Origin of the sequence: Polaribacter aestuariivivens (assembly GCF_005885675.1) — a bacterium.
Taxonomy (GTDB): Bacteria; Bacteroidota; Bacteroidia; order Flavobacteriales; family Flavobacteriaceae; genus Polaribacter; species Polaribacter aestuariivivens.
Genome location: NZ_VANR01000001.1, coordinates 1 through 115,343 on the forward strand (window position 1 = coordinate 1; position 115,343 = coordinate 115,343).

A 115,343-nucleotide genomic window follows, 5' to 3' on the forward strand; every position below is an offset into this window, starting at 1 on the left:
ACTACTCCATTTCAAGACGAACCTAGTTTCGAGAATTTAGAAGGCGGAATTTACACCATCATTGTTAATGATAAAAATGGATGTGCTCCAGATGCTACTCTGCAAGTTTCTGTAATTCAATTTCCTAAATTCTTTACCCCAAATGGCGATGGAAGAAATGATACTTGGGTAATTAAAGGCGCTAATAAAACCTTTTATCCAAATGCAAGTATCAATATTTTTAACAGATTTGGAAAATTAGTCGCGCAAATTCCTATTGATTCACAAGGATGGAATGGAACTTTCAACGGAAAACTACTACCTTCTGATGATTATTGGTTTAATATTCAGCTAATTCCTGCAGATTCTTCCAAACCAACAATTAACAAAAAAGGTAATTTCTCTCTTTTGAGAAGGTAAAAGTTTAAGAAACATTTATACTATTTCAAAAACTGAGTGTGATGATTTCATCATAATATTTCTTATTTTAGCTGAAAACTAAGAAACGAATTCCTATGGATCTTAACTTCAATAAAAACGAAGATTATAATAAACTTTTAGCATCAGATTTACGACAAAGATTAGTCAAAGTAAAATTAGGTGGTGGTCAAAAAAGAATTGACAAACTTCACCAAAAAGGAAAAATGACAGCACGTGAAAGAGTAGATTACCTACTTGACTCTGATGCAAAATCAATAGAAATTGGAGCTTTTGCAGGTGAAGATATGTATGCGGAACATGGAGGATGCCCTTCTGGAGGTGTTGTCGTAAAAATTGGATATATTAAAGGTAAACAATGCATTGTTGTTGCAAATGATGCCACTGTAAAAGCAGGAGCTTGGTTTCCTATTACAGGAAAAAAGAACTTAAGAGCACAAGAAATATCTATAGAAAATAAACTACCAATTATTTATTTAGTTGATTCTGCTGGTGTTTATTTACCAATGCAAGATGAAATTTTTCCAGATAAAGAACATTTTGGACGTATTTTTAGAAACAATGCAGTAATGAGTAGTATGGGTATTACTCAAATTTCTGCGGTAATGGGAAGTTGTGTTGCTGGTGGTGCATATTTACCAATTATGAGTGACGAAGCTTTAATTGTAGACAAAACTGCAAGTATATTCTTAGCAGGAAGCTATTTGGTAAAAGCTGCAATTGGAGAATCTATTGATAATGAAACTTTAGGTGGTGCTACTACACATTGTGAAATTTCTGGCGTTACAGATTACAAAGCAAAAGACGATAAAGATGCTTTAGACAAAATAAAATTTATTGTTGATAAAATTGGCGATTACGACAAAGCTGGTTTTAGTAAAACTGCATCTTTTCCACCAAAAGAAAAAGAGGATGAAATTTTTGGAATTTTACCCAAAGAAAGAAATGCACAGTATGATATGTTAGAAATCATAAAGCGTTTGGTAGATAAATCGGAATTTGAACAATACAAAGAAGGTTATGGTCAAACCATTTTAACAGGTTATGCAAGAATTGATGGTTGGGCAGTGGGTATTGTTGCAAATCAAAGAAAGTTGGTAAAAACCACCGCTTCAAAAACCAAACCTACAGAAATGCAATTTGGCGGTGTAATTTATAACGATTCTGCAGACAAAGCCACACGTTTTATTGCCAATTGTAATCAAAAGAAAATTCCATTAGTTTTCTTACAAGATGTTACTGGTTTTATGGTAGGTTCAAAATCAGAACACGGAGGTATTATAAAAGATGGTGCAAAAATGGTAAATGCGGTAAGTAATTCTGTAGTACCAAAATTTACCATTGTTATTGGAAATTCTTATGGAGCAGGAAATTACGCCATGTGTGGTAAGGCATATGACCCAAGACTAATTGTTGCGTGGCCTTCTGCTGAACTAGCAGTTATGAGCGGAAATTCAGCTGCAAAAGTTTTACTACAAATAGAAACAGCTTCACTTAAAAAGAAAGGTGAAGAAATTACTCCAGAAAAAGAAGCTGAGTTATTTGACAAAATAAAATCTCGTTATGACAAGCAAGTATCACCTTATTATGCAGCTGCAAGAATTTGGACTGATGCAGTAATAAACCCATTAGATACCAGAACTTGGATTTCTATGGGAATAGAGGCAGCAAACCACGCTCCTATCGAAAAGAAATTTAATATGGGTGTATTGCAAGTTTAATAAATTACACTTATATTTTTATAAATAATAAATGACGAATATCACAATTCGTCATTTTTTTATATCTTATTTTTGCAAAACAATTCAATAAAAAATGAGCAAATCCATATATATTACTACTGTAGAATCTGATAGTGGTAAATCTTTAATATCCTTAGGAATTTTAAGAATGATGTTAACAAAATCTGCAAAAGTAGGTTATTTCAGACCCATCATTAACGAAATAAATACAGAAGGTTATGATGAACACACTAATACAGCTATTAATTTTTTTAATTTAGATATTGATTATAAAGATTGTTATGCATATACTCAAAGTGAAGTTGTAGAGCTTTTAAGTGAAGGACAAGAAGATGAAGTGATTCATCATGTTATTAAAAAATATAAAAAATTAGAAGCAAAATATGATTATGTTTTAGTGGAAGGAACTGATTTTTCTGGAAATGGTGGGTTCACAGAATTAGACGTAAATCTAATGATTGCCAAAAACTTAAACATTCCTGCTTTAATTGTAGGCTCTGGAAACGGAAAAAAGAAGAAGGATTTTATAAATACCATGCAACTTTCTTACAACTCATTTATTCAAAAAGAAGTGGATGTTATTGGAATTATTGCCAATAAAATTGAAGAAGATGAAGTAGATTATATTAGACAAGAACTCATCAAAAGTTTTCCTGATAAACTTCAAATAGATATTATTCCAAAGGTAGATTTTTTAGCTTTCCCAACAGTTAAAGAAGTTGTAAAAGCATTAAAGGGACGTGTTTTATTTGGAGAACAATTTTTAGACAACGCTATTGGAAGTTATAGTACTGGTGCTATGCAACTTCGAAACTATCTCACAAGAATTAAAGAAAATGCGTTGGTAATTACGCCTGGAGACAGAGCTGATATTATTTTAGGTGCTTTACAAGCTAATTCATCTAAAAATTACCCGAAAATTGCAGGAATTATTTTAACAGGAAGACTAATTCCTGAAGAATCTATCATTAAATTAATTGAAGGTGTACAATCTACAGTGCCAATTATTTCTGTTGAAGGTGGTACTTTTAGCATCTCAAATAAAATTGGTTCGGTAAAATCTAAAATTTACGCAACTCATAACAAAAAAATATTATTATCATTAGATACGTTTGATAAATTTGTAAATGCAGAAGGTTTAACCAATATTTTAACCTCCTATACCTCTGTTAAAATGACACCAAGCATGTTTCAATATAATTTATTGCAAAAAGCAAGAATTCATAAAAAACATATTGTGTTGCCAGAAGGAGATGATGAACGAATTATAACTGCTGCTGCACGTTTACAATTATTAGACATTGTAGATTTAACACTTTTAGGAGATAGAAACACCATACAGTTAAAGTGCGATCAATTAGGAATTCAAATAGACTTAGACAAGTTAAACATTCTTAATCCAGAAGATTCTATTCATAATAAAGACTTTGCAAACACTCTTTTTGAAGCAAGAAAACACAAAGGTTTAACAGAAACTACTGCTGTAGATTTAACCAGAGACGTTTCTTATTATGGAACATTAATGATTTTAAATGGTTTGGCAGATGGAATGGTTTCTGGAGCAGTTCACACAACAATGCACACCATAAAACCAGCCTTACAGTTAATTAAAACCAAACCAGGAGTTTCTGTAGTTTCCTCTGTATTTTTCATGTGTCTGTCAGACAGAGTTTCTGTAATGGGAGATTGTGCTGTAAATCCAAATCCGAATGCAGAACAACTTTCGGAAATTGCCATTTCTTCAGCAGCATCTGCAGAAGCCTTTGGTATTCCAGCAAAAGTAGCGATGTTATCTTACTCTTCTGGAAGTTCTGGAAAAGGCGAAGAAGTAGAAAAAGTAAGAAAAGCGACTGAATTGGCAAAAGCAAAAAAACCAGATTTAAAAATTGAAGGTCCCATACAATATGATGCAGCTGTAGATATGTCTGTTGCAAAAACAAAAATGCCAGATTCTGAAGTTGCAGGACAAGCTTCTGTTTTAATTTTCCCTGATTTAAACACTGGAAATAATACGTACAAAGCCATTCAAAGAGAAACTGGTGCTTTGGCTATTGGCCCAATGTTGCAAGGGTTAAACAAACCTGTAAACGATTTAAGTAGAGGCTGTACAGTAGATGATATTTTTAACACGGTTTTATTAACTGCCATTCAAGCAAATCAAGATTAATTATGAATATTTTAGTTTTAAATGCAGGTTCTTCTTCATTAAAATATCAAGTGATAGAAATGCCTTCGCAACATGTAAAATGTGTTGGTTTGGTAGAAAGAATTGGAATGGAAGACGCTATTTTTAATCATGAAATTGATGATGAAAAGCACCAAGAAATTTTACCAATACTGAATCATGAAATTGGTTTACAGAAAATTGCTGAAACTTTATTAGACAAAAAAATTGGTGTTTTAAATACTGTTGATGAAATAAAAGCAGTTGGACATAGAGTGGTTCATGGTGGAAGTAAATTCAACGAAACTGTGGTTGTTACACAAGAAGTTAAAGACAATATTCGAGATTTATTTGATTTGGCACCTTTACATAATCCTGCAAATTTAACAGGAATAGAAATTGCAGAAACGATTTTTACTTCTGCAAAACAAATTGCCATTTTCGATACTTCTTTTCATCAAACAATGCCACAAGAAGCCTTTCAATATGCAATTCCGAATAAATATTTATCCAAGCATAAAATTAGAGCCTATGGTTTTCATGGTACAAGTCATAAATATGTTTCTGAAAAAGCGACTGAGTATTTAGGCGAAGAAAAATCAAAAAACATTATTACCATTCATTTAGGAAATGGCTGTAGCATGTCTGCCATTAAAAACGGAAAAAGCATAGAGAATTCTTTAGGTTTTGGCCCAATGAATGGGTTAATTATGGGAACTCGTTCTGGAGATATTGATCAATCTGTTATTTTCTTTTTGATGAAAAAGTTGAATAAAACTGTTGAGGAGGTGAATACTTTATTGCAGAAAGAATCTGGAATGCTAGGTTTAACTGGTTTTTCTGATTTAAGAGAAATATCTGAAAAAGCTGAAAAAGGAAATGAAGATTGCCAAAACGCATTAAATTTAGCAGGCTATAGAATAAGAAAATACATAGGAAGCTATGCTGCTATTTTAAATGGATTGGATGCGATTGTTTTCACTGCAGGAATTGGAGAAAATTCAACAATTATGAGAAGTTTAGCTTGCGAAAATTTAGAGTTCTTAGGAATTGATTTAGATGAAGTTAAAAACAAAATTCGTTCTAAAGAAATTCGAGAAATTCAAAAATCGACTTCAAAAGTAAAAATTCTTGTAATTCCAACAAATGAAGAAATAGAGATTGCGAAACAATCGTATCAATTAATTAAATAAAAAGCATTTCTAAGCAAAGAGCTTAGAAACACTTTTTAAGGTTGGGAGAAAATTAGTTTTTTATAATTCTTTTACTAGCAACTTTCCCTTCTTTTGTTTGAACTTTTAGCAAATAAAACCCTTGTGATAAGGATGTAATATCTACTTGTTTTTGGTTTGTCGAAAAAACTTTTTTACCTAAAATATTAAATAGGTCTATTCTTTCTACTTCAAAATTTGCAGTATTAATTGTAAAAACACCATTTGTTGGGTTTGGATAGGCCTTAAAATTTAAGGCTGTAAAATCTTCTACACTTGCAGTTGCTCCATTATAATAATATATTGTTCTATCATTAGTTCCTGTAGAAGAGCCTGTTATTTTATTTACAAATTGTTCGTCTTCACCTGTTAAAGCTGCAAAACCTGTTTTATCTTTAAAAGGGTTTATAATAGTGCTCATTAATTTACTCGTGTCAAAAGTATAGCTCTCTTCATAACTGTTGGTAAAAGTGCCGTTTTCAAAATCAAAATCTTCTTCTAAAATTAAATTACCATTACCATCATATGTATATTCAGCTTTATAGTTATTTACGTATGAAGTCCCATTCCAATCTTGACTAATATTCTGTATTGCCTTGTTATTTGAATTATATGTGTAAGTATCTCTACCATCTAAATCCCAAGAAGATCCATTCCATTCTTCATAAGTATATTCTGAAACTAAATTATTTGAACCATAATTAATCACAACTCTAGAAGAAGCATCTCTCTGAGAACCTTCTGTAACTAATACCCAAGAAGATCCATTCCATTCTTCCGATAATAAACCTGTAATTTTATTATTAGTATATGTGAAAGTGTTTCTGTGTTCGTTTACCCAAACATTGTTTATTTTTTCTTGATCTATGGACTCTATAATTTGATTATTACTATTATAGGTATAGTTTGTTCTAAGACCATCTTCAGGATTACCTGAAGAATCTAAACTTTCATAAGTATCCGTAATTATTTTATTTTGACTGTTGTAGGTATAAGTTTCTCTTGCATTTAAATCCCATGAAGCATTCATACTGTTCCAACTAAAATAAGCTTCTTCAGTCAAATTGTTACTAGCATCATATATATAAGTTGATCTATTATTATTTACCCAATTTACACCATCATAAAATTGGTTTACATTAGATGTTAATTTGTCTTGCCCTAAAATTGAAACAGTAAAGCATACAAAAAGTAAAAAAGTATTTTTTTTCATATTTAAAAAGTGTTTTATATTAATAAACAAAGATATTTCAGGCTACAAAAAAATCTATACCTATAAGTAGGTATATTTTTAAAAAACAGCCTGTAAATAATTGTTAAACAGCTATCAAATTTCTACATTTGCGTAGTTAATAATTAAAATATTTACAGGAAATGGGTAGAGCATTTGAGTTCAGGAAAGCTAGAAAAATGAAACGCTGGTCTGCAATGGCTAAAACATTTACCAGAATTGGTAAAGACATTGTAATGGCTGTAAAAGAAGGTGGGCCAAATCCAGAATCTAACTCTCGTTTACGTGCAGTAATACAAAATGCGAAGGCTGCAAACATGCCAAAAGACAATGTTGAACGTGCCATAAAAAAAGCAACTGATAAAGATACTGCAGATTATAAAGAAGTTTTATTTGAAGGATACGCACCTCATGGAATTGCCATTCTTTTAGAAACCGCTACAGATAATAATAACAGAACTGTTGCCAATGTAAGAGCCGCATTTAATAAATGTGATGGAAGTTTAGGTACTTCTGGTTCAGTTGTTTTTATGTTTGATCATACTTGTAATTTTACCGTTAAAAAGGAAGATATTACAATGGATATGGAAGAACTAGAATTGGAATTGATAGATTTTGAAGTAGAAGAAGTTTTTGATGATGAAGAAGGTATTATTATTTATGCCCCTTTTGAACAATTTGGCGCTATCCAATCTTATTTTGAAGATAAAAATGTTGAAATTTTATCTTCTGGTTTTGAAAGAATTCCAACTACCACTGTAAAATTAAATGAAGAACAACAAGCTGATGTTGAAAAGTTATTAGAAAAATTAGAGGAAGATGATGATGTACAAAACGTTTATCACTCTATGGAAATGTAAATAATAAAAAAAATCTGCTTTTGCAGATTTTTTTTATTGAATTAAATTCCAGCATATTTTTCTATCAACCTTACTATTAAGTCATTTAACTTTTCAACTTTATAATTATCAGATGTAGGTTTTAAGTGTGAGTTTCCTATACCACTATCATCAGTTAAAAAAACGTAAGTTCCATTTGTAGAAATACTAAAAAAACGCATTAAAAACTCCACAGTTTTATCTGCTCCACTTGCAACTATTGGAATAATTTTAATTCCTTTTTCTTGAGCTATTTTAATAGCGTTTTTAATAATTTTTACATTTTCTTGATTGTAATGAGGTGGAGCATCTAATAATAAAAATAACAATTTAGCAGTTGCTTTTTCATTCCAAGATTTTGATAATGATACTTGCAATGCTTTTTCAACAGCTTCTTCATAATCTCCTCCTCCACTTGCATATTGTTGTGATAAATTGTGTTTTACAGTTTTAATATTGGTGGTAAAATCAAAGTCTTTAACCACATAAGCATCACCTATATCTCTGTAAAAAGTTAAGCCAACTCTTTTACTTTGAATACTTGTATCTACTCTATTTATAATATTTTCTATCTCTGATTTTAAATAATCAATTTCATCTCCCATAGAACCTGTAGCGTCTATCGTAAACATAATATCAATATCATAATTTTCGATACTTTTTAAAAAAGTAAAATTTATTTTTTGATGATTTGAGGTAACTTTTAGTCCTTTAATTTCATTATTATGAAGTGCTTGAACAGTATGATATTTGCCTTTTTCTCTAAATAAAATAGCTTTTCCAAAAACATCGGTTTTAGTTTTACCAATCACTATATGTTCATCATTTAAAAGTAAAACTGTTGCATTTGTAATGGGTTTGTTATTTATATCTTTTACAAAAACTTCTATATAATTTTTTACATTAAAATTCCATTGGTTTTTTACTTTTATAAAATCTTTATTTTTATAAAGCTTTTTCCAGTCTAACCAATTTTCAAAATCATTAATTTCACCAGCTGTTAATTGTCCAGATTGAGGTTTGTAGTTTTCTATTGTTTTATGACTATATGATTCTGTATCATCTACAACAGAAACACCTCTAACTGCACTTGTAAAACTTCTTTCTGCTTCAATTCCATACCCAACAACTACTATTTCATCTAAAGCATTTGCTTGTTCTATCATTTTTACATGAATCACGTTTGACCTTCCTACAATTTTTTGAACTTGTTTGTATCCTAAATAGGTAAATAATAATGTATCTCTAATTTTAGCGTTTAAAGTGTATTTACCATCAAAATCAGATTCTGTTCCAGTTACTGTACCTTTTACTTTGATTAAAACTCCTGCTAAAATGCCAGAGTTATCGGAAACTATACCTGTAATTGTTTTTTGTTGTGCTTGAGTTATTGATATTGTGAGTATTAATAACAGATACATAAATTGTTTTAACATAATTGTAGTTTATAAGATTTATGTAAAACTACATTCAAAGAAAAGACTAAGAAATACAAAATGAGTAAACTACTATGAAATGGAAGTTAACAACTTAATTCAGTTAGTAAGTTGTTTTAAAAATAGAAAGTCGTGATTTTAAAATCACGACTTTCATTCTGAATTCTAACTGTGTAAATATTCTATCCCCCAATACAATATTTAGTCTTATTCAATTTTATGATACAAAAATAGAATAACATTTCCAATTTTGCAAAATAAAATTACATCTAAACTACTACAAGACCCATTTTTATCTATAAAATCTACTATATTTGCTCGATATTTATTTTTTTTTACTAAATAATGGAACAAATTAAGAAACACTATATATTATTCTTTTTAAGTATTTATTTTACTAACTTTTTTATAAATGCACAAGAAGTAGTAATTAGAAATGGAAGTGATTGGTATTATTATGACCAAGGTTACTTAGACGAAAACTGGATGCTTTCTAACGACTTATCCAATTGGAATATAGGTGCTTCTCCAATAGGTTATGGTGATTCAAAAATAAAAACCGAAATTAGCTTTGGAGGAAATAAGGAGAAAAAACACATCACTAAATATTTTAAGAAAAAAATTAATATTGATGCAAACAACTATGTTGCCTACGAATTTAAAGTACAAAAAGATGATGGTATTGTTCTTTACATTGATGGTAAAGAAATATTTAGAGACAACATGCCCAATCTTTCTATAACAGGAAAAACATTTGCTACAGATGTTATAGATGGAAAAATAGAAGACAAATATTTTTCATACATTTTTGATAATACCATTTTTACTAAAAATGAAGCTATTATTAGTGTTTCTATACATCAAGCATATGAATCATCTAGTGATTGTATTTTCGACCTAGAATTAATAGGTCATGATAATCCAGAGATATTAACTGTATTAGTTGATAAAAAAAACAAGTTAAACTCAGAATTATTAACAAAAATTGAAGATTTAAATGAAAAGTTTGAGTTTGATAAATTAATCATGCAAAATGAGCTTTTAGAAAACAATAATAGTAATTTAAAAACTTCGTTATTTTTAACAAGTATTTTATTTATACTCTCTTTAATAGGCTATTATTTTTTAATTCAAAGTAAAAATAATAGCAAACGTAAAAATGAAAAAAAACTTGCTGCTATTTCTAATCAAATATTAGAAAAAGAAAAAGAAATGATTACGTTAACTACTAACATACTGCATAATAAACAATATTTTAAAGAAATTAAAGCCGATATAAAAGGTATTGAAACCAAAGACAAATCCACCATAAATAATATTTTAAAGCAAATTGATTATGTTTTGGAGAGAGATGAAGATTGGGAGATTTTAAAAGAGCATTTTAATGCTGTATACAGTGGTTTTTATGAAAAATTGATAGCTTTACACCCGACATTATCTGAAACTGAATTAAGGCATTGTATGTTTGTAAAATTACATATGCAAACTAAAGAAATTGCAAGAATTCTTTTGATTGATCCAAGATCTGTACAAACTGCAAGGTACAGAATTAAGAAAAAAATAAATTTAAATGAAGATATGGATTTGAGAGATTATCTCTTAAGTATTAGTTAATTGCTAATTTGAGCGTTTTTTCTCGTTGAATTTTTCCTGTTGCTGTTTCTATAAAAGTATTTACAAAGTAAACTTCTTTTGGAATTTCAAACTTATGAAGTGTTTTTGTATTTTTTAGAATTGGAATTAAATTTTCTTTCTTGTAATTAAAAATTTCATTTCCTTCAATTACTAAAATTAACTTTTTGCCCAGTTTTTGATCAGAAACTCCAGCTACAAAAAAACGCTTACTAATTATTTTAGCTAATTTCTCTTCAATTTTTTCTGGGTGAAGCTTAACACCTCCAGAATTTATTACATTATCAAAACGACCTAACCATTCAAACTGAATATCTGAAATTAAATTCACAACGTCGTTTGTAAAAATAACATCATCTGTAATTTTTGGAGCTTTAATGACCAAGCAATTTCTTTCGTCTTTATAAATTGTAATGTTAGGCAGCACTTTATAAAAAGATTGTTTTTCGTTTTCACTTAATCCTGAAAATTGATTTATTTTTTTTACTGCAATATGTGTGATGGTTTCTGTCATACCATAGGTTGCAAAAACTTCCGTAGAAACACTTTGCAATTTTTCTTGAAGCTGATTAGAAACCACACCTCCACCAACAATTAGCTTTTTAATATTGTGTAATTTATCAATTGAATTTTGCACCTGTAAAGGTATCATTGCTGAAAAATCGTAGGTTTTCTGAATATTTAATAAAGGATTAGAATTTGGTGCAACAACATCTAAATGCCAACCTAAACTCAATGCTCTTACCAACATCATTTTACCAGCAATATATTTAATTGGTAAACACAACAAAGCTGTTGTATTGGGTTTTAAATGAAAAAACAATCCAGTTGCCAAAGCTGATTGTAACATTTTACTTTTTTGAAGTAAAATTGATTTTGGTATTCCTGTAGAACCTGACGTTTGAACAACAATCTCATTTTCTATAGAAAACCATTCTTTTAAAAATTGATAAACGTCATCATATTTATTTTTTGTAAACGACAATAACTCATCAACTGTTGAAAATGAAGTGTTATTTAATTGAAACTCTTTATGAAATTTATTCTGTTTCAATATCGTTTAAAATTTTATAGTTTTCTTTTAAATTTACTGGCTCAACAATTTTACCTGCTAGTTTTTCTTTCCAGTTTTTCCAACCATATTTTTTAGAAAAAAGAATTAATAAAAGTGGATATAGCACAAAAACTGGTATAAACATTTCCCAAGTTACGGAAGGCTCAGAAGTATCAATATACAAAGCATCAGTTTGAAAAACTGTCCAATCTGTAGTGATAAAAAAAGCTGCCACAATGTTATTTATGGCGTGCAAACCTAATGCTAGTTCAGTTCCTTCATCCATTAACGTTACAATACCATACAACAAACCAGTTCCAATATAAAAAACCATTGTTATTTGCCCTAATTTTGCAACTTCAGGGTTTGCACTATGCAACAAACCGAAAACTACTGAGGTGATTAACAAAGGGGTTAATCTAGAGTTAAAAAAGATATTGAGTAATTTATTAAATTCTGAATTAAAAATTTTTAAGAACAAATTAGAATCATTTAAAAAAATTAATAATAAGAGAATTGCAATAGAAACAATTGTCATATTCATTATATCGTAATTAAATATTTTATTTAGAAAAAATATGATAACAATAGAAAACAAAATATAAAGTAAATAAAAAGGGAATTTTTTACTAGTTGTAGAAATCCCAATTCCTTGCATAAAATAACCTCTAAAAAGTAGTTCTTCTAAACTTGTTTGAAATGGAATGAATAGAAATGAAATTGCTACTAAAATAAAAAATGGACTTGCTTTAAAATTCCAAATATAGTTTTCTGGTGCTAATAAAATTCCAATATAAGACATTACAATTGCAATAATACCCCAAACAAAAAACGCGTAAAAAAAACGTTTCCAATCTACTTTTTTTCTACTAGTTATTAATGATGTTATGGTTCTTTTATGAATGTACTTTATTCCAATACATAAAAAAATTAGTCCTGTAAAAAAGGTAAAAATCATTAAAAAAAGTAAAAAATTTTTATTTAAACCTGCAGTCATAAAATTATTTTGTGCAAATTCCGTAAACTGTGATAAATTTTCTGATTTTGCTGCAGCTGCCATTACCAAAGGAATTGCTCCTAATATTTGCCAGCCAAAAAATATTAAAACAATGGTAAGTACCCAATGATACCATTCGTTTTTTCCTTTATATGCTTGTTGAATAAAATTCATTTTTTATAGATTAAAATTCCAGTTTTTGGATTTATTATATTGTAATGTTCCGTTTTTTACTTCTAAAGGACTATCGAAATTATTTGTAAATAAACTTCCTGTTCCAAGACCTTGTGGCAATTTATTGTTTAATGTATAAGTAAATTGTGCAATGGCATTTAACCCAATATTGCTTTCTAGTGCTGATGTAATCCACCAATTTATAGCTTTATTTTCTGCTAACTGAATCCATTCTTTACTTCCAAAAAATCCGCCAATTAAACTTGGTTTTAAAATAATATATTGTGGATTTATGATTTCTACTACTTGCTTTTTTTCTTCAGATGAAAACACTCCAATTAACTCTTCATCCAAGGCAATTGCTAAAGGTGTTTTTTCGCATAATAAAGCCATTTCTTGCAACTGACCTTGTTTGATGGGTTGTTCTATAGAATGTAAATTTAAAGTTGCTAATTTTTCTAACTTTTGAAGTGCTTCTTCTGGTTTAAACGCTCCATTTGCATCAACTCGTAACTCAATTTCGTCTGCTGAAAACTCATTTCTTATGGATTTTAATAAATTGATTTCTTCATCAAAATTTATGGCACCAATTTTCATCTTAATACAAGAAAAACCTGTTTTTAGTTTTTCTTTAATTTGTGCTTTCATAAAGTTTTTATCTCCCATCCAAACCAAGCCATTTATTGAAATTACTTGATTTCCTTTCGTGAATTCAGAAGGAAATAACTCAAATTGATGATTACTTTTCAAGGATAAAAATGCCTGTTCTAAACCAAATTGAATAGATGGATAGTGATTGACTTTTAGTAATAATTTTTCTAAGCCTAAATTGATGTTTTTACAAACCCATTTTAATTTTTCTTCATAATTTGGAACATCGTCAATGCTTAAACCTCTAAATAAACCAGTTTCTCCAACTCCTGTTTTGTTATTTTCTTCTAAAAAAATAAACCAAGTTTCTTTTGTTTTTAAAATTCCGCGAGAAGTTCCACTTGGATTTTTAAAATTGAGAATGTATTTTTTGTACGTTGCTTTTATCAAAGTAAAATTGTTGCTAAATTATAGAAAAACTGTTATTACTGGTTTTTTTCTTCTTCAATATACTTTTTAAAATTATTTAAATAGCTTTGATCTTGTTCTTGAAAAGTACTTTTAAAATATGGAAATAAACACGCCATAATGTAAGAGTCACTCTTACAACTTGCGCTTAGCGTAATGGTTGTTGTATTATTTTCATCGGTAAAAATATAATCGTCCTTTTTTAACATGTTTTCGGCATCAAAAAACAAAGTAACCTTTTCATTAGGTACGTATGCCATAATTTTTTCAGTCATTTTTATTTCTTGACCTTGAGTTAAAACTACTACATCATAAATACTACCTGTTATACCTGGATTTTTATTAATTGTTGTTACTGATTGAACTTCTGGAATCCAATTTTTAACACTGTCAATTTTTATAAATGCATCAAAAACCTCTTCAACAGGTTTATTTACAGAAACTGTTGCTGTGTATTTTGTTTCTTTTACAACCAAACCTGTCACAAAAAAGGCTAAAACCAGCACTGTAATAATGCCTAAAATTATTTTTATTGCTTTCATAAATATTATCTTTTAAAATACTGTTTGCCCTACTGCAAATAGTATTGCAAACAAAAATGTACTGAGTGCTACTTTTTTTAATTCACTGTCTAATGCTGCAGGAATCTTATTTTCTGCAACCGTTTTTACATTTTTAATCAAAGGTACAAACGCAATTAAAAATACCAATTGATAAATGGATTTAAAATTTAAAAACACGTAAATTAAAGTTGTTATTAATGCTCCAAAAATTAAAAAATAATGGTATTTTTTTGCTTTTTGGAAGCCTAATTTTACAACCAATGTATTTTTATTGTTTTTTTCATCCTCTTCTCTATCTCTTAAATTATTCAAATTTAAAACTGCTGTACTTAACAAACCTATAGAAATTGCTGGTAAAAATATTTTAAAGTCGATTTGTTTTGTATATAAAAAATAACTTCCAACAACACTTAATAAACCAAAAAACAGAAATACAAAAACATCACCAAAACCACTGTAACCATAAGCTGAGTTACCTACTGTGTATTTTATAGCTGCTGCAATAGAGGCTATTCCTAAAACAAAAAATAAGATGGAATATCCAAAGTTTTCAATCCCAAATGCAACATAAATTAAAAGTAAAGCAATAATTAATGTGATGATTGTGGTAATTATCATTGCCATTTTCATTTGTTTTGGTGTGATGGCTCCAGAAGAAACCATACGTGCTTCTCCTGTTCTATTTTTGTCTGAACCTTTAATACCATCACCATAATCATTCGCAAAGTTTGATAAAACTTGAAAACCAATGGTGGTTAAAATTGCTAACCAGAAAATTTCAGAAGTCAATACTGAAGGATAACCAAAACATCCCCAAAAACTATCTGAATGCATTAAAGAAAAATGATTTCCCAAAATACTTCCCACAATAATTCCAGAAACAGACAAAGGTAAAGTTCGTAAACGTGCTGCTTTTATAAAACTTTTTACATCCATGATTTTTGGCTTGTTTCAATTTTAAACAATGTATAATTATATATTTTTAATGCTTTTTCCATTGAAATACAAGGAATTTTAATTTTACCTGATGCTGTTTGAAAAACAAGATCTGCCACATTTTTTCTTGCCTGAAAAATGGTTTGCTTCAGTTTTATATTTTGAACTTTAAAAAAAGGCAAATACGTTTTGTGTGTTTCTATACTGCCTTGACCTACCAATAACAATTCCTCACTAAAAAGATAATATCGTTTCTTGTAGGTTTTTTCTATAATCAATATGAAAATTGGTAAAATTACGGCGTTTAACCCAAAAACATAATAATTCTCAAATGCAAAAAACAAGCCCAAGTTTATTACTAAAATTAAAAAGAAACTTCTAAAATACATTCGATATCTAAAATAAGAATCTGGTAAGTTTTTGTCGTAATTTGTTACGTTTTCTTCTGGAAAAAGTAAGTTTTTAATTTCTGAAACCTGTTTGTTTTTACAACCAACAATTTTAATAACCTTTTCTTGTTTTTTATTTACTTTTCCGCTAATTGCTTGTTTGAAAGTAATAAATGAAATACCTAATTTCTTTTTAATTGGATTGCTTGAAATAGTAATGTGCTGTACTTTTCCTTTTTTTAAAATTACTGAGTTTTTTGTTGTTAAGCCTTGATAAATTTCTAACGCATTATTTTTAATGTAAACTGTTAAATTAAAATGTTTTAAAAAAATACGAAATACAGAACTTAATACAGCTATAATTGTTAAAAGTATAAGAAAGCCAACAATTAAAATTACGCTAGACTCTAAAACAGAGGTGTTTTCTGATATAAAACTATCCAACAAATCTCTTTTGCCCAAACCTTTAAAAAGCTCATCTATTTGCTGGTAAAAACCTACTAAAATTGCAAATAAAAGCAGTAAACTTTGTAGATGGTTTTCAGTAAGACTCACTTTTAAAAGTGCCAAAAATCCAACTTTTAAAAAAGGCTTTTCTGCTAAAACAGCTTCTTCTGTAGTTATTTTTTTATCGTAAATAGTAATGGCTTGCTTTAATGCTTTTGCTTCTTTAAAAGACAGTGCTTTAATAGAAATTTCTGCTTTACTAGAACCTGCTGTTTCAATATTTACTTCATGAACATTTATTATTTGTTGAATAATATTTTGTTTGAAGTTTATATTTTGAATTCTATCAAAAGAAATGGAAGTATTTGTTTTACTAATGATTCCTTTTTTTAAAATAAAGTGATTGTTTTCTATTTTAAATTGAAAGTTTTTAAAAATTAAAAAGGCCCTAATAAAAAAGAAAAGTAGTAAGAAACCTACTCCTAAATAAATATAAGTTAACGTGGTTTCTGAAATTTTGGAAAAACGTTGAATGAATAAAAAAAGTAAAATCCAAAAAGCTTTTAATACTTTGTAAAGTAAGTTAATGTAAATTACAAGAATTCCTTTTTTAGATTGCCTTCTAAACTGACTGAAATTTTCTGAATTATCCATCTATTTTATTACTGATGAATTCTTTAATTTCTAAAGCATTTTTACTTAAAAGTCCGCGAATTTTTAAATCGTCACTACTATCACCAGCTGTAAAAACACTTAAAGTTACCAAACCAAAAAAACGAGCAATTGGGCCTTGATCTATTTCCACATGCTGAACTCTGTTAAAAGGAACTGTGGTTAGTTTTTTAAAAAAAATACCATTTTTGTAAGAAATATCTTTTTCTCTAACTGCAAATTTTCTTTTTTTAAAACCAACTATTTTTATGAAAAGGGTAAATACTAAAATTACAGTATATAAAACATATAGCCAAAATTTGTATTCTTTTAGATTGAAAATATCTTTATAAACAGCAAAAAAAACGGCTATAAATAATAGTAAAAAAATAAAAATTGTATTGATTATAATAACGTTTAAATACTTTTTTTCAATATTTTTAAATGTTATTTCTGAAATATCAGGAAAAGAAGTAACTAAAATATTTTGAAAAGAATTTGTCATACAAAAGTATTATTGCAGTGCTTCTTGAATAGAAATAGGATTATTGTTTTTTAAAGCTTGTATAAATGCACCTTTATACTTTTTACGTATTTGGTTTCTAAAATTTTGTGCTTCTAAATAGGTTTCAAAACTACCAATTCTGTACTTTGTGAATGAGTCTTCTTGAAAAACTTGTACATCATTAAGATTTGCTAAAGCTTCATTTTCGTTTTTTAAAGCTGCGATTTGTACAGTAAATACTAGTTTTGGAGCAGTAATAATTTCATCTTTTTCAGGGATTGTAATACTGTCTTTTACTTCTATTTTTTCAATAGGAGCTTCTTCTTTTTTCTCGTTTTTACTACAAGATAAAAAAATGATACAGCAAAATACGAGAAGTAAATTTTTCATCTTATAAATTATTAGCTTCTGCAATTAATTCTGCAATATCTTTAACCGCAACTTCTGCTTCTTTTTCTTTAAATTTAATTCCATCTGTCATCATTGTGTTACAGTAAGGACAACCAGTTGCAATAATTTCTGGTTTGGTTTCTAAAGCATCTTCAGTTCTTAAAACATTAACTTCTTTATCACCAGCTTCTGCATCTTTAAACATTTGTGCACCTCCAGCTCCACAACACAAGGCTGTTCTTTTATTACGTTTCATTTCTGTTAAATTCACACCAAGCCTTCTAATCAAATCTCTTGGTGACTCATAAACTTCATTGGCTCTTCCTAAATAACATGGATCGTGGAAAGTAACTCTTTTTCCTTGTAGAGTATTTTCATCTATATTTAAACGTCCTTCTGAAATTAAATTTTGAATGAATTGTGTATGATGATACACTTCGTATTTACCTCCTAATTCTGGATATTCATTTTTTAAGGTATTGAAGGAATGTGGATCACAAGTAACTATTTTTTTTACTTCGTAACCATTTAACAGTTCAATATTCATCATTGCTTGCATTTGAAACAAGAATTCATTTCCTGCTCTTTTTGCTGCATCTCCTGTAGAAGATTCTTCAGTTCCCAAAACTGCAAAATCTACCTTTGCAGCATGTAATATTTTTACGAATGCTCTTGATATTTTTTTAGCTCTATCGTCATAACTTCCTGCAGCTCCTACCCAAAATAATACTTCTGGTTGTTTGCCTTGAGCCATCATTTCTGCCATTGTTGGTACTGTCATAAATTACAAATTTTTGAATTATGAATTATGAATTGTATTAACTCGTAATTAATAATTGTTAATTGAAAAGTTGTTTATTCTTCTTTAGCCCAATTCAACCTGTCTTGTTGATTGTATTGCCAAGGTGCACCATTGTTTTCGATGTTGGTCATCATCATATTTAATTCTTGTGGTGCTGCACTTTCTTCCATTACTAAATATCTTCTCATATCCATAATTATAGAAAGTGGATCAATATTTACAGGACATTCTTCTACACAAGCATTACAACTTGTACACGCCCATAATTCTTCTGGTTTGATATAATCGTTTAATAATTGCTTTCCATCATCTTTAAAAGTTCCATTATTTTCATCGATATTTCTACCAACTTCTTCCAAACGATCTCTTGTATCCATCATAATTTTACGAGGAGAAAGTTTTTTACCTGTTAAATTTGCTGGACAAGCTGATGTACATCGTCCACATTCTGTACATGTGTAAGCGTTTAGTAGTTGTACCCAATTTAAATCGGTAACTTCACTAGCGCCAAATTTTTCTGGAACTACCTCTTCTGTTCCTGGCTCTGGAGTTGCATAAGGATCTGCATCTGGATCCATCATTAACTTTACTTCGTTGGTTACAGCTTCTAAATTGTTAAACTGTCCTTTTGGTTTTAAATTTGCATAAAACGTGTTTGGAAACGCTAAAAGAATGTGTAAGTGTTTTGAATAATATAAATAATTTAAGAAAACTAATATTCCTAAAATGTGTATCCACCAAGCAGTTCTTTCTATTAAATGTAAACTTTCTGCTGAAAAGCTGTCAAATAAAGGTGCTATAAATTGGCTGATTGGATTTCCAATTCCTGCTTGTTGAAAAGGTACGTCTGTGGCATTCATAACCAAGAACAGTGTCATTAACACCATTTCAAAATATAAAATTAAGTTACCATCTGTTTTTGGCCAACCTTTCATTTCTCTACTTAAAAAACGCTTGATGTTTGCAATATTTCTTCTAGTCCAGAATAATATTACAGCTACAAAAACTAAAGCAGCTAAAATTTCGAATGTTCCTATTAAAAAGCCATAAAAGGCGTCTCCTAAAAACCCTTGAAAAATTCTGTGAGTTCCAAAAAGTCCATCAATTATTATTTCTAAAACTTCAATATTTATAATTATAAAACCTACATATACGATAACGTGCAAAAAACCAGAAAATGGTCTTCTAACCATTTTTGATTGCCCTAATGCAATCTTTATCATGTTTTTCCAACGTTGTGATTTATTATCTGTTCTATCAACATCTTTTCCTAAATTGATGTTTCTAAAAAGTTTACGAATATTAATTGCAAAGAAGCTGATACCAGCTATTAATGCTATTGCAAAAAGTATGTTTGGTAGGTATTGCATGCAAATACTATTTTAAAATTATTCTTTTACTTTTTCCAACTCTTCATAAGGTCCTGGGTTTTTTCCGAAAATAGAAAAATGAACGTATCTTTTTGGATTTAGTTTTATATCTCTTAAAAGTTCTTCCAATTCTTTGGTTGCGGCTTCTAAGTTGTTATACATTTTTTTGTCATTGATTAATTTTGCAATAGAGCCATCACCAGAATTTATTTTTTTAGAAAGCTCATTAAAATTATCGACTGCATTTTCTGCCTTTTGAACAATTTGATTGATATTTACTGTAGTTAAACTGTCTGATAATTTACTGAAATTTTCTGTAATGTTTCTAGTGTTTTCAAAAGTAACTTTTAAATTTTCTTGATTATCTACCACTAAAGAATTTACATGTTGTATCGTACTTCTAATATCTGCAATGGTTGCTGCAAGATTAGATACAGAATTGTTTATACCGTCTACAGTCTCGTCATTTAAAATTTTATTAATACCGCTAAAAAGGGTATCTGCTCTAACTATTACTTTTTCTATTTTCTGTTGCAATGGATTTAAACGCTCTCCAATAGAAGTAAATAAACTTTCTTCCATTTCACCCTGTAAAACATCTCCAGAAACAGCCATTTCGCCTTCATAATTAGGTACAATTGCTAAATTTGAGCCACTTAACGGATTTGGTGAGTAAATTTTTACGATACTTTTTTTAGAAAATTGAAATTCGTTTTCAACAATAAAAGTTACTATTAAATGGCCTCTTTTTTCTTTGGTAGTGTTAAATTCTATTTTATCTACTTTACCTACTTTTAGTCCGTTAATTGTTACTGCACTAGACCTTGTTAAACCTCCAATTTTACCGTATTCAACTTTAAAAATTCGAGTTCCAGTATCAAATAAATTTTGACCTTTCAAAAAATTATAACCCCAAATAAAACCTATAATAATTACAAGTGCTATAAGACCTGTTTTAAATTCTTTTGACATATTTTTTTATTTCTAATACAATATTACTAATATTTTTTAGGAGTAAGCCTTAAATTTACTTCATTTTTAATGCTTCTGTAACAGATATTTTTTCACCACCTTTAAAAGCAACTATAAAAGCAGTTTTATAACCTTTTGATTTTGCAATTTTTAAGGACGCTTTTACCCTATTGAAAGAAGTTGAATTTCCGTAATAATATTTATAAAAAGCTCCAACTTTTACTCTTTCAACATCTTTTAAACCTTTAAAATTATACGGTTTTGTGGCAATATTATTTTTACCAGAAGCTATTTGAACTTTAAATTCTACTTCGTTTGATGCTTTTACACCATCTTCAGTTGTAGCTTCTTCTATAACTGTATTTAATTTTAAATTATTAATATAATTATAAATAGCATCTGCAATTGCTTTTGCCATTTGTGTTTGTCCTTTTTTGGAGTTTAAATACCTACCTTCTTTTTTATTTGTTAAAAAACCAAGTTCTACTAAAACACTCGGCATAATGGTTTCTCTTAAAACTTGAAAATTATCTTGTTTTACTTTACGATCATTTCTTTTTAATTTTAAAGCAAAATTATTTTGAATAATACTTGCTAGAGCTAAACTTTTATCTAAATTTTCTTCTTGCAATAAAGACAATCCAATTACAGACTCTGCAGAGTTAGGGTCAAAACCTTTATAACGATCTTTAAAATTATCTTCTAAAAGAATTACAGCATTTTCTCGCTTGGCAATTTCTAGGTTTTTTTTGTTACCTCTTAACCCTAATACAAAAGTTCCTGCCCCATATGCATTTGAGGTGTGAGAGTCACAATGTATGGATACAAATAAATCAGCTTTAGCGTTGTTGGCAATGTCTCCTCTTTTCCATAATTCTATTTTTACATCTGTTTTTCTTGTGTAAAGAACTTTAATATCTTTATAACGCTTTAAATTTTCGCCAACTTTTAAAGCAACTTTTAAAGCAATATTTTTTTCTTTATAACCGTTTCCTAAATTACCAGGATCTTTTCCACCATGACCAGCATCTAAAACAACTGTATATTTTTTTTGTGAAAACATGCAGTTTGGATTCAGCAAAAAAATAAAAACTGAGAAGAAAAAAAGAAGTTTTCTTTTATTAATAATATTTTTGTGTTTTTGTTGGGATTGCATCAATAAAATTTAATTAATTTTGACAACTATAATTTGAGCTTCAATTATTGAGCCATTTTTTTATTCATTTACAAAAATAGTATTTAAAGCATTGCAAACAAACCTATCATACATACTTTTATTTTGCTGCTTCTTTTTTATAAAGTTTGGGTTTTCTCAAGACATAAAACCAATTAAAAAAACGGTTGTTCCATTAGGTAAAAAAGATACTATTCCTACTTCAAAAATTGATAGTATTTTAAAAATTAAAAATAATGATTTAGCTTTAAAAAAGAAAGATACAACTGTTACAGATTCCATCAAGCCAAAAGAAACTATTGAAGACATTATAACACATGTTGCTACAGACTACACTATACAAGATGCTAAAAATAAAACAGTTACACTTTACAACGAAGCAAACATAACCTATACTGATATTGATTTAAAAGCAGGAATTATTGTTGTTGATTACAAGAAAAACACGCTTTTTGCAAAAGGAATTATTGATAGCACAGGCTATGTACAACGTCCTGTTTTTAAACAGGGTAATGAGGAGTCTGAACAAGATTCAATTATTTACAATTTTAAGAGTAAAAGAGCTATTATTTATGGTTTAAAAACCCAACAAGGTGAAATGTACACCTATGGAGAAAAAACAAAAAGGGTTAATGATTCTACCATTTATATTCGAAAAATACGTTTTACCACGTCTGAAAAAGAAAATCCAGATTATTATATCGCCACAAATAAAGCAAAATTAGTTCCTGGAAAAAAAATTATTGTAGGATCTAGTAATTTGGTTTTGGTGGATATACCAACACCTGTTTTTTTACCTTTTGCTTATTTTCCACTATCAGAAAAAAGTGTTTCTGGTTTTTTAATTCCTGCTTTTGACACCGGTAGTTCTGAAAGAGGTATAGGTTTTCAAAACGGAGGGTATTATTTTGCTATTAGTGATTATGTAGATTTAACTCTTTTAGGTGATGCTTACTCTAATGGAAGTTGGGGCTTTAGGGCAAGTTCTAACTACAACAAAAGATATCGTTTCAATGGATCTTTTAGTTTTAATTTTGAAAATAATATAAATGGTATTCGTGGATTTGACGATTTTGCAAAGTCAAACAACTTTAATGTTCGGTGGTCTCACAATCAAGATTCAAAAGCAAGTCCTAATTCACGATTTACAGCTTCTGTAAACTTAGGAAGTAGTCGTTTTTTTAGAGAAAGTTTAAACCAGGCAAATATTTCACAATCAATAACAAATACTTTTAATAGCTCTATAAACTATAGCAAAACTTTTGTTGGCACTCCTTTTAATATGAATGTTACTGCACAACATCAGCAAAACACAAATACAAATGCTATTACTATGACGTTACCATCTTTAACGTTAAACATGAATAGAGTGTACCCTTTTGCTGGAAAAAATGGCGTAAAGAAAAATCCAATACAAAAAATGGGTTTCAATTACACAATGCAAGGTCAATATTTAATCAATACCAATGAAGATGATTTTTTAACCAGTAAAATGTTTGAAACGGCAAGGTCTGGAATGCAACATAAAACAGGTACAAACACCAATTTAAAAGCATTTAAATACTTTACCATATCGCCAACTGCAAATTACGAAGAATCTTGGAACTTTAATTACATAGAAAAAGAATATGACCCAATTAAAAATGAAGTAAGAACAGACTCTTTACTGGGTTTCAAAACTTTTAGAACCTATAGTTTTGGTACCAGTTTATCAACTAACATTTACGGAACATTTAATATTAACAAAGGAAAGTTAAAAGCAATTAGACATACAATAAGACCCTCTATTTCCTATTCTTATAGACCAGATTTTGGTACAAAATTTATAAGAGAAGTACAACAAAGTGCAAACCCTTTAGATGTACAAAATTATACAATTTTTGATAATAGTTTGTACAGAGCACCTTCTACAGGGTTAAGCAACACTATTGGTATTACTGTAAATAACGTATTAGAAGCAAAAGTGGCTGCTGATGATCCAGATGAAGAGGACAAAAAAATTACTCTCTTAAACAACCTAAATTTTAATACCTCATACAACATTGCTGCAGACAGTTTACGATGGTCTCCTGTAAGTTTTTCTGCAGGTACAAGGTTTTTTAAAGACAAATTAGCTATTAACTTAAATGGTTCTTTAGACCCTTATAAAACGATAAGTTCTAATGGATCCGTTGTTAGAATTAATGAATTTAATCCGAATCTTTTTAGACTAACAAATGCTAGTTTAACTGCAAATTATTCTATTTCTAGTGCCGATTTTAAGAAAAAAGACGCTAAAGATGATAAAAAAGATAAAAACACGACAAACTCAGGAAATAATCCTCCAGACATTATTGGTGGAGATATAAACCCTACAGATAGATTTGGTCCACGAAATAACATTAACTCATCTTCAGAAGATAAAAATAAAACAGCAGAACTTTACAATGCAGACATACCTTGGAGTATCAACTTAGCATATTCTACAACATATTTAAATAATGGTGTTGATGGTGGTGATATTGGTGTTCACAGTTTAATTTTTAGTGGAAATTTAGAACTATCACCTAAATGGAAAGTTGGATATTCTTCTGGTTACGACTTTAAAGGTGGTGCGTTTACGTTTTCTAGATTTAATTTTACTAGAGATTTAGATAGCTGGCAATTTAATTTCAACTGGGTTCCTTTTGGAACAAACTCTTCTTACACCTTTTTTATTGGTGTAAAATCTTCTGTTTTAGCAGATTTAAAATGGGATAAAAACAAACCACCAGATAGAAGACTTTTTTAAAATAAAGTTTAAGAACTTTTAAAAATGCTATTTTTATAATAAATTTAAAAAGTACATCATCCACCTAAAAAAGAAATTATATGAAAACTATTATCACAACCAAACATGCACCTGCTCCAATTGGACCCTACAATCAAGCTATTTTAACGGGTAACACTTTGTACACTTCTGGACAAATTGCTATCAATCCGAATTCTGGAGAACTTGTTTTAGACAATATTATTTTAGAAACAAAACAAGTTATGGAGAATTTAAAAGAAGTTTTAGCTGCTGCTAAAATGACTTTTGACCATGTTGTGAAAAGCTCTATTTTTATTTCTGATATGAATAATTTTGCAGATATAAATACTGTATATGGTGAGTATTTTGACAATGAAACTGCTCCTGCTAGAGAAACTGTTGAAGTGGCAAACCTACCAAAGTTTGTGAATGTTGAAATTAGTATGATTGCTGTAAAGTAGTATTCAGTATTCAAAACTAAAAAAACCTGATAGAAATAAATCTATCAGGTTTTTAATTTTATTATATTTTTAAATACTATAAAGTATCTGCGTATTCAATTAAATCTACAATTTTAGTAGAGTAACCTATTTCGTTATCATACCAAGAAACAACTTTTACAAAGTTATCATTTAAAGCAATACCAGCTTTTGCATCAAAAATTGACGTTCTTGTATCTCCTACGAAATCTTGAGAAACTACTAAATCTTCAGTATAACCTAAAACACCTTTCATTGGACCACTTTCTGAAGCTGCTTTCATTACTGCACAAATTTCTTCATAAGTTGCTGGTTTTTCTAACTTTACAGTTAAATCTACCACAGAAACATCCATTGTTGGAACTCTAAAAGCCATACCAGTTAATTTACCATTTAAAGCAGGAATTACTTTACCTACTGCTTTTGCTGCTCCTGTAGAAGAAGGAATAATGTTGTGTATTGCTGCTCTACCACCTCTCCAATCTTTCATAGAAGGTCCATCAACTGTTTTTTGAGTAGCTGTAGTTGCATGAACTGTTGTCATTAATCCTTCAACAATACCAAAATTATCGTTTAATACTTTAGAAATTGGTGCTAAACAGTTTGTAGTACAAGATGCGTTAGAAAAAATCTTTTGATCTGCTTTTAATTCTGTATTGTTTACACCCATTACAAACATTGGTGTATGGTCTTTTGATGGTGCAGATAAAACAACTTTTTTGGCACCAGCTTGTAAGTGCTTTCCAGCAGTTTCTTCTGTTAAGAAAAATCCTGTTGATTCTATAACATAATCCACATCTACTTCATTCCACTTTAAGTTTGCTGGATCTCTTTCTGCAGTAATTCTAATTTCGTTTCCGTTCACAACTAATTTACCGTCTTTAACTTCAACAGTTCCATCAAATGCTCCATGAACTGAATCATATTTTAGCATGTAAGCTAAATAATCTACATCTAATAAATCGTTAATTGCTACTACTTGAACGTTATCTCTTGTTACTGATGATCTGAATGCTAATCTTCCAATTCTACCAAATCCGTTAATTCCTACTTTTATCATTTTTTTAATCTTTAATTACTTATTAATTTTATGTAGTCATAATATCAGAAACTCTTAAAAGTTCTTGATTTATTGAGTGACCACCTTTTATTGCTTCTGCAATACTTGTACTTATTACTTCGTTGTTTTTTAAACCTACCATTAAGTTGGTTTTACCGTCTAAAATTAGTTCTACAGATTTTACTCCTAATCTACTTGCTAAAACTCTGTCAAAACAAGATGGAGAACCTCCTCTTTGCATATGCCCTAAAACGGATACTCTTACATCGTATTCTGGTAAGTTTTCTTCAACATATTTTGCTAATTCGTATACGTTTTTTCCAGACCTATCTCCTTCTGCAACTACTACAATACTAGATGATTTACCTGTTCTTCTACTTTTTTTCAGTGATTCTAGCATTCTATCTAATCCTAAATCTTCTTCAGGAATTAAAATTTCTTCTGCTCCTGCTCCAACTCCAGCGTTTAAAGCTATAAAACCAGCATCTCTTCCCATTACTTCAACAAAAAATAGTCTGTTATGAGATGATGCAGTATCTCTAATTTTATCAATTGCTTCTACAGCTGTATTTAAAGCTGTATCATAACCTAAAGTGTGTGAAGTTCCAAAAATATCATTATCTATTGTTCCTGGAATTCCTATAACAGGGAAATTATATTCTTCATTGAAAATAACTGCTCCTGTAAAAGAACCATCACCTCCAATAACAACCATGGCTTCGATTTCATTTTCTTTTAAATGCTCATATGCTTGAGCTCTACCTTCTTTGGTTCTAAAACCTTCAGATCTGGCAGATTTTAAAATAGTACCACCTTTGTTTATGATGTTATTTACGCTTCTTGCAGTTAACTCTATAAAATCGCCTTCTATAAGCCCTTCATAACCTCTATATATTCCTATACAGTTTACTCTGTAATAAGCACATGCCCTTACTACGGATCTAATTGCAGCATTCATTCCTGGAGCATCTCCACCTGAAGTCATTACTGCTATTTTTTTGATTTTCTTCATAATTATATATTGTAAAATTACTGCTTTTTAAGCATTTAAAATAAAAAAACTACGAAATCGTTTTAGACTATTACTCTAAAAATTTGTATGTTTTACAAACCTTTTTTGCTCATAAAACAGTTAGATTTTAAGAGGACCTTTATCTTAATATTTCAATATCAAAAATAAGATATAATTGCTAATTTTTAGTAATTGTAATGTTGCTTAAAATTAATTTTAAAAAATTTAATTACCCTCAAAATTGTCTAAATCTTGATTATCTTTTTGAATAGAATCTTTCACTACAGGTTTCTTTTTAGGTAGTATTCTTTTCTTTTTTGATTTAAGTTTGTTTAGTAGTTCTGATAAGGTATTGAAATTAACTTGATATGAAAGTCCAACTCCTTGTGTGTAACCTTGATCTTCAATCGTGTATTGAATTTCATTTTGACGATTAAAAATTACGCCTCTAAAATTACCTTCTTCGTTTAATAGAATTTCTACTTTCACTTCTCCAATAACACTAGATTGTGTTTTTGTACCTACAGGAACTCCAACTTTTCCGTTAATAATTACACGATCACTAACTCTTGTGCTTACAGATAAATCTACTTGATTATCTATATTTAAACGATCTACATCACTATCTGATTGCCCTTGTTGATAATCTACTCCTAATTGAAATTTACTGTCTGGACTGTTTAACAGGCTTGAAAATGCTGCAGCAATTGCACTTGAAGCTGTATTTGTAATAGTGGCATTTGCATCGAAATTTACTTTATCTGGATTTGTAAAGTTACCAAACGCTAGTAATGAAATGAACTGTGTAGTTTTTTCATTTACATTATTATCATTTAAAATAAATTCTAACTCGTTTGCAATTGTTGGATCTACATTTGAAAGTTGAATATCAAGTTCTTGTTTTGAGTTGAAAAGTCCACCTGTGATTCTTGCCACTAAATCTACTTCAATATTTCTGTTTGAGTTAAAGTTTTCTAACAAAACACCAGGATTTGCTTTTGCCTTGTATATTGCAGTTACATCTAAATTTGCATCTGCTGGATTTCCGTTCCAAGAAACTGTACCTCCTTTTTGTATGATAAACGGTTTGTTTACAATGCCTCCGTATTTAAAATCGTATACACCACTGTCCACCAAATAATCACCATACATATTAAATGTTCCTCTTGTATTTATTTCAATTTGTAAGTTTCCAGAGCCTGTTCCTGTTAATTGACTTCCATACACTTCATCAATTACTACTTGTGCAATAGCGTCTTTTGTTACTTCTAAATCGATATTTAATGTTAAGCCTTTTAACGCTTCTAAAGCAACTTCCTTTTGGCGTTCTTTTACTTTTGTTTCATCTGATTTGAAATGAATTAAGCTAAAACTATCTACAGTTTCTACATCTTTTAAAGGCACCACAAAACGTGTACCTGAATTTGTTTTTGCGTTAACATCTATAGTTAGTCTATCTGTTAAACCTGTAATGCTTGCTGAACCATCAATATAAGCAGTTCCATAATACAGCGCTTCTTCTGTATTTTTAGTATCTAACACCAATAAATTGTCACTTTCTATTTTTAAAGCTAAAAACCATTGTTTGAAATTAGCATGCGAAATACTTCCTTTAAAAATTCCTCTAGTTTTATTTTTGGTATCTAATAATTTAAAATCTTCTAAAATAAATGATTGTTGCATTAGTGAAATGACAGATTCACCCTCAAAATCATAATCTACATTTAAATAAGGGAATTTTAATCCTGCATTTTTTAATGTTAAACTTCCATCCATATCTGGATTGCTAAGAAAACCTCTTAGGGTAAATTCTCCAGAAGCACTACCTCTTAAGGAAGATAAAACATCTTGCCCTAAAGGACTAAAAGCTTCTAATTTAAACTCTTCTAAAAAAACATCTAAATCTATTATTGGTCTTTCTGAAGCAAAATCTAAGGAACCTGTTGCTGCTATGCTTTTTACATTTTCGTTTTCAATTGATAGGTTTACATCATACTTTTCGTAAGAATTGTTTCCTTTTATATTGATGGATAAATTACCTTGTTCGAAATTATTTACTTGAAAATCTTTTACCATTAAAGTGGCTTCTGGTGTATAATTTCCTGCTTTTTGAACAAAGTCTAAATTTCCAGAGAGTGTACCTTTTAAATCTAAACTATCTATTTTGGGCAAAAAGCTTTCTAAATTTACTTTTGTAAAATCTGCTAATAATATTTTATCGTCATTTCCTTTTAAACTTCCTGTAAATTCTATTTTTTGTTCTCCTGAGACTAATTCAAATTGACTAAAATCAAACTCGCCCTTTTTTAAATCGAACGTAACTTTATCTGTATTTAATTGATTTGGATTTATGTTCCAAGTATTTTCTTTATAAATAAATGACGATTTTTCAAAACCTATAACAGATTTTCCTTCTTCATTAAATGTGTAATAGAAATCTAGGTTAAAATCTTCATTATTTTTATTTCCTCCTTTAAAAACAGATTTAAAATTTAGTGTATCGTTTTCTGTTCTGTTTAACAAACTTAATTTGGAAACATTATAATAAGGTGTATTTACTTCTGAAGCTGATAAAAACGTGTTGTACAGAGGGTTTTGATTATCTGTTCTTAACAAAATATCTTTTACTTCGTTTCCGTAAGCATCTATTCTTGGTGATGAAATGGTGAGTTTAAAAACGTTATTATCTGCATTTATTTTTCCTTTAACTTTTGTATTGTCATCTATAGAAATTGATGGAAAAAATACGTTTATAATTTTATTGAAAACTGTAAAATTAAAATCTAAGTATTGATTTGGTGCAACATCATAAGGTTTGTAGTTTGTATAAATACTACCCAAAGCGTTCTGTGCAACATTGGGTAATTCTTCAAATGAAAATTTACCTGAAATTGAACCACTTGCAATGTCTTCGGAAACAACTTCAATTGTTTTAATACTATCTTTTAATGAAGATGTAATATCAAACTCTTTAAAATCATATTCTTTTTTCTCATTTGTATATAATACGTTTCTAAAAGTGGCTTTTCCTACAATGTCATCTAAATCATTTCCTTCTACATCTAATTTTATGTTTCCTTTTACAATTGAAATACTATCTCTAGTAAACAAATTTGTTTTCTTTAAGTTTAAGTAAGCTATATTTGAATTAAAATCGAACTTATTAGTTTTTGAAGATAAATCTGCCAAACCATTAAATTCCATCTTAAAATTTTCATCATCAATTAATAGTTCTCCATCAAATTTATTATTTTGATATTGGCCATTCGCAACTATATTTTTATATGGATACTCTTTGAAATTAAATTCAGAAATTGTTCCTTTAAATTTTGTGTTTATGTTTGATAATTTAAAACCACTTCCATTTACATCGCCTTTTAAAGAAACGTTTCCAAAAAGTGGATCATTTAAAAATTTACCTACATTAAAATTAATTAACTCTAAGCTACCAATGTAATTTGCTGTATCTATAGCATCAATATTTTCTATTTCTAAGTCTGTGACTACACCTCCAATTTGCGACTTCATATTTACAGTTGCGCTCATTTGTGTTGGTGTAACTTTTACATTTCCTCTTGCAGAAAACCTTCCAAACTTACCAAATTCACTAGGTATATTTTTTCCTAAAACATTGGGCATTATATTTTTTAAATCTCTGTAAGTTCCTGTTAAGTTGTTTAAATTTCCTTCGAAAATAAAACCTCTTTCCACATCAACAGCATTTACAAATGCTAAGTCTCCAAAAGCCCTGATACCTTTTTGAGTGGCTAATCTTAGTTTTTTGAGTTCAAAATTATTTAAAGTTCCGAGCATATTTCCATCAAAAGAAATAACATCATCTCCATTTAACTCATTGTAAAACTTTTTTAAATCAGATACTTTTAATTGACTTTTTTTAAAATCTGCTTTTATTTTCACTTTATCTACAAAACTGGTTAAATCTTCTCTTTTGTATGTAAATAAAATATCACCATAAACATTTGATTGTTTGGTTTGCAATGTGGTATTTTCAAATTTCATTGCACTTCTGGTAAAAGTGTAATTTGTAGTTAAATTTATAACTTCTAAACCTAAGTTGGTTACAAAGTACAAGCCTCTTGTATTTGTTGAAAAGTTAGAGCCTACAATGGATAGATCTTGCAAGTTTCCACCTGTTTTTGAGGCTGAAAATGTTAATGGATCTTGCTTATTAAAATCAATCAATTTAAAATCTAAATCTTGTACATACACATTTGCTGCCTTTAAAGTAAATGGAGGTTTTAAAGAGTCTTGTGGAGAATCGTCTTTAAAGCTATCAATAAAAATAGCCATGTTATCATCCTTTTCACCTTTGTACGTTTTCATGTAATAGTAAGCTCCGTCTATTGAAATATCACCTAATAAATATTCGTTATTTAATATTTTTTTTGCGTTTAAAATAGATGTACTTAAGCTATTTACAAAAATTAAAGTGTCTTTATGATGATCTTTAATTTGTATATCTTTTAACTCTACACTACCTAAAAACGAAAGGTTTATTTTACCTACTTTTAAGTTGGTGCCATAATCTTCATTTATTCTTTTGGTAGCGTAGTTACCTAGTTTGGTTTGTACGAAAGAGGTAGATAATAAAATACTTATAAACAGCAAAAAGAGTACTAAATACCCCAACCATTTAACTATTTTTTTACCTATGTTTTTGATGACAACTATATTTTAAAGAAACTGCAATTATTGAATGAAAATTAATCAAAAATATTGCCAATTCTTACAAAGAACGTGCAAATTTAACAAAGAATTTAATTTCTAATCTTAAAAAAGCAACATCTACCTAAAATAATACTTAATTTTGTGGCTCATTAATTTAATTTATGGAAAAACCAGTTTATATTTTAGGGATAGAGTCTTCTTGCGACGATACAAGTGCTTCTGTAATTTGTGATGCTAAAGTTTTAAGCAATGTAGTTGCAAACCAAGAAGTGCACTCTAAATATGGTGGTGTTGTACCAGAATTGGCCTCTAGAGCTCATCAACAAAATATTGTTCCTGTAGTACAACAAGCCATAGAAAAAGCGAATATTACAAAAGAAGACTTATCTGCAATTGCATTTACGAGAGGTCCTGGTTTAATGGGTTCGTTATTAGTTGGAACTTCTTTTGCAAAATCTTTGGCTTTGGGTTTAGAGATTCCTTTAATTGACGTAAATCATATGCAGGCACATATTTTGGCTCATTTTATACATGATAATGAAAATAAAACGCCTCCTTTTCCATTTATTTGTTTAACCATAAGTGGTGGTCATACACAAATTGTAAAAATTACCAATTATTTTGAAATGGAAATTTTAGGTGAAACTATAGATGATGCTGTTGGAGAAGCTTTTGATAAATCTGCAAAAATTTTAGGCTTACCTTATCCTGGAGGTCCTTTAATTGATAAATATGCACAATTAGGAAATCCAAAAGCGTTTCCTTTTACAAAACCAAAAGTGGGCGATTTGGATTTTAGTTTTAGTGGTTTAAAAACAGGAATTTTATATTTTATTCAGAAACAACAGCGTATAAATGCTAATTTTATTGAAGAAAATTTACATGATATTTGTGCTTCTATACAATATACAATTGTAGAAATTTTAATGGAAAAGCTTAGAAATGCTGTAAAGCAAACTGATATTAAACATATTGCCATTGCTGGTGGTGTTTCCGCAAATTCTGAAATTAGAAAACGTTTACAGTTAGCCGAAAAACATTTTGGATGGACCACTTATATTCCAAAATTCGAATACACAACAGATAATGCTGCAATGATTGCTATTACTGGATATTTAAAATATTTGAATAACGATTATTCCAATGTTTCTGTAACTGCAAAAGCACGCTTAAAAGTTACTGAATAACATTAAAAAAGGACTTATTTTATTTATGAAAAGCATAAAAAACAGACTTCTATTCAACTTAACTTACTTTTTTCTTTGGGTGAGTTATTTTGTATTTGCACGTTTATTTTTTCTGCTTTTTAATTTTGATAAAACCAAAGAGTTAGACATTGTTACAATTCTTAAAACATTCGTTTATGGCTTAAGATTAGATTGTTCTTTTGCTTCCTATTTAAGCATCATTCCTTTTTTACTAATTATTTTTACAATATTTTTTCAACCTAAAATAATCGAAAAAATTATAAAATATTACTCATATATTTTAATTGTTTTAGTAACTATTTTTCTATTATTAGATGTTGGTTTATATGAAGCTTGGGGTGTTCGTTTAGACACTACTTTCTTTACATATTTAAATACTCCAGAAGTAATGTTGGCTTCTGTTTCTAGTTTTCAAATAATTTTAGGAACTTTATTTTTAGTGATATTTTCTTTCATTTTTATCAAATGGTTTCAAAAAAACATTCATTTAAAAATGAAAAACATTAACAAAGGAAGTTGGCTACAAACACCTTTGTTTTTAATAATAACTGCAGTTTTAATCATTCCATTAAGAGGTGGTTTACAAACAATACCTGTAAACCAAAGCAATGTTTATTTTTCTGACAAGATGTTTGCAAACCACGCAGCTATTAACTTTATTTGGAACTTTTTTAATGTGCTTTCTCATAAATCGGATACTGGAAATCCTTACAAGTTTTTTGATGATGATGTCGCAAAAAAAATCATTTCAAAAAGAAAAAACACTCTTTTAACAGCCTCAAAAGACAGTATTTTAAACACCACAAAACCAAACGTTATTTTAATAATTTGGGAAAGTTTAACTGCAAAAGTGGTAGGTTCTTTGGGTGGAGAACCACATGTTACTGAAAATTTGAATAGACTCTCTAAAGAAGGAGTTTTGTTTACAAATTTTTATGCAAATGGAGACAGAACAGACAAAGGAATTCCTGCTATTTTAAGTGGTTATTATCCACAACCCACAAAAAGCATTATGAAAATGCCTAATAAAACAAGAAGTTTACCAATGTTGCCTCAAAAAATGATTAATTTGGGCTACAAAACTTCTTTTTATCATGGAGGAGATTTAAATTTCGGAAATATGAATACGTATTTACGAAATTCTGGAATTACGGATTTTGTTGACGGAGATGATTTCGATAAAAAAGATTGGAACTCAAAATGGGGCGCACATGATCATGTTTTTATGAAGCGTTTTACTGATGATTTAAGAGGTATGCAAAAAGAACCTTTTTTTAAAATTGCATTAACGCTCACAAGCCACGAACCTTATGAAATTATTGGCGATTACAAATTCGGAAAAGACACAAATGAAAATAAATTTAGAAGTGCACACGCCTATACAGATCAAGTGATTGGAGATTTTATAGAAAATGCAAAAAAACAACCTTGGTATAAAAACACCTTAATAATAATTCTTTCTGATCACGGACATCGTTCTCCAAAACACGAAGGTGTTTTTAATTCTCCTAAGAAATTTAAAATACCAATGTTGTGGTTGGGTGGCGCTTTGCAACAAAAAGGCATTGAAATTAATAATATTTCTTCGCAAATAGATTTGCCTTTTACTTTGTTAGATTTATTAAATGGAGATAATACTGACTTCAGTTTTAGCAAGAACATTTTTAATAATTCCAGCAAACAATATGCACATTATATCTTTAATAATGGTTTTGGAACTTATACAAAAAACGGTTTATTTGTGTACGATTTTACAAGTAATAAAACTATCTTAGAAAGAGGAAAGGAAACTTCTCAATTAGATTCTTTAGGAAAAGCGATTTCCCAAAATGCGTATCAAGATTTTTTAGATAGAAAATAGCACATAAATTAATATGTCAAATCAATAATTTTTCTAACTTCATCTAGAGTTTTCATTAAGTTTTTTGAAAATTCAAAAGTCATAATATTACTTTCTTTTTTATCTTCTCTTAATAGCTGGTTAAAATGTTCCGTTTCGAAATTATAACCATTTGTTTCACAATGAAAGTGAATAGTTTCCTCTTTTCCCTCTGAAACAATAGTTACAGAACTTGGTGCGTGAAATTGACTGTCTATAATCAACTTCCCTTTTTCGCAAGTAAAAATTGCTTCCGTTTTTGTTTTTTCTAACAACGTACTTTTTAAAAGTGCTTTTGAGTTTTCATATTCAAAAACCATTGAACAAGCAGCATCTGCTCCATTTTTAAAAAAAGTTGCATTTGCATTGATTTTTTTTGGAATACCTAAAGTTGATAAAGCTGCAAAAATTGGATAAATTCCGATATCCAACAAACTTCCACCACCAACTTCTTTCTTAAATACTCTACTCTCTTCATTGTAAGCTGGATGGAAACCAAAATCTGCTTCCAATTGAGTTACTTTTCCTAATTTTTCTTTTTGAAAAAATTCTAAAGCAAATTTATAATGTGGTAGAAAATACGTCCACAAAGCTTCCATTAGTAATACATTGTTTTCTTTCGCAACAGAAATCATTTCTTCAACTTCTACTGAATTCATTGCAAAAGGTTTTTCACATAAAACTGCTTTTTTATGTTGCATACAAAGTATTGCGTGTGCAGCATGAAAACTATGTGGAGTTGCAATATAAATTGCATCAATTTCAGAATCCTTTGCTAAATCTTTATACGAATTGTATGCCTTTTTAGCGTTAAATTTACTCGCAAACTCATTTGCGTTCTCTTGACTTCTAGAAGCGACTGCAACTAATTCTGCATCGTTAATTGCTGCTAAATCTTCTGCAAATTTATTGGCTATTTTTCCTAGACCAATAATTCCCCATTTAATCTTTTTCATTTATTCAATTTTATAATATGGAATTTTCAATTTTCCTTCTTTCACTAAAATAGTAATACTATCACCAATATTTTTTCTTTTGAAAAGCGAATTTGATACATTATATTCTTCAACTTGTTTAGATAAGCTTTTATTATATAGTTTAAAGTAATAATTTGTCGATTTTCCTTTACTAACTCTTTTTTCTAATAATATAGAGTTATAGCTCTTAACTTTACTTTCATCAAAATAACTATTAAAACTCATAATAATACAAAAGCTATACATAGTTGTTAACACTAATAACATTATTATTTTTCCATAAGATTTTATATTTTTTATAATATATTCTTTAGACCCATAAATGCAAAGAATAAATATAAAAATTGAAGTCAAAATTAACGGTAACCATAAATTTTTAGTATTTAAAATATCAATTGTAAATAAAATTAAAAGAAACATTAAAAAAATTGGAGCAGAAAATCCCCAGAAAATACTTGGATAAATTGTGCTTTCACCTCCTTCTTTATCACCATATTTTATAAGTCCTTTGAATGATAAAACTATAACTAATATTATTAGGGGAACAAATAATAAAATAGCAATACTAATATTAAAAAAATCCTTAAAAAAGATTACTACTACGGTAATTAAAATACTTATAATATTTACAATTTTTGTAGTTTTTTTTGCCTTTTCCAACCTTAGATTTCTTTCTTGTTCGCTAAAACCATATTCAGTATTTCGGATAAAATTTTTTATTTCTTTTTCTTCCTCTAAAAAATTTAAATTGTGCGAATGACTAGCTAACCAATCTTGAATTTCCCATGACTTAGTCAAATAATTTGAAAATTTCAATTTCTTTTTATAAACTCTTCTTTTCGGATATACATGAATATAATTTCGACCTTGTTTGTATCCTTCTATTTCTTCAATTCTTAATTTGCGAGAAAATGTTGCTGTAGTAGAAGATATATAAGTATCAGAAAGTATAACTTTTGAAATAAAAATATCTCTAATTCCTAAAATTGAAAGTGAAAAAAAAATCAAAGAAAATGGAACAAATATATAGTACAAATTCAATGATTGGTTTTGATCTAAATCTGGAATAAAAAAAACTGCAATTGAAAAAACAAATAATATTAGCGCGCAAAATGTACCTAATACTTTAATAGATTTCCCATAAGAATAAACTTTCATAAAATTTACTTTGTTCCTGTCGTTTCTATGTCTTCAAACTCATTTTTAGAAGGTGTAGTAGATTGAATCAAAATCGCAATTCCCATCACCAAAGCGCAACCCAATAAGTTCAGCCATAAATAAGGCAACCAATCTAAAAAATAAACAGCAATAATAATTGCTTGTGTAATTAAAGCTGCCATAAAAACAGCGTTTCCTCTAACAAATTTTATAAAAAATGCCAATAAGAAAATACCTAATACATTACCATAGAAAATAGAACCAATAATATTAACTAACTGAATTAAATTATCAAATAAATTAGCAATACAAGCCACAGAAATAGCAACAATACCCCAAGCCAAAGTGAACCATTTAGAAGCTTTTACAAAATGTGCTTCACTCTTATCTCCTTTTACATTTCGTTTGTATAAATCCATAGCTGTTGTACTCGCTAACGCATTTAATTCAGATGCTGTTGATGACATTGCCGCAGATAAAATTACTGCTAATAAAAGACCAATTAATCCTCTTGGTAAATTGTTTAAAATAAAGTGTATAAACACATAGTCCTTATCATTAGACTCTATTTTTTCTAATATATTTTCTTCATCAATTTTATCAATAATTGCTTTCGATTTTGCTTTTAAAGCCAAATCTCTTGTGTTTAAGTCTAAAATTTGTTGCTTTTCTTCTGGCTGAAAGCCATCTGCAAATAGTATTTTTTTAGCGTTTTCAATTTCAATATGTTCGTCTTGTAATTGCTGATATTCATTCGCATATTTAGATATTGCAACTTCTTCATTTGCTCCAGGATTAAAATTTAAAGGCGAAGGATTAAATTGATAAAACACAAAAACCATGACACCAATCAACAAAATAAAAAACTGCATGGGCACTTTTAACAATCCGTTAAAAATTAAACCTAACTGACTTTCGCGAACAGATTTTCCTGATAAATAACGTTGCACCTGACTTTGGTCTGTTCCAAAATAAGACAGCATTAAAAAAGTTCCGCCTAAAATTCCTGTCCAAACTGTGTATCTGTTACTTAAATCGAATGAAAAATCTAACACTTCCATTTTTCCACTTGCACCAGCAATTTTTAATGCTTTAGTAAAAGTGATATCCGCAGGAAGTTGACTCATAATCATGTAAAAAGCGATGACCATTCCACAAAAAATAATAATCATTTGTTGCTTCTGGGTTACATTTACCGCTTTTGTTCCTCCAGAAACTGTATAAATAATTACTAAAAACCCGATGATAATATTCAGCGTTAACAAATCCCAACCTAAAACTGCACTTAAAATAATTGCAGGCGCAAAAATGGTAATTCCTGCAGCCAAACCACGTTGAATTAAAAATAAAATTGCTGCTAAACTTCGGGTTTTTAAATCGAACCTTCCTTCTAAAAACTCATAAGCAGTATACACTTTTAATTTGTGATAAATAGGAATAAAAACCACGCAAATAATAACCATTGCTATTGGCAAACCGAAGTAAAATTGCACGAATCCCATTCCACTATGAAATGCTTGTCCTGGAGTAGATAAAAACGTGATTGCACTCGCCTGTGTTGCCATAACTGACAAACCAATTGTCCACCATTTTGAGTCACTTCCTCCTTTTATATAGTCTGTTACGTTCTTGCTTTTTCTCGTCACATACGTTCCGTAAGCAACTATAAATAAAAGTGTTATTGATAATACAATCCAATCTACTGGGTCTAATTTACTTGCTATTTCCATAGTTAAACCGTGAAGTAGTTAGTAATTAAATAAAACGCAATCAAGTACACCAAATTTGCTACTAAAACTAGTGTATAAACTTTTTTCCAAACGTATTTTTGTTCTTTCATAATATTGTGTAATTGTTAAAAAGTTTAATTGTGTAAGTGTAAATAATCTAATTTAATTTTTTCTAACTTTATTTAAACCACTGAAACTTTGAAAATCTACCACTTGCAATTTTGAACCTACTTGCCTACTGACAACATATTCGCAAACAGTTTATACGCTCCAGAAACTCCTGCTGGCAATTCTCTAAAGAAACTTAAACCTGTATATATATAATTTCCTTTACCGTATTTTGCGATTAATAAACTTCCGTTTTTAGGAGCTTCACCTTTGTCATTCATAGACAATATTGGCGTAAAATTAGCATCCCAAGAACTAGGGAAGTACAAACCTCTTTCTTGTACCCAACCTTTAAAATCTTCTTCTGTAATTTTATTTGGAAAATTTAATAATTGATGATTTTTATCTAAAATTCTTACTTCAGCAAATTCGTCAGTAACTCTATCTCTTGATAGTTGTAATGGAAATGGTGGCGCAACATCTACACCTCTATTGGTGTTATACTGTACAATCATATTTCCTCCATTTTTTACATATGCCAACAAATGTTTTTGTTTAAATTTCAATTCTTTTACCACATTATATGCTCTTATTCCTAAAACAATAGCATCGTATTTTTGTAAGTTTTCTGCATTAATTTCAATAGGATTTATTTCATCAACTCTGCAACCTATCTGTCTTAAATTATCTGGAATTGCATCTCCAGCACCTGCTATATATCCAATATTGCTTCCAACTTTATCAATATTTAAACGAACAATTTTTGCTTCAGAATTTAATAAAACTGATTGTTTTGGAATGTGATTGTAATTAATTTCTACTAATTCTTTTGTAAAATTCTTTCCATTTGAAGTTGCAATTACTTCCAACTTTCCTTCAGATTGATTTTTAGGTGGACTTACCAAAAAGACAACAGTTTGCTTATCACTTTTTTGCTGAATGGTAAAATTGATTTCTTTTGGTGTAACTTCCCAATTGTTTGGAACTTTTAAACGTACTTTTCCTGTAACATTGTTTTCTCCTGCTCTAACTTCTACCAACACTTTTTGCGGAGCATTATCAGAAAAAATAATAACTTTATCTTTTAATTTAGTAGTTACTTTGGGTAAAATTTCAAAAGGCTCATAAATTTCTCCTTTATCTCTTTCTGAATATCGTCTTACTACATTTTTTATAATTGTTACTGGAACTGAATCTATTAACAAATTGAATTTAATTTGTAAAGGTCTTGGTGTTTCTGGTTTTCCAATTAATAATTGATTGTTTACAGTGTACATGCCTAAACTAGCTTCATTTTTTAACCAATAAGGATCAGAAAATTGGTTTGTTTTTATTGTTATTGTTTCATTAAAATTCACTTTTCTATTCCCTTCTAAATCAATATTTTTAGTTACTTTTTTATTATCAATTGTAGATATGATGGAAACCAATTCAATGTTAGAGTTACTTCTATTCAATACTTCCAAGTTTACTTCAATAGTAGCACCTGGAGTTGCTGATGAACTTACAGCTGAAGCTTCCAAATACAAACCTGCACAACCTTCAATAATTTCTAAAATCTGCTCCTTTTTTATTTTTCTCCAATGATTGTCTTCTAACTTTTGAATTTTTTGATACGCTTTCAACAACATTGGTAAATGTTTAGACGGATTTACAAAATCGAACTTTTCTTCGACTTCATATAAAATATCTCCAATTTCACCACCATTTTCCAAACGATTCCAAGTAGTATTTATACCTGAAAAAATATCATTTTGATCTTTTGGTTTATCGCCTTTTAAAAACTCAACATATTCGTTTTGACTTCCTCTTGTGGTAACTCTTCCAAAACCTTGACATAAATGTTGACTACTTGCCATAGACGCTAACTCGTTATTAGACAAGCCTTTTAATGGATAATAAGCACCCACATCAAAAGAAGTTAGTTTTCCTTTTGTAGCTTTTTCAAAATCTTCTTGATTTCTATAAAACCAAGAAGATGTATTAAAAAACAATCTTTTTGGTTGCCAAGTATCAGTATATTTTAATTGTTCTGGAAACTGATTTTCATCGCCAACTTTATCAAAAGCTTCTACGCTTAATATGGCAGAACTTGTATGATGACCATGTGTTGTTCCTGGAGTTCTATGATTAAATCTGTTGATAATTACATCTGGTTTAAATGTTCTAATTGCCCAAACAACATCGCTTAAAACAGCTTCTTTATTCCATATTTTTAAAGTTTCATCTGGATGTTTAGAATACCCAAAATCATTGGCTCTTGTAAATAATTGTTCTCCACCATCAATACTTCTTGCTGCCAGTAATTCTTGTGTTCTAATTACACCCAATAATTCTCTTATTTCAGGACCAATTAAATTTTGGCCACCATCACCTCTTGTTAACGATAAATACCCTGTTCTTGCTTTTACGTTATTTGCTAAATAAGCAATTAAACGCGTATTTTCATCATCTGGATGTGCTGCAACATACAAAGCCGTTCCTAAAAAATTTAATTTTTGAATTTTCTCGTAAATCTGATTTGAACTTAGCTTTTGAGGTTTTTGAGAGTATGTTGAGATTGAAATTTGTAAAAAAATTACAATTAGAAGTAATATTTTATGCATTCTGTTTTGTTAAGGTATGTCAGTTCGAGCGCAGTCGAGAACTAATAAAAAGACCTCTCGACTGCGCTCGAGGAGACAATAATATTCATCATTGTGCAAACAAATGTACTTTTTTTATTCACTAAAATAAATGAATTAACATAATTATAACGTTTCTAAAATTACCCATAAAATTGCTCATAACCTGTTGATAAATTAATTTTCAGAATAACATATTAAGGTTATATTTGTAGTACTAATTAAGAAAAGAATTTACATGAAATTTATTGTATCGAGTTCACAATTATTAAAACAGTTACAAGTTTTAGGTGGCGTTATAAATAGTAATAATACATTACCAATTTTAGACAATTTTTTGTTTGAATTGTCTGAAAATCAACTAAAAGTTTCTGCATCAGATTTAGAAACTACAATGAGTTCTGTAGTAGATGTAGAAAGTGATAGCGAAGGTTCTATTGCTGTTTCTGCGCGATTATTGTTAGATACTTTAAAAACGTTTCCAGACCAACCTTTAACATTTAAAACAGAAGGAGACAACACTATTGAAATTAGCTCAGACCAAGGAAAATACGATATGGCTTATTTTGGTGGAGATGAATTTCCAAAAGCGGTTTCTTTACCATCTCCAAGCCAAACAGTGGTTCCTGCACATATTTTAGGAACTGCAATTTCAAAAACGATTTTCGCTGCTGGAAACGATGATTTACGTCCAGTAATGAGTGGAGTTTTCTTTCAGTTTAGTTCTCAAAGCTTAACCTTTGTAGCAACTGATGCTCATAAACTGGTAAAATATTCAAGAACAGATGTTACTGCAGATCAAACTGCAGAATTTATTATGCCAAAGAAACCTTTAAATTTATTAAAAGGTATTTTAGGAGGTTCTGAAAGTGATGTTACTATTGAATATAATGATGCTAATGCAAAATTTACTTTTGATAATGTGGTGTTGGTTTGTCGTTTAATTGATGGGAAATATCCAAATTACGAAGCAGTTATTCCAAAGGAAAACCCAAATAAATTAACGGTAGATAGAGCTTCTTTCTTAAATTCGGTAAGACGTGTTTCTATTTTTTCAAGTAAAACAACACATCAAATTCGTTTGAAAATGGCGGGTACAGAACTAAATATTTCTGCGGAAGATTTAGATTTTGCAAACAAAGCAGACGAACGTTTAAGCTGCGATTATCAAGGTGATGATATGCAAATTGGTTTCAACTCTCGTTTTTTAAGCGAAATGCTAAACAATTTAAGTTCTAACGAAGTTTTAATTGAAATGAGCTTACCAAACAGAGCAGGAATTTTAACACCAATCGATGGAACAGATGAAGGTGAACAAGTTACCATGTTAGTAATGCCAGTGATGTTGAATAATTAAAACGAATTCACTTATAAATATTTAAAAACCACAATCAAATGATTGTGGTTTTTTCTTTACATTTACCTTCATGAATTTTCTCGCCCATTTATACTTATCTGAAAACAATACCAATATTATGATTGGTAATTTTATTGCAGATCATATCAAAGGAAACAATTACTTGGGGTTCTCTAATGAGATTCAACAAGGCATTTTTTTACACAGAGAAATAGACACTTTTACAGATGCGCATAAAATTGTTAGAGTAAGTAAACGTAGGTTACACAAACGTTACAGACATTATGATGGTGTAATTATCGATATTTTTTATGACTATTTTTTAGCTAAAAATTGGGCAGATTACTCTGCAATTCCTTTAGATGTTTATACCAAATCTATTTATAAATTATTTGATAAAATTAAATACGACCTTCCTACAAAATCTCAAAACTTCATAAAATATATGATTGATTATGATATTTTATTCAATTATCAAAACAAAGCAGGTATTGCAAAAGTTTTAAACGGTGTTAATAACAGAACTAAGGGAGTATCACAAATGAATTTAGCTATTGAAGATTTGGAAAAATTAGAAGAAGAATTAGAAACAGATTTTAAGCTATTTTTTAAAGAATTAATACTATTCTCGAATCAAAAACTTAAAGAAATTCAATCTAAAATATGAAAAAAATCATCTTACTATTTACTTTTTCAATCCTATTTATCCATTGTAAACCAGCAATAGAAAAAGAAAAAAATATTGGTTTAATAGCACAAAAAGCAATGGTTGTATCTGCTAGAGAAGAAGCTTCTAAAATTGGAGTTTCTATCTTAAAAAAAGGTGGAAACGCTTTTGATGCAATGGTTGCTACAGAGTTAGCTTTAGCAGTTGCATATCCATATGCTGGTAATATTGGTGGTGGTGGTTTTATGGTGTACAGAAAAAATAATGGCGAAATTGGTGCAATAGATTATAGAGAAAAAGCACCTTTGGCCGCTACTAAAAATATGTTTTTAGACGAAAATGAAAATGTAATACCTAATAAAAGTACACTTGGAGCAATGGCAGTTGGCATTCCTGGAACAATTGCTGGTGTTTTTGAAGTTCATCAAAAATTTGGAACCATTCCAATGGAAGAAATCCTAAAACCAATTATTGAATTGGCTCAAAAAGGTGTAGTAGTTACCTATAAGCAAGAAAAAAGATTAAAAAACTATCAAAATGATTTTTTAAAAGTTAATCAAGATTCCATTTTATTCAACAAAAACTGGAAAGAAAATGACACCATAAAGTACAATGCGTTAGCAGAAACATTTAAAAGAATTCAGCGAAATGGAAAAGACGAATTTTACAAAGGTGAAACTGCGAAACGCTTGGTGAAATTTATGCAAGATAATGGCGGAATTATAACTTTGGAAGATTTGGCTAAGTACGAACCAAAATGGAGAAATCCTGTAACTTTTTCTTATGATGATTTAAAAATTATTTCTATGTCACCACCATCTTCTGGCGGTGTTTGTTTAGCACAAATTATGAATGCTATTGAACCTTTTGATTTGCATAAATTTGGCCATAATTCAGTAAAATCAATTCAAGTAATAACAGAAGCTGAAAGACGAGCTTATGCAGACAGAAGTTACTTTTTGGGTGATCCAGATTTTGTGACAATTCCACAAAAAGAATTGATATCAAAAGAATATTCACAAAAAAGAATGGCTAATTTTTCTTTTGAAAAAGCAACACTTTCTTCAGAAGTTGCTCATGGTGAAATAAATATTATAGAAAGTGATGAAACCACACACTATTCCATAGTAGATCAATTTGGAAACGCAGTTTCTGCGACAACAACTATAAATGGAGGTTATGGTTCCAAATTATATTGTAGTGATTTAGGTTTCTTTTTAAACAATGAAATGGACGATTTTTCTAGCAAACCTGGTGTACCAAACATGTTTGGTTTAATAGGTGCAAAAGCAAATGAAATTGCACCAGAAAAAAGAATGTTAAGTTCAATGACTCCCACAATTGTTGAAAAAGGAGGAGAACTTTTTATGGTAGTTGGAACTCCTGGAGGATCAACCATTATAACTTCAGTTTTACAAACAATATTAAACGTACATGAATATAAAATGAGTATGAACGAGGCTGTAAATGCTTCAAGATTTCATCATCAATGGTTACCAGACAACATTAAATTAGAACCTAGTGGCTTTTCTGAAGAAACAAAAGAAAAACTAAAAAAAATTGGTTATAATATAGATGAAACAAATGCTCCTGTAATTGGAAAAGTAGCAGCAATTCTCGTATTAAAAGATAAAACATTAGAAGGTGGCGCAGATAAACGTGGAGATGACGCTGCTGCAGGATTTTAAAAAAATAAATTAAACTAAAAAATTATGGCACAACCATTTCATTTAGCAATTCCAGTAAAAAATTTAGAAAAATGTAGAAGTTTTTATAGAGATGTTTTACAATGTGAAGAAGGTCGTTCAACTAAAGATTGGGTAGATTTTAATTTTTTTGGACATCAATTGGTAATTCATCAAAAAGAAGATTTTAATCCTCAAAGAATTTCTAATTTAGTAGACGGACATGATGTTCCTGTTCCACATTTTGGGGTAGTTTTAACTTGGGTAGATTGGCAGTCTTTATCAAAAAAATTAAAAAGTTTAAACTTTGAATTTGTAATTGCACCTTGCATTCGCTTTGAAGGAAAAGTTGGTGAACAAGCCACTATGTTTTTTAAAGACCCTGAAGGAAATGCTTTAGAATTTAAAGCCTTTAAAGACGAAAGTCAACTTTTTGCGAAGTAACAAAAACTTCTTTAACATATCCTTTTCACTTTTTAAAGTTGATTTTTTTATCTTTAAAAACTAATCAAACTTACTTTACAATGAAAAAAATTCTTTTACTTTTTTCGATATTAGTTTCTTATCCAATATTTTCTCAAGGAACACGCTTATTAAGGCAACCTACACTTTCTAATTCTGAAGTTGTTTTTGTGTATGGCGCAGATTTATGGAAAGCCCCTTTAAATGGTGGCAATGCAATTCGATTAACCAGTGATGAAGGTTCAGAATCCAGTCCAAGATTTTCTAAAGATGGTAAATGGATTGCTTTCACTGCTCAATATGATGGAAATACAGATGTTTATATAGTTTCCTCAAATGGTGGTGAACCAAAAAGGCTCACTTATCATCCAGCTCAAGATGTAGTACAAGGTTGGACGCCAGACAATAAAATTCTTTTTCGTTCGAATAGAGAATCTAAACCTACGCAAACGAATAAATTTTTCACGATTTCTACAGAAGGTGGTATGCCAGAAACTTTTGATATTCCAAGAGCTGCTTATGGAGAAATTTCTGAAGACAACAAATACATTGCTTACACACCAATTACAAGTTGGGATGCAGAATGGCGAAATTATAGAGGTGGACAAGCAATGCCTATTTGGATTGTAAACTTAAAAACAAAAGAGCTTATTAAAACCCCTCAGTTAGATGGAGAAAGGCATGTAAACCCAGTTTGGTATAATAGTGATGTATATTATATTTCTGAAAGAGATTTCACTGCAAATATTTGGTCATACAACCTAAAAACAAATAAAGAAACTCAAATTACTTTTCATAAAAAATTTGATGTCAAAAATTTAGATGCCAATAAAAACGGAATCGTTTATGAACAAGGAGGTTATTTACATTTTTTGAAACCAGACACTAAAGAAACCAATCAAATTATTATCAATGTAAAAGGAGATTTAAATTATTCCAGAACAAGATGGATGGATGTTTCTGGTAGAAACTTAACCAACCCAAATGTTTCACCAAATGGAAAAAGAGCCATTTTTGAATATCGAGGAGAAATATTTACAGTTCCAAAAGAAAACGGAACTTGGAGAAACTTAACCAATTCTTCTGGAGTTGCTGATCGCTCTCCAATTTGGTCTCCAAAAGGAGATAAAGTAGCTTGGTTTTCTGATAAAAATGGAGAATATGAATTAGTACATGCTGACCAAAATGGCGACAATCAAGAATTTATAAAGTTGCCAAATCCTACTTTTTATTTTCAACCAGATTGGTCACCAAATGGAAAATACATTGCTTATACAGATACCAATTTTGTAATTTGGATTATAGATTTAGACTCTAAAAAAACAACAAAAGTAGATGCAGATGGTTTTGCACATCCAAACAGAACTATGAATCCAAAATGGTCTCCAGATAGTGATTGGATTGCGTATGCAAAACAAAATGACAATAGTTATAAATCTATTTATGCATATCAAATAAGCACTAAAAAAATAGTTCAAATAACTGATAAAATAGCTGATGCAATTTCTCCTGTTTGGGATGCCTCAGGTAAATATATCTATACATTAGCAAGTACAGATTATGGTTTACAAACTGGTTGGTTAGATATGAGTTCTTACGACCCAAGTGTTACTAGAACCTTGTATACAGTAGTTTTATCTTCTAAAGACAAAGCACCTAATCTTCCAAAAACAGATGAGGAATCTGTTAAAAAAGAAGAAACAAAAGACGATAAGAAAAAAAGCAAAAAAGACGATGAAAAATCGTCGGAAGAAAACAAAACAATTATTGATGAAAATGGTTTGTTTGATAGAGCTGTAGCATTAAAATTGCCAGCAAGAAATTATGTTGGTTTATTAAAAGGACCTAAAAACAAAGTATTTATTGCAGAATCAGTTCCAAATAGCAGAGGATTAACCTTACATAGTTATGACGTTACTAAAGAAAAGGCAACCGTTTTTGCGACAAGTGCATCTTCTATGACAACTTCAAACGATAGAAAGTCCATTTTAATATCTAAAAATGGTAGTTGGAGTTTAAACAATACAAACGCTCCTAAAGCTGGAAAAGAATCATTAAAAACAAATCTTAAAATTAAAGTTGATCCTAAGGCAGAAGCACATCAAATTTTTAAAGAAGGATGGCGTTTTATGCGCGATTTTTTATATGTTGACAACGTGCATGGTGCACCATGGAACGATATTTACGAATGGTATTCTCCCTGGATAAATGATGTAAAACATCGTTCTGATTTGAATTATGTTGTAGACATTATGAGTGGTGAAGTTGCCATTGGACATTCGTATGTTTCTGGTGGAGATTACCCTAATGTAAATAGAGTTGGTGTTGGATTGTTGGGTGCTGATTTAGAAAAACACAAAGGGTATTATCGTTTTGCAAAAATTTACAAAGGCGAACGTTGGAATCCTTCAATTTTTGCTCCTTTAGGTTTACCAGGAATAGATGTTAACAAAGGTGATTACTTAGTAGAAATTAATGGAGTTGCTTTAACTTCAAATATGAATCCTTACCAATTTTTAGAGCAAACTTCTGGAAGAGAAATTTATATAAAAGTGAATGACAAACCTTCAGAAAAAGGAGCTAGAACCATTTTAGTTACGCCAACTTTTAGTGAGAGAGGATTGCGTTCTATAGATTGGGTAGAAAGTAATCGAAGAAAAGTAGATAAAATGTCTAATGGGAAATTAGCTTATGTCTATGTTCCTAATACAAGTGGTCCTGGATTTACATCTTTTAACAGATATTATTTCTCACAACAAGATAAAAAAGGAGTTGTAATAGATGAGAGAAACAATGGTGGTGGTTCTGCTGCAGATTATATGATAGACATTATGTCCAGAGAAGTTGTTGGTTATTTTAATAGTAAAAGTGAAAGCAGAAAACCTTGGACAACGCCAATGGCAGGAATTTGGGGGCCAAAAGTGATGATTATTAATGAAAGAGCAGGTTCTGGAGGTGATTTATTACCATACATGTTTAAAGAGAAAAATTTAGGCCCTTTAGTAGGCACAAAAACCTGGGGTGGTTTAGTAGGAACTTGGGATACTCCACAATTTATTGATGGTGGAAGAATGGTAGCTCCAAGAGGTGGTTTTTATGATGTTGACGGAAAATGGGCAGTTGAAGGCGAAGGAGTTGCTCCAGATATTGAAGTGCATCAAACACCAAAAGAAGTTTTAAATGGAAAAGATCCTCAGTTAGAAGCTGCAGTAACTGAAGCTTTACGATTGTTGAAAGGAAATGAATTTCAAGCAAAGCCAGAACCAAAAGCACCAATTCGTTCTAAAAGACCAAAAGGTTATAAATCTGATAATTAAAATTTAAAGCGGATTATTGAAAGATAATCCGTTTTTTAATATATTTTTTTTTGATAAAAGTAGAAACACATAAAGTTCCAGAATTAAAAAATCGAATTCGTTTACAAGAATATGCAGTTGGAATTTTCCAAACCATCCCAACTAAATCTGGCATTAAAAAAGCGATTAAAAAAGGATTGATTTTAGTGAATGATGAAACTACATCAACAGCAAAATATATTATTGGTGGGGAAAAAATAGAGTTATATCAATCTGAAAACGAAGAAGTTTTTACAAGATTACAATTAGACCTTGAAGTTTTATTTGAAGACGATTATTTAGCGATTATCTACAAACCAGCAGGAATTTTAGTTAGTGGAAATAAATTTGTAACCATTGCAAATGCACTTACTCAAAATCTGCAAAAAAGTAAACAACAAGATGCCGTAAAACCACAACCTATACATAGATTAGATTATCCAACAAGCGGACTTTTGCTAATTGGAAAAACAAGTTCAACAATTATTAAGTTGAGTGCTCTTTTTAAAAATAAGGAAATTAGTAAAACCTATTTTGCAATAACAATTGGGTTAATGAATTCCGAAGCAATAATAAATTCTCCAATTGACGAAAAAGAATCAATTACAAATTACACTATTTTACAAACTGTAAAATCAGAACGTTTTGGTTTTTTAAATTTAGTAAAACTAAGTCCAAAAACGGGAAGAAAACATCAATTAAGAAAACACTTATTAGGTATTGGAAATCCTATTTTAGGAGATAAAGAATATTTTTTAGAAGGCAAGGTTTTAAATGGAAAAGGCTTATACTTACATGCATCCATTTTAGAATTTATACATCCGTTTACGAAAGAAAAAATTTATACCTCTAAAGAATTACCTAAAAAATTTACAAAGATTTTTTCAATAACTTAACTTCGTTCATTGTTTTTGAAAGTCTTTTTATCAACTCGTAAATTTCTTCTTCATTATAAGTTGCGAAACCTATTCTAATAGCATTGTGTTTAGAATTTGCTATGTCATAACGTTGCCACTCTCCTATTTCTAATTGATGTTTGTAAGCAATTTGAGATATTGTTTTCCAAGAATATTTTTTATGTAAAGTCAACCAAACTGCCATTCCTCCTTTTGGAATCTCAAAAAAGAAAACATCTTTAAATTTCTCTTCTAAAAGTTTACAAAACAAATCTCTTCTCGTTTTGTAAATCTTCATTACTTTTTTAATATGTCTATCTAAATCGCCGTTTTTTATAAATTCTTCAAAAGTTAATTCTAATAAAGCATCACCTTGTCTGTCTATAAATCTACGTTGGTTTGCAGCTTCATTTACAAATTCTTTAGAAGATATTAAATAACCAATTCTAAAAACTGGTGCTACTGTTTTACAAACAGAACCTATATAAATTACATTTCCATTAGCATCATGACTCGCCAAAGGTAAAATTGGAGAATGATTGTAATTAAAATCGTAATCATAATCATCTTCAATAATAGCAAAACTGTATTTTTTGGCTAAATTCAATAGGTGAATTCTTCTTTCCGCTGACAAAGTTACTGTGGTTGGGTGATGATGATGAGAAGTTACATAAACTGCTTTTATTGCTTTCTTTTTACAAATTTCTTCTATTTCTTTGGTATTTAATCCGTTTTCATCCACAGCAACTCGTACTAAATTCGCTTCACTTTGTAAAAATGTAGTATCTGCAGATGCATAATTTGTTTCACCAATCACAACTAAATCATCTTTTTTCAATAATAATTTAGAAGATAAATAAATACCCATTTGACTTCCTCTAGTTATGAGAATATTTTCATAAGAAACAGATAAACCTCGAGTTTTGTTTAAGTAATTTGCCAATGTTTTTCGCAACTTTTCATTTCCAAATAAAGATCCATAAGACATTTCCTTATAAATATGTTTTCTACCACAAATTCTTCTGTAAATTCTTGCAATATCTTCTGCTGGTGTTAATCTCGCATCAGAAATCCCATCATTTATGTACATAAATCCCTCTTTTTTTTCAGGAGATTTTCTTACCAATTCTTCGTTATGATAAAAGTTGAATCCAGTATTATTTGTTTTTTTATGTCGGTTCTCAATTGTAAAGTTTTGCACATTTAATTCGGGTAAATTGGCATTTACAAAAGTTCCTTTTTTAGGAATACTTTCTACCCAACCTTGTAATAACAACTCTTCATAACAAGCTACTACTGTTTTTCTGTGCACGTTCAAGTTTTCTGACAAGGCTCTACTACTTGGTAATTTTGTTTCTGGCAATAATTTTCTGCTTTTAATCAATTCTATAAATGTATTCGATAATTGCAAATACAATGCTTGTTTGCTTTTTCTATTTAATTGAAAAGTTGTTTTATTTGGAAACAAAATCTGGACTATTATTTATTTTAATTCTGGATTATTACAAGAGTCCATAAATATAGTAATTTTGGAATAATAAATTAAGTAATAATGATTAAACTAAAACCATTTACAAATTCTGATTTTGACAGATTAATCAATTGGATTGATTCTGAACATTTAATGTATGTTTTTTCTGCAACTATTTTTAACTACCCAACAAACCATGCTCAATTAGACGAATATTTAAAAGAGCCAAATAGAGTTACTTATAAAGTAATTGATATAAATTCTAACGAAATAATTGGTCATGCAGAGCTAAATAACATCAACAAATCAAACAAAAGCGCAAGAATTTGTAGAGTTTTGGTTGGCAATAAAAATGAAAGAAATAAAGGTTTTGGAAAACTAATAATTAATGAATTGGTAAGAATTGGATTTGAAGAAATGAAATTACACAGAATAGATTTAGGGGTATATGATTTCAACAAAAACGCCATAAAATGCTATAAAAACTGTGGTTTTGAAATTGAAGGTTTACTAAAAGAAAACACCAAATTTGGAAATCAATATTGGTCTACTTATAACATGAGTATTCTAAATAAAAGAAAATAAATATGCTAGAAATTAGACCCAATTGCGAACATTGTAACAAAAATTTACCAAACACATCCACAGAAGCAATGATTTGTTCTTTTGAGTGTACCTATTGTAAAACCTGTGCAATAGAAATTTTTGAAAATGTTTGCCCAACTTGTGCTGGTAATTTTGTGGAACGTCCAATTCGTCCATCAAAATATAAAGAGAAATATCCAGCTTCTAAAAAGAGCGTTTTTAAACCAAAAAAATTAGAAGAAGCGAAAATAAAGAGCAATCAATTCAAAGATATTCACCCTTCAAAAAGATAACATGAAAGAATACAAAAAATCAAAATTAAACAGCGTAAAAAGAGGCGCAAATAGAGCTACTTACGATATAGAAAAAATAAATACCATTTTAGATGCTGGTTTTATTGGCTATGTAAGCTACAATTTTCAAGGAAAAGCCATTGCAATTCCAATGGCTTATGGTAGAAAAGGAAACAAAATTATTTTACACGGTTCTAACGCCAATAGAATGCTTACTTCTCTTTTAGAGGCAAAGGAAATGAGTATGACTGTGATGCACTTAGATGCACTGGTTTTAGCACGATCTGGATTTCATCATTCAGTAAACTACAGATCAGCTACACTTTTTGGAACCTGTAAAAAAATAGAAGATAAAGAAGAAAAAAACGATGCCCTATTTTGTTTTATGGAACATATGATGAAAGGAAGATGGAATGGAATTCGCGAAATGAACAACGAAGAATTTGAAAGAACTTTAGTGGTAGAAATGACCATTGAAACTGCTTCTGCAAAAATTAGAGATGTTGGTGTTGCTGATGAACCTGAAGATTATAATTTAGATGTTTGGGCTGGTTTAATACCTATAAAACAAATAGCAACATATCCTATTCCTGATAAAGGAAAACCAGAAAGCATGGAAATACCTCAACATGTTTTAGATTATTACGAGCAAAATAAGTAAGTTCCTATAAAATGTAATAAATTAGCTACTTTATTATAAAATTTACAAATGAAAAAATTTTTCAAGTTTTTAGGTGTTATTATTTTATTACTAATTGTAGCAGCAACAATCTTCTATTTTGCAAAAAATGAAGAACTTCCACAAGGAAATAAAGGTAAAGAAGCAGATGCATTAGCCATAAAAATGTACAATGCCATAAATGGTGACGCATTTGAAAACACAGAGGTAATTGAATGGAGTTTTAGAAATGTACATCATTACAAATGGATGAAACAAGAAAACATAGTTCATGTTTCTTGGGATGAAAATAAAGTGATTTTAGATACAAAATCTCCTGAAAAATCGGTTGTTTTTATAAATGAAAAAGAGACTAATAATCCTGAAATCATTAAAAAAGCAACCGATTTTTTTAACAACGATTCTTTTTGGTTAATTGCACCTTACAAAATTTTTGATGCTGGTACAGAAAGAAGAATTGTAAATTATGAAGAAAAAGACGCCCTTCTAATTACATATACTTCTGGAGGTTCAACTCCTGGTGATTCTTATTTATGGATTTTAGATGAAAATTTTTTACCAACATCTTATAAAATGTGGACTAACATTATTCCTATTGGTGGTGTTTCTGCCACTTGGAATCATTTAAAAAACACAGAAGCTGGTATAAAACTACCTACTAAACACAAACTTTCGTTGTTTGGATTAGAAATGGAACTTGCTAATGCAAAAGCATACAACCCAAAAGCAAATGAATTGGCTAATAAAATTCTTAAAACAATAAAACACGACGAATACAAAAACACGCGTTATTTAGAATGGAGTTTTGGTGGCAGAAGACATTTTAAATGGGACAAAGAAAAACATATTGCTGATGTTTCTTGGGACTCTATTCGTGTAAATTTACATCCTCAAAACAAAGAAAAAAGTACTGTTTTCTTTAACGAAAAATTACAAGAAAAAGCAGATTCAACCATCGTAAAAAGAGCTTGGAATATTTTTAACAACGATTCTTTTTGGTTAGTGGCACCTCATAAATTATTTGAAAATGGAATCATTAGAACCGTTCAAAAAGAAAATGACAAAGATGCGTTATTAGTAAAATATACAACAGGTGGTTCAACTCCAGGAGATTCTTATTTATGGATTCTTGATGAAAATTATTTACCAATATCTTACAAAATGTATGTTCCAAGTATGAAAATGAATGGAGTTCCTGCAACTTGGGAAGATTGGATTACCACAGAAAGTGGAACATTATTACCAACAAACCATACATTTGGAAATGGTAGAAATTTAAGTATGGGCGAAGTAAAAGGTTATAATTAAATGACAGCAAAAACATTATCTAACGGTATTTTAAGGGCTTTAGCAATACTTCTAGGTGTTTCCCTTTTAATATATTTTCTTTACAAAATTCAGTCTGTAATTGTGTATATCATAATCGCAGGCGTAATTTCGTTAATTGCAAGACCTATTATTTTATTTTTAAGAAGAAGGTTAAAATTTCCAAACACAGTAGCTGTTATCACAACAATGGTGATTTTTTTAGGAATTATTACAGGTATTATTATACTTTTTATTCCTTTAATAACTGAGCAAGGTAAAAGTTTATCACTTTTACAAAGCGATGAATTACAGGCAAATATTCAAAATATTTTCAATCAAATTACAGCCTACTTTTCATCAAAAGGAATTGACGTTTTAGGAGAAATTAAAAGTATTGATTTCACCTCTCAATTTAAAGCAATACCTAATTTATTAAACTCAGTTTTAGGCACACTTGGCTCTTTAAGTGTAGGGTTGTTTTCTGTATTATTTATTTCATTTTTCTTTATGAAAGACAGCAGAATTCTTAAAAACGGAATTATGACAATCATTCCGAATGAAACTGAAGGACGTTTTTCAAAATCTTTGGAAACTATTAATGATTTATTGTCAAGATATTTCATTGGTTTAATATTACAAATTACCATTCTGTTTGTTTTATACACAATTATTTTATTAATTTTTGAAATTGACAATGCAGTTGTAATTGCATTTTTATGTGCCTTACTAAATCTAATTCCTTATGTTGGCCCATTAATTGGAGCAGTAATTATGTGTATTTTATCAATGACAAGTAATATTGGTTTAGAATTTCAGACTCAAATTTTACCAACTACCATTTATGTGATGATTGGTTATTTTATCGCTCAAATTGTAGACAATTTTGTGAGTCAACCAGTTATTTTTTCAAAAACAACAAAATCACACCCGCTGGAAATTTTCTTAATTATAATTATTGGTGGTTTACTTTTTGGCATTATTGGTATGATTACTGCAGTTCCATTATACACAGCTCTAAAAGTAATTTTAAAAGAATTTTTATCAGAAAATAAAATTGTAAAATCGTTAACTAAAAACTTATAATTTTATTTTGAATATCAACATTTTACAACCTGAAGTTCAACATTTTATAAAAGAAAATTTAAAAACAGAAATTACAAAGGTAATTCTTAAAGGAAGCTCTTTTAAAAATGTTTCTATCCAAGAAATAGCAAACCAAATTTTAGCAAAACAAAAGTCTGAAAAAAAACTATCAACTTGGTTTCATACCGAAAACATTTATTATCCTGCAAAATTAAGTATTGAGCAAACCTCGTCTGAAATTACTGCAAATTATAAATCTAAAATTGTTTCTAGCGATTCTATAATTGATATTACTGGAGGTTTTGGTGTAGATGCTTTTTACTTTTCTAAGCAATTTAAAAATGTAACTCATTGTGAAATTAATCAAGAATTATCTGAAATTGTAAAACACAACTTTCAACAATTAAAAGTAAATAATGTTGATTTTTTCTCAGGAAATGGTACAAACTTTTTAAAAGAAACAAATAAAAAATTCAGCTGTATTTATATAGATCCTTCTAGAAGAGATGACTTAAAAGGAAAGGTTTTTTTATTGAAAGATTGCCAACCTTACATTAGCCCAAAAATTGATTTCTTTTTCACAAAAACTGATTATATATTAATAAAAGTATCACCCATTTTAGATCTTACACAAACAATTAACGAACTTAAAAATGTGAAGGAAATTCATATTGTTTCAATAAATAATGAAGTGAAAGAATTATTGTTTTTATTAGAAAAAAATTACAACAATAGTATTGCTATAAAAACAGTAAATTTCAAAAAAGAAAAAGTGCAAACATTTAATTTTATATTTGATGAAGATGTAACTTCAGAATACTCTGAACCTCTCTCCTATTTGTATGAGCCAAATTCTGCCATTTTAAAATCTGGTGGATTTCATCAAATAACCAACAAATTAAATGTATTTAAACTACAGCAACATTCACATTTATACACTTCTGAAAAACAAGTGAATTTTCCTGGTAGAACATTTAAAATTGAGCACGTATTACCATATGATAAAAAGAAAATTATAAAATTGCTTCCAGACAAGAAAGCAAATATCACTACAAGAAATTTCCCAAAAACAGTTGCTCAAATAAGAAAAGAAACTAAGATTAAAGATGGTGGAAATATTTTTATCTTTTTTAGTACAAACAAATCAGAAAAGCTAATTGTAATAATTTGTTTAAAAATCTAGTTATTAACAATTTAACTAACAATCAAAACCTCATTATGTTAATAACTATTTATATAAAAGTTAAAATTAAAAAAAACTAATCACATATATTTGCAAAACATTAGGTGTTTTATTATTAGGGGTATGAAACACCTAAAAAAAAGTCTCGAATTAACTTTCGAGACTTTTACTTTTTTAGCCAACCACTTTTCATTAAGTTTGTATAGCAAGTTCTCAACCGTATGCAAACGCTTTCTTACCAAGGTTTAAAAATAGTAAACACACATCAAACTACAATTTCAGATTGTTTAGTTATAGAAGCTCCATTGCAAATTAACATTAACAACGAAGCATACACAGTTGTAATGAGAACCCCTAATAATGATTCAGAACTTATTAGAGGATTACTTTTTGCAGAAGATATTTATAAAAATAATTCTCCATTAAAATTAACTATTCAAAAAGAACAAGATAAAATTCCACAAATTATTAATGTAGAAATTCCTAATCATCTTTTAGGCAAAGGCTATCTAAATAAAAGAACACTTTTATCTGTTTCCTCATGTGGTATTTGTGGTAAAAAAGAATTAAAAGACCTTGAAGTTAAAGGCGATAGAATTAAAAATATAAATACGTATTCTTCAGAGAAAATTCATGAAATGTTTATTCAAATGACTCAAAAGCAACAAACATTTAAGAATTCTGGAGGAAGTCATGCTGCATGCATTTTTAATAAAAACTACGAATTATTAACAATTAAAGAAGATATTGGAAGGCATAATGCTGTTGATAAAACTGTTGGTGATTTATTAATAAAAAATCATTTAAAAACTGCCAATTTTTTATTGGTAAGTGGCAGAGTTTCTTACGAAATTGTATCCAAAGCTTTTATTGCTAAAATTCCAATAATTGTAGCAGTTTCTGCATGTTCTTCCTTAGCTGTAGATTTTGCTAAAGAATTCGGAATTTGCTTAATTGGTTTTACTAGAAACAACAAAATGACAATTTACTCAAATCCATCTTACCTAAAAAAAGATAAAAATGTCTAAGAATACAAACGCGCAACCTCCAGAAAAATTAACAGGTATAAAACTAAGAGAAATTCCAAAATCTGCTGTTGGTGTGAAAGCAATTAAATCGGCATTAACTCACATAAATGATGAAGTTGGTTTGGTAAATGGAATTCAACTTTTAAAAAATTTAAATCAAAAAGATGGTTTTGATTGTCCTGGTTGTGCGTGGCCAGATCCAGATGAAAAACGAGCTTTCTTAGCAGAATATTGCGAAAATGGTGCAAAGGCAGTTGCTGAAGAAGCTACAAAAAATAAAGTTTCTCCACTTTTTTTTGCCACACATTCTGTAAAAGAATTGGCAAAGTTGTCAGATTACGAGATTGGTAAAAGTGGAAGAATTACACATCCAATGTACTTATCTGAAGGAAAAGATAATTATGAAGAAATTTCTTGGGAAGACGCCTTTCAGCTAATTGCAAAAGAATTAAATAGTTTGAACTCTCCAGATGAAGCCATTTTTTATACCTCTGGAAGAACTAGTAATGAAGCTGCTTTTTTATATCAATTGTTTGTAAGACAATTTGGTACAAATAATTTACCTGATTGCTCAAATATGTGCCATGAATCTAGTGGCGCTGCACTTTCAGAAACTTTAGGTATTGGAAAAGGCTCTGTAACATTAAACGATTTTAACCATGCTGATTTAGTAATTGTAGTAGGTCAAAATCCAGGTACAAACCACCCAAGAATGCTAACAGCCTTAGGAGAAACAAAAAACAATGGTGGAAAAATAATAACAATAAACCCACTTCCTGAAGTTGGTTTACTCAATTATAAAGATCCTCAAAATCCTTTAAAATGGGTAGGTTCTGGTCAAGATTTAACAGATTTGTTTCTACAAGTAAAAATAAATGGTGATGTTGCGCTGCTAAAAATCATCTTAAAATTAATGAAAGAGCGAGAATATGCTGAACCAAACTCAGTATTCAATCATCAATTTATAAATGAAAAAACTGCTGGTTTAGACGATATGTTAAATGATTTAGATAACTATTCAATATCAGAATTACTGCAGCAAACAGGAATTTCTTTAGAAAAAATTAAACAAGCCACAGAGCTCATAATAAACAATGAAAAAATTATTATTTGTTGGGCAATGGGTTTAACACAACATAAAAACTCTGTAGATAATATCAGAGAAATAGTAAACATACTATTATTAAAAGGTAGTATTGGAAAAAAAGGAGCAGGAACTTGCCCTGTGCGTGGTCACTCAAATGTTCAAGGAGATAGAACTATGGGGATTTGGGAAAAAATGAGTGATTCATTTTTAGACAAACTAGATAATGAGTTCAACTTCAAGTCACCAAGAAAACATGGTTTTGATGTGGTAAATTCCATTAAAGCTATGTACCAGAAAAAAGCAAAAATATTTTTTGGAATGGGTGGAAATTTTATTTCAGCTACTCCAGATACAGAATATACTGCTAAAGCATTAAAAAACTGTAATTTAACTGTTCACGTATCTACAAAATTGAATAGAAGTCATTTAATTCATGGAAAAAAAGCCCTTATTTTACCTTGTTTAGGACGATCAGAAAAAGACTTACAGGTTTCTGGAGAACAATTTGTAACTGTAGAAAATTCAATGGGAGTTGTACATCAATCTAATGGTGTTTTAGAGCCACATTCAAAAAAAATACTAAGTGAACCTGCAATTATTGCTGGATTAGCCAATGCAACTTTAAAAGAATCAACCGTAAACTGGACTGAACTAATCTCTAATTATGATTATATAAGAAATAAAATTGAAGCTATAATTCCAGGTTTTGAAAATTATAATAAACGTGCACGTCAAAAAGGTGGATTTTATTTACCAAACAATGCAAGAGAAAATAACTTTAGCCCAACAACCACAGGAAAAGCGAACTTTACAATTAATCAACCTTCAGATTTAAAGTTAAAAGATAATCAATTTATCATGATGACTATTAGATCTCATGATCAGTACAATACTACTATTTATGGTTTAAATGATAGGTACAGAGGTGTTTTAAACGAAAGAAGGGTTATTTATATGAATCCTGAAGATATGAAAAGTCAACAGTTAAAACAATTAGATTTAGTTGATTTAATTAGTCACTTTGATGGAGAAAAAAGAATAGCCAAAGGTTTTTTAGTGATATCATATGATATTCCTAAGCAGTGTACAGCTACCTATTTTCCTGAAGCCAATGTTTTGGTTCCTATAAAAAGCGTAGCTAAAATAAGTAACACTCCTGCTTCCAAAACTGTAATTATTAGTATTGAAAAAAGATAAATTATATTTGCAAACCAATATTTAAAAATAAAGTTGTGAAAAAGCCAATCCTATTCATTTTTATCATTTTATGCAATCAATTTTTAGTTTCACAAACGAATAAAATTCCTGAAAAAATTACACAAAAAGGGTTTGCTAAAGTAGATTTTTTATCTATAAAAATGCCACAAGCAGAAATTCCAAATGAACCAAACATGGGTTTTTCTGGTATACACTATAATATAATACTAAATAAAAACTTTTACGCAGGCTTAGGGATTTATGGATCTGTTTCTGGAAGAAGAGGTGGTTTTTTTACTCTAGGAGTTAATGCAGGGTATAAAAAATACATAGCTGATAAATTATATTTTGACACCGGATTTCATTTTGGTGGTGGTGGTGGTGCAGGTGCTAAAGATGGTGGTGGTGCATTTATTTTACCACATGTAAATTTAGGCTATGATTTTAAATATTTTTCCTTAAATACAGGTTGGAGTTATATAAACTTTTTCGATAAAGGCTTAATCAAAGGAAATCAATTAAATGTTGCCCTAGAAATCCCTTTAGACTATAATTATGCTTCTAACAAAAATACAGAAAGTTCCTTTTCTTTTGAAGATTTAAATAATTCTTCTTGGAAACAAGAAACTAGTAAAACATCATTTATGTTACATTTAAATAATTTAAAAGTACAAAGTGACGCTAATGCGACAACTGGAGATATTCTTAAAGGAAAAACAATAAGATTAGCCGGATTCGAACTCGCTAATTATTTTAATGAAAATTGGTTTGCATTCTTAAAAGTTGATGGTGCTTACAGTGGTATTAGAGCTGGTTATATGGATGTACTTTTAGGGGCTGGATACCAATTCTCATTCAACAAAAATCGAACAAATATTTTAGCAAAGTTTGGATTTGGAGCTGGTGGTGGTGGTGGTGTAGATTCAGAAGGTGGTTTTTTATTATATCCAGATGTTTCTGTTGAACAAAAGCTTTTTGATGATGTGTTTATATCTGTAAATAAAGGATATTTATTAACTCCTAGTCAATATTTTTCGACGTCAACGTATGGAATTGGTTTGAAATATTATGTTGAAAAAAACGGCACTTTCTCTGAAAATAATAAATTTGAGAATGGTAGATTTAAAGGAATTGAAATAATTATAAAACAAGATTGGTATTTTGACGCAATGAGAATGACAGAACCTACTCAAGATATGCATCAAATATCACTTCAAACTAATTTATTTTTAAATAAAAGTTTATTCTTAGCAGGACAAACATCTTTTGCAAATTTTGGAAATGCAGGTGCTTATGGTGAAGGTTTAGTTGGTTTAGGATTTAAAACAAACCATTCATTTATAAATAACACAACTTTTTTTACGCAAATTTTAGCAGGTGCAGCTGGAGGAGGCAATATTAGTACAGGAGAAGGTTTTATAATAAAACCAAGTGCTGGAGCAGATTACCAATTAAACAAAACTTTAAGTTTAAGAGGCTCTGTAGGGTATGTAAAAGCCAAAGGAGGTAGCCTTAGCAGCCCTTTTGTTAATTTTGGAATAAAATATAATTTTTCTTTTTTAAATATGAAATAAATAATTGTATATTTGCATTATAATTTAGAAATAGATTATACTCCCTTCAAAAAATTTATAATAAGTTCCAACATAACTAAAATTTAATTTTAGTTAATGATATTTATTATAATACATTATAAAGCTCCCTAACTTTACAAGTATTTTTATGTGCTATTATTTTATAATCGCAGAGAACTAAAATACAATCCCTACAGAAAGTTAGTATCTGAATTAAAATAATAGTTTTTATTAAAATTTATAAAAATTATTTAATTATGAAAAAAGTGTTATTAACATTAACATTTGTAGGGCTATTACTTACCAGTTGCCAACCAGTAAAAACAGAGTTAGAACATTATGAGTCTAACAAAGCTGTCGTTGAAAAAGAGTTTCCAAATTATCATATCACTTCATTTAGGCAGTTTAGCTATGTGTTTCAAGTTTCAAATCCAGAACATGTAATTAAAGTAACTTTAGACAATGCAATAATTGTTAAACAAGATACTTTAAAGGTTTTTTCAACAATTTCAAAAAGATAACTACTCCCCAAAAGTACGTTTATAAATCATTTAATTTTTTTAAATGTATATAGAGTAACTATTTTAGTTACTCTTTTTTTATTTTCAAAAATCACAAATATTATAACTTTCCAAACAGAAGTTAAGTAAAACAAAAAACCACACTAAAATAGTGTGGTTTATGTGAGCCCTGAAGGATTCGAACCTTCGACCGCCTCCTTAGAAGGGAGGTGCTCTATCCAGCTGAGCTAAGAGCCCTAATCAATACTTTTAAGAAATTCAAACCCTTGAATAATACAAGGGTTTGGTTTCTTAGCGGAGAAAGAGGGATTCGAACCCCCGGACCTGTTACAGTCAACAGTTTTCAAGACTGCCGCATTCGACCACTCTGCCATTTCTCCAAGGGTCTCATCAGGTATTCCCTGAATGCGGATGCAAATATATAAAGCTTTTTTAACTCCGTAAAATAAAAAAGCTATTATTTTTTATCTTTTTTGAATATCATTCATATATCAGCATATCTTATTCATTGTCAGGCTGTATTATAATATTGAAAACTATAGAAATCATTATAAATATAGAAAAATAAAATTTTCTAATAATCACTTTAGTATATTTGTAATCTAAATAAAAGCAAAAATAATGTCATTTAATTCTTTCGGAAACTTATTAAGAGTAACAACATATGGTGAATCTCATGGAACTGCAATAGGTGGTGTTATAGATGGGTTTCCTGCGGGTTTAAAAGTTGATTTCGATGCAATTCAAGAAGAATTAAATAGACGTAAACCTGGACAGTCTAAAATAGTTACTCAAAGAAAAGAACCAGATGCTGTAGAATTTTTGTCAGGAATTTTCGAAGGAAAAACTACAGGAACTTCAATTGGTTTTATTATTAGAAATACAAATCAAAAAAGTAAAGATTATAATCATAATACAAATATATACAGACCATCTCATGCAGATTATACGTATGATAAAAAATACGGAGTAAGAGATTACAGAGGTGGAGGAAGAAGTTCTGCGCGTGAAACCGCAAACTGGGTAGTAGCTGGTGCTTTGGCAAAACAATTAATTGCAAGTATTCATATAAATGCTTTTACCTCTTCTGTGGGTGATATTTTTATTGATAAACCGTATCAAGAGTTAGATTTTTCTAAAACTGAAAACAATGTTGTTCGATGTCCTGATGAGTCTTCAGCTGAAAAAATGATTGATAAAATTAAAGAAATTAGAAAAGCTGGAGATACTATTGGAGGTACAATTACTTGTGTTGCACAAAATGTTCCTGTCGGTTTAGGTGAACCTATTTTCAATAAATTACATGCGGAGCTAGGAAAAGCAATGCTATCTATAAACGCTGTAAAAGGTTTTGAATTTGGAAGCGGATTTTGTGGTGCAAAAATGAAAGGCTCTGAGCATAATGATGTTTTTGATGCTGATGGATCTACAAAAACAAACCTTTCTGGTGGAATTCAAGGTGGAATTAGTAATGGAATGGACATTTATTTTAGAGTCGCTTTTAAACCTGTAGCAACAATTATGAGTTCTCAGCAAACTATAAATTCTGATTTTGAAGTTACTGAAATCACTGGAAAAGGCAGGCATGATCCTTGTGTTGTTCCTAGAGCTGTTCCCATAATAGAAGCAATGACTGCTTTGGTTTTAGCCGATTTTTACTTATTAAACAAAACAAGAAAAGTATAAAAATATCTTATTATACTTTTTGTAAAAAACTTTATTTAAAAATTTTAATACAATTTAATTTATTCAATATAAATAAGTTTGTTTTATTTTTAATATTATATGAGTACATTTAATGCAAACAAAAAAAATTGAATCCTAAAAGGCTCTTTTTTATTGATATTATTCGTGCTTTTGCAATATTAATGATGCTTCAAGGGCATTTTGTTGACACACTTTTATCTAATAATTATCGAGATTTAAATTCAACTCCATTTATAATCTGGACCTATTTCAGGGGAATTACTGCTCCTACTTTTTTTACAATTTCTGGCTTAATATTTACTTATTTGCTCTTAAAAGCCAAAGTAAGAGGTGAAGAAAAAGTAAGAATGAGAAAAGGGTTGCTAAGAGGTCTGTTTTTAATTTTTGTAGGCTATATTTTAAGAATTCCTTTCTTAAGATGGCTTCAAGGAAATTTTAATTCCTATTTTTTAGTGGTTGATGTTTTACAATGCATAGGTTTGAGTTTAATCATAATTATAATATTATATTATTTATCAGCAAAAAAAACGTTTATTTTTTCCTTAATAACATTTATATTGGGGCTTGTTATTTTTGTAACTGAACCATTGTACAGAACATTAAATATTGAAAACATACCTATTTTATTTCAAAACTATATTTCTAAAAAAAATGGTTCTGTTTTTACAATTATACCATGGTTTGGTTATGTAGCATTTGGGGCATTCTTAGCAACAATTTTTCATAAATTTTTAATAAAAAAATATTTTAAAAAAATTATAATTTTTTTATTCCTGTTTTCTGGAATCATACTCATATTTTACTCTTCATACTTGTTATGTGAGCTTTCTAAAATTACACATATTCAACTATTTTTAGATGCAGCAAGTTATAATTATCTATTTACTAGGTTAGGAAATGTATTTATATATTTTGCATTATTTTATAGCTTTGAAAAATTTTTAAAATTTCCTCTTCTTTTAAAAATAGGTCAAAAAACACTATCTATATATGTTATTCATTTTATAATCATCTATGGAAGTTTTACCGGAATTGGTTTGAAAAATATTATTGGAAAAACATTAAATCCTAAACAGGTTATTGTTGGTGCTTGTCTTTTTTTAATTATAGTATGTTTCATTTCTTTCTATTATGTAAAAACAAATACATTTTTATACGCACAATTGAGAAAAGTATTTGATAAATTGAAAGGAAATAAATAAAAATTACGACTTAATAATTATGAAGTTTCACTACGCCTTTCTATTGTTTTTTATATCTCATATAAGTATCTCACAAACATTATATTTAGATAAAGTTACTACCGTTTCAAAAAAAACTTACACTTATAAAAAAACGAAAAAACAAAAGCTAAAATTAGATTTCTACAAACCAAAAAGAGTAAAAGAAGAAGTCCCTTTAATTATTTATGTTCATGGAGGTGGTTTTTCTGGAGGAAAAAGAAATGACGAAAACACTGTAGCCTTTGCTAATAAATTAGCAGAGCGTGGTTATGCAGTTGCATCAATTTCTTATAGATTGACAATGCAAAAACTTGGTTTTGGGTGTAACACAAGTTCTGAAGATAAAATCGAAGCTTTTAATAATGCTTCTGAAGATATTAGCTATGCTATTGATTATATTCTTAAAAATAAAAGAAAATTTAAAATTGATTCAAGTAAAATAATTTTAATAGGTACGAGTGCTGGTGCTGAGGCTATTTTAAACTTAGCATACATTTACGATAATAAAATATTGCCAGAAGATTTTAAATTTGCAGGAATTATAAGTATGGCAGGAGCATTAATTTCACTTGAAAAAATTACTTCTAAAAATGCTATTCCAATGCAACTTTTTCATGGTACAGATGATAGATTGGTACCTTACAACATAGCTCCTCATCACTATTGTAATGAAAAAGATAAAGGTTATTTAATGCTTTACGGCTCTAAAGCCATTGCTGATAAATTAAAAAAAATAGATAAATCATATTATTTATATACGATTAAAAATGGTGATCATAGTTGGTCTGGTAGACCAATGCAAGAATGTTTTAATGAAATTATTGATTTTTTATTTTATGATGTTTTAAAAAAAGAAAACAGACAAGCAGAGATTGAAGTATAAAAAAACAGCTGTAAAAATTACAACTGTTTACAAAAACATTAACATGTACACTATTTATTCTCCTTGTCCTAAAGAAAATCCTCTTTTACCGTCAAACTCGTATAAATTTTCAGTTTTAATAATCTCAAAACCTTGGTCATGTAATTTTGATTGTAGAGCAAGAACTTTTTCAAAAGTTACAGGGTTATATATTTTTTCTCCATCAACTTTAGAATCCACATCAACAAACCTACATCTCCAATGATCTGTACAATAAGTTTCTGGTAATCCATTAGGAAAAACTTTTACACCTCTATTTGTAATCATCTTAAGCTTCATTTTAAATGAATCTAAACTTGATAAAGCATCACCAATTATTTTTGGATCATTTCCTTTCCAATTGATAAAAACATCTACTCCAACTAAAACTTGTTTTTCTTCTTTCCTTTTATAAAGCGGTATTTCAATTTTTCCATTTCCGGAAGAAAAATTACTTATTGGTAATTTTGTAGGCTTTTTTCCCAAATTTTCAATAATTCTAGTTGCAAACTCACTTGTAGAAACAATTTCTTTAGTAATTTCTTCTTGATAAATATCAGCTGTATGATAACCATCTTCTAAAGTTTTTAACCATGCATTTTTAACAATATCTGCAATTTTAGTTTTACCTACATGAGACAACATTAAAATTGAAGCATTAATTAAACCTGATGGATTTGCAATTTTTTGACCAGCAATATCTGGTGCAGAACCGTGTATTGCTTCAAACATTGCTACATTAGAGCCAATATTTGCTGAACCAGCCATACCAACAGAGCCTGCAATTTCTGCAGCAATATCAGAAATAATATCTCCATATAAATTAGATGTTACAATAACATCATAGTTTTCTGGATTAGCTGCTAAGCGTGCAGAACCTATGTCTATAATTTGTGAATTATTTTCAATTTCTGGATACTCTAAAGCAATTTCTTTAAATACTTTATGAAATAATCCATCAGTTAATTTCATAATATTATCTTTAACCATACAGGTTACTTTCTTTCTGCCATAAGCTTTTGCATATTCAAAAGCATATCTTACAATTTTTTCACAACCAGGTCTTGTAATTAGCTTTAAACATTGCACTACATCTTGTGTTTGTTGATGTTCTATACCTGCATATAAATCTTCTTCATTTTCTCTTACAATTACAACGTCCATACCTGCAAAATTAGTTTCAACATAAGGAGCAAATGCACTTACAGGACGCACATTTGCAAACAATCCTAAAGATTTTCGAAGGGTTACATTTAAGCTTTTGTAACCTTTACCTTGTGGAGTTGTGATTGGTGCTTTTAAAATAATTTTATTTTTGTTTATAATTTCCCAAGCACTTTTTTCAATTCCTGACGAATTTCCAGACAAGTAAACTTTTTCTCCTAAATCAATTTTTTCTGGCTTTATGTTTGCACCAGCTGCGTGTAAAATTCGTAAAGTTGCATCCATTATTTCCGGACCAATTCCATCACCATAAGCAACTGCAATGTTTGTTACATCTTTTTTTTGTGTTTTTACAAAATGATTTTGTGTTTTTATATTTTCCATCATATAGTGTTTTAGTTATACAAAGATGAAAATTATTATTTATATATTTTTATATATGTTTTTTATGTTTTACATAAAAATTATTTATAATTAAATAAATATTCATATATCTTTAAATTTAAAATACAAGAAGTTAGAATAAATTATTTAAAGATAAGTTTATAAGTTACAAGTAAGTGATAATTGAATTTAAAATAAAAAAACCAAATCTTTCTGATTTGGTTTTCTTTATTTTAAGCCTGACCAGTAGGTCCAAAATTCATTGGAATTGGAGGTTGTTCGTAATCTTTAATTTCACCATGTTGCTGTTCAAATTTTCGAACATTATCTGCTAAAGCTTTTGATAATCTTTTTGCATGCTGAGGCGTTAATATGATTCTAGATTTTACTTTTGCTTTTGGTACACCTGGCATTATATTTATAAAATCTACAATAAATTCTGAAATAGAATGGTTGATAATTGCCAAATTAGAATAAGTTCCTTCAGCTATTTCTTGATCTAATTCTATATTTAATTGTCCTTCTTTATTTTGATTTTCTTCCATAATTTAGTTTTATTTCTAAATGAATAACTGTAAAAATAAAAAAGTTGAATTGAATACTATAATTAATTTACAGTAAACAATTCAACTTTTAAAATATTAACGTTTCAACGTTTATTAGAAACTTTGTTCTATTTCGTCTTTTGGTCCAACAATAATCTTATCGTAAGCTCTCATTCCTGTTCCTGCTGGTATTTTCTTACCTACAATTACATTCTCTTTTAAGCCTTCTAAAGTATCAATTTTTCCATTTACAGCTGCTTCGTTTAATACTTTTGTAGTTTCTTGGAAAGAAGCTGCAGATATAAACGATTTAGTTTGTAATGACGCTCTTGTAATACCTTGCAATACTTGTTCAGCTGTTGCTGGTCTTGCATCTCTTGCTGTAACTAAGTTACTATCATTTCTTCTTAACAAAGAATTTTCATCTCTTAATTGACGAGCAGAAATAATTTGACCTGGTTTTAAGTTTTCTGAATCTCCAGCATCTTCAACAACTTTCATTCCGTAAATTGCATCGTTTTCTTCGATAAAGTCGTTTTTATGAATTAATTGATTCTCTAAGAACAATGTATCTCCTGAATCTATAATTCTAACTTTACGCATCATTTGACGTACAACAACTTCGAAATGTTTGTCGTTAATTTTTACACCTTGTAAACGATATACTTCTTGTATTTCATTTACTAAATATTCTTGTACTGCAGATGGCCCTTTAATTCTTAAAATATCTGAAGGAGTTGTTGCCCCATCAGACAATGGCATACCTGCTTTAATAAAGTCGTTTTCTTGAACTAATATTTGGTTAGAAAGTTTTACTAAATACTTACTAATATCTCCAGTTTTAGATTCAACAATAATTTCTCTATTTCCACGCTTAATTTTACCGAAAGAAACAACACCATCAATCTCAGAAACTACAGATGGATTAGAAGGATTACGTGCTTCAAATAACTCAGTTACACGTGGTAAACCTCCTGTAATATCTCCTGCTTTACCAGATTTTCTTGGAATTTTAACTAATGTTTTACCACTTTCTACAGCCTCTCCATCATCTACCATTAAGTGCGCACCTACAGGTAAACTATAAGAACGTAAAGCATTACCGTCTTTATCTTCAATAATTAACGAAGCAATGATTTTCTTGTTTTTAGAATCTGTAATTACTTTCTCTTGGAAACCTGTTTGTTCATCAATTTCTACAGCATAGTTCATACCTTGCTCTAAATTGTCAAACTTCACTTTTCCTGCGAATTCAGAAACTATTACACCATTAAATGGATCCCATTGTACAATAACGTCACCTTTTTTGATGGTTTTTCTATCTTTATCAAAGATAATTGAACCATAAGGTATGATGTTTGTACTTTGTGTGATTCCTGTTTTCTTATCAATAATTTTAATTTCTGCAGTTCTAGAAATAACAATATCAACATCGTTTCCATCATTATCTTTTCCAACAACAGTTCTTAAATCATCAATAACTACATTACCATCAAACTTTGCAACTAACTTATTGTCTTCAGAAATGTTTCCTGCAACCCCTCCAACGTGGAAAGTACGTAATGTTAATTGTGTACCAGGTTCTCCAATAGATTGTGCTGCAATTACACCAACTGCTTCACCAATTTGTATTTTGTTAAGTGTAGATAAACTTTGTCCATAACACTTAGCACAAATACCTTTAGAAGATTCACAAGATAATGGAGATCTTACTTCGATACTATCAATTCCAGATTTTTCTACTGCAATTGCTAATTGTGATGTTATTGGTTGATTTGCTTCTAAAAGTAAATCGTCTGTTACAGGATGATAAACATTGTTTAAAGAAATTCTACCTTCAATTCTATCTGATAAAGATTCTACAATTTCATCATTTTTTCTTAATGGAGCTACCTCTAATCCTCTTAAAGTACCACAGTCTTCTTCATTAATAATAACGTCTTGAGAAACATCTACTAATCTACGTGTTAAGTAACCTGCATCTGCCGTTTTTAAAGCGGTATCTGCTAATCCTTTACGAGCACCGTGAGTTGAGATAAAATATTCTAAAATTGATAAACCTTCTTTAAAGTTAGAAAGAATTGGGTTTTCAATAATTTCTCCACCACCAGCAGTCGATTTTTTAGGCTTCGCCATTAATCCACGCATACCAGTTAACTGACGAATTTGCTCTTTAGATCCACGTGCTCCAGAATCTAACATCATATATACTGAGTTAAATCCTTGTTGGTCTTCACGTAAATTTTTCATAGATAATTCAGTTAATCTGTTGTTGGTAGATCCCCAAACATCAATTACCTGATTGTAACGCTCTTTTTGCGTTAGCATACCCATGTTATAGTTTCCTACGATGATATCTACTTCTTTATTAGCTTCATCAATCATAGATTGTTTTTCATCAGGAATAATAATATCTCCTAATGAGAATGATAAACCACCTTGGAAGGCAAATTTATAACCCATGTTTTTTATTTCATCTAAGAAAGCTCCTGTTGTTGGAATATCTGTGGCTTTTAAAATACCTCCAATAATTCCACGTAAATTTTTCTTAGTTAAAACTTCATTAATATAACCAGCAGCAGCAGGAACTTTTTCATTAAATAAAACTCTACCAACAGTAGTTTTTATAATTTTAGTTACTTGCTCTCCGTTTTCATCAATATCTTGGGTTCTTACTTTAATACCAGCATTTAAATCTACCTTTTCTTCGTTAAAAGCAATGGTAACTTCTTCTGGTGAATAGAAAGTTAATCCTTCTCCTTTAATTTTTACTTCTGGAGTAGAAATTCTTTCTTTTGTCATATAGTAAAGACCCAAAACCATATCTTGAGAAGGTACAGTTACTGGAGCACCATTTGCTGGGTTTAAGATATTATGAGAAGCCAACATTAATAATTGTGCTTCTAAAATAGCTTCTGGCCCTAATGGTAAATGAACCGCCATTTGATCTCCATCAAAATCTGCATTAAATGCAGAACATGATAATGGATGTAATTGTATAGCTTTCCCTTCAATTAACTTTGGTTGGAAAGCTTGAATACCAAGTCTGTGTAATGTAGGAGCTCTGTTTAATAAAACTGGATGTCCTTTAATTACATTTTCTAAAATATCCCAAACAACTGGTTCTTTTCTATCTATTATTTTCTTTGCAGATTTAACTGTTTTTACAATTCCTCTTTCAATTAACTTTCTAATTACAAAAGGCTTGTAAAGTTCAGCTGCCATATCTTTTGGGATACCACATTCTGACAGTTTTAATTCTGGTCCAACAACAATTACAGAACGTGCTGAGTAATCTACACGTTTTCCTAATAAATTCTGACGGAAACGTCCTTGTTTACCTTTTAATGAATCTGATAAAGATTTTAAAGGTCTGTTAGATTCTGTTTTTACTGCTGATGATTTACGTGTGTTATCAAATAATGAATCTACAGATTCTTGTAACATACGTTTTTCATTACGTAAAATAACTTCTGGAGCTTTTATCTCTACCAATCTTTTTAAACGATTGTTTCTGATAATAACTCTACGATATAAATCGTTTAAATCTGATGTTGCAAAACGACCTCCATCTAATGGAACTAAAGGACGTAATTCTGGTGGAATTACTGGAATTGCCTTCATTATCATCCATTCAGGATTGTTTTCTCTATTTTTTTGAGAATCTCTAAATGCTTCAACAACATTTAAACGCTTTAAAGCTTCTGTTTTACGTTGTTTAGAAGTTTCAGTATTCGCTTTATGTCTTAAATCAAAAGATAATTGGTCTAAATCAATTCTAGCCAATAAATCAATTAAACATTCAGCTCCCATTTTTGCAATAAACTTATTTGGGTCTGTATCTTCTAAATATTGATTTTCTTGTGGTAATTCATCAACAATGTCTAAATATTCTTCTTCTGTTAAGAAGTCCATTTTTTGTAATGGTTCACCTTCAGGTCCTTTTGCAATACCTGGTTGAATTACTACGTATCTTTCGTAGTAAATGATCATATCTAACTTTTTAGATGGTAAACCTAAAAGGTATCCCATTTTGTTAGGTAACGATCTAAAGTACCAAATATGAGCTACAGGAACTACCAAGTTAATGTGTCCTACTCTATCTCTACGTACTTTCTTTTCTGTTACTTCTACCCCACATCTATCACAAACAATTCCTTTATAACGAATTCTTTTGTATTTTCCACAGGCACACTCATAATCCTTTACAGGACCAAAAATACGCTCACAAAACAAACCATCTCTTTCTGGTTTATGTGTACGGTAGTTTATGGTTTCTGGTTTTAAAACTTCTCCTCTTGAAGCTTCTAAAATAGCTTCTGGAGAGGATAAACCAATCGAGATTTTATTAAACTTTTTTACAGTGTACTTTTCTTGTTTTCTTGCCATGTCTTTTAATAAGTATTCAGTTGGCAGTATTCAGTTTTCAGTAGATTAAACTACTGAAAACTGGTTACTGAAAAAATTTATTCTTCTAATCTAACGTCTAAACCTAAACCTTTAAGTTCATGCATTAATACGTTAAATGATTCTGGTAAACCTGGTTCTGGCATAGATTCACCTTTTACAATACTTTCGTATGTTTTAGCTCTACCCATAACGTCATCAGATTTTACAGTTAAGATTTCTCTTAAGATACTAGATGCACCATATGCTTCTAATGCCCAAACTTCCATCTCTCCAAAACGCTGACCACCAAATTGTGCTTTACCACCTAATGGTTGTTGTGTAATTAATGAGTAAGGTCCAATAGAACGTGCATGCATTTTATCTTCAATCATGTGACCTAACTTAATCATATAGATGATACCAACTGTTGCTGGTTGATCGAAACGTTTTCCTGTTCCACCATCGTATAAATAAGTGTGTCCAAATCTTGGTACGCCTGCTTGATCTGTATATTCATTAATTTGATCTAAAGATGCTCCATCAAAAATTGGTGTTGCATACTTTTTATCTAATTTTTGACCTGCCCAACCAAGAACAGTTTCATAAATTTGACCAATGTTCATACGAGAAGGTACTCCTAACGGATTTAATACGATATCTACTGGAGTTCCATCTTCTAAGAAAGGCATATCTTCTGCTCTAACAATTCTTGCAACAATACCTTTGTTTCCATGACGTCCTGCCATTTTATCACCTACTTTTAACTTACGTTTTTTAGCGATGTAAACTTTAGCTAGTTTTAAAATTCCTGCTGGTAATTCATCTCCTACAGAAATTGTAAATTTTTGACGACGTAAAGATCCTTGTAAATCGTTTACTTTGATTTTATAGTTGTGAACTAATTCACCTACATAATCATTCAACTCTTTATCTGTTGTCCAAGATCCTGTTAAATGCACATAATCATCAACAGAATTTAACATTTTAAGTGTATACTTTTTACCTTTTGGTAAAACTTCTTCACCTAAATCATTAAATACACCTTGAGAGGTTTTTCCACTAATTAAAGTGAATAATTTCTCAATTAATTCATCTTTTAAAGCTTCAAATTTAGAAACGAAAGATTGTTCTAAAGTTGCTACTGCTTCTTTATCTCTTAATCTCTTGTTTTTATCTTTTACAGCTCTTCTAAATAATTTTTTATCAATTACTACACCTCTTAATGATGGAGAAGCTTTTAATGATGCGTCTTTTACATCACCAGCTTTGTCACCAAAAATTGCACGAAGTAATTTTTCTTCTGGAGTTGGATCAGATTCTCCTTTTGGTGTAATTTTACCAATTAAGATATCACCAGGGTTTACTTCTGCTCCAATTCTAATCATTCCATTTTCATCTAAATCTTTCGTAGCTTCTTCAGAAACGTTAGGAATATCATTAGTTAACTCTTCAGTTCCTAATTTTGTATCTCTTACGTCTAAAGAATACTCATCAATATGAATAGATGTAAATATATCTTCACGAACTACTTTTTCAGAAATCACAATTGCATCCTCAAAGTTATACCCTTTCCATGGCATAAAGGCTACTTTCATGTTTCTACCTAAAGCTAATTCACCTTGTTGTGTTGCATAACCTTCACAAAGAACTTGTCCTTCTTCAACCTTATCACCTCTTTTTACAATTGGTTTTAAGTTTATAGATGTTCCTTGATTGGTTTTTCTAAATTTAATCAAGTCGTAAGAAACTTCGTCTGAATCAAAGCTAACCATTCGCTCTTCTTCTGTTCTATCGTACTTAATTGTAATTTTATTTGCATCTACATATTCTACGACTCCACTTCCTTCTGCATTGATTAAAATACGAGAATCTTTTGCAACTCTACGTTCTAAACCTGTACCTACTATTGGAGATTCTGGGCGTAATAATGGAACTGCTTGACGCATCATGTTAGATCCCATTAATGCACGGTTTGCATCATCATGTTCTAAGAACGGAATTAAAGATGCTGAAATGGATGCAATTTGGTTTGGAGCAACGTCCATATAATCAATCACATCTGGAGAAACTACCGGAAAATCTCCTTCTTCACGTGCAATTACTCTTTCTTCAACGATACTTCCATCTTGATTAAGTTCTAGATTAGATTGAGCAATTTTTTTACCTTCTTCTTCTTCTGCACTTAAGTAAATTGGTTCGTCTTTTGCAACTATACCATTATCTACTTTTCTATATGGAGTTTCAATAAATCCTAAATTATTCACTTTTGCAAAAACCGAAAGTGAAGAAATTAGACCAATGTTTGGTCCTTCTGGAGTTTCAATTGGACATAAACGACCATAGTGTGTATAGTGTACGTCACGCACCTCAAAACCAGCTCTTTCTCTCGATAAACCTCCTGGTCCAAGAGCAGACAATCTACGTTTATGTGTGATTTCTGCCAATGGATTGGTTTGATCCATAAACTGAGATAATTGATTTGTTCCAAAGAAAGAATTAATTACAGATGATAATGTTTTTGCGTTTATTAAATCGATAGGTGTAAATACTTCATTATCACGTACATTCATACGCTCACGAATTGTTCTTGCCATACGAGCTAAACCAACGCCAAATTGACCTGCTAACTGTTCTCCAACAGTTCTAACTCTACGATTTGATAAGTGATCAATATCATCTACCTCTGCTTTAGAGTTAATTAACTCAATTAAATATTTAATAATTGTAATAATATCTAACTTTGTTAATACTTTCTGGTCTATAGGTTCATTTAACTGAAGTTTAGTGTTCATTCTAAAACGACCAACTTCACCTAAATTATATCTTTGTTCAGAAAAGAATAACTTATCTATAATACCTCTTGCAGTTTCTTCATCTGGCGGTTCTGCATTACGTAATTGTCTATAAATATGCTCTACTGCTTCTTTTTCAGAGTTAGTAGGATCTTTCTGTAATGTATTGTGAATAATAGCATAATCTGCCATATGGTTATCTACTTTATGTAGTAAAACCGTTTTAGCACCTGCTTCTATAATTTCATCAATGTGTTCTTTTTCTAAAATAGTATCACGATCAAAAATAATTTCATTTCTTTCTATAGAAACAACCTCACCTGTATCTTCATCAACAAAATCTTCATGCCAAGTTTTTAAAACTCTAGCAGCTAATTTACGTCCTAATACTTTTTTTAATCCAGCTTTAGATACTTTGATTTCTTCTGCCAAATCAAAAATTTCTAAAATATCTTTATCTCTTTCAAAACCAATGGCTCTGAATAGTGTAGTTACTGGTAATTTTTTCTTTCTATCAATATAAGCGTACATCACTTGATTGATATCGGTAGCGAATTCTATCCAAGATCCTTTGAAAGGAATAACTCTTGCTGAATATAATTTTGTACCATTTGCGTGGAATGATTGCCCAAAAAATACACCTGGTGATCTGTGTAATTGAGATACTACCACACGCTCAGCACCATTGATTACAAAGGTACCTGAGTTTGTCATATAAGGGATTGTACCAAGATATACATCTTGTACAATAGTTTCGAAATCTTCGTGTTCTGGATCTGTACAGTACAATTTCAAACGTGCTTTTAAAGGCACACTGTGTGTTAAACCTCTTTCAATACATTCTTGAATTGAGTATCTTGGAGGATCTACGAAGTAATCTAAAAATTCTAAAACGAATTGATTTCTTGTATCTGTAATTGGAAAGTTATCCATAAAGGTTTTGTACAAACCTTCTTCACCTCTTTCTTCTGCTTTAGTTTGAAGTTGGAAAAAATCTTGAAAAGATTTAACCTGAATATCCAAAAAATCTGGATATTCCTTAATCATTTGAGAAGTAGCGAAGTTGATTCTTTCAGTAGTGTTTTTCGTTGCCAAAAGAGAATATTTTTTTGATTAAAATCTGAATTAAAATAAAGAACGAATATATACACAAAATGGTTTAGGACTAAAAACGAATGTTTTTAGTACCTAAACCTAAATTTGTTGTCCCGTTTCTGTATATAAAAAACGGGATTAAAAGCTTATTTAAGCTCTACCTCAGCTCCAGCTTCTTCTAAAGATTTTTTAAGACCTTCAGCCTCATCTTTAGATACACCTTCTTTTACTGCTGCAGGTGCGCTATCTACGATACCTTTAGCTTCTTTTAAGCCTAATCCAGTTAATTCTTTAACTAATTTTACTACTGCAAGTTTAGAACCTCCAGCTGCTGTTAAAATTACGTCGAATTCAGTTTGCTCATCTGCTGCATCATCTCCACCACCTGCTGCTGGACCTGCTACTGCTACTGCTGCTGCAGCTGGCTCAATACCGTATTCGTCTTTTAAGATAGTTGCTAATTCGTTAACTTCTTTTACAGTTAAGTTAACTAATTGTTCTGCGAAATCTTTTAAATCTGCCATTTTAATTGTTTTTAAAAATTTTGTTTATTATAGTTTATTTGTGCGCGTAATTATTTTTCAGATAACGTTTTGATAATACCTGAAAGTGTTTGTCCTCCAGACTGTAATGCCGAAATAACATTCTTAGCTGGTGACTGTAATAATCCAATAATTTCACCAATTAACTCTTCTCTAGACTTAATATCTACTAAAGCGTCTAATTGATCATCTCCAATATATACAGATTCTTCTGCATAAGCACCTTTTAATAAAGGCTTCTTAGATTTTTTTCTAAATTCTTTGATTAATTTTGCTGGAGCATTTGCTGCTTCAGAAATCATCATTGAAGTATTACCTTTTAATGTTGTTGGAAGTTCACCAAAATCTTTGTCTGATGCTTCCATTGCTTTTGCAAGTAATGTATTTTTTACAACTGATAATTGAACACCTGCTTTAAAACAAGCTCTACGTAAATTAGAGGTAGTCTGAGCATTAAGTCCAGAAATATCTGCTAAATATAACGTGTTAGTGTCTGCTAATACTGCTGTTAAATCTTGTATTACTTGTGATTTTTCTTCTCTAGTCATAATTATAAGTTTTAACGTATTAAACAGTTTTTACTTCAACAGCAATACTAGGACTCATAGTACTAGACATAAAAACGCTTTTTACATACGTTCCTTTTGCAGTTGTAGGTTTCAATTTAATAATTGTTTGTATTAACTCGTTTGCATTTTCTTCAATCTTTTTAGCATCAAAAGATACTTTTCCGATTGCCGCATGTACGATTCCAGTTTTATCAACTTTAAAGTCAATTTTACCAGCTTTTACATCTTGAACAGCTTTTGCAACATCCATTGTTACTGTACCTGTCTTTGGGTTAGGCATTAAACCTCTTGGACCTAAAACTCTTCCTAAAGGACCTAACTTTCCCATAACACTAGGCATTGTAATAATTACATCTACATCTGTCCAACCTCCTTTGATTTTTTGAAGATACTCATCTAATCCTACATAGTCAGCTCCAGCTTCTGTAGCTTCAGCTTCTTTATCAGGAGTTACTAATGCTAAAACTTTTACATCTTTACCAGTTCCGTGAGGTAATGTTACTACGCCTCTTACCATTTGATTTGCTTTACGAGGATCAACTCCTAAGCGTATTGCTAAATCTACTGATGCATCAAACTTTACATTAGTAATATCTTTGACTAACGCAGAAGCAGCAGCTAAATCATAAGATATTGAATTATCTAATTTTGCGTAAGCTTCTTTTTGCTTTTTTGTTAATTTTGCCATTTTCTTACTTTTTAAAGTTTATGCTGGTGCATTACCTTTTACTGTTAAACCCATAGAACGTGCTGTACCTGCAATCATACGCATTGCTGAAGAAACTTCAAAGGCATTTAAATCTACCATTTTATCTTCTGCAATTACTTTAATTTGATCCCAAGTAACAGATGCTACTTTCTTTCTGTTTGGTTCACCTGAACCTTTTTTAATTTTGGCCGCTTCTAGTAACTGAACTGCTGCAGGAGGAGTTTTTACAAGAAAATCAAATGATTTATCTTTGAAAACAGTAATAACAACAGGTAATACTTTACCTTGTTTGTCTTGCGTTCTTGCATTAAACTGTTTACAGAACTCCATAATGTTAACACCAGCAGCACCTAAAGCGGGTCCAACCGGCGGCGATGGATTCGCTGCGCCTCCCCTTACTTGTAACTTAACTACTTTACTAACTTCTTTTGCCATTTTAAAAATGTTTAATGATTTATTTTAAGTTGGAAGCCAAAAAATAAATCGGTATATATTTGTGTAACAATTATATCTTTTCTACTTGCATATAACTTAACTCTAATGGTGTTTTTCTTCCGAATATTTTCACCATTACCTCAAGTTTACGCTTTTCTTCATTAACTTTTTCTATAGTTCCATCAAATCCATTAAATGGACCATCTACAACCTTTACAGTTTCTCCTACATTAAAAGGAATAGCTATATTTTCATCTTGAACGGAAAGTTCATCAACCTTACCTAGCATTCTATTAACTTCAGATTTTCTCATTGGTACAGGTTCACCTCCTTTAGTTTCACCTAAGAAACCTATTACACCTGTAATTGCCTTAATAACGTGAGGCACTTCTCCTGAAAGATTTGCTTCAACCATAATATAACCAGGGAAATAAACTCTTTCTCTGTTTACTTTCTTTCCATTTCTTATTTGAACTACTTTTTCTGTAGGAACTATCACTTGACTAACATAGTCCGACAAACCTACTCTAGAAATTTCTGTCTCGATATAAGATTTAACTTTATTCTCTTGTCCTCCAATGGCCCTCACAACATACCATTTCATTACTGAATCAGCCATAATTTATTTTCTTAAAATAATTTGAAAAAGTTATCTAATCCAGTTTGAAAAACATAATCTATACCAGCAACAGCCAACGCAAACAAAATTGTAAACACTGCAACAGTTACTGTTGTTTTTTGAGCCTCTTCTTTAGATATCCACGTCATGTGGTTATTTAATTCCTCAAAAGAATCTTTGATATATTGTATAAAGTTCATTTTTCTTTTTTATATTTTGCACGGGCGGAGAGATTCGAACTCCCGACAGCTGGTTTTGGAGACCAGTGCTCTACCGCTGAACTACGCCCGTTTATTATTCATTGATAAAGGTATTCCGTAAAAAACGGAATACCTTTTATATTTATCAACTAATAAACTAATTAAATATTAGTCTAATAATTCAGTTACTTGACCTGCTCCAACTGTTCTACCTCCTTCACGGATTGCAAAACGTAAACCTACATTTAATGCGATTGGCTGAATTAAATCAACTGTAATTGTTAAGTTATCTCCTGGCATAACCATCTCAACACCTGAAGGTAAATTAATAGTACCTGTTACGTCAGTAGTTCTTACATAGAACTGTGGACGATAGTTGTTATGGAATGGAGTGTGACGTCCACCTTCTTCTTTTTTAAGAACATATACCTCTGCTTTAAACTTAGCATGTGGAGTTACAGAACCTGGCTTACAGATTACCATTCCTCTTTTGATATCTTCTTTTGCAATACCTCTTAATAAGATACCCGCGTTATCTCCAGCCTCACCTCTATCTAAGATTTGACGGAACATTTCAATACCAGTAATTGTAGATGTCATTTTTTCTGCACCCATACCGATAATATCTACAACATCTCCAGTGTTTGCAATTCCAGTTTCGATACGTCCAGTTGCTACTGTACCACGACCTGTGATTGAAAATACATCTTCAACTGGCATTAAGAAATCTTTATCAACTTCTCTTAATGGCTCTTCAATCCAAGTATCACAAGCTTCCATTAATTCTAAAACTGTATCTACCCATTTTTGCTCACCATTCAAAGCACCTAAAGCAGAACCAGAAACAACAGGACCATTATCTCCATCATACTCATAGAAAGATAATAATTCTCTAACCTCCATATCTACTAATTCTAAAAGCTCCTCATCATCTACCATATCAACTTTGTTTAAAAAAACAACGATACGAGGAATACCAACTTGACGACCTAATAAGATATGCTCTCTTGTCTGTGGCATTGGACCATCTGTAGCAGCAACAACTAATATTGCGCCATCCATTTGTGCAGCACCAGTTACCATGTTCTTAACGTAATCGGCGTGACCTGGACAATCTACGTGAGCGTAGTGACGGTTAGCTGTTTGATATTCTACGTGTGATGTGTTAATTGTAATACCTCTTTCTTTTTCTTCAGGAGCGTTATCAATCTGATCAAAAGATCTAGCTTCAGAGAATCCTGCATCAGCTAATACTTTAGTAATAGCCGCAGTTAAAGTTGTTTTACCGTGATCTACGTGTCCGATAGTACCAATATTTAAGTGTGGTTTCGAACGGTCAAAAGTTCCTTTTGCCATAATTATTGATTTTAATTCTTAGTTTAAATATATTTAGTGTCTAATAATAATTTTAAATGAGCCAATGACGGGATTTGAACCCGTGACCTCATCCCTACCAAGGATGCGCTCTACCAACTGAGCTACATCGGCTTTGTTGATAATCTCGAGCGAAAGACCGGGTTCGAACCGGCGACATTCAGCTTGGAAGGCTGACGCTCTACCAACTGAGCTACTTTCGCAAAATGTAAATTGTGGGGAGAGCAGGATTCGAACCTGCGAAGACATAGTCAACGGAGTTACAGTCCGTCCTCGTTGGCCGCTTGAGTATCTCCCCTCTAATTTACTATTTTAATGAACTTAAAAAATCGCTTTACGATTCTTTTTAATTTTGAGCCGATGAAGGGACTCGAACCCCCGACCTGCTGATTACAAATCAGCTGCTCTAGCCAGCTGAGCTACATCGGCTTTTGTTGTAAAAAAACAACCCGCTATTTCTAACGGATTGCAAATGTATAAAGTTTTTTTATATTCTAAAACTTTTTGTAAATAATTTTTATGTTTTTTTTCAATTTTTATGAAATTAAAGAATCTCTATGTTTTTCTTTGGATCTTTTTAGCTGTCTTTTTAAATTATCAACTGCCGAATTGACGCCTTCTTCAAAGGTTTTTGTTTCTCTTTTTACTATCAACTCGCTTCCTGGAATATTTATTTTAATTTCTGTAATTTTATTTTCTTTATCGCTTGTGTTTTGAACTTTTAGAAAAACTTCTGCATCTACAATCTTATCGTGAAATTTCACTAATGATTCTACCTTTTTTTCAACAAACAAAATTAACTCTTTGTCTGCATTAAAATTAACGGACTGTGTGAATACTTTCATAATTAATTATTTTTTATTGCTCCTAGGGTGAGCTTGGTTATACACTTTTTTAATTGCATCAAGGCTATTGTGCGTATAGACTTGCGTTGAAGCTAAAGATGAATGCCCTAGCAATTCTTTAACTGAGTTTAAATCTGCTCCTTCGTTTAATAAGTGTGTTGCAAAAGAATGCCTTAAAATATGGGGACTCTTTTTTACCTTTGAAGAAACTTTACTAAAGTAAGTATTTATAATTCTGTAAACAAGAGTTTCATAAATTTTATTTCCTTTTTCTGTTATAAATAAAACGTCTTCTAATGAAGTGTATTGTTTTTTAAGTTCTAAATATTCTCTTAAAGTTTTTAGCACAGATTCTAAAAGCGGCACAAACCTCTCTTTGTTTCGTTTCCCTAAAATTTTAATTGTTTTATTAGAAAAGTTAATATCACTTTCTTTGATATTTACAAGTTCAATTCTTCTGATACCTGTTGAGTAGAAAAGTTCTAATATCAACTTGTTTCTTATTGAAACGAAATCTTTTTCTAAGTCGATTAGACTTAACACTTCTTCTACTTCTTTTACTGAAAATGGAACCTGTACTTTTTTTTCTACTTTTAAGGTTTTGTGTTTTGTTAGTGGATTACTATTTATTTGTGCTGTTTTTTGCAAAAATGTATAGAATGATTTTAACGAGGTTGCTTTTCTGTTTATACTTCTGTTCGAAATGCCTTGGTTTACTAAATTTACAATCCAACTTCTTACAATTGCGTAATTTACTTCTTGAAGTTTTTTTATATCGTATTCTGTTTCACAAAATTTTTTGAATGCTACTAAATCGGTTTTATAGGCTGTAATTGTATGTTTTGAATATTTTTTTTCTAAGGATAGGTATTCTAAAAAAGATGTAATAAGTGATTTCAATGTCCTATATTTAGTGTTCAAGAAACGTAAATTTAGGCAAAAAAAATCTCGTATTGTTTCCAATACGAGATTTATATTCTAAAAGTAGAATCTCTTAATGAGATATAGATGAATAAAATTGAAAATAATTCAATTTTATACTTTACTCTAACCTACTTCTTCTTGTGTTCTTAATTTTTGAACGTAAGATGCTTTTATTCTTTGAGCTCTCTTAGCTACAGATGGCTTTGTAAAGTTTTTTCTGTTACGTAAGTTTTTCATCGTTTTTGTACGATCAAATTTTCTTTTATAACGCTTTAACGCTCTATCTATATTCTCTCCTTCTTTTACAGGTATAATTAACATAAGTTGGCACCTCCCTTCATAGTATCTTTATATTTTGAATAGTTTTAAAACTATTTGGTTTATTTTTTGGACTGCAAATGTAATTACAAATAATGAATTGGCAATTTAAATTTGAATTATTTTTTAGAATAGCCTTTTGCGTTAGCGATTGAAACGGCATCCTTTTTTTATTTTTCTTAAAAAAAGATACAGTGGAAAGCGCGACCTTTTAGGGAACGCCCAAAAAAACTGGCTATTTTATATATGTTAATCTTTATATTCGACTGCTAGTGGAGAATTTGTTTTTACATAAAAAATATCCTGCAAAAAATCTGAAATCTTGCAGGATATTTTTAAGTACTGAATCTAAATTTTTTTTATGTATACAGTAGTTATTCTGTTTTTCGATTTTCTTTTTAGTGATAATTATAAATAATTTTCGTTTGAATCTTGATGAAAAATTAAGTTGCTGGTTTATATTCTTTGTTATCAATTACCATTTTTGCGATAATTTCTTTCAAAATTTCTGAGGTACCTCCTCCTATTGGTCCTAACCTACTATCTCTAAGTAAACGTGCCATAGGATAATCTTCCATATAACCATAACCTCCTAACAATTGTAGCGCGTCGTAAATTACTTCGTCTGCCATTTTGGTAGATAATAATTTGGACATACTTGCTTCTTTTACAACGTAATTTCCTTGATCTAACCTTTTTGTTATAGAGTAATTGTATTCTCTACACATATCTACCCTACTTGCCATTTCAGCAATTTTATGTCTTAAGGCTTGAAATTTATCTAATGATTTTCCAAAAGCAACTCTTTCTTGCATGTATTTAATGGCATAATCTAAAGCAAATTCTGCTCTAGCATGTGCATTTACACCCATTATTAATCGTTCTAAAGCAAAGTGTTGCATTATATATGGAAATCCTTTTCCTTCTTCTCCTAATAAATTTTCTGCTGGAATTACTACATTATCAAATGCAATTTCTCCTGTATCACTTGCACGCCAACCTAGTTTATTAAGTTTTGTTGCAGATATTCCTGGAGTATTTCTATCTACTACAAAAATACTAATGCCTTTATACTTGTCTTTAGGGTCAGTTTTTGCTGCTACTATTAAATAGTCTGAGTATACTCCATTTGTAATAAATGTTTTTGAACCATTTAAAATATATTGATCTCCATTTTTAATTGCTGTTGAGCGCATTCCTGCAACATCAGAACCTCCAAAAGGCTCTGTAATACATAAACATCCTATTTTATCTCCCTCCACACTTGGTATTAAATATTTTTGCTTAGTGGCTTCATTTGCTTCTTTATTTAAATGTGTCATAGCAAGAAACTCATGTGCCCACATTGCCGCTGCAAAACCTCCTGAATTTACTTTTTGTAATTCTTCTAAAAAAATAACGGTATAAAACAAATCTAAATCTAAACCTCCGTATTCTTCTGGAGTGCAAAGCCCAAAATACCCCATTTCTCCAAATTTCTTCCAAATGAAACGCTCTATAGTTCCAGTTTCTTCCCATTTTTCGATGTGAGGGACTACTTCTTTTTGTAAAAAATCTTTGAAACTTGCACGAAATGCTTCGTGTTCTTCAGTAAAATACATACTGTTCATATTGGTACGAATTTGAATTATTTATTTAGCCACCAAATATAAGACTATTCTATCGTATTTATCTAAAGGAAAACCCTTGATATTTGTTAATTCTTTTATATCTTGAAGTTCAGCAACTTCATCTCTATAATTAAATATCTTTTTACATAATTCATAGTCTATGTAGGGGTTTCTAAGCACTTCTTTAAAGGTTGCTGTATTTATATTTATTTTTTGAATGATTGGTTTTTCAATTATTCTAAAAGTATTTAACACTTTATTAGCAATATCTTTATCTAAATTCCACACTTCGTAGATTTGATTTTCAAACGAAAAACCTTGTAGTTTTTTTCGATAATTAATTATTCTTTCTGAAAATGCTGGCCCAATACCACTAATTGTTTGAAAATCTTTTGCAGTGGCTTTGTTAATGTCTGTTGAAGATATTTTGTGTTTTGGTTTTTTTGAGTAAAAAGATCTGTTTTCTTTTTGTGATGATGAAGTTTGACTTCTTTTAACAACCCAGTCTGGGAATTTGAAGTAAGGAGAAATTTTGTTAAGCAAACTATCTGAAACCTTTGTTACCTTTTGAAATTCTTTTTTAGAATTAACAAATTTATTGGTTTTACGATATGCTAAAAGGCGATCTATTTCTTCTAATGACATACCTAATTGTTCACCTTTGGCATCTGAAATATAATTGGGATTGAACGGAAATATCTTTGGTTTCTTAGCAGCTATTTCAGCGAGTTTAAGGCTATCTATCTGTTTATGAAATGCTAAAACTTCTGGTGAGTTTGTTGCTATTTTTTCTTCAGAAGAAAAATCTACAAAAACTATGATTGCTTGAAAAATTAAAATTAGAACTACTAATAGAAAAATCCCATTTCTTTGGCTTTTATTATACCAGAAATGGGATTTAAATATGTTCATTTTAACTGTTTTTATTACATATGGTCGTTTACGTCAATAGCTCCATCTTCAATTGCCTCTTCTTTTTTGCTAATTGCACTCATATATTTTGTTAGTTCTTTCTTAATTATAGGAGATAACATAATTACACCAATAATGTTTGGTACTACCATTGCAAAAATCATTGCATCTGAAAAGTCTATTACAGCACCCAAACTAATAGAAGCTCCAACAACTACAAACATTAAGAATAATATTTTATATACTAAATCTGTAATTTTTCCTTTACCGAATAAAAACTTCCAACCTTGCATACCATAGTAAGACCAAGAAATCATTGTTGAGAATGCGAATAATATTACTGCAATAGTTAATACAATTGAAAAATGAGGTATTACAGAATCGAAAGCAACAGCTGTTAACTCTACACCTTCTTTAATTTCTACACCATATTCCATAAATTGACCATCGAAATTAGTAATGATAATTACTAAGGCAGTCATTGTACAGATTACAACTGTATCTACAAATGGTTCTAACAGTGCTACTATACCTTCACTTGCTGGATATTTTGTTCTCACTGCAGAGTGTGCAATTGCTGCAGAACCAACACCTGCTTCGTTAGAGAATGCACCTCTACGAATACCCTGAATCATAACACCAATTAAACCTCCTGCAATTCCTAATCCAGAAAAAGCTCCTTCATAAATTAAGGCAAAGGCATCATCAATTAAACTAAAATTAGCAAATAGAATAATTAACGCCGCTAAAACATAAACTCCTGCCATAAAAGGAACTACTTTTTCTGTAACAGAAGCAATTCTTTTTATACCACCAATTATAACCACAGCTACTAAAACAGCCATGACAATACCAAAATACATTCCTGCATTTGGTCCAGTTAATTCAAATAATTTTGTAAACTGTGCAGCTGCTTGGTTTGCTTGAAACATGTTTCCTCCACCAAAAGAACCTCCAATTACAAAAATTGCAAATAAAACTGCTAAAAATTTACCTAAACCTCCAGCTCCTTTTTCTTTTAAACCTTTAGTTAAGTAATACATTGGCCCTCCATATACAGTCCCGTCTTCACCAACATCTCTATATTTTACACCTAAAGTACATTCTGCGAATTTTGACGCCATTCCTAAAAGACCTGCAATAATCATCCAAAAAGTTGCTCCTGGACCTCCAATTGACAAGGCTACTGCTACACCAGCAATATTACCTAAACCAACTGTTGCTGATAAAGCTGCAGTTAATGCTTGGAAATGAGAAACTTCACCATCTACACTTTCGTCTCTTATGGTTTCTATTAAATCTCCTCCTGGAGTATGATCTCCATAAGCTTCTTCACCTTTATCTTTATGCAAAACTACTTTTGGTGCATTTTCACCATAAAGTTTATCTACACCATGCTTTTCTATATCTTCATATTTCCCTCTAACTACTTGAATTGCTGTTAGAAACCCGGTGATGTTAATAAATTTAAAGTAAAATGTAAAGTATAATGCACCACCTATTAAAACAATTAATACCCAAGGGATTTGAAACGTATCTGAAAATGGAATTTCATAAAAAATAGCGTCTACGAACCAACCTGTATAATCTTTAAATGTGGCATCTATGCTATCTGTTGTACTTTGTGCAAATGATAAAATTGGAAATGCTAAAAGCAATAGCGAAAGAAGGTTTTTCTTCATAATAAGTTTTAATTAGTTTTAATTAACAGCACGCAATATCATAAAAAATTGCTCTTTTAACAACTTTTATGAGTTAAATATACTTTTTACATTAATTTTTCTTTAAATCTTTTCAGGTCTTCTTTAAAAGATTTTGGATAAAAATTTAATATAGTGTTTGTTTTTGTTAAGTCAAAACCTGTTTTGGGTGGTCTTGGTGCTGTTTGATTTAATGTGGATGTAGATATTGGTTTAATTAGGTTTTTATTTAAATTAAAAATATCGGCAATTTGTTGAGCAATTTCAAAAACACTTAACAATTCATTAGATGAGATATTGAAAATGCCAGTTGCTCTTTTATCAATAGAAATTTTACATGCCATTGCCAAATCTTCAACATAAGTTGGTGTTCTAAATTGATCGTTTACAATTGTAATTTCTTTTTGTTTTTCTAACATTTCTTTTACCCAAAGTACAATATTACTTCTACTCATATCAAAAACTTTTCCGTAGACTAATATGGTTCTTAAAATTGTATAATCAATATTTGAAGTTGTTAAAATATTTTCAGATTTTAATTTTGATAATCCATAATAGCTTAATGGATTTGGTTTGTCTGTTTCTTTATAATTTCCAGTTTTTCCGTCAAAAATAAAATCAGTAGAAATGTGTATTAAATGACTATTTATGGTTGATGAAACTTCTGCTAACCACTTTACAACCTCAACATTTAAAATATCACATGCTTTTTTATTGGTTTCACAGTCATCAACTTGAGTCATTGCTGCTGTATTAATAATAAAATCTGGATTAATTTTTTTAATTTCATTTTTTAATAAAGCTTCATTTGTAATATCAATTGAAATGTAACTGAAGTCTTTTCTTCCACTTCTATTTTTACCTCTTGAAAAACCAAAAACTTGATATTTATCTTTTTCTTTTAATAATAAGTCTAATAATGATTGCCCTAACAATCCGTTACTTCCTGTAATGATAATTTTATGCATACTAAAACAATTCTCTTAATTTTATAATTTGCTCTGGCCTACCTAAAACTATTAAATGCGAACCTTCTATTAATTTTATATCTGCTTCAGGGTTTATCACATAATCTTTATCTGGATTTCTAAAACCTATTACTGTGCAACCTGTTTGACGTCTTAAGTCCAAATCTAGTATTGTTTTGTTTAAATATTTTTTCGGTAAATCGTCTACAGCTATTTCTTCTAAATTTGCTGTGGTTTCACCTTCAATGGTTAATCTATCAACAAATTCTATGACATCTGGAGTAGTAACTAATGACGCCATGTGGTTTCCACCTAATTTATCGGGCATGATTACATTGTCTGCACCTGCAATTTTTAATTTACTGTACGAACTTTCATTTGAAGCTCTACTAATAACTTTACAGTTTTTATTTAATTGACTTGCTGTTAATACTACAAATAAATTATCAGCATCAGAAGGTAGTGCTGTTATTAAAAATGCTGCATTTTCTATACCTGCTTTAAGTAAAGTTTCATCTAAAGTGGCATCACCTTCAATATTTAAAATATTTTCTGAGTCTAGAATATCAGTCATTTCTTTATTCTTTTCGACCACTACAAACTTTTTATTGTAATTATTTAATTTTAAAATGGCTTGTTTTCCATTTCTACCAAAACCACAAACTATGGTATGACCTTTTAAATATGCTATTTGCTTTTCCACTTTTCTGTGTTTAAAATGTTCAAATAATTTACCACTTACCAAATATTCTGAAAATGCAGATACTGCATAACCAAATAAAATAATACTGGTTAAAATTAAAAAAATTGTAAATACTTTTTCTTGAGGCGAAAAAGGTTGTAATTCACCAAACCCAACTGTAGTAACTGTAATTACTGTCATGTAAACAGCATCTACAAAATTATAGTTGGAAAGCCACATATAACCAATTGTACCAGCAGCTAATGTAGAAATTGCTAGTAGTACAATTCTATTTATTTTGGATTGTAAAATTATCATAAATTATAAATCGAAAACAGAACTTCTTTTGGTATAAATCTTATCTTTTAACTTTAATAAAAACGCCATCGTTAAATACAATCCAAAAGACAAACCTGCTGTAAAAAAGGTTACATAAATAAAAAACAAGCGTACGTTTAATGCACGCATTCCTAATCTGTCTGCCAATCTAGAAAAAACACCATAACCATGTCTTTCAAAAAAATGCCTAATGGAATCTATCATTTTTTATTAAATATAATGCAAGATACTATTTTATGACGTTTTAAATTAAAAAAATAATATTGATTTTGATGAAAATAACTTTTACCAAAAACAATGTTAAAGGTTTTTAATTTGCATTAGAAATTAAATTTGTATTGATTAACTTTGCGCTTTTCCTAAAAAAATAGGCAGATTTGAAAGACCAAGAATATATAGAAGTTTACGGAGCAAGAGTTCATAATTTAAAAAATATTGATGTTAAAATTCCTCGTGAAAAATTAGTTGTAATAACTGGTTTGAGTGGAAGTGGAAAATCTTCATTGGCTTTTGACACGATTTATGTGGAAGGTCAAAGACGTTATATTGAAACTTTTTCTGCTTATGCAAGACAGTTTTTAGGAGGCTTAGAAAGACCTGATGTAGATAAAATTGATGGACTTTCACCTGTTATTTCAATAGAGCAAAAAACCACCAACAAAAGTCCACGATCTACAGTTGGCACTATTACAGAAATTTACGATTTTTTACGTCTTTTATTTGCTAGAGCTGCAGATGCTTACTCTTACAACACCAATGAAAAAATGGTGAGTTATTCTGATGAACAAATAAAAGAACTTATTTTAACAGATTTTGCTGATAAAAAAATTGCTGTTTTAGCACCTTTAATTAAATCTAGAAAAGGGCATTATCGTGAACTTTTTGAGCAAATTTCTAAACAAGGCTTTTTACGAGTTCGTGTAGATGGTGAAATTAGAGAAATCGAAAAAGGCATGAAGCTAGATCGTTACAAAACTCATGATATTGAGGTTGTAATTGACAGATTAGCAATAAACGAGTCTTCTGAAAAAAGATTAGACGAAACTATTAAAACAGCTTTGTACTCTGGTAATAATATAATGATGGTTATTGATGTTGACGACAACAATCCTCGTTATTTTAGTAGAGAATTGATGTGTCCAACAACAGGAATTGCCTATCCAAATCCGGAACCTAATACATTTTCTTTCAATTCTCCAAAAGGTGCATGTAGTTCTTGTAATGGCTTAGGTATTACAAACGAAATTAATCTAAAGAAAGTAATTCCAGATGATGCTATTTCAATTAAAAATGGTGGAATTGTTCCTTTAGGAGAACAAAAAAATAGTTGGATTTTTAAACAAATTCAAAATATTGCAGAACGATACAAGTTTAAACTAACAGATCCAATAAAAAACATTCCGAAAGAAGCCTTAGAAATTATTTTACACGGTGGAAACGAATCTTTTGAAATTGAATCTAAAACAGTTGGTGTTACAAGAAATTATAAGATAGATTTTGAAGGTATTGTAGCATTTATAAGCAACCAATATGACCATGCAGAAAGCACATCTATAAAACGTTGGGCAAAAAACTTTATGGACGAAGTAACCTGCTCTACCTGTAATGGAAAACGTCTAAAAAAAGAAGCTCTTCATTTTAAAATTACTGATAAAAACATTAGTGATTTAGCCCAAATGGATGTAACTGAATTAGCTTCTTGGTTTAAAAATATCGAAAAAGAATTATCTGAAAAGCAAATAACTATTGCCACAGAAATCTTAAAAGAAATAAGAACTAGAATTCAGTTTTTATTAGATGTAGGTTTAGATTATTTAACTCTGGACAGAACCTCAAAATCACTTTCTGGAGGTGAAGCTCAAAGAATTCGTTTGGCAACACAAATTGGTTCACAATTGGTAGGCGTTTTATATATTTTAGACGAACCTAGCATTGGTTTACATCAAAGAGATAATGAAAAACTAATAGATTCTTTGGTAAAATTAAGAGATATTGGAAACTCTGTTTTAGTGGTAGAACATGACCAAGATATGATAGAAAAAGCAGATTTTGTTTTTGATATTGGTCCTGGCGCAGGAAAACATGGTGGAGAAATTGTTTCCGCAGGAACTTTTGCTGAATTAAAAAAACAACGAACTTTAACAGCAGATTATATAACTGGAAGAAAAAAAATTAAAGTTCCTGCCAAAAGAAGAAAAGGAAATGGAAAAACCATTAAACTAAAAGGTGCCACTGGAAATAATTTGAAAAATGTTTCTGTTGAATTTCCTTTAGGAAAAATGATTTGTGTAACTGGCGTTTCTGGAAGTGGAAAATCGACTTTAATTAACGAAACGTTATACCCAATTTTAAACGCTCATATTTACAGAGGTGTTAAAGTTCCAATGCCTTACAAAAAAATTGAGGGCTTAGAACACGTAGATAAAGTGATTGATATTGATCAATCTCCAATTGGTAGAACTCCAAGATCAAATCCAGCTACTTACACGAAAACATTTGACGAAATTAGAAGTTTATTTGCCAAAACACCAGAGGCTGCTATTCGTGGTTATAAACCTGGGCGCTTTTCTTTTAATGTAAAAGGTGGTCGTTGTGAGACTTGTCAAGGTGGTGGAGTTCGTGTTATAGAAATGAACTTTTTACCAGATGTACAAGTAGAATGTGAAACGTGTCAAGGAAAACGTTTTAACAGAGAAACTTTAGAAATTCGTTACAAAGGAAAATCTATTTCTGACGTTTTAAATATGACTATTGAAGATGCTACAGATTTCTTTGAAATGATTCCTAAAATACACAGGAAGTTAAAAACCATAAAAGATGTTGGTTTGGGCTACATTACTTTAGGCCAACAATCTACCACACTTTCTGGTGGTGAAGCACAAAGAATAAAATTAGCAGCAGAACTTTCTAAAAGAGATACTGGAAATACATTTTATATTTTAGATGAACCTACAACTGGTTTACATTTTGAAGACATTCGTGTGCTAATGGAAGTATTGAATAAATTAGCAAACAAAGGAAATACTGTACTAATTATTGAACATAATTTAGATGTTGTAAAATTAGCAGATTATATAATTGATGTGGGTATGGAAGGTGGAAAAAAAGGCGGAAAAATTTTAGTCACTGGAACTCCAGAAGAAGTTGCCAAACATACTAAAAGTTATACCGCCCAATTTTTAAAAAAATTACTATAAATTATTTATAGCCAATTAGTATATCTTTTGCTTTTAAAACATCGTCTACGTATTTTTTAAACTCAGGATACTCTTCTACAGAAATATCACTTAAATCTGGTTTTCCTATAAATTCAATTTTTAATTGATTATCACTTATAGATTCGAAAGTGATTTTATATTCGTGTTTTTTATAGTTTAGAGATTTGTTGGCAGGTATTTCTATAAACTTCTTTTCTTTCGGAATTTCAATAGTATAGGTTGTTTTATAAAAATTTGCATTTTCATAATTTTGATACATAATTGGATATTTTCGTTTTTCTAAACTAACAATATCTGCATTGTAAGCGTGAGAAATCATTGGTAGTTTAAAAAATGTCATAGACCCCATTTCATTCATCTTATCTTTAATATGCATTTTAGTTGTGTAAGAAATAAACTCTCCTCCTTTTTTCGCCTTGATATTTGTAATGGTGTCCAAAACCAAGCCATCACCTATTCTACCTTTAAAATCGTCTGAAATATCTTTTTGAATCAAATCATAGCTATCATTACCAAAAATACTGAAATAAGCTGATGCTAAACTTCCAGATATTTTAGCATCTACAACCATCGTTTGTGTTTTTTTATCATCAACAATTAAAGAAATTTCAGAAATATTGTTAGACTGTATTCCTTTCATATTGGTTAAGTGAAATAAATTATAATCTTTACCAGTATTAGATTTATAAGGAATTTCTAAACCTGTTGCGTTTAACAAACTGTTTGGTACAGATTTAAAAGGTAAGTTTTTATCTGTAAGTTCTAAAAATTGATCTTCTCCATTCAATTTTACTTTTACAATACAGTGATTGAAATCTTGTGAAGGAACTAATAACGATTTTTTTCCATAATCTGAGGTAAGTATTAAAACCAAGTTTACATCCAAGCCTGCTTTTCTTCCAAAAGTGGCAAATAGTGTAGAAAAATCTTTACAATCTCCTAATTTAGAGGAAATTGTTTTGACTGGTTTCTGTGGAATAAAACCACTTTGTTTAAACTCTACAAAACTATAGTTAAAGTTATTCATTATGTAATAGTAAATTCTTTTTGCTCTTTCTTCTTCCGATAATTTAGTTACATCTTTTTCTGGAAAAATTTCATTGAATTTCTTTTCTACTTCACTATTAAAAATAGATTGAGAGCGAACCAAATCTGAATACCAAGTTGCGATTTCATTCCAAGATTTTATAGTACTAATATGTAAAACTCTTGCATAATCTGCAGATGATGGTCTATAATCTTCAGACTTTGGTAATTCTTTGGCATTTACCAATTCCCAAGTATGTATGGTATAATCTTTATTATTTTTTTTGGAGTAAGGCAATTTTCCATTTGCTACTTCATATATAAAATCTGTGTTTTTAGGTGCTATAAAAGTATACTTTGTTCTTAAACAGTAATTTTCTGAATCAAACTGATACGCATCTACATAATCTTTATAAAATCTACCAGAACCTGTTGTTAAATATTGGTAAGATATATGAATTACATCACCTACTTCTAAACCGTTAAAAACAAAGTTAGATTTTGTTCTTTCTGCAGGAACAATACTTTTGTCTTTTTTAATAATTTCTGATTTTAAAATGTTGTAATTACCTGTTAAACCTAAATTATATTCTTTATAATTTTCTACACCAGAAGCTGAAGTCATTTCATATAAAAAAGTACTTTTAGATTTTATTGAGCCTGTTTCATAAAGTTGCACAACTCTATCATCTAACAAAATATTTACACCATAATTATTTTCTGTTTTTTTATTTCTATTTGCTTCTACATATTTATAAACTTCTTTTTGTGCGTAAACATCTACCAAACTTCCTTGTCTAGAAAGTGTTTCTATCTTATTTAACAAACTAGAATTACCATTGTTGTATATCAAAGATTTTTTATAATACTTTAATGCTTCTTTTTTATTTCCAAGCTGCTGTTGTGCATTTCCCATATATTCCATCGCTAAGAAAGAATAAGGGTAATTTTGAATTATTTTATTTATGTAGGGTAAAGATTCTTTAAACCTTTTGTACTCATGCTGCTTTTTTACTAAGGTGAATAAAAATTCATTTTCTCCAGGAAAATTTTCATGATATTCTTTATACATGTTAAGCACATCATCTTTTCTGTCTAATTTATCATAATACCTAGCCAAACCTGCAACTAAAGTTGGACTAAATTTTTTCCTTAATACTTTTTCATATTCACTAATTGTTTTTTCTTGTTCTTGAAAAACAGTTTCGTAAAGAGGTATAAAACGTTGTAAAACTGTAACTCTATCAGCTGCAGCGTCATGTAACAAATTCATTGTTTCTCTTAACGATGTCATATCTTCATTACGAGCATCTAAAACAAATTTGGCTATGTATTTTAAAACAGGATAATTGGTTGCTTTGGTTAATTTTGCTAAAAAAACCTCTAACTCTTTTATATCCATTTGAGTTAGTTTTGTAAACTCCGCTGTTTTTTTAACCAAAGAGTAATAGTAATCTGGATCATCTAAATAAATATTTCTATTTATTTCATTTACAGAATTAAAATCTCCTTCATAACTAAAACTATAGGTTTTTAAAATTCTTAATAATGACGATTTTGGATACTCTTCTAAAAGCGGATTTAAAATTGTATTTATATCCTCATATCTTTGATTTCTCAAATAAAGATTCATTAAGGCGTACTTGTAAAAAAAGTCATTTGGATTTGCAGCAATTTTATTGATGAAAAATTCTGCAATATTATCATCAACTTTTACAGGATTAATAGTAGTAATACTTCCAACATTATATTTTTTAAACTCGTTAGAATATGATAAACCTTCAACTGGTTTTCCTTCTGTATCTGAAAATCTTGCAATAAAATAAGGTGTACCATTATTTTCTGCATTTTTAATTAAAAGTCTGCTTGTACCTTTTGGTAAGGTAACGTTTACTATATAAGCATCTATATCTGTACCTACATCTTTTGTGTTTTCATAAATTAAAACATCATTTAACCAAACTTTAAAAGCTGAGGAATTTCCAATTCGTAATTGTACTCTTTTTTCAGTATCAGAATTAATAAAAGTTTGTGCATAATGAACTCCATAACCATACTCTGAATGATTTGTAAAAAATTGATATGTTTCATTTGTATATGCTTTATTTGGTACATACCATGAAACATTTCCGTTTGAATTTGCATTGAATTCTTTGTCGTTTTTCGCATAAGTTTCTGGCTCGTACTCTTTATCTAAACCACTTTTATTAAGGTTTTCAAAAACGCCGCAAAACTGCCAATTTTTAATTACTGGTATTGTAGCCAACTTATTTTTGTAGCTTTCGTAGTTTTTATTGTCTCTATTTTTTACTGCTTTTACATATTGTAAAGCATGTTTAATTGTTTGATTGTTAAATTCATCAACTTCAAAAGCATCAATAACGCTACTATTTGAGTTATGAAAACCAGTGGTTAAATAACTATCAAAAATGAAAGGGTTGTTCCAAAAAGCATAAACATAATACTCGTAATTATCAAATTTTTTTAATTGCTCTATAAATCCGTCAGAAGCACCATTAATTAAACCGTTTTCGTTTCTTAAAATTTCGTTGGTAATTAAAGTTTCAATAGAATTTTTATAATTTTTATTTTTACTAATAAATTCTTCAGAAGCTGCTGTAGGTTGGTTTTTTAATAATAAATTCCAATAAGAATCTATTTTATTTTGTGAAATTGTAGCTGTAAAAATAAAGCACGTTAAAATGCTTAGGAGTAAATGTTTTCTTTTATTCATAGTTAATTTTAAATTGGAAAGTTGCAAATCTAATTATTTGAAATAAACATCACAATTCTATTTACTAAATTCTTAAAAAAGAACTAATTTAGCATTCTGATTTTTTTTCAGAAAACAAGAAAACCTAAACAATATACAATGACGAACGACGATAGAAAAATACGTGAAAAGCTAGATCAAAAAACTTGGAATGAAATAAAAACAAACGATTCTTGGGCCATCTTTAAAATTATGGCAGAGTTTGTTGAAGGTTATGAAACCCTAAGTAAAATTGGACCTTGTGTATCTATTTTTGGTTCGGCAAGAACCAAGCCAGATCATCCTTATTATATTTTGGCAGAAGAAATTGCTTTTAAATTAACCCAAAACGGTTATGGTGTAATTACTGGTGGTGGTCCAGGAATTATGGAAGCTGGTAATAAAGGAGCAAACAGAGGAAAAGGAACTTCTGTTGGTTTAAATATTGAATTGCCTTTTGAACAACATGACAATCCTTGGATTGATCCAGGTAAAAGTTTAGATTTCGATTACTTTTTTGTTCGTAAAGTAATGTTTGTAAAATATTCGCAAGGTTTTATTGTAATGCCTGGTGGTTTTGGAACTATGGATGAACTTTTTGAGGCAATAACTTTAATTCAAACAAAAAAAATTGGGCGTTTTCCTATCGTTTTAGTTGGGTCTAAATTTTGGGGTGGATTGTTAGATTGGGTAAAAGATGTTTTAATAACAGAAAAAAATATTGGATTAGAAGATTTAAAATTATTTAGAGTAGTAGATACTGCAGATGAAGCAATTGACCACCTAAATAAATTCTATGCTAAATATCAGTTAAAACCAAATTTCTAAGATGTTTTTAAAAAGAGTTGCTATTCTTTTTATTTATTTTTCCTCAAGCTTTTTGTTGGGTCAAACCAATATAAAAACTATGTTTTATAATGTGTTAAATTATAATTCTAATTTTGAAAGTGAAAATAGAACTGCCTATTTGAAAACAATTTTAGATAATGTTCAACCAGATTTGTTCATGGTTTGCGAACTAAAAAATGAATCTGCAAGTAATTATTTATTTAATAATGCTGTTAAAGCACACAATGCTAATTTTGTACCTGCACAATTTCAATTTGGAACTTCTTCCGATAGAAGTTTGTTACAAATGGTGTATTTTAATAGTGAAAAATTAGAGTTGGAATACCAAAGTGTAATACCAACAGTTGTTAGAGATATAAACCATTATACATTTAAAATCAAAACAGCATCTATCACCACAAATCCAATTAGAATTGAGGTTTTTGTTACACACCTAAAAGCATCTAGAGGAATTGAAAACAGGCAAAAAAGGTTGTCGTCAGTAAATTCTTTAGTTAGAGAATTAGATCGTTTGCCTGCAAACAGTACAGTTTTGTTTGCTGGCGATTTTAATTTTTACACAAGTAATGAGGAAGGTTTTCGGCAAATTATAAACCCAAACAATCCTATTAAATTAGTAGATCCTATAAATGCTTTGTGCCCAGAATTTCCTGAAGATGGAAAAGATTATTATGATAATGATTTTGATGCCACCTATTTTTGGAATAATAGTAATTTTAAAAACGTTCACTCACAGTCTACAAGAACCAATAGTTTAAGTGATGGTTCTGGAGGAGGAATGGATGATCGTTTCGATTTTATTATGATGTCTGAAAACTTAAAAACAAATGAAAATTTATTTTACAAAAACAACTCTTATAAAACTGTTGGCAACAATGGTAATTGCTATAACTCTTTTGTAAGTAACGCTAATTGCACAGGTGAATTCTCACAAGAATTACGAAATGCTTTATATTTTTTTAGCGACCATTTACCTATTGTTATGGAACTAGAAACTCCAGAAAACACCCTTTCTATTGATAATATTAAACCAATTACATTTGCGAATTCTAATTTGGTTACTAATTTTTTATCTTTAAAATTAAATAATACATTATTTTCCCAAAAAGTTATAATTTTCAATCAGTTAGGTCAAATTGTTTACGAAAAACACATTAGTAACCAGCAACAATTAAAAATTAATACTAGTGCATTTTCAAAAGGAATATATTACTTAAAAAGTGATAATAACAAACCTCTAAAATTCGTAAAAATTTAGTTGAAAAAAAGTTACTACATATCTTTTTTACTTTTTATAGTAACTACAATTACATTTTCTCAACAAAATGAAATTCAAATAAATGCAACTTTAAACTCAGAGAAAAACACACTTCAAATTCAGCAAGAAATCTTGTATTTCAATAATTCTAATACAGAATTAAACAGTATTTTTTTACATAATTGGGCAAACAGTTTTAAAGATAGAGAAACACCACTTTCCAAACGTTTTATTGAAGATTTTAGAAAAGATTTATACTTTGCAAATGAAAAAGATATAGGATATTCTAAAATTAAAAACATATCCATCAATTTTAATAATAGTATTTATAAAGAACTTGAAAACAGACCAGATATTCTTGAAGTTTATTTAGAAAATCCTTTAAAGCCAAAAGAAAATGTTCGTATTAAAATTACATATATTGTAAAAATACCAAACGCAAAATTTACTGGTTATGGTAAAAACAATAATGGCTATCATTTAAGATATTGGTATATCACTCCAGCTATTTATAAAAGTGATTGGCAAATAATGAGTAATCTTAATTTAGACGATTTATTTGAAGATGTAACCACTTTCGATATTAAAATAACAACTCCAAGCAACCTAACCTTAGTAAGTAGTTTAAAACAAGATTTAGTAAAAAAACAACCTTCTTTTGAATATCATTTGTATGGAAAAAACAAAAAAGATGTAATTTTAAATATTGAAAAAAAATCGAATTTTAAAAATTTTAATACAGATTCTCACAACATAGTTACAGACGTTTTAGAAGATGATATTAATGATGATTTAACTAAAGATATTTTAAATAGAGAAATTAAATTTTTGAAGAATTTTCTTGGTGATTTTCCATTAGATAAAGTTATTATTGATAAAACTACGCAAGGTAAAAACCCTGTTTATGGGTTAACTCAATTACCAGATTTTTTAAGTCCTTATTCAGATATTTTTAAATATGATTTAAAAATGTTCAAAGCCATTTCAAAAAGATACTTGGAGCAAACATTATTAATAAATCAAAGAACGGACTATTGGCTAATTGATGGTTTACAAAACTACTTAATGTTAGAGTATGTGAATAGATTTTATCCAGAAATAAAACTTTTAGGTAAAGTATCTAATTCTTGGTTTTTAAAACGATTTAATATTTCCAAGTTAAATTTTAACGAAAAGTATCCACTAATTTATCAATTTACAGCAAGAAAATTTTTAGATCAATCTTTAACAACCTCTGCAGATTCTTTATCTAACTTCAACAGAAAAATTGTTAGTAAATACAAATCTGGTTTGGGTTTTACCTATTTAAACGGATTCTTAGGCGAAGGAATTTTAGATAAAAGTATTTACAATTTTTATCAGCAAAACAAACTAAACATCACCTCTACTAAAGATTTTCAAGAAACACTATCAACAAATACCGAAAAAGATATAAACTGGTTTTTTAAAGATTATTTACACACAAACAAAAAAATAGATTATACAATTGATGATGTAAAAGAAGAAAAAGACAGTTTAAAAGTAATTATAAAAAACAAAAGAAACATTACTGCTCCAGTTGCTTTTTATGGAATAAAAAACAAAGAAATAAAATTAAAAAAATGGCTTACAAATATCGATTCCACTAAAACAATTGCAGTTGCAAAAGACGAATTTGATCAACTAGTTTTAAACTACGAAAATATATATCCAGAATATAACACGCTTGATAATTGGTATAATACAGAAAAAAAGTTTTTTAATAAACCTTTTAAATTCACTCTAATAAAAGATGTTAAAGCACCAAATTACAATCAGTTATTTTACCAACCAAATGTAGGCTATAATTTTTATGACGGTTTAATTTTAGGTATGAAATTTCATAACAAACCACTTATAAAAAGAAATTTAGAATTTAGAATAGCTCCAGCTTATGCACTAAAAAGCCAAATGATAAATGGTTCTTTTTCAATTTTATACAATCAGTTTTTTGAAGAAACAAGCATTTACAAAATCTCATATGGTATTGCCGGAAACACATTGCAATATGCTCCAGATTTATCTTACAGTTCTTTAAACCCTTTTGTTGATATTCAGTTTAAAAGAAAATCATTAAGAGATGCAACTAGCGAATTTATTACAGCTAAGCTAGTTTCTATTGATAAAGAAGTAGCACCAACTGCTATAAAAACAGATCAAGACAGTTACAGCGTATTAAGCTTGAGTTACAACTACATCAATCCAGATATCATTAAAGAACTGCGCTACAATTTTAGCACAGAGTTTTCAAAAGACTTTTCAAAAGCTGCAGTAGATTTTAGATACAGAAAACTCACTTCATCAGACACACAATTAGATTTTAGAGTTTTTGCTGGTACTTTTATTCATAACAATTCAGAGGGCGATTATTTTAGTTTTGGTTTAGACAGGGCAAATGATTACCTATTTCAGCTAAATTATTATGGTCGTTCAGAAGATTCCGGTATTTTCAGTCAACAATTTATAATAACTGAAGGTGGCTTTAAATCTGTTTTACCAACAAGATTCGCAAATCAATACATGCTTTCACTAAACTCTAGCATTGGTTTATGGAGATGGATTGAGTTTTATAACGATGTTGCGTTTCTAAAAAACAGAAAAGAACCGCTATTTTTTGGTTATGAAAATGGTATTCGCTTTAATTTTATCCACAATATTTTTGAAATTTATTTTCCATTATACTCAAATAATGGTTGGGAAATTTCTCAAGAAGCATATCCACAAAAAATTAGATTTACCTTTACTGGAGATCTTGGTGCTATTTTTAACTTTTTTAGACGTGGATTCTTTTAAAAAATTAAATAAATGAAAACAAAGCTTTTCAAATTATCGTATTCGTAAATTATCTCTAAAAAAACTGTTTATTTTACGATATTCTCAATCAAATAAAATATTTTTAAATATCAACTAAAAAAACTATCTTTGCAAAAGACTAAATTTAAGAAAAATGCTACAGAAAACACTATCTAAAAGTAATACAGAATTATCTTTTGAAGATTTTAAAGCAGAAGTTTTAAACGATTATAAGATAGCTAAAATTAGTAGAGAGTGTAGTTTGCTAGGTCGTAGAGAAGTTTTAACAGGTAAAGCTAAGTTTGGTATTTTTGGTGACGGAAAAGAAGTACCTCAATTAGCAATGGCAAAAGCCTTTAAAAAAGGCGATTTTAGATCTGGATATTACAGAGATCAAACTTTTATGATGGCTATTGGCGAACTTACTGCACAGCAATTTTTTGCTGGTTTATACGCTCACACAAATATTGAGCTAGAACCAATGTCTGCAGGAAGGCAAATGGGAGGTCATTTTGCAACACATAGTTTAAATGAAGATGGTAGCTGGAAAAACCTAACACAACAATACAACTCTAGTTCAGATATTTCTCCAACAGCAGGTCAAATGCCACGTTTATTAGGTTTGGCACAAGCTTCAAAAATTTACAGAAACGAAAAAAGCGTTCAGAATAAAACTAATTTTTCTAACCAAGGAAATGAAGTTGCTTGGGGTACCATTGGAAACGCAAGTACAAGCGAAGGTTTATTCTTTGAAACCATAAATGCTGCAGGAGTTTTACAAGTTCCAATGGTAATGAACGTTTGGGATGATGAATACGGAATTTCAGTTCACGCAAAACATCAAACTACAAAAGAAAATATTTCAGAAATCTTAAAAGGTTTTCAAAGAGACGATAAAAATAATGGTTATGAAATTTTTGTTGTAAACGGTTGGGATTATGTACAACTAATAGACGTTTACAATAAAGCCTCAAAAATAGCTAGAGAAGAACATGTTCCTGTTTTAATTCATGTAAAAGAATTAACACAACCACAAGGTCACTCTACCTCAGGTTCTCACGAAAGATATAAAGATAAAGAAAGACTTCAGTGGGAAAAAGAACACGATTGTATTACCAAAATGAGAAAGTGGATCTTAGAATTTGAATTAGAAACAGAGTCTGATGATATTTTACGTTTTGTAGATTCTGAAGAAGATATTTTATTATTAGAAAAAGAAGCAAAAAAAATTGTTACTACAGCAAAAAGAAATGCTTGGAACGCTTTTAATAACGAAATTAAAGAAGAAGCAGTTGTTGCTGTAAAATTACTTGAAAGAGTTGCCAGTAAAAGTAAGAACAGTGTTTTTATTGACAAGCTTAAAACTGATTTAGAAAAATTAGTGGAACCAATTAGAAAAGACATTTTAATTGCCACTAGAAAGGCACTTCGTTATATCAGTGACGAAGATTTTTCGGAAAAAACAGAATTACAAAAATTTATAAAAGCCACTATTAAAGATGCCGCTCATAAATATTCTTCTTTTTTACATAGTGAAAATAATGAAAGCGCATTAAATGTTGTAGAAAACAAACCTTCATATTCTCAAAATAAAAACTTGGTAGATGCAAGAATTGTAATGAGAGATAACTTCGATGCTATTTTAAACAAACATCCAGAAGTTGTTATCTTTGGAGAAGATGCAGGTTATATTGGCGATGTAAATCAAGGATTAGAAGGGCTTCAAGAAAAATATGGTGACATCAGAATTTCCGATACCGGAATTAGAGAAGCAACCATTATAGGACAAGGAATTGGATTAGCAATGCGTGGTTTAAGACCTATTGCAGAAATCCAATACTTAGATTATTTATTATACGCTTTACAAATTATGAGTGACGATTTAGCAACACTTCACTACAGAAGTTTTGGTAAACAAAAAGCACCTTTAATTATAAGAACTCGTGGTCACAGATTAGAAGGTATTTGGCATGCTGGATCACCAATGGGAGGTATCATTAATAATGTTCGTGGAATGCATGTTTTAGTACCAAGAAATATGACAAAAGCTGCAGGTTTTTACAACACACTTTTACAAGCAGATGAACCAGCTTTAGTAATAGAATGTTTAAACGGTTACAGATTAAAAGAAGAGTTACCAACAAATTTAGGTGACTTCAAAACACCTATTGGACTAACAGAAACTATAAAAGAAGGTAAAGATATTACCATAGTATCTTACGGATCAACATTAAGAATAGTAGAAGAAACTGCAAAAGAATTATTACAAGTTGGTATAGATGCAGAAATTATTGATGCACAAAGTTTATTACCTTTTGATCTAAATCACGATTGTGTAAAAAGTTTGGCAAAAACAAATAAATTATTAATTGTTGATGAAGATGTTCCTGGAGGAGCTTCTGCTTATATTTTACAAGAAATTTTAGAAAAACAAAATGGTTACGAATATTTAGATAGCAAACCAGCAACATTAACATCAAAAGCACATAGACCTGCTTATGGTACAGATGGCGATTATTTTTCTAAACCTTCTGCTGAAGATATTTTTGAAAAAGTGTATGAAATTATGCACGAATCAAATCCTACAAAATTTAAGAGTTTATATTAAAAAAAACTCATTATAATGTCCAAAAAGCTCAAAATTATCAAATTTTGAGCTTTTTTTTTAACACAACTATAAGAGCAATTGCAAGCACTTTTTTATTAATTTGCTAATGTAAAATGTTCAACATACCAACTCATGAAAAAAACAATTATCTTATTCTTATCTTTTTTAATACTTTATGCTTGTTCTCCTCAAAACAGTAAATTATTAAAAAATCAAAAAAGCGAAAAAACTACCACTCCAAAAAAAAGTAAAACAAAACAATATACTGATTTTGTTAAAAAAGACACCAAGACAGATGATGGTCTTTTTAAAGTACATGAAACAAAAGATCAATTCATGTATGAAATTCCAAAATCATATTTTGGAAAAGAAATGTTGTTAGTAACAAGAATTAAAGAATTACCTGCAGATTTAGGAGGTGGCTATGTAAATGCAGGGTCTAAAATTAATACTCAAGTAGTTGTTTGGGAACAATTTAAAGACAAAATTCTTTTAAAAGTAAAATCATACAATGCAATTGCAAACGATTCTTTACCTATTTACAAATCAGTAAAAGCAAATAATTCAGAACCAGTTATTTATGCATTCGACATAAAAACTCAAAACCAAGATTCTACAGCAGTTTTAATAGATGTTACCAAGTTCTTTTCTACAGACGTAAAAGCAATTTCTGGTTTACCTTCGTATTATAGAAGCACCTATAAAGTTAGGCGTTTAGACCCTTCAAGAAGTTTCATCAACTCAATAAAAAGTTACCCAGAAAACATTGAGGTAATTCAAGATTTTTCTTTTGATTCAGATGCTCCTCCAAGCAATAGAAGTACCAATACAATTACAATGCGCATCAATCAATCTATGATATTATTACCTGAAGATCCAATGATGCCAAGAATTTATGACAAAAGAGTTGGTTACTTTTCAATGGGAAATGTAGATTATAGTTCAGAAGCTTTAAAAGCTGATGATAAAAGATATATTAGACGTTGGCGCTTAGAACCTAAAGATGTAGCTGCCTATAATCGTGGAGAATTGGTAGAACCAATAAAACCAATAATTTACTACTTAGACCCTGCAACACCAAAAAAATTAAGAAAATACATCAAACAAGGTGTAGATGATTGGGCAAAAGTTTTTGAAACTGCTGGTTTTAAAAATGCAATAATGGCAAAAATGCCACCTACTAAAGAGGAAGATCCAGAGTTTAGTATGGAAGATGTTCGTTATTCTTCAATTAGATATGTAGCAAGCACAACTAGAAATGCAGTTGGACCAAGCGTTTCTGACCCACGTTCTGGAGAAATCTTAGAAAGTGATATTATATGGTATCACAACCATTTACGTTCTTACAGAAACAGATATTTATTAGAAACTGGTGCAGCAAATCCATCTGCAAGAACTTTAGATACTCCAGATGAAGAAATTGGAGACATGATGCGAATGGTAATTGCACACGAAATTGGTCACGCTTTAGGCTTACCACATAATATGGCTGCTAGTTATGCATACCCAACAGACTCTTTACGATCTGGAAGTTTCACTCAAAAATATGGTATTGCTGCTACAATTATGGATTATGCAAGATATAATTACGTAGCACAACCTGGAGATAAAAATATCAGATTTATCAGACAACTAGGGCCTTATGACCACTATGCAATCAATTGGGGATATCGTAGAATTCCTAACGCAAATACTCCAGAAGCAGAAGTTAAAACTTTAGACAAATGGATTTCAGACAAAGCAAACGATCCAATTTATAGATTTGGTGCGCAACGTTTTGATCCGTCTGCACAAACTGAAGGAATTGGAAATGACCAAGTAAAATCAAGTACTTACGGAGTTAAAAACTTAAAAATAGTTGCCAAAAACTTACCAGATTGGACGTCTAATCAAACAAATAATTATGATGATTTAGACGAACTTTATGGTGAATTACTAAGTGTTTGGGGAAGATATGCTGGTCACGTTGCAGGTAATATTGGTGGAGTTTATGAGTACAATAAAAAACCTTCACAAACTGGTGATATTTATGTTCCTGTAGCTAAAGATGTACAAAAAGAATCTATGAATTGGCTTCAGAAAAATGTTTTTGAAACACAAAGCTGGTTATTAGATAAAAACATATTAAATAAAGTTGATGAAACTGGTTATACAAGTAAATTAAGCCGTTACCAAAACCGAATTTTAAGCAGTATTTTAAATTACAGAACTTTAGACAGAATGATTGAAGCAGATGTAATTGAAAAAAATAATTACACTGCATTAAGTATGATTGAAGATCTTAGAAAAGGAATATTTTCTGAAATATATTCAACTAAAAATGTTGACTTGCAAAAAAGAAATCTTCAAAAATATTTTGTTGAAAGAATGAATGCTTTAATGAATGATAAAGACGCAAAAAGTACAGATATTTCTTCTATTGTAAGAGGAGAATTAACAACACTAAAAAATCAATTAAATTCAGCTAGCAGAAGAAATGTAAATAAAATTACAAAATATCATTATAATGATGTTTTAGAAATGGTAAATAATATTTTAAATCCAAAATAATTTTTATAAAATATAGTTTCTAAGACCTCAAATTTTCTTTTGAGGTCTTTTTTATTTATTTAAAATTTGAATTCCAATAGCACATGAAAGGCATTTTTTTGGTGTACAATAACTATTTTTAAGTTCTAACAAAGCTTGTGTATCAAAAGCATTTTTTGAAGAAATACCAAGATTTTCAAATTTAGATATGATGTTATTTTTTTCTGGCTTTATCATATTTAAAACATCAATAAAAAAGTTTTCATTTACTTCTCCCCTACTTTTTTGATAAAGAAATTTTAGAGGAATTATAGTATTTATAATCAATAAATCTATAAATGAATTTGTCAATTTTTTAGGTGATGATTTTGATATTTTTTCAAACGTATAATGCGTTTTCCAAAAAGAATCTACTTCAACAGAAAACAACTCGTAAAAATCTTTTAATTTATTAATTTCCAAAACTTTTGAAAACAAATTTTGATGTTTATGGAACAAGGCAACTAATTGAGCAATTCTAATTGTCGGAAAATTATTAGGTCGCATTCTAAAAAATGAAAACTCATTTTTTGAAATATTTTTTAGCTGATATTTGTGCTTTAAATACTCATACTCATTTTTTAATTGTTGATGATATTCATCTTCAATTTTATCTTCTAAAAAACCAGCTTGTCCAAAAAGTAACGATGCTAATTGATGAGTGTCAAAACCAAGTTTTTTTACGATTAAAAAATCTACAGATTGCGCCAACCTTAAAAAAGCATCTCCATTTATTTTCAATCCAAAATTTTTTGCTAGTAATTGAAATAATACCGCTTCAAAATTATAATTTTCATTTTTTAATAATATTTCTATGGTTGCAGACTTTCGTTCTAGCCTCTCAAAAAATAGGCGTTCTTTCCAATTAGATAATATAAAATCATTAGCTGTGGTAATATTTTTTTCACAAGGAATCCAGTTTAAAGGGCTTAATAAGAGATTTCTATAATTCTGTAAAACGTTTTCATTTACAAAATATTTTAAAATTAAGGTTGGTAAAGGTGTGTTGTTTTTCATAAAAACTGCTACATCATCTTCCCAAACAACATGTAAAATAACAGCGTCATAATTTTTATCCTTTTCATGATTGTGTAAATACCAATCTGAAGATTTTAAATGAATTTCCACATTTCCAACCCAATTATGATTTCCTATTTTTAATTGAGCATTCAAAAAATCTGGTCCTGCATTTTTGTTATGCAAACCAGACTTTAAAATAGAAATATGTTCATTATTTGACGTTTTTAAATCGAATTTAGAAAAACATTTATATTTCCATACATAATGTAAAAAATCTTCTTTCATCATTTTTGCTTCAAGGTAAAAAATAAAATTATAATAATATCAATTTTTACAATAGAAACCTTTTAAAGGTCTTTTTCAAAAGCCCTATTTTTGCAAAAAAGAAGACAAATGAATATTATAGAAAGCCTAAAATGGCGATATGCTGTAAAAAAGTTTAATACGGATAAACATGTTTCAGAAAAGCAATTACAAACCTTAAAAGAAGCTTTTAATTTAACGGCAACCTCTTATGGCTTACAGCCTTTAAAATTAATAATTGTTTCTAATAAAAGCATTCAAAAAGAACTAGTTGCACATTCCTGGAATCAGCCACAGGTACTAGAAGCATCACATTTATTAGTTATTTGTGTTCCAAAAGAATACACGATAAATGAAGTTGAAAAGTATTTTGAATTGGTAAAACAAATTCGAAATACACCAGATACCATTTTGGAACCGTTTAAGAAGTTTTTAAAGGCAGATATTAGTTCTAAATCACAAGAAGAATTGTTTCTTTGGAACAAAAATCAGGCTTACTTAGCTTTAGGAAATCTACTAACAGTATGTGCATCTGAAAAAATTGACTCTTGTCCAATGGAAGGGTTTATTCCAGAAAAATATGACGAAGTTTTAGAGTTAAACAAACTAAATTTAACAGCAACTTTAGTTTTACCAATTGGTTTTAGAGCAGAAGATGATTATATGAAAGATTTAGCAAAAGTTAGAAAACCTTTAACTGAAACTATCGTTGAAATCTCTTAATTTAGTATCCTCAAAATAAACAGTTGATTAAAAAAATCAAAATAAGTAAATACTTAATTTTAAAAAATATACAATGAGTAAAGAAGTAAGAAATTTAGCTCCAAAAGAAGTATGGAATATGTTTGCAGATTTAAATGCAGTTCCTCGTCCTTCAAAAAAAGAAGAACGTATAATTCAATTTATGGTAAATTTTGGTAAGCAATTAAATTTAGAAACTTCAGTAGATAAAGTTGGAAACGTAATCATTAAAAAACCAGCTACAAATGGTTTTGAGAATAGAAAAACGATTGTTTTACAAAGTCACTTAGACATGGTACATCAAAAAAATAACGATACTGTTTTTGATTTCGAAAAAGAAGGTATTAAAATGCGAGTTGAAGGTGATTGGGTAAAAGCTAACGGAACTACTTTAGGTGCAGATAATGGTTTAGGAGTAGCTGCTATTATGGCTGTTTTAGCTTCAAATACAATTCAACACCCAAACTTAGAAGCACTTTTTACAATTGATGAAGAAACAGGAATGACTGGTGCAAAAGGTTTAGAAGGCGGAATTTTAAATGGAGATATTTTACTAAATTTAGATACAGAAGAAGATGATGAAATTGGAATGGGTTGTGCAGGTGGAGTAGATATAACAGCTACAAAAAGTTACTCTGAAGAAACAATACCCCAAAATTTTATTGCATACAAATTAGAAGTTAAAGGTCTTAATGGAGGACATTCAGGAATGGACATTATCAAAGGTTTAGGTAATGCAAATAAATTAATGAACCGATTACATTACTCTGTTATTAATGCAATTCAAATTTGTGAGATTGATGGTGGAAGTTTAAGAAATGCTATTCCAAGAGAAAGTACTTCAATAATTGTTACTGATAAAAACAACGATAAATTTGTTGAATCTTCGCTATTACTTGAAATAGATAAAATCAAAAAAGAATTTAAAACGTTAGAACCTAATTTAGAAATAAACTTTTCTTCTACAGAAGTACCAGAAACTTCACTTAGTAAAGAAACAAGTAAAAGTTTAATAAAATCTATATATGCTGCTGTAAATGGTGTATATAGGATGAGTCCAGATATTGATGGTTTAGTAGAAACTTCCAACAATATTGCCAGAGTAATTGTTAAAAATGGTGCTATAAAAGTAGGTTGTTTAACAAGATCATCTTCAGAAAGCAACAAGTTTGATTTGGCAAACTCGTTGAAGTCTGCTTTTGAATTGGCAGGTTTTGAAGTAACTTTTTCTGGTGAATATCCAGGTTGGCAACCCAATATAAATTCCGAAATTTTAGAAATTGTTGCTAATTTATACGAAAACTTACACGGAGAAAAAGCGAATGTTGCTGCTTGTCATGCAGGTTTAGAATGTGGTATTTTAGGACAAAATTACCCAGAAATGGATATGGTTTCATTCGGCCCTACAATTAGAGGTGCACACTCTCCAGACGAACGTGCAAGCATTTCTTCAACTCAAAAATTTTGGAAATTTTTAATAGAAATATTGAAAAATACTCCCAAAAAATAAACAAATTATAAAAGTTTAAAACCGAGATTTAATGCTCGGTTTTTTTTATTACTTTTTGTTCAAAAAGGATTAAAAAAAATACACAACTAACTCAACAACAGTGTTTTAAATTTTTATACATTTGTTAACATCTTTCACTTCCTAAAAACATAAAAAAACGTAATTTTACTGTTTATAAATTCATCTATTTTTAATGGGTAAAATAATTGCAATAGCAAATCAAAAAGGTGGTGTAGGAAAAACGACCACAAGTGTAAATCTAGCAGCTTCTTTAGGTGTTTTAGAGAAAAAAGTATTGTTAATAGATGCTGATCCACAAGCAAATGCATCTTCTGGTTTAGGTATTGATGTAGAAACTGTGGAGAATGGAACTTATCAAGTTTTAGAGCATACAGTAGCTGCAAAAGATGTAATTTTAAAAACAACTTCACCAAACGTAGATATTATTCCTGCGCATATAGATTTAGTTGCTATTGAAATTGAATTGGTAGACAAGCAAGAAAGAGAATACATGTTAAAAAAATCGTTATACAATTTAAAAAACGATTACGATTATATTTTAATAGATTGTGCACCATCTTTAGGTTTAATTACGTTAAATTCTTTAGTAGCTGCAGATTCAGTAATAATTCCTATTCAGTGTGAATATTTTGCATTAGAAGGTTTAGGAAAACTATTAAACACCATTAAAAGTGTACAAAATATTCACAATCCAAGTTTAGATATTGAGGGGTTATTACTTACAATGTTCGATTCTCGTTTACGATTGTCAAACCAAGTGGTAGATGAAGTTAGAAAACACTTTAGTTCTATGGTTTTTGATACAATTATTAGAAGAAACACACGTTTAGGAGAAGCCCCAAGTTATGGAGAAAGCATAATTGCATACGATGCAACCAGTAAAGGTGCTATAAATTACTTAAATTTGGCGCAAGAACTTCTAAAAAAGAATTCATAAATGGCAAAAGCAACAAAAAAACAAGCTTTAGGTAGAGGGTTGTCTGCACTTTTAAAAGAATCGCCCAATATAAATTCTGTTACCGATAAAAATGCAGAAAAATTAGTAGGTAATATTGTAGAGCTTGAGTTGGATTTAATTGATGTAAATCCGTATCAACCAAGAACATATTTTGATGAAGAAGCACTTAGAGAACTGGCTAGTTCTATTAAAGAGTTGGGTGTTATTCAACCAATTACCGTTAGAAAATTAGAAGGCAATAAATTTCAATTAGTTTCTGGTGAACGTCGTTTTAGAGCCTCAAAATTAATAGGAAATAAAACTGCACCTGCATATATTAGAATTGCGAACGACCAAGAAATGCTAGAAATGGCTTTGGTTGAAAATATTCAAAGAAAAAATTTAGACCCAATTGAAGTAGCACTTTCTTACCAACGTTTAATTGACGAAATTCAATTAACTCAAGAAGAATTAAGTACTAGAGTTGGTAAAAAACGATCTACAGTAACAAATTATTTACGATTGCTAAAATTAGATCCAATTTTACAAACAGGAATGAGAGATGGTTTTATTTCTATGGGACATGGTCGTGCAATGATTAATGTAGAAAATACAGAAGATCAATTGGCCATTTATGAGAAAATTTTACGCGAAAAACTTTCTGTAAGGCAAACTGAAGATTTGGTAAAAAGCCTAAAATCTGGCACAATTGCTAAACCTAAGAAAAAAGCAGTACCTAGTTTTGTAAAAAACAGTGTTAAAGAAATAAGTGAATACTTTGGTCATAAAGTAAACATTAATGTTAGCAGTAATGGTAAAGGAAAAATTTCTATCCCTTTTCATTCTGAAGAAGATTTTAATCGAATTAAAAATTTACTAAAATAAGTGTTTTTTAAAAAAAACATATGTGTTTTAATACTTTCAATTCTTTCTTTTCATTTGTATTCTCAAAAAGACTCTACAAAAGTAAAAAATGAAAAAGTTGAAAAAAATTTGTTTGTACAAGAAGGTTTATACAAACCTTTAGCACCTGCAAAAGCAGCTTTTTATTCAGCAATTTTTCCTGGATTAGGTCAAATTTATAATAAAAAATACTGGAAAGCACCAATTGTATGGGCTGCTTTGGCAATACCAACATATTACTACCAAACAAATAATAGTGAATACAAAAGATTTAGAACCGCTTTTAGATTAAGAGAGGCTGGTTTTCAAGACGAATTTACTTTAGATGATGGCTCTACAACAGTTTCAGATACTACTTTAGAAAGAGCTCAAAAACAACTTAGAGAAAACAGAGATTTATCTTTATTATCTGGTGTTATATTGTATGTTTTACAAATTGTTGAAGCCAGTGTAAATGCACATTTATTACAATTTAATACAGATGATAATCTCTCTTTAAAGCCAACTTTTATTATGGATCCAATGCTTTTTGATGCTCCAAAGGTTGGTTTAACTTTTAAATATACTTTTTAAAATGAAAATTGCATTATTAGGTTATGGTAGAATGGGTAAAGAAATTGAACAAATTGCAATTTCTAGAGGTCATGAAATTGTTATAAAAAAAGATGTAAACGACGTTATAGATATTAATTTAGCAGATGTTGCTATTGATTTTAGTGTACCTTCATCTGCTTTTAATAATATAGCTAACTGTATAAAAAATAACGTTCCAGTAATATCTGGAACCACAGGTTGGTTAGATAAATATAAAGATGCGGTTGCTTTGTGTGAAGAAAAAAAAGGAGCTTTTATTTACGCCTCAAATTTTAGTTTGGGTGTAAATATTTTTTTTGAGTTAAACAAACAGCTTGCAAAAATGATGAGTAATTTAGAAGATTATAACATTTCTATGGAAGAAATTCATCATACAAAAAAATTAGACGCTCCAAGTGGAACAGCTATTACTCTCGCTGAAGGAATTATTGATAATTCTTCTAAAACTATGTGGGAATTAGACAAAAAAACGGTTGAACATAGCATTCCAATTACTGCAAAAAGAATACCAGAAGTACCAGGAACACATACAGTTTGGTATAATTCTGAAGTAGATACTATAGAAATTAAACATACAGCACATAACAGAAAAGGTTTTGCTTTAGGAGCAGTAGTTGCTGCAGAATGGATTTTAGGTAAAACAGGTGTTTTCTCTATGAAAGATGTGTTAAACATCCGTTAAATAGCGTAACACTTGATTAATAATTCGTCTTATAAAAACTAAAAACTTTTCTTAGAACAAAACAAAATATATTATTATGACATATACACAATGGTTTATATTTTTTATTGCAATTCAAATAATTCATTTTTTAGGAACTTGGAAACTATATGTAAAAGCTGGTAGAAAAGCATGGGAAGCAGCTGTTCCTATTTACAACGGAATTGTTTTAATGAGTATCATTAACCGTCCAAAATGGTGGATAATCTTACTATTTATTCCAATTGTAAACTTATTAATGTTTCCAGTTATATGGATTGAAACCATTAGAACTTTTGGATTTTATAAAAAATTAGATTCATTTTTAGTAATTGTAACGCTTGGATTGTACATTGTTTATATCAACTATAATACTGATGCAGTTTACAATGCAGATAGAAGCCTAAAACCACGTTCTGAACTCGGTGAATGGGTAAGTTCCATAACCTTTGCCATTATTGCAGCAACTTTGGTGCATACGTATTTTATGCAACCCTTTACCATACCAACTTCTTCTTTAGAAAAATCATTATTAGTGGGTGATTATCTATTTGTTAGCAAGTTTCATTATGGTGCAAGAGTTCCATCAACAGTTATTGCAGCGCCAATGGTACACGATTCTTTACCATTTACAGGAACTGCTTCGTATTTAAAAAAACCTCAATTACCATATACAAGGTTACCTGGACTTCAAAAAATTAAAAACAATGATATTGTTTGTTTTAATTGGCCTACAGATTCTTTGGCTACAATGTGGGGAGATAATTCAGGAAAATACACTTATAAACCTGTTGATAAAAGAACAAATTATGTAAAACGTTGTGTTGGTATCGCTGGTGATTCTTTAGAGCTGAAAGATGGTTATGTATATATAAATGGAAAGAAAAACGAGCTTCCTTACAGAGCAAAAATTCAGTTTTACTATACTTACGAAGCAAAAAATCAAATCGATAGAAATACATTTCCTAAATTTTTAATTGATAAAGAAAGAACTGGAGTTTATAAAATTTCTAATGAATACTGGAACGATTCAAGAGTTCAAGAAGCCTTTAAACAAGCAGCAAATTTAACAAAAATTGGTTCAGATTCGTTATACACAGAAGTTGCAGGTCAAGTTTCACAAGATTTAGCAAGCCGCTTAAAAATGCAAAATGTTGCAAATAAAATAAACATAAATCTTACAAACGAAGAAGTTGAACGTTTAAAGAAAAGCCCAAATACAATATCTGTAACAAAAATAAATCATAGTGCGGACAATGCAATTTTTCCTCATGTTGAAAAATTAGGTTGGAGTCAAGATAATTTCGGACCAATTTATATTCCAAAAAAAGGTGCAACTGTAAAAATTAATGCAGAAACATTTCCTTTTTATGAGCAAATTATTAAAAATTACGAAAACAATGATTTGGCAATTGTTGGAAACGATATTTTTATCAATGGAGAAAAAGCAGATTCTTATACCTTTAAGCAAGATTATTATTGGTTAATGGGTGATAACAGACACAACTCTTTAGATGCGCGTTATTGGGGCTATGTACCTTTTGATCATGTTTTAGGAAAACCAGTTATGATTTGGTTTAGTTGGGATGCAGATGCACCTACTTTTGGTGAAAAAATAAAATCAATTCGTTGGGACAGAATGTTTACCACTGTTGGTGGAGATGGAGAGCCTGTTTCTTACAGATATATTGTTTTTGGTTTAATTGCTTTGTATATTGGATATAGTGTTTACAAAGGAAGAAAAAAGAAAGCTTAGTTTTATACATAAAATTTATACTTTTTTTTCAAACACCTCTTTTAATGGCTTTGTTTATACCTACCTATTTTTCGCCAATTTCACAATATTCAGAAATTGTAAAAACACCTGAAATTGTTTTTGAAATGGAAGATAATTTTCAGAAACAAAGTTATAGAAACCGTTGTTATATTTTTAACACAAATGGTAAGCAGCTATTAAATATACCAGTAAAACACCCAAATACTGCAGGCAGAAAAAAAACAAAAGACACTTTGGTTGATAATGATGCGCTTTGGCAAGATCAACATTTTAAATCGTTACAAACAGCTTACAGAAACTCTCCTTTTTTTGAATTTTTTGAAGATGATTTAGCGGTTATCTTTACCAAAAAATACAAATTTCTTCATGATGTAAATTTAGATAGTTTTTTATTTATAGCAGATGCGCTTCAAATAAATGAAGAATTTAAACAGACAGAAGAATACAATACAACTTCTGACGTTGAAGATTTTAGATACTTATCGGAAGTGAAAAATCAACC

Annotated in this window: 87 protein-coding genes and 7 tRNA genes (1 of these 94 running past the window's edge); 43 read left to right on the top strand and 51 right to left on the bottom strand. The window is 29.7% G+C overall.

Annotated features, from left to right (window positions below; genetic code table 11):
* The 4 genes from FDT66_RS00005 to FDT66_RS00020 all read left to right on the top strand — a co-directional run.
* Positions 1–399 (top strand): T9SS type B sorting domain-containing protein (locus tag FDT66_RS00005; protein WP_138534104.1); only part of this gene is annotated, 399 nt, incomplete at its 5' end.
* Between the two features lie 95 nt (positions 400–494).
* Entirely contained in the window at positions 495–2,138 is a 1,644-nt protein-coding gene (locus tag FDT66_RS00010) for an acyl-CoA carboxylase subunit beta (RefSeq protein WP_138534105.1), read from the top strand.
* A 94-nt stretch (positions 2,139–2,232) separates the two neighbouring features.
* Entirely contained in the window at positions 2,233–4,326 is a 2,094-nt protein-coding gene (gene pta / locus FDT66_RS00015) for a phosphate acetyltransferase (protein ID WP_138534106.1), read from the top strand.
* Between the two features lie 2 nt (positions 4,327–4,328).
* Entirely contained in the window at positions 4,329–5,516 is a 1,188-nt protein-coding gene (locus FDT66_RS00020; RefSeq protein ID WP_138534107.1) for an acetate/propionate family kinase, read from the top strand.
* Between the two features lie 52 nt (positions 5,517–5,568).
* On the opposite strand, the gene FDT66_RS00025 is transcribed toward FDT66_RS00020, so the two are convergent.
* Positions 5,569–6,747, bottom strand: coding sequence for a T9SS type A sorting domain-containing protein (locus FDT66_RS00025; RefSeq protein ID WP_138534108.1), 1,179 nt, complete (start codon positions 6,745–6,747; stop codon positions 5,569–5,571).
* Positions 6,748–6,908: 161 nt separating this feature from the next.
* On the opposite strand from FDT66_RS00025, the gene FDT66_RS00030 reads away from it, so the two are divergent.
* Positions 6,909–7,625, top strand: coding sequence for a YebC/PmpR family DNA-binding transcriptional regulator (locus FDT66_RS00030; protein ID WP_138534109.1), 717 nt, complete (start codon positions 6,909–6,911; stop codon positions 7,623–7,625).
* A 41-nt stretch (positions 7,626–7,666) separates the two neighbouring features.
* On the opposite strand, the gene FDT66_RS00035 is transcribed toward FDT66_RS00030, so the two are convergent.
* Positions 7,667–9,079: a vWA domain-containing protein gene (locus tag FDT66_RS00035; protein WP_138534110.1), complete on the bottom strand. Its 1,413-nt coding sequence runs from the start codon at positions 9,077–9,079 to the stop codon at positions 7,667–7,669.
* Between the two features lie 345 nt (positions 9,080–9,424).
* Here FDT66_RS00035 and FDT66_RS00040 point away from each other — a divergent pair, with 345 nt between their 5' ends.
* Positions 9,425–10,693 (top strand): helix-turn-helix transcriptional regulator, encoded by a 1,269-nt coding sequence (locus FDT66_RS00040; protein WP_138534111.1) that lies wholly within the window; start codon positions 9,425–9,427, stop codon positions 10,691–10,693.
* Here the strand turns inward: FDT66_RS00040 and FDT66_RS00045 are convergent.
* From FDT66_RS00045 to FDT66_RS00100, 12 genes are all read right to left on the bottom strand, one after another.
* Positions 10,686–11,765: an AMP-binding protein gene (locus FDT66_RS00045; RefSeq protein WP_138534112.1), complete on the bottom strand. Its 1,080-nt coding sequence runs from the start codon at positions 11,763–11,765 to the stop codon at positions 10,686–10,688. The two genes, FDT66_RS00040 and FDT66_RS00045, sit on opposite strands and share 8 nt — an antisense overlap.
* Positions 11,752–12,936 (bottom strand): CPBP family glutamic-type intramembrane protease, encoded by a 1,185-nt coding sequence (locus FDT66_RS13955; protein WP_171032281.1) that lies wholly within the window; start codon positions 12,934–12,936, stop codon positions 11,752–11,754. The genes FDT66_RS00045 and FDT66_RS13955 overlap by 14 nt, the downstream gene beginning before the upstream one ends.
* Before the next feature lie 3 nt (positions 12,937–12,939).
* Positions 12,940–13,977: an o-succinylbenzoate synthase gene (locus FDT66_RS00055; RefSeq protein ID WP_138534113.1), complete on the bottom strand. Its 1,038-nt coding sequence runs from the start codon at positions 13,975–13,977 to the stop codon at positions 12,940–12,942.
* Between the two features lie 35 nt (positions 13,978–14,012).
* Positions 14,013–14,537, bottom strand: coding sequence for an SRPBCC family protein (locus FDT66_RS00060; protein WP_138534114.1), 525 nt, complete (start codon positions 14,535–14,537; stop codon positions 14,013–14,015).
* Between the two features lie 12 nt (positions 14,538–14,549).
* Positions 14,550–15,494 (bottom strand): 1,4-dihydroxy-2-naphthoate octaprenyltransferase, encoded by a 945-nt coding sequence (gene menA / locus FDT66_RS00065; protein ID WP_138534115.1) that lies wholly within the window; start codon positions 15,492–15,494, stop codon positions 14,550–14,552.
* Positions 15,485–16,984 (bottom strand): PH domain-containing protein, encoded by a 1,500-nt coding sequence (locus FDT66_RS00070; RefSeq protein WP_138534116.1) that lies wholly within the window; start codon positions 16,982–16,984, stop codon positions 15,485–15,487. The genes menA and FDT66_RS00070 overlap by 10 nt, the downstream gene beginning before the upstream one ends.
* Positions 16,977–17,486: a PH domain-containing protein gene (locus FDT66_RS00075; RefSeq protein ID WP_138534117.1), complete on the bottom strand. Its 510-nt coding sequence runs from the start codon at positions 17,484–17,486 to the stop codon at positions 16,977–16,979. Before FDT66_RS00075 ends, FDT66_RS00070 begins: the two co-directional genes overlap by 8 nt.
* Positions 17,487–17,495: 9 nt before the next feature.
* Positions 17,496–17,876, bottom strand: coding sequence for an SPOR domain-containing protein (locus tag FDT66_RS00080; RefSeq protein ID WP_138534118.1), 381 nt, complete (start codon positions 17,874–17,876; stop codon positions 17,496–17,498).
* Position 17,877: 1 nt separating this feature from the next.
* Complete coding sequence (locus FDT66_RS00085; protein WP_138534119.1) at positions 17,878–18,657, bottom strand: (Fe-S)-binding protein; 780 nt, start codon at positions 18,655–18,657, stop codon at positions 17,878–17,880.
* Between the two features lie 74 nt (positions 18,658–18,731).
* The gene (locus FDT66_RS00090; RefSeq protein WP_138534120.1) at positions 18,732–20,048 is read right to left on the bottom strand and encodes a (Fe-S)-binding protein; all 1,317 of its coding nucleotides are present in this window, start codon (positions 20,046–20,048) and stop codon (positions 18,732–18,734) included.
* 18 nt (positions 20,049–20,066) lie between these two features.
* A complete protein-coding gene (locus FDT66_RS00095; RefSeq protein ID WP_138534121.1) occupies positions 20,067–21,020 on the bottom strand; it encodes an MlaD family protein in 954 nt (317 codons plus the stop codon).
* Positions 21,021–21,075: 55 nt separating this feature from the next.
* Positions 21,076–22,176 carry an N-acetylmuramoyl-L-alanine amidase family protein gene (locus tag FDT66_RS00100; RefSeq protein WP_138534122.1) on the bottom strand — a complete coding sequence of 367 codons (1,101 nt, stop codon included), beginning with the start codon at positions 22,174–22,176 and terminating at the stop codon, positions 21,076–21,078.
* Between the two features lie 91 nt (positions 22,177–22,267).
* On the opposite strand from FDT66_RS00100, the gene FDT66_RS00105 reads away from it, so the two are divergent.
* Positions 22,268–24,964 carry a putative LPS assembly protein LptD gene (locus FDT66_RS00105; protein ID WP_171032282.1) on the top strand — a complete coding sequence of 899 codons (2,697 nt, stop codon included), beginning with the start codon at positions 22,268–22,270 and terminating at the stop codon, positions 24,962–24,964.
* A gap of 80 nt (positions 24,965–25,044) precedes the next feature.
* On the top strand, positions 25,045–25,425 hold the full coding sequence (locus FDT66_RS00110) for a Rid family detoxifying hydrolase (RefSeq protein WP_138534123.1): 381 nt from the start codon (positions 25,045–25,047) through the stop codon (positions 25,423–25,425).
* 76 nt (positions 25,426–25,501) lie between these two features.
* Here the strand turns inward: FDT66_RS00110 and gap are convergent, their stop codons facing one another.
* From gap to FDT66_RS00125, 3 genes are all read right to left on the bottom strand, one after another.
* Positions 25,502–26,503, bottom strand: a complete 1,002-nt coding sequence (gene gap, locus FDT66_RS00115; RefSeq protein WP_138534124.1) for a type I glyceraldehyde-3-phosphate dehydrogenase — start codon at positions 26,501–26,503, stop codon at positions 25,502–25,504.
* 28 nt (positions 26,504–26,531) lie between these two features.
* Positions 26,532–27,518 carry a 6-phosphofructokinase gene (pfkA, locus tag FDT66_RS00120; protein WP_171032303.1) on the bottom strand — a complete coding sequence of 329 codons (987 nt, stop codon included), beginning with the start codon at positions 27,516–27,518 and terminating at the stop codon, positions 26,532–26,534.
* 222 nt (positions 27,519–27,740) lie between these two features.
* Positions 27,741–32,165, bottom strand: coding sequence for a translocation/assembly module TamB domain-containing protein (locus FDT66_RS00125; protein WP_246034716.1), 4,425 nt, complete (start codon positions 32,163–32,165; stop codon positions 27,741–27,743).
* 200 nt (positions 32,166–32,365) lie between these two features.
* Here FDT66_RS00125 and tsaD point away from each other — a divergent pair, with 200 nt between their 5' ends.
* Together tsaD and FDT66_RS00135 are read left to right on the top strand one after the other, a co-directional pair.
* Positions 32,366–33,391, top strand: a complete 1,026-nt coding sequence (gene tsaD / locus FDT66_RS00130; protein ID WP_138534127.1) for a tRNA (adenosine(37)-N6)-threonylcarbamoyltransferase complex transferase subunit TsaD — start codon at positions 32,366–32,368, stop codon at positions 33,389–33,391.
* A 25-nt stretch (positions 33,392–33,416) separates the two neighbouring features.
* Positions 33,417–35,273, top strand: a complete 1,857-nt coding sequence (locus tag FDT66_RS00135) for an LTA synthase family protein (RefSeq protein WP_138534128.1) — start codon at positions 33,417–33,419, stop codon at positions 35,271–35,273.
* Between the two features lie 8 nt (positions 35,274–35,281).
* Here FDT66_RS00135 and FDT66_RS00140 read toward each other — a convergent pair whose 3' ends face one another.
* The 4 genes from FDT66_RS00140 to FDT66_RS00155 all read right to left on the bottom strand — a co-directional run bounded on the left by FDT66_RS00140 (position 35,282) and on the right by FDT66_RS00155 (position 41,870).
* Positions 35,282–36,247, bottom strand: coding sequence for a Gfo/Idh/MocA family protein (locus tag FDT66_RS00140; RefSeq protein WP_138534129.1), 966 nt, complete (start codon positions 36,245–36,247; stop codon positions 35,282–35,284).
* Positions 36,248–37,084 (bottom strand): hypothetical protein, encoded by an 837-nt coding sequence (locus FDT66_RS00145; protein ID WP_138534130.1) that lies wholly within the window; start codon positions 37,082–37,084, stop codon positions 36,248–36,250. It lies immediately after the preceding gene.
* A 347-nt stretch (positions 37,085–37,431) separates the two neighbouring features.
* Entirely contained in the window at positions 37,432–39,156 is a 1,725-nt protein-coding gene (locus FDT66_RS00150) for a sodium:solute symporter (RefSeq protein WP_138534131.1), read from the bottom strand.
* Positions 39,157–39,383: 227 nt separating this feature from the next.
* Positions 39,384–41,870 carry a PIG-L family deacetylase gene (locus FDT66_RS00155; protein ID WP_138534132.1) on the bottom strand — a complete coding sequence of 829 codons (2,487 nt, stop codon included), beginning with the start codon at positions 41,868–41,870 and terminating at the stop codon, positions 39,384–39,386.
* 256 nt (positions 41,871–42,126) lie between these two features.
* Between FDT66_RS00155 and dnaN the strand changes: the two genes are divergently transcribed.
* From dnaN to FDT66_RS00185, 6 genes are all read left to right on the top strand, one after another.
* Positions 42,127–43,245 (top strand): DNA polymerase III subunit beta, encoded by a 1,119-nt coding sequence (gene dnaN, locus FDT66_RS00160; RefSeq protein WP_138534133.1) that lies wholly within the window; start codon positions 42,127–42,129, stop codon positions 43,243–43,245.
* Between the two features lie 70 nt (positions 43,246–43,315).
* Entirely contained in the window at positions 43,316–43,912 is a 597-nt protein-coding gene (locus FDT66_RS00165; RefSeq protein WP_246034717.1) for an acyl carrier protein phosphodiesterase, read from the top strand.
* Positions 43,909–45,600 (top strand): gamma-glutamyltransferase, encoded by a 1,692-nt coding sequence (ggt, locus tag FDT66_RS00170; RefSeq protein WP_138534134.1) that lies wholly within the window; start codon positions 43,909–43,911, stop codon positions 45,598–45,600. Before FDT66_RS00165 ends, ggt begins: the two co-directional genes overlap by 4 nt.
* A gap of 24 nt (positions 45,601–45,624) precedes the next feature.
* A complete protein-coding gene (locus FDT66_RS00175; protein ID WP_138534135.1) occupies positions 45,625–46,041 on the top strand; it encodes a VOC family protein in 417 nt (138 codons plus the stop codon).
* Between the two features lie 80 nt (positions 46,042–46,121).
* Entirely contained in the window at positions 46,122–49,376 is a 3,255-nt protein-coding gene (locus FDT66_RS00180) for a S41 family peptidase (RefSeq protein ID WP_138534136.1), read from the top strand.
* Positions 49,377–49,426: 50 nt separating this feature from the next.
* Positions 49,427–50,290, top strand: coding sequence for an RluA family pseudouridine synthase (locus FDT66_RS00185; RefSeq protein ID WP_138534137.1), 864 nt, complete (start codon positions 49,427–49,429; stop codon positions 50,288–50,290).
* Here the strand turns inward: FDT66_RS00185 and pdxR are convergent.
* The gene (pdxR, locus tag FDT66_RS00190) at positions 50,265–51,758 is read right to left on the bottom strand and encodes a MocR-like pyridoxine biosynthesis transcription factor PdxR (RefSeq protein WP_138534138.1); all 1,494 of its coding nucleotides are present in this window, start codon (positions 51,756–51,758) and stop codon (positions 50,265–50,267) included. The genes FDT66_RS00185 and pdxR overlap by 26 nt on opposite strands.
* Before the next feature lie 84 nt (positions 51,759–51,842).
* On the opposite strand from pdxR, the gene FDT66_RS00195 reads away from it, so the two are divergent.
* The 10 genes from FDT66_RS00195 to FDT66_RS00240 all read left to right on the top strand — a co-directional run bounded on the left by FDT66_RS00195 (position 51,843) and on the right by FDT66_RS00240 (position 62,299).
* A complete protein-coding gene (locus tag FDT66_RS00195; RefSeq protein ID WP_138534139.1) occupies positions 51,843–52,346 on the top strand; it encodes a GNAT family N-acetyltransferase in 504 nt (167 codons plus the stop codon).
* A gap of 2 nt (positions 52,347–52,348) precedes the next feature.
* Positions 52,349–52,639, top strand: coding sequence for a DUF1272 domain-containing protein (locus FDT66_RS00200; protein WP_138534140.1), 291 nt, complete (start codon positions 52,349–52,351; stop codon positions 52,637–52,639).
* A 1-nt stretch (position 52,640) separates the two neighbouring features.
* Positions 52,641–53,300: a pyridoxamine 5'-phosphate oxidase family protein gene (locus FDT66_RS00205; protein WP_138534141.1), complete on the top strand. Its 660-nt coding sequence runs from the start codon at positions 52,641–52,643 to the stop codon at positions 53,298–53,300.
* Positions 53,301–53,348: 48 nt separating this feature from the next.
* On the top strand, positions 53,349–54,626 hold the full coding sequence (locus FDT66_RS00210) for a hypothetical protein (RefSeq protein ID WP_138534142.1): 1,278 nt from the start codon (positions 53,349–53,351) through the stop codon (positions 54,624–54,626).
* On the top strand, positions 54,627–55,709 hold the full coding sequence (locus FDT66_RS00215) for an AI-2E family transporter (RefSeq protein WP_138534143.1): 1,083 nt from the start codon (positions 54,627–54,629) through the stop codon (positions 55,707–55,709).
* A 7-nt stretch (positions 55,710–55,716) separates the two neighbouring features.
* Complete coding sequence (locus tag FDT66_RS00220; RefSeq protein ID WP_138534144.1) at positions 55,717–56,892, top strand: class I SAM-dependent methyltransferase; 1,176 nt, start codon at positions 55,717–55,719, stop codon at positions 56,890–56,892.
* A 221-nt stretch (positions 56,893–57,113) separates the two neighbouring features.
* Positions 57,114–57,920: a formate dehydrogenase accessory sulfurtransferase FdhD gene (gene fdhD / locus FDT66_RS00225; protein WP_138534145.1), complete on the top strand. Its 807-nt coding sequence runs from the start codon at positions 57,114–57,116 to the stop codon at positions 57,918–57,920.
* Entirely contained in the window at positions 57,913–60,204 is a 2,292-nt protein-coding gene (locus FDT66_RS00230) for an FdhF/YdeP family oxidoreductase (RefSeq protein ID WP_138534146.1), read from the top strand. Before fdhD ends, FDT66_RS00230 begins: the two co-directional genes overlap by 8 nt.
* Positions 60,205–60,239: 35 nt before the next feature.
* A complete protein-coding gene (locus FDT66_RS00235; RefSeq protein ID WP_138534147.1) occupies positions 60,240–61,778 on the top strand; it encodes a hypothetical protein in 1,539 nt (512 codons plus the stop codon).
* A 257-nt stretch (positions 61,779–62,035) separates the two neighbouring features.
* The gene (locus FDT66_RS00240; RefSeq protein ID WP_138534148.1) at positions 62,036–62,299 is read left to right on the top strand and encodes a hypothetical protein; all 264 of its coding nucleotides are present in this window, start codon (positions 62,036–62,038) and stop codon (positions 62,297–62,299) included.
* 163 nt (positions 62,300–62,462) lie between these two features.
* On the opposite strand, the gene FDT66_RS00245 is transcribed toward FDT66_RS00240, so the two are convergent.
* Both FDT66_RS00245 and FDT66_RS00250 read right to left on the bottom strand, forming a co-directional pair.
* Positions 62,463–62,536: transfer RNA gene (locus FDT66_RS00245), tRNA-Arg, on the bottom strand.
* Positions 62,537–62,594: 58 nt separating this feature from the next.
* Positions 62,595–62,679, bottom strand: a tRNA-Ser gene (locus FDT66_RS00250).
* Positions 62,680–62,920: 241 nt separating this feature from the next.
* Between FDT66_RS00250 and aroC the strand changes: the two genes are divergently transcribed.
* The 3 genes from aroC to FDT66_RS00265 all read left to right on the top strand — a co-directional run bounded on the left by aroC (position 62,921) and on the right by FDT66_RS00265 (position 66,112).
* Complete coding sequence (aroC, locus tag FDT66_RS00255) at positions 62,921–63,985, top strand: chorismate synthase (RefSeq protein ID WP_138534149.1); 1,065 nt, start codon at positions 62,921–62,923, stop codon at positions 63,983–63,985.
* Positions 63,986–64,113: 128 nt separating this feature from the next.
* Complete coding sequence (locus tag FDT66_RS00260) at positions 64,114–65,208, top strand: heparan-alpha-glucosaminide N-acetyltransferase domain-containing protein (RefSeq protein ID WP_138534150.1); 1,095 nt, start codon at positions 64,114–64,116, stop codon at positions 65,206–65,208.
* 19 nt (positions 65,209–65,227) lie between these two features.
* Positions 65,228–66,112, top strand: a complete 885-nt coding sequence (locus FDT66_RS00265; RefSeq protein ID WP_138534151.1) for an alpha/beta hydrolase — start codon at positions 65,228–65,230, stop codon at positions 66,110–66,112.
* Between the two features lie 54 nt (positions 66,113–66,166).
* Here the strand turns inward: FDT66_RS00265 and FDT66_RS00270 are convergent, their stop codons facing one another.
* The 25 genes from FDT66_RS00270 to FDT66_RS00390 form a co-directional block, all read right to left on the bottom strand.
* On the bottom strand, positions 66,167–67,678 hold the full coding sequence (locus FDT66_RS00270) for an NADP-dependent isocitrate dehydrogenase (RefSeq protein ID WP_138534152.1): 1,512 nt from the start codon (positions 67,676–67,678) through the stop codon (positions 66,167–66,169).
* A 233-nt stretch (positions 67,679–67,911) separates the two neighbouring features.
* Positions 67,912–68,223 carry a DUF3467 domain-containing protein gene (locus FDT66_RS00275; protein WP_138534153.1) on the bottom strand — a complete coding sequence of 104 codons (312 nt, stop codon included), beginning with the start codon at positions 68,221–68,223 and terminating at the stop codon, positions 67,912–67,914.
* Positions 68,224–68,337: 114 nt separating this feature from the next.
* Positions 68,338–72,612, bottom strand: a complete 4,275-nt coding sequence (gene rpoC, locus FDT66_RS00280; protein ID WP_138534154.1) for a DNA-directed RNA polymerase subunit beta' — start codon at positions 72,610–72,612, stop codon at positions 68,338–68,340.
* 77 nt (positions 72,613–72,689) lie between these two features.
* Positions 72,690–76,499, bottom strand: coding sequence for a DNA-directed RNA polymerase subunit beta (rpoB, locus tag FDT66_RS00285; RefSeq protein ID WP_138534155.1), 3,810 nt, complete (start codon positions 76,497–76,499; stop codon positions 72,690–72,692).
* 146 nt (positions 76,500–76,645) lie between these two features.
* Positions 76,646–77,023, bottom strand: coding sequence for a 50S ribosomal protein L7/L12 (rplL, locus tag FDT66_RS00290; protein WP_138534156.1), 378 nt, complete (start codon positions 77,021–77,023; stop codon positions 76,646–76,648).
* A gap of 50 nt (positions 77,024–77,073) precedes the next feature.
* Entirely contained in the window at positions 77,074–77,589 is a 516-nt protein-coding gene (gene rplJ / locus FDT66_RS00295; RefSeq protein ID WP_138534157.1) for a 50S ribosomal protein L10, read from the bottom strand.
* A gap of 19 nt (positions 77,590–77,608) precedes the next feature.
* Positions 77,609–78,298 (bottom strand): 50S ribosomal protein L1, encoded by a 690-nt coding sequence (gene rplA, locus FDT66_RS00300; protein WP_138534158.1) that lies wholly within the window; start codon positions 78,296–78,298, stop codon positions 77,609–77,611.
* Between the two features lie 18 nt (positions 78,299–78,316).
* Complete coding sequence (gene rplK / locus FDT66_RS00305) at positions 78,317–78,754, bottom strand: 50S ribosomal protein L11 (RefSeq protein WP_138534159.1); 438 nt, start codon at positions 78,752–78,754, stop codon at positions 78,317–78,319.
* Between the two features lie 70 nt (positions 78,755–78,824).
* Positions 78,825–79,373 carry a transcription termination/antitermination protein NusG gene (gene nusG, locus FDT66_RS00310; protein ID WP_138534160.1) on the bottom strand — a complete coding sequence of 183 codons (549 nt, stop codon included), beginning with the start codon at positions 79,371–79,373 and terminating at the stop codon, positions 78,825–78,827.
* A gap of 11 nt (positions 79,374–79,384) precedes the next feature.
* Positions 79,385–79,573, bottom strand: coding sequence for a preprotein translocase subunit SecE (secE, locus tag FDT66_RS00315; protein ID WP_138534161.1), 189 nt, complete (start codon positions 79,571–79,573; stop codon positions 79,385–79,387).
* Positions 79,574–79,592: 19 nt separating this feature from the next.
* Positions 79,593–79,664, bottom strand: a tRNA-Trp gene (locus FDT66_RS00320).
* A 77-nt stretch (positions 79,665–79,741) separates the two neighbouring features.
* A complete protein-coding gene (gene tuf, locus FDT66_RS00325) occupies positions 79,742–80,929 on the bottom strand; it encodes an elongation factor Tu (protein WP_138534162.1) in 1,188 nt (395 codons plus the stop codon).
* Between the two features lie 59 nt (positions 80,930–80,988).
* A tRNA-Thr gene (locus FDT66_RS00330) sits at positions 80,989–81,061 on the bottom strand.
* A 16-nt stretch (positions 81,062–81,077) separates the two neighbouring features.
* A tRNA-Gly gene (locus tag FDT66_RS00335) sits at positions 81,078–81,150 on the bottom strand.
* A 13-nt stretch (positions 81,151–81,163) separates the two neighbouring features.
* Positions 81,164–81,245 (bottom strand) — tRNA-Tyr (locus FDT66_RS00340).
* 57 nt (positions 81,246–81,302) lie between these two features.
* Positions 81,303–81,376: transfer RNA gene (locus FDT66_RS00345), tRNA-Thr, on the bottom strand.
* 107 nt (positions 81,377–81,483) lie between these two features.
* The gene (hpf, locus tag FDT66_RS00350) at positions 81,484–81,792 is read right to left on the bottom strand and encodes a ribosome hibernation-promoting factor, HPF/YfiA family (protein ID WP_138534163.1); all 309 of its coding nucleotides are present in this window, start codon (positions 81,790–81,792) and stop codon (positions 81,484–81,486) included.
* Positions 81,793–81,798: 6 nt separating this feature from the next.
* Positions 81,799–82,692 (bottom strand): tyrosine-type recombinase/integrase, encoded by an 894-nt coding sequence (locus FDT66_RS00355; RefSeq protein WP_138534164.1) that lies wholly within the window; start codon positions 82,690–82,692, stop codon positions 81,799–81,801.
* 147 nt (positions 82,693–82,839) lie between these two features.
* The gene (rpsU, locus tag FDT66_RS00360; RefSeq protein ID WP_091894421.1) at positions 82,840–83,037 is read right to left on the bottom strand and encodes a 30S ribosomal protein S21; all 198 of its coding nucleotides are present in this window, start codon (positions 83,035–83,037) and stop codon (positions 82,840–82,842) included.
* A gap of 440 nt (positions 83,038–83,477) precedes the next feature.
* Positions 83,478–84,644 carry an acyl-CoA dehydrogenase family protein gene (locus FDT66_RS00365; RefSeq protein ID WP_138534165.1) on the bottom strand — a complete coding sequence of 389 codons (1,167 nt, stop codon included), beginning with the start codon at positions 84,642–84,644 and terminating at the stop codon, positions 83,478–83,480.
* 21 nt (positions 84,645–84,665) lie between these two features.
* Entirely contained in the window at positions 84,666–85,556 is an 891-nt protein-coding gene (locus FDT66_RS00370) for a ComEA family DNA-binding protein (RefSeq protein WP_138534166.1), read from the bottom strand.
* A gap of 14 nt (positions 85,557–85,570) precedes the next feature.
* The gene (locus FDT66_RS00375) at positions 85,571–87,238 is read right to left on the bottom strand and encodes an alanine/glycine:cation symporter family protein (RefSeq protein WP_138534167.1); all 1,668 of its coding nucleotides are present in this window, start codon (positions 87,236–87,238) and stop codon (positions 85,571–85,573) included.
* An 86-nt stretch (positions 87,239–87,324) separates the two neighbouring features.
* The gene (locus FDT66_RS00380) at positions 87,325–88,224 is read right to left on the bottom strand and encodes an SDR family oxidoreductase (protein ID WP_138534168.1); all 900 of its coding nucleotides are present in this window, start codon (positions 88,222–88,224) and stop codon (positions 87,325–87,327) included.
* Between the two features lies 1 nt (position 88,225).
* On the bottom strand, positions 88,226–89,224 hold the full coding sequence (locus tag FDT66_RS00385) for a potassium channel family protein (protein WP_138534169.1): 999 nt from the start codon (positions 89,222–89,224) through the stop codon (positions 88,226–88,228).
* A gap of 3 nt (positions 89,225–89,227) precedes the next feature.
* The gene (locus tag FDT66_RS00390; protein ID WP_138534170.1) at positions 89,228–89,449 is read right to left on the bottom strand and encodes a PspC domain-containing protein; all 222 of its coding nucleotides are present in this window, start codon (positions 89,447–89,449) and stop codon (positions 89,228–89,230) included.
* A 173-nt stretch (positions 89,450–89,622) separates the two neighbouring features.
* Here FDT66_RS00390 and uvrA point away from each other — a divergent pair, with 173 nt between their 5' ends.
* Positions 89,623–92,442, top strand: a complete 2,820-nt coding sequence (uvrA, locus tag FDT66_RS00395; RefSeq protein WP_138534171.1) for an excinuclease ABC subunit UvrA — start codon at positions 89,623–89,625, stop codon at positions 92,440–92,442.
* A gap of 1 nt (position 92,443) precedes the next feature.
* Here uvrA and FDT66_RS00400 read toward each other — a convergent pair whose 3' ends face one another.
* Positions 92,444–96,223 carry a transglutaminase domain-containing protein gene (locus FDT66_RS00400; protein WP_138534172.1) on the bottom strand — a complete coding sequence of 1,260 codons (3,780 nt, stop codon included), beginning with the start codon at positions 96,221–96,223 and terminating at the stop codon, positions 92,444–92,446.
* A 138-nt stretch (positions 96,224–96,361) separates the two neighbouring features.
* Here FDT66_RS00400 and FDT66_RS00405 point away from each other — a divergent pair, with 138 nt between their 5' ends.
* The 5 genes from FDT66_RS00405 (at position 96,362) to FDT66_RS00425 (ending at position 106,317) form a co-directional block, all read left to right on the top strand.
* Entirely contained in the window at positions 96,362–97,069 is a 708-nt protein-coding gene (locus FDT66_RS00405; RefSeq protein ID WP_138534173.1) for an LOG family protein, read from the top strand.
* 79 nt (positions 97,070–97,148) lie between these two features.
* Complete coding sequence (locus FDT66_RS00410; protein ID WP_171032283.1) at positions 97,149–98,348, top strand: T9SS type A sorting domain-containing protein; 1,200 nt, start codon at positions 97,149–97,151, stop codon at positions 98,346–98,348.
* Positions 98,349–101,159: a gluzincin family metallopeptidase gene (locus FDT66_RS00415; protein ID WP_138534175.1), complete on the top strand. Its 2,811-nt coding sequence runs from the start codon at positions 98,349–98,351 to the stop codon at positions 101,157–101,159. It abuts the gene before it with no gap.
* 154 nt (positions 101,160–101,313) lie between these two features.
* Entirely contained in the window at positions 101,314–103,767 is a 2,454-nt protein-coding gene (locus tag FDT66_RS00420; protein WP_138534176.1) for an alpha-ketoacid dehydrogenase subunit alpha/beta, read from the top strand.
* A gap of 132 nt (positions 103,768–103,899) precedes the next feature.
* On the top strand, positions 103,900–106,317 hold the full coding sequence (locus FDT66_RS00425; protein WP_138534177.1) for a zinc-dependent metalloprotease: 2,418 nt from the start codon (positions 103,900–103,902) through the stop codon (positions 106,315–106,317).
* Between the two features lie 51 nt (positions 106,318–106,368).
* On the opposite strand, the gene FDT66_RS00430 is transcribed toward FDT66_RS00425, so the two are convergent.
* Positions 106,369–107,643, bottom strand: coding sequence for a DUF2851 family protein (locus FDT66_RS00430; protein ID WP_317130829.1), 1,275 nt, complete (start codon positions 107,641–107,643; stop codon positions 106,369–106,371).
* Positions 107,644–107,748: 105 nt separating this feature from the next.
* On the opposite strand from FDT66_RS00430, the gene FDT66_RS00435 reads away from it, so the two are divergent.
* The 8 genes from FDT66_RS00435 to FDT66_RS00470 all read left to right on the top strand — a co-directional run.
* The gene (locus tag FDT66_RS00435) at positions 107,749–108,381 is read left to right on the top strand and encodes an NAD(P)H-dependent oxidoreductase (RefSeq protein WP_138534178.1); all 633 of its coding nucleotides are present in this window, start codon (positions 107,749–107,751) and stop codon (positions 108,379–108,381) included.
* Between the two features lie 73 nt (positions 108,382–108,454).
* Positions 108,455–109,909, top strand: coding sequence for an aminoacyl-histidine dipeptidase (locus tag FDT66_RS00440; RefSeq protein ID WP_138534179.1), 1,455 nt, complete (start codon positions 108,455–108,457; stop codon positions 109,907–109,909).
* Positions 109,910–110,102: 193 nt separating this feature from the next.
* The gene (locus tag FDT66_RS00445) at positions 110,103–110,867 is read left to right on the top strand and encodes a ParA family protein (RefSeq protein WP_138534180.1); all 765 of its coding nucleotides are present in this window, start codon (positions 110,103–110,105) and stop codon (positions 110,865–110,867) included.
* On the top strand, positions 110,868–111,752 hold the full coding sequence (locus tag FDT66_RS00450) for a ParB/RepB/Spo0J family partition protein (RefSeq protein WP_138534181.1): 885 nt from the start codon (positions 110,868–110,870) through the stop codon (positions 111,750–111,752).
* The gene (locus FDT66_RS00455; protein WP_138534182.1) at positions 111,753–112,343 is read left to right on the top strand and encodes a DUF5683 domain-containing protein; all 591 of its coding nucleotides are present in this window, start codon (positions 111,753–111,755) and stop codon (positions 112,341–112,343) included.
* A gap of 1 nt (position 112,344) precedes the next feature.
* A complete protein-coding gene (gene dapB / locus FDT66_RS00460) occupies positions 112,345–113,046 on the top strand; it encodes a 4-hydroxy-tetrahydrodipicolinate reductase (RefSeq protein WP_138534183.1) in 702 nt (233 codons plus the stop codon).
* 76 nt (positions 113,047–113,122) lie between these two features.
* Positions 113,123–114,820: a signal peptidase I gene (gene lepB / locus FDT66_RS00465; protein WP_138534184.1), complete on the top strand. Its 1,698-nt coding sequence runs from the start codon at positions 113,123–113,125 to the stop codon at positions 114,818–114,820.
* 44 nt (positions 114,821–114,864) lie between these two features.
* Positions 114,865–115,343, top strand: partial view of a WbqC family protein gene (locus FDT66_RS00470; protein WP_138534185.1) — the 5' portion only. The gene runs 118 nt beyond the window's last position; the window shows 479 of its 597 coding nt (coding positions 1–479); its start codon is at positions 114,865–114,867; the stop codon falls past the right edge of the window.

What these genes read in the sequence shown, in the direction of transcription:
- hpf (WP_138534163.1), bottom strand. Translation starts at nt 81,792, where the DNA reads ATGAAAGTATTCACACAGTCCGTTAATTTTAATGCAGACAAAGAGTTA.
- FDT66_RS00140 (WP_138534129.1), bottom strand. Translation starts at nt 36,247, where the DNA reads ATGAAAAAGATTAAATGGGGAATTATTGGTCTAGGAAAAATAGCCAAT.
- FDT66_RS00155 (WP_138534132.1), bottom strand. Translation starts at nt 41,870, where the DNA reads ATGCATAAAATATTACTTCTAATTGTAATTTTTTTACAAATTTCAATC.
- FDT66_RS00090 (WP_138534120.1), bottom strand. Translation starts at nt 20,048, where the DNA reads ATGCAATACCTACCAAACATACTTTTTGCAATAGCATTAATAGCTGGT.
- FDT66_RS00385 (WP_138534169.1), bottom strand. Translation starts at nt 89,224, where the DNA reads ATGATAATTTTACAATCCAAAATAAATAGAATTGTACTACTAGCAATT.
- FDT66_RS00450 (WP_138534181.1), top strand. Translation starts at nt 110,868, where the DNA reads ATGGCAAAAGCAACAAAAAAACAAGCTTTAGGTAGAGGGTTGTCTGCA.
- FDT66_RS13955 (WP_171032281.1), bottom strand. Translation starts at nt 12,936, where the DNA reads ATGAATTTTATTCAACAAGCATATAAAGGAAAAAACGAATGGTATCAT.
- FDT66_RS00405 (WP_138534173.1), top strand. Translation starts at nt 96,362, where the DNA reads ATGACGAACGACGATAGAAAAATACGTGAAAAGCTAGATCAAAAAACT.
- fdhD (WP_138534145.1), top strand. Translation starts at nt 57,114, where the DNA reads ATGCAAACGCTTTCTTACCAAGGTTTAAAAATAGTAAACACACATCAA.
- FDT66_RS00215 (WP_138534143.1), top strand. Translation starts at nt 54,627, where the DNA reads ATGACAGCAAAAACATTATCTAACGGTATTTTAAGGGCTTTAGCAATA.
- FDT66_RS00010 (WP_138534105.1), top strand. Translation starts at nt 495, where the DNA reads ATGGATCTTAACTTCAATAAAAACGAAGATTATAATAAACTTTTAGCA.
- FDT66_RS00210 (WP_138534142.1), top strand. Translation starts at nt 53,349, where the DNA reads ATGAAAAAATTTTTCAAGTTTTTAGGTGTTATTATTTTATTACTAATT.
- FDT66_RS00420 (WP_138534176.1), top strand. Translation starts at nt 101,314, where the DNA reads ATGCTACAGAAAACACTATCTAAAAGTAATACAGAATTATCTTTTGAA.
- FDT66_RS00265 (WP_138534151.1), top strand. Translation starts at nt 65,228, where the DNA reads ATGAAGTTTCACTACGCCTTTCTATTGTTTTTTATATCTCATATAAGT.
- FDT66_RS00275 (WP_138534153.1), bottom strand. Translation starts at nt 68,223, where the DNA reads ATGGAAGAAAATCAAAATAAAGAAGGACAATTAAATATAGAATTAGAT.
- FDT66_RS00445 (WP_138534180.1), top strand. Translation starts at nt 110,103, where the DNA reads ATGGGTAAAATAATTGCAATAGCAAATCAAAAAGGTGGTGTAGGAAAA.
- rplL (WP_138534156.1), bottom strand. Translation starts at nt 77,023, where the DNA reads ATGGCAGATTTAAAAGATTTCGCAGAACAATTAGTTAACTTAACTGTA.
- FDT66_RS00020 (WP_138534107.1), top strand. Translation starts at nt 4,329, where the DNA reads ATGAATATTTTAGTTTTAAATGCAGGTTCTTCTTCATTAAAATATCAA.
- pta (WP_138534106.1), top strand. Translation starts at nt 2,233, where the DNA reads ATGAGCAAATCCATATATATTACTACTGTAGAATCTGATAGTGGTAAA.
- FDT66_RS00240 (WP_138534148.1), top strand. Translation starts at nt 62,036, where the DNA reads ATGAAAAAAGTGTTATTAACATTAACATTTGTAGGGCTATTACTTACC.
- FDT66_RS00390 (WP_138534170.1), bottom strand. Translation starts at nt 89,449, where the DNA reads ATGATAGATTCCATTAGGCATTTTTTTGAAAGACATGGTTATGGTGTT.
- FDT66_RS00380 (WP_138534168.1), bottom strand. Translation starts at nt 88,224, where the DNA reads ATGCATAAAATTATCATTACAGGAAGTAACGGATTGTTAGGGCAATCA.
- FDT66_RS00075 (WP_138534117.1), bottom strand. Translation starts at nt 17,486, where the DNA reads ATGACAAATTCTTTTCAAAATATTTTAGTTACTTCTTTTCCTGATATT.
- FDT66_RS00440 (WP_138534179.1), top strand. Translation starts at nt 108,455, where the DNA reads ATGAGTAAAGAAGTAAGAAATTTAGCTCCAAAAGAAGTATGGAATATG.
- FDT66_RS00150 (WP_138534131.1), bottom strand. Translation starts at nt 39,156, where the DNA reads ATGGAAATAGCAAGTAAATTAGACCCAGTAGATTGGATTGTATTATCA.
- FDT66_RS00175 (WP_138534135.1), top strand. Translation starts at nt 45,625, where the DNA reads ATGGCACAACCATTTCATTTAGCAATTCCAGTAAAAAATTTAGAAAAA.
- FDT66_RS00375 (WP_138534167.1), bottom strand. Translation starts at nt 87,238, where the DNA reads ATGAAGAAAAACCTTCTTTCGCTATTGCTTTTAGCATTTCCAATTTTA.
- FDT66_RS00110 (WP_138534123.1), top strand. Translation starts at nt 25,045, where the DNA reads ATGAAAACTATTATCACAACCAAACATGCACCTGCTCCAATTGGACCC.
- FDT66_RS00435 (WP_138534178.1), top strand. Translation starts at nt 107,749, where the DNA reads ATGAATATTATAGAAAGCCTAAAATGGCGATATGCTGTAAAAAAGTTT.
- FDT66_RS00070 (WP_138534116.1), bottom strand. Translation starts at nt 16,984, where the DNA reads ATGGATAATTCAGAAAATTTCAGTCAGTTTAGAAGGCAATCTAAAAAA.
- FDT66_RS00100 (WP_138534122.1), bottom strand. Translation starts at nt 22,176, where the DNA reads ATGCAATCCCAACAAAAACACAAAAATATTATTAATAAAAGAAAACTT.
- gap (WP_138534124.1), bottom strand. Translation starts at nt 26,503, where the DNA reads ATGATAAAAGTAGGAATTAACGGATTTGGTAGAATTGGAAGATTAGCA.
- FDT66_RS00365 (WP_138534165.1), bottom strand. Translation starts at nt 84,644, where the DNA reads ATGAACAGTATGTATTTTACTGAAGAACACGAAGCATTTCGTGCAAGT.
- FDT66_RS00025 (WP_138534108.1), bottom strand. Translation starts at nt 6,747, where the DNA reads ATGAAAAAAAATACTTTTTTACTTTTTGTATGCTTTACTGTTTCAATT.
- FDT66_RS00040 (WP_138534111.1), top strand. Translation starts at nt 9,425, where the DNA reads ATGGAACAAATTAAGAAACACTATATATTATTCTTTTTAAGTATTTAT.
- rplK (WP_138534159.1), bottom strand. Translation starts at nt 78,754, where the DNA reads ATGGCAAAAGAAGTTAGTAAAGTAGTTAAGTTACAAGTAAGGGGAGGC.
- rplJ (WP_138534157.1), bottom strand. Translation starts at nt 77,589, where the DNA reads ATGACTAGAGAAGAAAAATCACAAGTAATACAAGATTTAACAGCAGTA.
- lepB (WP_138534184.1), top strand. Translation starts at nt 113,123, where the DNA reads ATGACATATACACAATGGTTTATATTTTTTATTGCAATTCAAATAATT.
- FDT66_RS00195 (WP_138534139.1), top strand. Translation starts at nt 51,843, where the DNA reads ATGATTAAACTAAAACCATTTACAAATTCTGATTTTGACAGATTAATC.
- FDT66_RS00095 (WP_138534121.1), bottom strand. Translation starts at nt 21,020, where the DNA reads ATGTCAAAAGAATTTAAAACAGGTCTTATAGCACTTGTAATTATTATA.
- FDT66_RS00180 (WP_138534136.1), top strand. Translation starts at nt 46,122, where the DNA reads ATGAAAAAAATTCTTTTACTTTTTTCGATATTAGTTTCTTATCCAATA.
- FDT66_RS00430 (WP_317130829.1), bottom strand. Translation starts at nt 107,643, where the DNA reads ATGATGAAAGAAGATTTTTTACATTATGTATGGAAATATAAATGTTTT.
- FDT66_RS00080 (WP_138534118.1), bottom strand. Translation starts at nt 17,876, where the DNA reads ATGAAAAATTTACTTCTCGTATTTTGCTGTATCATTTTTTTATCTTGT.
- menA (WP_138534115.1), bottom strand. Translation starts at nt 15,494, where the DNA reads ATGGATGTAAAAAGTTTTATAAAAGCAGCACGTTTACGAACTTTACCT.
- FDT66_RS00135 (WP_138534128.1), top strand. Translation starts at nt 33,417, where the DNA reads ATGAAAAGCATAAAAAACAGACTTCTATTCAACTTAACTTACTTTTTT.
- rplA (WP_138534158.1), bottom strand. Translation starts at nt 78,298, where the DNA reads ATGGCAAAATTAACAAAAAAGCAAAAAGAAGCTTACGCAAAATTAGAT.
- FDT66_RS00030 (WP_138534109.1), top strand. Translation starts at nt 6,909, where the DNA reads ATGGGTAGAGCATTTGAGTTCAGGAAAGCTAGAAAAATGAAACGCTGG.
- FDT66_RS00165 (WP_246034717.1), top strand. Translation starts at nt 43,316, where the DNA reads ATGAATTTTCTCGCCCATTTATACTTATCTGAAAACAATACCAATATT.
- secE (WP_138534161.1), bottom strand. Translation starts at nt 79,573, where the DNA reads ATGAACTTTATACAATATATCAAAGATTCTTTTGAGGAATTAAATAAC.
- dnaN (WP_138534133.1), top strand. Translation starts at nt 42,127, where the DNA reads ATGAAATTTATTGTATCGAGTTCACAATTATTAAAACAGTTACAAGTT.
- rpsU (WP_091894421.1), bottom strand. Translation starts at nt 83,037, where the DNA reads ATGTTAATTATACCTGTAAAAGAAGGAGAGAATATAGATAGAGCGTTA.
- FDT66_RS00270 (WP_138534152.1), bottom strand. Translation starts at nt 67,678, where the DNA reads ATGGAAAATATAAAAACACAAAATCATTTTGTAAAAACACAAAAAAAA.
- FDT66_RS00400 (WP_138534172.1), bottom strand. Translation starts at nt 96,223, where the DNA reads ATGAATAAAAGAAAACATTTACTCCTAAGCATTTTAACGTGCTTTATT.
- nusG (WP_138534160.1), bottom strand. Translation starts at nt 79,373, where the DNA reads ATGGCTGATTCAGTAATGAAATGGTATGTTGTGAGGGCCATTGGAGGA.
- tsaD (WP_138534127.1), top strand. Translation starts at nt 32,366, where the DNA reads ATGGAAAAACCAGTTTATATTTTAGGGATAGAGTCTTCTTGCGACGAT.
- FDT66_RS00060 (WP_138534114.1), bottom strand. Translation starts at nt 14,537, where the DNA reads ATGAAAGCAATAAAAATAATTTTAGGCATTATTACAGTGCTGGTTTTA.
- FDT66_RS00200 (WP_138534140.1), top strand. Translation starts at nt 52,349, where the DNA reads ATGCTAGAAATTAGACCCAATTGCGAACATTGTAACAAAAATTTACCA.
- dapB (WP_138534183.1), top strand. Translation starts at nt 112,345, where the DNA reads ATGAAAATTGCATTATTAGGTTATGGTAGAATGGGTAAAGAAATTGAA.
- FDT66_RS00425 (WP_138534177.1), top strand. Translation starts at nt 103,900, where the DNA reads ATGAAAAAAACAATTATCTTATTCTTATCTTTTTTAATACTTTATGCT.
- FDT66_RS00410 (WP_171032283.1), top strand. Translation starts at nt 97,149, where the DNA reads ATGTTTTATAATGTGTTAAATTATAATTCTAATTTTGAAAGTGAAAAT.
- tuf (WP_138534162.1), bottom strand. Translation starts at nt 80,929, where the DNA reads ATGGCAAAAGGAACTTTTGACCGTTCGAAACCACACTTAAATATTGGT.
- FDT66_RS00205 (WP_138534141.1), top strand. Translation starts at nt 52,641, where the DNA reads ATGAAAGAATACAAAAAATCAAAATTAAACAGCGTAAAAAGAGGCGCA.
- FDT66_RS00035 (WP_138534110.1), bottom strand. Translation starts at nt 9,079, where the DNA reads ATGTTAAAACAATTTATGTATCTGTTATTAATACTCACAATATCAATA.
- FDT66_RS00085 (WP_138534119.1), bottom strand. Translation starts at nt 18,657, where the DNA reads ATGACAGTACCAACAATGGCAGAAATGATGGCTCAAGGCAAACAACCA.
- ggt (WP_138534134.1), top strand. Translation starts at nt 43,909, where the DNA reads ATGAAAAAAATCATCTTACTATTTACTTTTTCAATCCTATTTATCCAT.
- rpoC (WP_138534154.1), bottom strand. Translation starts at nt 72,612, where the DNA reads ATGGCAAGAAAACAAGAAAAGTACACTGTAAAAAAGTTTAATAAAATC.
- aroC (WP_138534149.1), top strand. Translation starts at nt 62,921, where the DNA reads ATGTCATTTAATTCTTTCGGAAACTTATTAAGAGTAACAACATATGGT.
- FDT66_RS00370 (WP_138534166.1), bottom strand. Translation starts at nt 85,556, where the DNA reads ATGAACATATTTAAATCCCATTTCTGGTATAATAAAAGCCAAAGAAAT.
- FDT66_RS00230 (WP_138534146.1), top strand. Translation starts at nt 57,913, where the DNA reads ATGTCTAAGAATACAAACGCGCAACCTCCAGAAAAATTAACAGGTATA.